The organism is Parvibaculum sp., assembly GCF_039973015.1.
In the GTDB taxonomy this organism is placed as follows: Bacteria; Pseudomonadota; Alphaproteobacteria; order Parvibaculales; family Parvibaculaceae; genus Parvibaculum.
This window is the reverse complement of sequence record NZ_JBDWLT010000012.1, coordinates 282,821-393,400: the sequence shown is the minus strand read 5'-3', so window position 1 is coordinate 393,400 and position 110,580 is coordinate 282,821. Positions and strand designations below refer to the sequence as shown.

114 protein-coding genes and 1 tRNA gene (2 of these 115 only partly in view) are annotated in these 110,580 nt (G+C 61.7%); 54 read left to right on the top strand and 61 right to left on the bottom strand.

What is annotated here, in order from left to right:
* From folE to ABJO61_RS16365, 3 genes are all read left to right on the top strand, one after another.
* A protein-coding gene (gene folE, locus ABJO61_RS16375; protein WP_348329167.1) for a GTP cyclohydrolase I FolE crosses the window boundary here: on the top strand, positions 1 to 68 show its 3' end. 562 nt of this gene lie to the left of the window's left edge; the window shows 68 of its 630 coding nt (coding positions 563–630); the start codon falls outside the window, past its left edge; the stop codon is at positions 66 to 68.
* 92 nt (positions 69 to 160) lie between these two features.
* A complete protein-coding gene (hisI, locus tag ABJO61_RS16370) occupies positions 161 to 613 on the top strand; it encodes a phosphoribosyl-AMP cyclohydrolase (protein ID WP_348329033.1) in 453 nt (150 codons plus the stop codon).
* Between the two features lie 122 nt (positions 614 to 735).
* Entirely contained in the window at positions 736 to 1,800 is a 1,065-nt protein-coding gene (locus ABJO61_RS16365) for a patatin-like phospholipase family protein (RefSeq protein ID WP_348329030.1), read from the top strand.
* Positions 1,801 to 1,821: 21 nt separating this feature from the next.
* Here ABJO61_RS16365 and ABJO61_RS16360 read toward each other — a convergent pair whose 3' ends face one another.
* The gene (locus tag ABJO61_RS16360; protein ID WP_348329027.1) at positions 1,822 to 2,250 is read right to left on the bottom strand and encodes a CBS domain-containing protein; all 429 of its coding nucleotides are present in this window, start codon (positions 2,248 to 2,250) and stop codon (positions 1,822 to 1,824) included.
* A 280-nt stretch (positions 2,251 to 2,530) separates the two neighbouring features.
* Here ABJO61_RS16360 and ABJO61_RS16355 point away from each other — a divergent pair, with 280 nt between their 5' ends.
* Positions 2,531 to 3,820: a DUF2157 domain-containing protein gene (locus ABJO61_RS16355; RefSeq protein ID WP_348329024.1), complete on the top strand. Its 1,290-nt coding sequence runs from the start codon at positions 2,531 to 2,533 to the stop codon at positions 3,818 to 3,820.
* Entirely contained in the window at positions 3,817 to 4,422 is a 606-nt protein-coding gene (locus ABJO61_RS16350) for a GDYXXLXY domain-containing protein (RefSeq protein WP_348329021.1), read from the top strand. Before ABJO61_RS16355 ends, ABJO61_RS16350 begins: the two co-directional genes overlap by 4 nt.
* A gap of 301 nt (positions 4,423 to 4,723) precedes the next feature.
* Here the strand turns inward: ABJO61_RS16350 and ABJO61_RS16345 are convergent, their stop codons facing one another.
* Positions 4,724 to 6,157, bottom strand: a complete 1,434-nt coding sequence (locus ABJO61_RS16345) for a carotenoid oxygenase family protein (RefSeq protein ID WP_348329018.1) — start codon at positions 6,155 to 6,157, stop codon at positions 4,724 to 4,726.
* 116 nt (positions 6,158 to 6,273) lie between these two features.
* Between ABJO61_RS16345 and ABJO61_RS16340 the strand changes: the two genes are divergently transcribed.
* The gene (locus tag ABJO61_RS16340) at positions 6,274 to 6,954 is read left to right on the top strand and encodes a TetR/AcrR family transcriptional regulator (protein WP_348329015.1); all 681 of its coding nucleotides are present in this window, start codon (positions 6,274 to 6,276) and stop codon (positions 6,952 to 6,954) included.
* Here the strand turns inward: ABJO61_RS16340 and ABJO61_RS16335 are convergent.
* The 3 genes from ABJO61_RS16335 to ABJO61_RS16325 all read right to left on the bottom strand — a co-directional run bounded on the left by ABJO61_RS16335 (position 6,941) and on the right by ABJO61_RS16325 (position 8,796).
* Positions 6,941 to 7,288 (bottom strand): DUF4389 domain-containing protein, encoded by a 348-nt coding sequence (locus tag ABJO61_RS16335; protein WP_348329012.1) that lies wholly within the window; start codon positions 7,286 to 7,288, stop codon positions 6,941 to 6,943. The genes ABJO61_RS16340 and ABJO61_RS16335 overlap by 14 nt on opposite strands.
* A gap of 82 nt (positions 7,289 to 7,370) precedes the next feature.
* On the bottom strand, positions 7,371 to 8,201 hold the full coding sequence (locus tag ABJO61_RS16330; RefSeq protein WP_348329009.1) for a rhomboid family intramembrane serine protease: 831 nt from the start codon (positions 8,199 to 8,201) through the stop codon (positions 7,371 to 7,373).
* Positions 8,194 to 8,796, bottom strand: a complete 603-nt coding sequence (locus tag ABJO61_RS16325) for a 2-hydroxychromene-2-carboxylate isomerase (protein ID WP_348329006.1) — start codon at positions 8,794 to 8,796, stop codon at positions 8,194 to 8,196. The genes ABJO61_RS16330 and ABJO61_RS16325 overlap by 8 nt, the downstream gene beginning before the upstream one ends.
* Positions 8,797 to 9,163: 367 nt before the next feature.
* Between ABJO61_RS16325 and hfaB the strand changes: the two genes are divergently transcribed.
* Positions 9,164 to 10,216, top strand: a complete 1,053-nt coding sequence (hfaB, locus tag ABJO61_RS16320; protein ID WP_348330769.1) for a holdfast anchoring protein HfaB — start codon at positions 9,164 to 9,166, stop codon at positions 10,214 to 10,216.
* A 273-nt stretch (positions 10,217 to 10,489) separates the two neighbouring features.
* On the opposite strand, the gene ABJO61_RS16315 is transcribed toward hfaB, so the two are convergent.
* On the bottom strand, positions 10,490 to 10,807 hold the full coding sequence (locus tag ABJO61_RS16315) for a multidrug efflux SMR transporter (protein WP_348329297.1): 318 nt from the start codon (positions 10,805 to 10,807) through the stop codon (positions 10,490 to 10,492).
* Between the two features lie 217 nt (positions 10,808 to 11,024).
* On the opposite strand from ABJO61_RS16315, the gene ABJO61_RS16310 reads away from it, so the two are divergent.
* Positions 11,025 to 11,498, top strand: a complete 474-nt coding sequence (locus ABJO61_RS16310; RefSeq protein WP_348329299.1) for a DUF2147 domain-containing protein — start codon at positions 11,025 to 11,027, stop codon at positions 11,496 to 11,498.
* A 129-nt stretch (positions 11,499 to 11,627) separates the two neighbouring features.
* Positions 11,628 to 12,101, top strand: coding sequence for a DUF2147 domain-containing protein (locus ABJO61_RS16305; RefSeq protein ID WP_348329302.1), 474 nt, complete (start codon positions 11,628 to 11,630; stop codon positions 12,099 to 12,101).
* Between the two features lie 173 nt (positions 12,102 to 12,274).
* Here ABJO61_RS16305 and dsr1 read toward each other — a convergent pair whose 3' ends face one another.
* The 3 genes from dsr1 to ABJO61_RS16290 form a co-directional block, all read right to left on the bottom strand.
* On the bottom strand, positions 12,275 to 16,012 hold the full coding sequence (dsr1, locus tag ABJO61_RS16300) for an anti-phage defense-associated sirtuin Dsr1 (RefSeq protein ID WP_348329305.1): 3,738 nt from the start codon (positions 16,010 to 16,012) through the stop codon (positions 12,275 to 12,277).
* A 268-nt stretch (positions 16,013 to 16,280) separates the two neighbouring features.
* Positions 16,281 to 16,460, bottom strand: coding sequence for a hypothetical protein (locus tag ABJO61_RS16295; protein ID WP_348329308.1), 180 nt, complete (start codon positions 16,458 to 16,460; stop codon positions 16,281 to 16,283).
* Between the two features lie 619 nt (positions 16,461 to 17,079).
* Complete coding sequence (locus ABJO61_RS16290) at positions 17,080 to 18,075, bottom strand: hypothetical protein (protein WP_348329311.1); 996 nt, start codon at positions 18,073 to 18,075, stop codon at positions 17,080 to 17,082.
* Between the two features lie 522 nt (positions 18,076 to 18,597).
* Between ABJO61_RS16290 and ABJO61_RS16285 the strand changes: the two genes are divergently transcribed.
* Together ABJO61_RS16285 and ABJO61_RS16280 are read left to right on the top strand one after the other, a co-directional pair.
* On the top strand, positions 18,598 to 19,269 hold the full coding sequence (locus tag ABJO61_RS16285) for a PAS domain-containing protein (RefSeq protein ID WP_348329314.1): 672 nt from the start codon (positions 18,598 to 18,600) through the stop codon (positions 19,267 to 19,269).
* A gap of 151 nt (positions 19,270 to 19,420) precedes the next feature.
* The gene (locus ABJO61_RS16280; RefSeq protein ID WP_348329317.1) at positions 19,421 to 20,695 is read left to right on the top strand and encodes a serine hydrolase domain-containing protein; all 1,275 of its coding nucleotides are present in this window, start codon (positions 19,421 to 19,423) and stop codon (positions 20,693 to 20,695) included.
* A gap of 155 nt (positions 20,696 to 20,850) precedes the next feature.
* On the opposite strand, the gene ABJO61_RS16275 is transcribed toward ABJO61_RS16280, so the two are convergent.
* The gene (locus ABJO61_RS16275) at positions 20,851 to 22,497 is read right to left on the bottom strand and encodes a choline dehydrogenase (RefSeq protein ID WP_348329320.1); all 1,647 of its coding nucleotides are present in this window, start codon (positions 22,495 to 22,497) and stop codon (positions 20,851 to 20,853) included.
* A gap of 343 nt (positions 22,498 to 22,840) precedes the next feature.
* Between ABJO61_RS16275 and ABJO61_RS16270 the strand changes: the two genes are divergently transcribed.
* The 3 genes from ABJO61_RS16270 (at position 22,841) to ABJO61_RS16260 (ending at position 25,360) form a co-directional block, all read left to right on the top strand.
* The gene (locus ABJO61_RS16270; protein WP_348329323.1) at positions 22,841 to 23,440 is read left to right on the top strand and encodes a PilZ domain-containing protein; all 600 of its coding nucleotides are present in this window, start codon (positions 22,841 to 22,843) and stop codon (positions 23,438 to 23,440) included.
* A gap of 99 nt (positions 23,441 to 23,539) precedes the next feature.
* The gene (locus ABJO61_RS16265) at positions 23,540 to 24,247 is read left to right on the top strand and encodes a crotonase/enoyl-CoA hydratase family protein (RefSeq protein ID WP_348329326.1); all 708 of its coding nucleotides are present in this window, start codon (positions 23,540 to 23,542) and stop codon (positions 24,245 to 24,247) included.
* A gap of 318 nt (positions 24,248 to 24,565) precedes the next feature.
* A complete protein-coding gene (locus tag ABJO61_RS16260) occupies positions 24,566 to 25,360 on the top strand; it encodes a transglutaminase-like cysteine peptidase (RefSeq protein WP_348329329.1) in 795 nt (264 codons plus the stop codon).
* A 99-nt stretch (positions 25,361 to 25,459) separates the two neighbouring features.
* Here ABJO61_RS16260 and ABJO61_RS16255 read toward each other — a convergent pair whose 3' ends face one another.
* A complete protein-coding gene (locus tag ABJO61_RS16255; protein WP_348329332.1) occupies positions 25,460 to 26,233 on the bottom strand; it encodes an enoyl-CoA hydratase-related protein in 774 nt (257 codons plus the stop codon).
* Positions 26,234 to 26,420: 187 nt separating this feature from the next.
* On the opposite strand from ABJO61_RS16255, the gene ABJO61_RS16250 reads away from it, so the two are divergent.
* Positions 26,421 to 27,167, top strand: coding sequence for a hypothetical protein (locus ABJO61_RS16250; RefSeq protein ID WP_348329335.1), 747 nt, complete (start codon positions 26,421 to 26,423; stop codon positions 27,165 to 27,167).
* 210 nt (positions 27,168 to 27,377) lie between these two features.
* Positions 27,378 to 27,809, top strand: coding sequence for a peptidylprolyl isomerase (locus ABJO61_RS16245; RefSeq protein WP_348329338.1), 432 nt, complete (start codon positions 27,378 to 27,380; stop codon positions 27,807 to 27,809).
* A gap of 87 nt (positions 27,810 to 27,896) precedes the next feature.
* On the opposite strand, the gene ABJO61_RS16240 is transcribed toward ABJO61_RS16245, so the two are convergent.
* From ABJO61_RS16240 to ABJO61_RS16225, 4 genes are all read right to left on the bottom strand, one after another.
* Positions 27,897 to 29,090 (bottom strand): hypothetical protein, encoded by a 1,194-nt coding sequence (locus ABJO61_RS16240; RefSeq protein WP_348329341.1) that lies wholly within the window; start codon positions 29,088 to 29,090, stop codon positions 27,897 to 27,899.
* Positions 29,091 to 29,128: 38 nt separating this feature from the next.
* The gene (locus ABJO61_RS16235; protein WP_348329344.1) at positions 29,129 to 29,953 is read right to left on the bottom strand and encodes an enoyl-CoA hydratase-related protein; all 825 of its coding nucleotides are present in this window, start codon (positions 29,951 to 29,953) and stop codon (positions 29,129 to 29,131) included.
* Positions 29,954 to 30,016: 63 nt separating this feature from the next.
* The gene (locus ABJO61_RS16230; RefSeq protein ID WP_348329347.1) at positions 30,017 to 30,478 is read right to left on the bottom strand and encodes a DUF192 domain-containing protein; all 462 of its coding nucleotides are present in this window, start codon (positions 30,476 to 30,478) and stop codon (positions 30,017 to 30,019) included.
* Positions 30,478 to 31,008, bottom strand: a complete 531-nt coding sequence (locus tag ABJO61_RS16225) for a gamma carbonic anhydrase family protein (protein WP_348329350.1) — start codon at positions 31,006 to 31,008, stop codon at positions 30,478 to 30,480. Before ABJO61_RS16225 ends, ABJO61_RS16230 begins: the two co-directional genes overlap by 1 nt.
* A 156-nt stretch (positions 31,009 to 31,164) precedes the next feature.
* On the opposite strand from ABJO61_RS16225, the gene ABJO61_RS16220 reads away from it, so the two are divergent.
* Together ABJO61_RS16220 and ABJO61_RS16215 are read left to right on the top strand one after the other, a co-directional pair.
* A complete protein-coding gene (locus ABJO61_RS16220) occupies positions 31,165 to 33,162 on the top strand; it encodes a PhoX family phosphatase (RefSeq protein WP_348329353.1) in 1,998 nt (665 codons plus the stop codon).
* A 133-nt stretch (positions 33,163 to 33,295) separates the two neighbouring features.
* Positions 33,296 to 34,351 (top strand): hypothetical protein, encoded by a 1,056-nt coding sequence (locus ABJO61_RS16215; RefSeq protein ID WP_348329355.1) that lies wholly within the window; start codon positions 33,296 to 33,298, stop codon positions 34,349 to 34,351.
* 6 nt (positions 34,352 to 34,357) lie between these two features.
* Here the strand turns inward: ABJO61_RS16215 and ABJO61_RS16210 are convergent, their stop codons facing one another.
* Positions 34,358 to 34,669, bottom strand: coding sequence for a hypothetical protein (locus tag ABJO61_RS16210; protein ID WP_348329358.1), 312 nt, complete (start codon positions 34,667 to 34,669; stop codon positions 34,358 to 34,360).
* 22 nt (positions 34,670 to 34,691) lie between these two features.
* A complete protein-coding gene (locus ABJO61_RS16205; RefSeq protein WP_348329361.1) occupies positions 34,692 to 35,078 on the bottom strand; it encodes a hypothetical protein in 387 nt (128 codons plus the stop codon).
* A 213-nt stretch (positions 35,079 to 35,291) separates the two neighbouring features.
* On the opposite strand from ABJO61_RS16205, the gene ABJO61_RS16200 reads away from it, so the two are divergent.
* Complete coding sequence (locus ABJO61_RS16200; RefSeq protein WP_348329364.1) at positions 35,292 to 36,056, top strand: hypothetical protein; 765 nt, start codon at positions 35,292 to 35,294, stop codon at positions 36,054 to 36,056.
* 12 nt (positions 36,057 to 36,068) lie between these two features.
* On the opposite strand, the gene ABJO61_RS16195 is transcribed toward ABJO61_RS16200, so the two are convergent.
* Positions 36,069 to 36,278, bottom strand: a complete 210-nt coding sequence (locus ABJO61_RS16195) for a DUF3126 family protein (RefSeq protein WP_348329367.1) — start codon at positions 36,276 to 36,278, stop codon at positions 36,069 to 36,071.
* 223 nt (positions 36,279 to 36,501) lie between these two features.
* Here ABJO61_RS16195 and ABJO61_RS16190 point away from each other — a divergent pair, with 223 nt between their 5' ends.
* Positions 36,502 to 36,648 (top strand): hypothetical protein, encoded by a 147-nt coding sequence (locus tag ABJO61_RS16190; RefSeq protein WP_348329370.1) that lies wholly within the window; start codon positions 36,502 to 36,504, stop codon positions 36,646 to 36,648.
* A gap of 5 nt (positions 36,649 to 36,653) precedes the next feature.
* On the opposite strand, the gene ABJO61_RS16185 is transcribed toward ABJO61_RS16190, so the two are convergent.
* Positions 36,654 to 37,460, bottom strand: coding sequence for a glucose 1-dehydrogenase (locus ABJO61_RS16185; protein ID WP_348329373.1), 807 nt, complete (start codon positions 37,458 to 37,460; stop codon positions 36,654 to 36,656).
* 179 nt (positions 37,461 to 37,639) lie between these two features.
* Here ABJO61_RS16185 and ABJO61_RS16180 point away from each other — a divergent pair, with 179 nt between their 5' ends.
* On the top strand, positions 37,640 to 37,915 hold the full coding sequence (locus ABJO61_RS16180; RefSeq protein ID WP_348329376.1) for a hypothetical protein: 276 nt from the start codon (positions 37,640 to 37,642) through the stop codon (positions 37,913 to 37,915).
* Between the two features lie 5 nt (positions 37,916 to 37,920).
* Positions 37,921 to 39,192, top strand: a complete 1,272-nt coding sequence (locus tag ABJO61_RS16175) for an FAD-binding oxidoreductase (protein ID WP_348329379.1) — start codon at positions 37,921 to 37,923, stop codon at positions 39,190 to 39,192.
* A 21-nt stretch (positions 39,193 to 39,213) separates the two neighbouring features.
* Here the strand turns inward: ABJO61_RS16175 and cysE are convergent, their stop codons facing one another.
* Positions 39,214 to 40,050 carry a serine O-acetyltransferase gene (gene cysE, locus ABJO61_RS16170; RefSeq protein ID WP_348329382.1) on the bottom strand — a complete coding sequence of 279 codons (837 nt, stop codon included), beginning with the start codon at positions 40,048 to 40,050 and terminating at the stop codon, positions 39,214 to 39,216.
* A 160-nt stretch (positions 40,051 to 40,210) separates the two neighbouring features.
* Here cysE and ABJO61_RS16165 point away from each other — a divergent pair, with 160 nt between their 5' ends.
* From ABJO61_RS16165 to ABJO61_RS16145, 5 genes are all read left to right on the top strand, one after another.
* Entirely contained in the window at positions 40,211 to 41,020 is an 810-nt protein-coding gene (locus ABJO61_RS16165) for an alpha/beta hydrolase (protein ID WP_348329385.1), read from the top strand.
* Between the two features lie 60 nt (positions 41,021 to 41,080).
* On the top strand, positions 41,081 to 41,281 hold the full coding sequence (locus tag ABJO61_RS16160) for a hypothetical protein (RefSeq protein ID WP_348329388.1): 201 nt from the start codon (positions 41,081 to 41,083) through the stop codon (positions 41,279 to 41,281).
* Positions 41,282 to 41,470: 189 nt separating this feature from the next.
* The gene (locus tag ABJO61_RS16155) at positions 41,471 to 43,009 is read left to right on the top strand and encodes a sulfatase-like hydrolase/transferase (RefSeq protein ID WP_348329391.1); all 1,539 of its coding nucleotides are present in this window, start codon (positions 41,471 to 41,473) and stop codon (positions 43,007 to 43,009) included.
* Positions 43,010 to 43,131: 122 nt separating this feature from the next.
* Positions 43,132 to 43,932, top strand: a complete 801-nt coding sequence (locus ABJO61_RS16150) for an enoyl-CoA hydratase (protein ID WP_348329394.1) — start codon at positions 43,132 to 43,134, stop codon at positions 43,930 to 43,932.
* 27 nt (positions 43,933 to 43,959) lie between these two features.
* A complete protein-coding gene (locus ABJO61_RS16145) occupies positions 43,960 to 44,823 on the top strand; it encodes a glucose 1-dehydrogenase (protein WP_348329397.1) in 864 nt (287 codons plus the stop codon).
* A gap of 64 nt (positions 44,824 to 44,887) precedes the next feature.
* On the opposite strand, the gene ABJO61_RS16140 is transcribed toward ABJO61_RS16145, so the two are convergent.
* Complete coding sequence (locus ABJO61_RS16140; RefSeq protein ID WP_348329400.1) at positions 44,888 to 45,280, bottom strand: DUF427 domain-containing protein; 393 nt, start codon at positions 45,278 to 45,280, stop codon at positions 44,888 to 44,890.
* A gap of 114 nt (positions 45,281 to 45,394) precedes the next feature.
* On the opposite strand from ABJO61_RS16140, the gene ABJO61_RS16135 reads away from it, so the two are divergent.
* Both ABJO61_RS16135 and ABJO61_RS16130 read left to right on the top strand, forming a co-directional pair.
* Positions 45,395 to 45,769: a PilZ domain-containing protein gene (locus tag ABJO61_RS16135; protein WP_348329403.1), complete on the top strand. Its 375-nt coding sequence runs from the start codon at positions 45,395 to 45,397 to the stop codon at positions 45,767 to 45,769.
* Between the two features lie 89 nt (positions 45,770 to 45,858).
* A complete protein-coding gene (locus tag ABJO61_RS16130) occupies positions 45,859 to 46,650 on the top strand; it encodes a glucose 1-dehydrogenase (protein ID WP_348329406.1) in 792 nt (263 codons plus the stop codon).
* Between the two features lie 63 nt (positions 46,651 to 46,713).
* Here the strand turns inward: ABJO61_RS16130 and ABJO61_RS16125 are convergent, their stop codons facing one another.
* Positions 46,714 to 47,463, bottom strand: coding sequence for an alpha/beta hydrolase (locus ABJO61_RS16125; RefSeq protein WP_348329409.1), 750 nt, complete (start codon positions 47,461 to 47,463; stop codon positions 46,714 to 46,716).
* Positions 47,464 to 47,567: 104 nt separating this feature from the next.
* On the opposite strand from ABJO61_RS16125, the gene ABJO61_RS16120 reads away from it, so the two are divergent.
* Positions 47,568 to 48,824 (top strand): M20 family metallopeptidase, encoded by a 1,257-nt coding sequence (locus tag ABJO61_RS16120; RefSeq protein WP_348329412.1) that lies wholly within the window; start codon positions 47,568 to 47,570, stop codon positions 48,822 to 48,824.
* Positions 48,825 to 48,840: 16 nt separating this feature from the next.
* Here the strand turns inward: ABJO61_RS16120 and ABJO61_RS16115 are convergent, their stop codons facing one another.
* The 6 genes from ABJO61_RS16115 to ABJO61_RS16090 form a co-directional block, all read right to left on the bottom strand.
* The gene (locus ABJO61_RS16115; RefSeq protein ID WP_348329415.1) at positions 48,841 to 50,211 is read right to left on the bottom strand and encodes an MFS transporter; all 1,371 of its coding nucleotides are present in this window, start codon (positions 50,209 to 50,211) and stop codon (positions 48,841 to 48,843) included.
* Positions 50,212 to 50,239: 28 nt separating this feature from the next.
* Entirely contained in the window at positions 50,240 to 50,992 is a 753-nt protein-coding gene (locus ABJO61_RS16110) for an alpha/beta hydrolase (RefSeq protein ID WP_348329418.1), read from the bottom strand.
* Positions 50,993 to 52,444, bottom strand: coding sequence for an MFS transporter (locus ABJO61_RS16105; RefSeq protein WP_348329421.1), 1,452 nt, complete (start codon positions 52,442 to 52,444; stop codon positions 50,993 to 50,995).
* 294 nt (positions 52,445 to 52,738) lie between these two features.
* Entirely contained in the window at positions 52,739 to 54,427 is a 1,689-nt protein-coding gene (gene betA / locus ABJO61_RS16100; RefSeq protein ID WP_348329424.1) for a choline dehydrogenase, read from the bottom strand.
* A gap of 40 nt (positions 54,428 to 54,467) precedes the next feature.
* Positions 54,468 to 56,531, bottom strand: a complete 2,064-nt coding sequence (gene betT / locus ABJO61_RS16095; protein ID WP_348329427.1) for a choline BCCT transporter BetT — start codon at positions 56,529 to 56,531, stop codon at positions 54,468 to 54,470.
* Between the two features lie 54 nt (positions 56,532 to 56,585).
* Positions 56,586 to 57,359 (bottom strand): TorF family putative porin, encoded by a 774-nt coding sequence (locus ABJO61_RS16090; protein ID WP_348329430.1) that lies wholly within the window; start codon positions 57,357 to 57,359, stop codon positions 56,586 to 56,588.
* Positions 57,360 to 58,170: 811 nt separating this feature from the next.
* Between ABJO61_RS16090 and ABJO61_RS16085 the strand changes: the two genes are divergently transcribed.
* On the top strand, positions 58,171 to 58,434 hold the full coding sequence (locus tag ABJO61_RS16085; protein WP_348329432.1) for a zinc-finger domain-containing protein: 264 nt from the start codon (positions 58,171 to 58,173) through the stop codon (positions 58,432 to 58,434).
* A gap of 29 nt (positions 58,435 to 58,463) precedes the next feature.
* Here the strand turns inward: ABJO61_RS16085 and ABJO61_RS16080 are convergent.
* The 3 genes from ABJO61_RS16080 to ABJO61_RS16070 form a co-directional block, all read right to left on the bottom strand.
* Positions 58,464 to 58,550 (bottom strand) — tRNA-Leu (locus tag ABJO61_RS16080).
* A gap of 103 nt (positions 58,551 to 58,653) precedes the next feature.
* The gene (locus tag ABJO61_RS16075) at positions 58,654 to 58,905 is read right to left on the bottom strand and encodes a hypothetical protein (protein ID WP_348329434.1); all 252 of its coding nucleotides are present in this window, start codon (positions 58,903 to 58,905) and stop codon (positions 58,654 to 58,656) included.
* A gap of 250 nt (positions 58,906 to 59,155) precedes the next feature.
* Complete coding sequence (locus ABJO61_RS16070; RefSeq protein ID WP_348329437.1) at positions 59,156 to 59,941, bottom strand: molybdopterin-binding protein; 786 nt, start codon at positions 59,939 to 59,941, stop codon at positions 59,156 to 59,158.
* 122 nt (positions 59,942 to 60,063) lie between these two features.
* Here ABJO61_RS16070 and map point away from each other — a divergent pair, with 122 nt between their 5' ends.
* Positions 60,064 to 60,885 carry a type I methionyl aminopeptidase gene (gene map / locus ABJO61_RS16065; protein WP_348329440.1) on the top strand — a complete coding sequence of 274 codons (822 nt, stop codon included), beginning with the start codon at positions 60,064 to 60,066 and terminating at the stop codon, positions 60,883 to 60,885.
* Between the two features lie 17 nt (positions 60,886 to 60,902).
* The gene (radC, locus tag ABJO61_RS16060) at positions 60,903 to 61,592 is read left to right on the top strand and encodes a DNA repair protein RadC (protein ID WP_348329443.1); all 690 of its coding nucleotides are present in this window, start codon (positions 60,903 to 60,905) and stop codon (positions 61,590 to 61,592) included.
* Positions 61,593 to 62,205: 613 nt separating this feature from the next.
* On the opposite strand, the gene ABJO61_RS16055 is transcribed toward radC, so the two are convergent.
* From ABJO61_RS16055 to ABJO61_RS16040, 4 genes are all read right to left on the bottom strand, one after another.
* A complete protein-coding gene (locus tag ABJO61_RS16055; protein WP_348329446.1) occupies positions 62,206 to 62,946 on the bottom strand; it encodes a methyltransferase domain-containing protein in 741 nt (246 codons plus the stop codon).
* A 181-nt stretch (positions 62,947 to 63,127) separates the two neighbouring features.
* Positions 63,128 to 63,778, bottom strand: coding sequence for a class I SAM-dependent methyltransferase (locus ABJO61_RS16050; protein ID WP_348329449.1), 651 nt, complete (start codon positions 63,776 to 63,778; stop codon positions 63,128 to 63,130).
* Between the two features lie 22 nt (positions 63,779 to 63,800).
* Positions 63,801 to 64,094: a hypothetical protein gene (locus tag ABJO61_RS16045; RefSeq protein WP_348329452.1), complete on the bottom strand. Its 294-nt coding sequence runs from the start codon at positions 64,092 to 64,094 to the stop codon at positions 63,801 to 63,803.
* A 207-nt stretch (positions 64,095 to 64,301) separates the two neighbouring features.
* Positions 64,302 to 65,822 (bottom strand): amidase, encoded by a 1,521-nt coding sequence (locus ABJO61_RS16040; protein ID WP_348329455.1) that lies wholly within the window; start codon positions 65,820 to 65,822, stop codon positions 64,302 to 64,304.
* 96 nt (positions 65,823 to 65,918) lie between these two features.
* Here ABJO61_RS16040 and ABJO61_RS16035 point away from each other — a divergent pair, with 96 nt between their 5' ends.
* The 3 genes from ABJO61_RS16035 to ABJO61_RS16025 all read left to right on the top strand — a co-directional run bounded on the left by ABJO61_RS16035 (position 65,919) and on the right by ABJO61_RS16025 (position 69,050).
* Positions 65,919 to 66,845 (top strand): LysR family transcriptional regulator, encoded by a 927-nt coding sequence (locus ABJO61_RS16035; protein ID WP_348329458.1) that lies wholly within the window; start codon positions 65,919 to 65,921, stop codon positions 66,843 to 66,845.
* Between the two features lie 58 nt (positions 66,846 to 66,903).
* Positions 66,904 to 68,253, top strand: a complete 1,350-nt coding sequence (gene purB / locus ABJO61_RS16030) for an adenylosuccinate lyase (RefSeq protein WP_348329461.1) — start codon at positions 66,904 to 66,906, stop codon at positions 68,251 to 68,253.
* 71 nt (positions 68,254 to 68,324) lie between these two features.
* Positions 68,325 to 69,050: a histidine phosphatase family protein gene (locus tag ABJO61_RS16025; RefSeq protein WP_348329464.1), complete on the top strand. Its 726-nt coding sequence runs from the start codon at positions 68,325 to 68,327 to the stop codon at positions 69,048 to 69,050.
* Between the two features lie 3 nt (positions 69,051 to 69,053).
* On the opposite strand, the gene ABJO61_RS16020 is transcribed toward ABJO61_RS16025, so the two are convergent.
* The 3 genes from ABJO61_RS16020 to ABJO61_RS16010 form a co-directional block, all read right to left on the bottom strand.
* Positions 69,054 to 69,833 (bottom strand): enoyl-CoA hydratase/isomerase family protein, encoded by a 780-nt coding sequence (locus tag ABJO61_RS16020; protein WP_348329467.1) that lies wholly within the window; start codon positions 69,831 to 69,833, stop codon positions 69,054 to 69,056.
* Between the two features lie 75 nt (positions 69,834 to 69,908).
* Positions 69,909 to 70,649, bottom strand: a complete 741-nt coding sequence (locus ABJO61_RS16015; protein ID WP_348329470.1) for a DUF4336 domain-containing protein — start codon at positions 70,647 to 70,649, stop codon at positions 69,909 to 69,911.
* Positions 70,650 to 70,673: 24 nt separating this feature from the next.
* Positions 70,674 to 72,608: a pyrroloquinoline quinone-dependent dehydrogenase gene (locus ABJO61_RS16010; protein WP_348329473.1), complete on the bottom strand. Its 1,935-nt coding sequence runs from the start codon at positions 72,606 to 72,608 to the stop codon at positions 70,674 to 70,676.
* Between the two features lie 109 nt (positions 72,609 to 72,717).
* On the opposite strand from ABJO61_RS16010, the gene ABJO61_RS16005 reads away from it, so the two are divergent.
* Positions 72,718 to 73,446 (top strand): helix-turn-helix domain-containing protein, encoded by a 729-nt coding sequence (locus ABJO61_RS16005; protein WP_348329476.1) that lies wholly within the window; start codon positions 72,718 to 72,720, stop codon positions 73,444 to 73,446.
* Positions 73,447 to 73,524: 78 nt separating this feature from the next.
* Positions 73,525 to 74,043, top strand: coding sequence for a PAS domain-containing protein (locus tag ABJO61_RS16000; RefSeq protein ID WP_348329479.1), 519 nt, complete (start codon positions 73,525 to 73,527; stop codon positions 74,041 to 74,043).
* 16 nt (positions 74,044 to 74,059) lie between these two features.
* Here the strand turns inward: ABJO61_RS16000 and ABJO61_RS15995 are convergent, their stop codons facing one another.
* The gene (locus tag ABJO61_RS15995) at positions 74,060 to 74,377 is read right to left on the bottom strand and encodes a DUF1476 domain-containing protein (protein WP_348329482.1); all 318 of its coding nucleotides are present in this window, start codon (positions 74,375 to 74,377) and stop codon (positions 74,060 to 74,062) included.
* Between the two features lie 361 nt (positions 74,378 to 74,738).
* Here ABJO61_RS15995 and purC point away from each other — a divergent pair, with 361 nt between their 5' ends.
* From purC to grxD, 6 genes are read left to right on the top strand one after another with little or no spacing between them, the layout of a single operon-like run.
* Positions 74,739 to 75,500: a phosphoribosylaminoimidazolesuccinocarboxamide synthase gene (gene purC, locus ABJO61_RS15990; RefSeq protein ID WP_348329485.1), complete on the top strand. Its 762-nt coding sequence runs from the start codon at positions 74,739 to 74,741 to the stop codon at positions 75,498 to 75,500.
* A gap of 22 nt (positions 75,501 to 75,522) precedes the next feature.
* Positions 75,523 to 75,768: a phosphoribosylformylglycinamidine synthase subunit PurS gene (gene purS / locus ABJO61_RS15985; RefSeq protein WP_293332746.1), complete on the top strand. Its 246-nt coding sequence runs from the start codon at positions 75,523 to 75,525 to the stop codon at positions 75,766 to 75,768.
* Positions 75,769 to 75,770: 2 nt separating this feature from the next.
* Positions 75,771 to 76,439, top strand: a complete 669-nt coding sequence (gene purQ, locus ABJO61_RS15980) for a phosphoribosylformylglycinamidine synthase subunit PurQ (protein ID WP_348329588.1) — start codon at positions 75,771 to 75,773, stop codon at positions 76,437 to 76,439.
* Positions 76,439 to 78,655, top strand: a complete 2,217-nt coding sequence (purL, locus tag ABJO61_RS15975) for a phosphoribosylformylglycinamidine synthase subunit PurL (protein ID WP_348329591.1) — start codon at positions 76,439 to 76,441, stop codon at positions 78,653 to 78,655. Before purQ ends, purL begins: the two co-directional genes overlap by 1 nt.
* A 19-nt stretch (positions 78,656 to 78,674) precedes the next feature.
* Positions 78,675 to 78,911, top strand: a complete 237-nt coding sequence (locus ABJO61_RS15970; RefSeq protein ID WP_348329489.1) for a BolA family transcriptional regulator — start codon at positions 78,675 to 78,677, stop codon at positions 78,909 to 78,911.
* 31 nt (positions 78,912 to 78,942) lie between these two features.
* Positions 78,943 to 79,281 carry a Grx4 family monothiol glutaredoxin gene (gene grxD / locus ABJO61_RS15965; RefSeq protein ID WP_348329492.1) on the top strand — a complete coding sequence of 113 codons (339 nt, stop codon included), beginning with the start codon at positions 78,943 to 78,945 and terminating at the stop codon, positions 79,279 to 79,281.
* A 167-nt stretch (positions 79,282 to 79,448) separates the two neighbouring features.
* On the opposite strand, the gene rpsD is transcribed toward grxD, so the two are convergent.
* Both rpsD and ABJO61_RS15955 read right to left on the bottom strand, forming a co-directional pair.
* A complete protein-coding gene (gene rpsD / locus ABJO61_RS15960; protein WP_348329495.1) occupies positions 79,449 to 80,069 on the bottom strand; it encodes a 30S ribosomal protein S4 in 621 nt (206 codons plus the stop codon).
* A gap of 221 nt (positions 80,070 to 80,290) precedes the next feature.
* Positions 80,291 to 81,079 (bottom strand): RNA methyltransferase, encoded by a 789-nt coding sequence (locus ABJO61_RS15955; RefSeq protein ID WP_348329498.1) that lies wholly within the window; start codon positions 81,077 to 81,079, stop codon positions 80,291 to 80,293.
* Positions 81,080 to 81,268: 189 nt separating this feature from the next.
* On the opposite strand from ABJO61_RS15955, the gene ABJO61_RS15950 reads away from it, so the two are divergent.
* Positions 81,269 to 82,492, top strand: coding sequence for an NADP-dependent isocitrate dehydrogenase (locus ABJO61_RS15950; protein WP_348329501.1), 1,224 nt, complete (start codon positions 81,269 to 81,271; stop codon positions 82,490 to 82,492).
* A 70-nt stretch (positions 82,493 to 82,562) separates the two neighbouring features.
* Here the strand turns inward: ABJO61_RS15950 and alaS are convergent, their stop codons facing one another.
* Together alaS and recA are read right to left on the bottom strand one after the other, a co-directional pair.
* On the bottom strand, positions 82,563 to 85,241 hold the full coding sequence (gene alaS / locus ABJO61_RS15945) for an alanine--tRNA ligase (RefSeq protein ID WP_348329504.1): 2,679 nt from the start codon (positions 85,239 to 85,241) through the stop codon (positions 82,563 to 82,565).
* Between the two features lie 272 nt (positions 85,242 to 85,513).
* Positions 85,514 to 86,611 carry a recombinase RecA gene (gene recA / locus ABJO61_RS15940; RefSeq protein WP_348329507.1) on the bottom strand — a complete coding sequence of 366 codons (1,098 nt, stop codon included), beginning with the start codon at positions 86,609 to 86,611 and terminating at the stop codon, positions 85,514 to 85,516.
* Positions 86,612 to 86,827: 216 nt separating this feature from the next.
* Here recA and ABJO61_RS15935 point away from each other — a divergent pair, with 216 nt between their 5' ends.
* Positions 86,828 to 87,604 (top strand): hypothetical protein, encoded by a 777-nt coding sequence (locus tag ABJO61_RS15935; protein ID WP_348329510.1) that lies wholly within the window; start codon positions 86,828 to 86,830, stop codon positions 87,602 to 87,604.
* A gap of 194 nt (positions 87,605 to 87,798) precedes the next feature.
* On the opposite strand, the gene ABJO61_RS15930 is transcribed toward ABJO61_RS15935, so the two are convergent.
* A complete protein-coding gene (locus ABJO61_RS15930; RefSeq protein ID WP_348329513.1) occupies positions 87,799 to 88,659 on the bottom strand; it encodes an IS1595 family transposase in 861 nt (286 codons plus the stop codon).
* Positions 88,660 to 88,808: 149 nt separating this feature from the next.
* On the opposite strand from ABJO61_RS15930, the gene ABJO61_RS15925 reads away from it, so the two are divergent.
* Positions 88,809 to 89,498 carry a hypothetical protein gene (locus ABJO61_RS15925; RefSeq protein WP_348329516.1) on the top strand — a complete coding sequence of 230 codons (690 nt, stop codon included), beginning with the start codon at positions 88,809 to 88,811 and terminating at the stop codon, positions 89,496 to 89,498.
* Between the two features lie 3 nt (positions 89,499 to 89,501).
* A complete protein-coding gene (locus tag ABJO61_RS15920) occupies positions 89,502 to 89,663 on the top strand; it encodes a hypothetical protein (protein ID WP_348329519.1) in 162 nt (53 codons plus the stop codon).
* 103 nt (positions 89,664 to 89,766) lie between these two features.
* Here the strand turns inward: ABJO61_RS15920 and ABJO61_RS15915 are convergent, their stop codons facing one another.
* The 11 genes from ABJO61_RS15915 to ABJO61_RS15865 form a co-directional block, all read right to left on the bottom strand.
* Positions 89,767 to 90,036: a hypothetical protein gene (locus ABJO61_RS15915; protein ID WP_348329522.1), complete on the bottom strand. Its 270-nt coding sequence runs from the start codon at positions 90,034 to 90,036 to the stop codon at positions 89,767 to 89,769.
* A 24-nt stretch (positions 90,037 to 90,060) separates the two neighbouring features.
* A complete protein-coding gene (locus ABJO61_RS15910) occupies positions 90,061 to 90,918 on the bottom strand; it encodes an IS1595 family transposase (RefSeq protein WP_348329525.1) in 858 nt (285 codons plus the stop codon).
* Positions 90,919 to 90,947: 29 nt separating this feature from the next.
* Positions 90,948 to 92,042, bottom strand: coding sequence for a fatty acid desaturase (locus ABJO61_RS15905; protein WP_348329528.1), 1,095 nt, complete (start codon positions 92,040 to 92,042; stop codon positions 90,948 to 90,950).
* Positions 92,043 to 92,126: 84 nt separating this feature from the next.
* Positions 92,127 to 92,633 carry an AAA family ATPase gene (locus tag ABJO61_RS15900; RefSeq protein ID WP_348329531.1) on the bottom strand — a complete coding sequence of 169 codons (507 nt, stop codon included), beginning with the start codon at positions 92,631 to 92,633 and terminating at the stop codon, positions 92,127 to 92,129.
* 35 nt (positions 92,634 to 92,668) lie between these two features.
* A complete protein-coding gene (locus ABJO61_RS15895) occupies positions 92,669 to 95,194 on the bottom strand; it encodes a PAS domain-containing protein (RefSeq protein WP_348329534.1) in 2,526 nt (841 codons plus the stop codon).
* Between the two features lie 67 nt (positions 95,195 to 95,261).
* Positions 95,262 to 96,344, bottom strand: coding sequence for a flagellar biosynthesis protein FlhB (flhB, locus tag ABJO61_RS15890; protein WP_348329537.1), 1,083 nt, complete (start codon positions 96,342 to 96,344; stop codon positions 95,262 to 95,264).
* Positions 96,345 to 96,358: 14 nt separating this feature from the next.
* Complete coding sequence (gene fliR, locus ABJO61_RS15885) at positions 96,359 to 97,120, bottom strand: flagellar biosynthetic protein FliR (protein WP_348329540.1); 762 nt, start codon at positions 97,118 to 97,120, stop codon at positions 96,359 to 96,361.
* Positions 97,121 to 97,139: 19 nt separating this feature from the next.
* Positions 97,140 to 97,403: a flagellar biosynthesis protein FliQ gene (gene fliQ / locus ABJO61_RS15880; RefSeq protein WP_293332780.1), complete on the bottom strand. Its 264-nt coding sequence runs from the start codon at positions 97,401 to 97,403 to the stop codon at positions 97,140 to 97,142.
* Positions 97,404 to 97,429: 26 nt separating this feature from the next.
* Positions 97,430 to 97,753, bottom strand: coding sequence for a flagellar hook-basal body complex protein FliE (fliE, locus tag ABJO61_RS15875; RefSeq protein ID WP_348329544.1), 324 nt, complete (start codon positions 97,751 to 97,753; stop codon positions 97,430 to 97,432).
* A gap of 22 nt (positions 97,754 to 97,775) precedes the next feature.
* The gene (flgC, locus tag ABJO61_RS15870) at positions 97,776 to 98,186 is read right to left on the bottom strand and encodes a flagellar basal body rod protein FlgC (RefSeq protein ID WP_348329594.1); all 411 of its coding nucleotides are present in this window, start codon (positions 98,184 to 98,186) and stop codon (positions 97,776 to 97,778) included.
* A 35-nt stretch (positions 98,187 to 98,221) separates the two neighbouring features.
* Positions 98,222 to 98,650 (bottom strand): flagellar basal body protein, encoded by a 429-nt coding sequence (locus ABJO61_RS15865; RefSeq protein WP_348329546.1) that lies wholly within the window; start codon positions 98,648 to 98,650, stop codon positions 98,222 to 98,224.
* 275 nt (positions 98,651 to 98,925) lie between these two features.
* On the opposite strand from ABJO61_RS15865, the gene ABJO61_RS15860 reads away from it, so the two are divergent.
* A complete protein-coding gene (locus ABJO61_RS15860) occupies positions 98,926 to 99,294 on the top strand; it encodes a hypothetical protein (RefSeq protein WP_348329549.1) in 369 nt (122 codons plus the stop codon).
* A 17-nt stretch (positions 99,295 to 99,311) separates the two neighbouring features.
* Entirely contained in the window at positions 99,312 to 100,073 is a 762-nt protein-coding gene (gene fliP, locus ABJO61_RS15855) for a flagellar type III secretion system pore protein FliP (protein WP_348329597.1), read from the top strand.
* A 21-nt stretch (positions 100,074 to 100,094) separates the two neighbouring features.
* Here the strand turns inward: fliP and ABJO61_RS15850 are convergent, their stop codons facing one another.
* The 5 genes from ABJO61_RS15850 to ABJO61_RS15830 all read right to left on the bottom strand — a co-directional run bounded on the left by ABJO61_RS15850 (position 100,095) and on the right by ABJO61_RS15830 (position 106,574).
* A complete protein-coding gene (locus ABJO61_RS15850) occupies positions 100,095 to 103,472 on the bottom strand; it encodes a hypothetical protein (RefSeq protein WP_348329552.1) in 3,378 nt (1,125 codons plus the stop codon).
* Between the two features lie 188 nt (positions 103,473 to 103,660).
* Positions 103,661 to 104,437, bottom strand: a complete 777-nt coding sequence (locus ABJO61_RS15845; protein ID WP_348329555.1) for a hypothetical protein — start codon at positions 104,435 to 104,437, stop codon at positions 103,661 to 103,663.
* A gap of 21 nt (positions 104,438 to 104,458) precedes the next feature.
* Entirely contained in the window at positions 104,459 to 104,929 is a 471-nt protein-coding gene (locus ABJO61_RS15840; RefSeq protein WP_348329558.1) for a DUF6468 domain-containing protein, read from the bottom strand.
* A complete protein-coding gene (gene fliM, locus ABJO61_RS15835) occupies positions 104,926 to 106,047 on the bottom strand; it encodes a flagellar motor switch protein FliM (RefSeq protein ID WP_348329561.1) in 1,122 nt (373 codons plus the stop codon). The genes ABJO61_RS15840 and fliM overlap by 4 nt, the downstream gene beginning before the upstream one ends.
* 23 nt (positions 106,048 to 106,070) lie before the next feature.
* On the bottom strand, positions 106,071 to 106,574 hold the full coding sequence (locus ABJO61_RS15830) for a flagellar basal body-associated FliL family protein (protein ID WP_348329564.1): 504 nt from the start codon (positions 106,572 to 106,574) through the stop codon (positions 106,071 to 106,073).
* 286 nt (positions 106,575 to 106,860) lie between these two features.
* Here ABJO61_RS15830 and flgF point away from each other — a divergent pair, with 286 nt between their 5' ends.
* Genes flgF through flgH form a run of 4 tightly spaced genes read left to right on the top strand, consistent with a single transcriptional unit; the run spans position 106,861 to position 110,260 of the window.
* Entirely contained in the window at positions 106,861 to 107,646 is a 786-nt protein-coding gene (flgF, locus tag ABJO61_RS15825; protein WP_348329567.1) for a flagellar basal-body rod protein FlgF, read from the top strand.
* A gap of 37 nt (positions 107,647 to 107,683) precedes the next feature.
* Positions 107,684 to 108,469, top strand: a complete 786-nt coding sequence (gene flgG, locus ABJO61_RS15820; protein WP_348329570.1) for a flagellar basal-body rod protein FlgG — start codon at positions 107,684 to 107,686, stop codon at positions 108,467 to 108,469.
* Between the two features lie 33 nt (positions 108,470 to 108,502).
* The gene (gene flgA / locus ABJO61_RS15815) at positions 108,503 to 109,486 is read left to right on the top strand and encodes a flagellar basal body P-ring formation chaperone FlgA (protein WP_348329573.1); all 984 of its coding nucleotides are present in this window, start codon (positions 108,503 to 108,505) and stop codon (positions 109,484 to 109,486) included.
* 36 nt (positions 109,487 to 109,522) lie between these two features.
* Positions 109,523 to 110,260, top strand: coding sequence for a flagellar basal body L-ring protein FlgH (gene flgH, locus ABJO61_RS15810; protein WP_348329576.1), 738 nt, complete (start codon positions 109,523 to 109,525; stop codon positions 110,258 to 110,260).
* Positions 110,261 to 110,357: 97 nt separating this feature from the next.
* Here flgH and dksA read toward each other — a convergent pair whose 3' ends face one another.
* Positions 110,358 to 110,580, bottom strand: partial view of an RNA polymerase-binding protein DksA gene (gene dksA / locus ABJO61_RS15805; RefSeq protein ID WP_348329578.1) — the 3' portion only. Its footprint extends 194 nt past the window's final position; the window shows 223 of its 417 coding nt (coding positions 195–417); its start codon lies beyond the right edge, outside the window; the stop codon is at positions 110,358 to 110,360.

Sequence of the window (110,580 nt, the reverse complement as noted above, 5' to 3'; positions counted from 1 at the left end):
TCACCGGCGTCTTCCGCGACGATCCCCGTATGGAAGCCCGGTTCATGCAGATGATCCGCGGATACTGAGCCCCTTCAAGCTCAAGTGCTTTGACAAGAGGCCCCGCCTTCATCTGAATGGCGGGGCCTTTTCAATTTGGCTATTTCGAATGGAAGACGACATGACCGGCAATGCCCCCTTCGCCCCGCGCGGTTCGAAGGAAGAGACCGAGGAAGGCACGTCCTTCTCGCCGAAATTCGATGCGGACGGCCTCATTACCGCCGTCACCACCGACGCGAAGACGGGCGAGCTTCTCATGGTCGCCTGGATGAACGCGGAAGCGCTGGCCCGCACCATCGAGACTGGCGAGGCATGGTACTGGAGCCGCAGCCGCAACGAGCTCTGGCACAAGGGCGACACCTCCGGCCAGATCCAGACCGTGGTGGAGCTCCGCACCGATTGCGATCAGGACACGGTCTGGCTGAAGGTCGATGTGGCTGGCGATGGCGGCTGCTGCCATGTCGGCTACCGCTCCTGCTTCTACCGGGCGGTCCCCCGGCAAGAACTGAAAGAGGGCGAGCCCGTGAAGCTCGAACCCGTGGGCGCCGAAAAACTGTCGCACAACCACGGCTGAGCCCGCTCGAATTCCGTCACATTTGCCGCCCATATAGAACTGCGCGCCTGCTGTCCGCTCTGGCGCAACGGGCGCCGCTGTAGCATTCTCTTCGAGTAACCGTTTCCATGAAGCAGCTTCGTATGTCCCGTCCGAAAATCGGCATCGCACTGGGCGCCGGCGTGGCGCGCGGATGGACGCATATCGGCGTCCTGAAAACGCTGAACCGCGCCGGCATCGATGCGGACATCGTCTCCGGCACCTCCATCGGCGCGCTGGTCGGCGGCTGCCACGCGGCTGGCAAGCTCGAACCGCTTGAGGAGTTTGCGCGCTCGCTGACGCGCCGCCGCATGCTCTCCCTGCTCGATTTCCGCTTCCGCTCGTCCGGCCTCATCGGCGATACCAAGCTCGCCGAACTGATGCGCGAACACCTCACCGACATCCGCATCGAGGATCTCGAAAAGCGTTTCGTCGGCGTCGCGACCGAGCTCACCACGGGCCACGAACTCTGGCTCCATCACGGCAATCTCATTCAGGCGATCCGCGCCTCCTATTCCCTGCCCGGCGTCTTCTCGCCCATCGCGGTCGATGGCCGCTGGCTCATCGACGGTGCGTTGGTGAACCCCGTGCCCGTCTCGGTCGCCCGCGCGCTTGGCGCCCGCGTCGTCATCGCGGTGAACCTCAATAACGATCCCTTCGATCCGGCCGCTCGCCGTCGCGCGCATGAGGCCTCCTTCCCCGGCTATCTCCAGTCCGCTGCCCCCGTCATGCCGGAAGACGACCTCTTCCGCGAACTGGAGGAGCAGATGAACGAGCAGGCAGAAGAAGAAGCCGAGGCTGCCGAAGCCGCCGAATCCGAAATGCTGGAAGGAGACGAAGCCCCCGCCGTCACGGACCGCATCCGTCAGCGCCTCAAGAGCCTGAAATGGAAGCGCACACCCGAACAGGAACTCATGCGCCGCGTCATCGGCGGCAAGCAGCGCGAGCCGGGTATCGCCAGCGTCATGCTCGCTTCATTGAATATCGTGCAGGATCGTCTCGCCCGAATGCGCATGGCAGGCGACCCGCCGGACCTCATGATCGCACCCAGGGTGGGTCATCTGAGCCTGCTCGATTTCGACCGCGCGGACGAACTGATTGCGCTGGGAGAGGAAGCCGCCGAAGAGGCGATCCCCCAGATTCGCGAAATCATCGAGATCATGCAGTAGGCGTCTGTCGAGCCCTGAAGCTCAGCCGTTCGCGATGTAGAGACGCATGGCTTCCGTCTCCATCACTGTCTCGGCGATGCGGTGCTTCACCACGTCGCCGATCGAAACGATGCCGACGACTTCGCCCTTCTCGATCACCGGCAGGTGACGGAAACGGCCCGTGGTCATCATATCCATCAATTCATCGACGGAGTCATTGAGCGCGCAGGTCACAACGCGCAACGTCATCACGTCGCGCACCGGCCCGTTCAGCGCGTCGCCGCCGCTCTTGGCCACCGCCTTGACGATATCGCGCTCGGAGATGATGCCCATGACCTTCCGGTCCTGCATGACCAGCACGGCGCCGATCCGGCGCTCGGTCAGCAGCATCGCCACGTCGCGAAGCGACGTCTCCGGGCTCACGCTGGAAACCTCGTTACCCTTGGCCTTCAGGATTGTCGCGACATTCATGGCATCTTCCTCCGCAGGTTGGAGTATCAGGCATCAGCCCCGCCGCCACAGCCTCCCAACCGTACCGGCGCTCACCCCTGAATGATGCGGCATTCCGCCGCACACGACAAGAAGATACATGCAAATCGCAGGAATCTGCCGTTTCCAGCCCCTCCCGCACCCTTCCCTTTGACTTCCCCGCTCGCCGCCGGATAATCCCCCCGCAACTGAAGCCTGCCTTGGTTGAGTCCCGATCTTCCCTTCATAGTCACGGCCCCGAAAAGAAGAAGCGACTCATCCCATGTGGCAACGCGCCTATCTCCATCGCCTGAAGACCGACATCGATCTCTGGATCGAGCGCGGCTGGGTCACGCCCGCCAATGCCGAAGCGATTTTGAAATCTGCCGCGGAGCGCCCCTCCACGCGCCGGATGCCCGCCATCCTTGCCATTCTTGGCGCCGTGCTGATCGGCTTTGCGGTCATGAGCTTCGTGGCCGCCAACTGGACGGAGATTCCCAAGCTCACGAAACTCATCATGATCTTCGCCGCCATGTGGGTGTCCTGGGGCGCGGCCTTCGTGCTGGAAAAGCGCGGCCGTGCCAACTTCGCGCAAGCTGCCGTCCTGATCGGGCTTTGCCTCTTCGGTGGCGGAATCATGCTCATCGCGCAGATCTATCACATCGTCACGGACGATCCGGGCGGCGTCCTCGCCTGGTGCATCGCCTCTCTTGCCGCTGCATGGCTGCTTCCCTCGCGGCCCGCCCTCGCGCTCGGCATCCTGCTCGCGGTGATCTGGACGAGCTTCACACTCAGCCTCGAAGAGACAACGCCACACTGGCCCTTCTGGATTGTCTGGATCGCGGCTTTCGCGCTCTCGCTGCGCCTGTCATGGCTGCCCGGTTTCCATCTCGCACTCATCGCAGGCTTCATCTGGCAGGCGCTCTGGGCGGTGGCCATCGCCGAAAGCCTGACCATCGATCCGGCATGGCTCATCCTCGTCTACACGCTGGAAGTTATTGCGATCTGGCTCGCCGCTCTTCTCTGCTCGGACAAGGGGCCGCGCTTCGCCGCCGCCGCCGAAGCCTATGCCATCGCCCTTACCTTCATTCTCTTCTGGTTCCTGCAAATAAGCCCCGATCGCGCCATCGGTGACGGCGCCGCCTTCTACTGGCCCTTCCTCCTCGTGATGTTCGCTCTCGCAGGCAGTCTCACCGTCCTCGCGGTCACGCGCTCACAGCTTGAAGCGCGTCACGCGGTGTGCATCGGTGCCATCATCGTCGCCACTCTCGCCTACCCCGCAATCGAGGCGGGTGCGCCCGCACTCGTGCCCTGGGTCTATGCGGCGCTCTTCCTCGCGCTCGCCGCATGGCTCGTCTCCTACGGTATGTCCCGCGACAGCCGCTTCGCCGTCAATTTCGCTTTCGTCGCCTTCGGTGCCGAGGTTCTTTATCTCTACTTCGAAACAATGGGCACGCTTCTCGATACCGCGCTCTTCTTCGCGCTGGGCGGCATCCTTCTCATCGTGGGCTCCCTCGTCATGGAGCGCATGCGCCGCCGCCTCGTCAATCAGGTCGAAGGAGACGCCGCATGAACCGCTTCGGTCTCGCCGTCCTCGCCCTCGTCATCGGTCAGTCGCTTTTTCTCGCCGCGATGGTCTGGGACCGCGTCTCTCTCCTCCGCTCGGAGAATGTCGTGACGCTCCGCACCGCCCCCGTCGACCCGCGCGACATCTTTCGCGGCGACTACGTCATCCTGAACTACGACATTGCTCAACTTCCGCTTGCCTATCTCGAAGGCGACAGCGATTTCACTTCCGGCGACACCGTTCTCGTCGAACTCGCACAGGAAAACGAAACATGGAAGGCCGTCTCTGTCTGGCATGAGGGCCACGAGGCCGCACCAGACGATCTTATAATTCGTGGACGGATTACCTATATATCGCCACCGGCAACGACAGCCTCTCCGGGAAGCGAAGGGGGTGTTCCAGCACCCCCATGCACCGACTGCTCCGTGTTGAACGTCGACTATGGAATCGAGAGCTATTTCGTCCCCGAAGGCGAAGGCCGTGCGCTGGAAGACATCCGCAACGACGGCAAGCTCACCGTCGACGTCGCCCTTGGCGATGACGGCACCCCCGCGATCAAGCAGCTCCGCATCGATGGCACCCCCGTCTACGAAGAGCCGCTGTTCTGATCGGAAGAGCGGCACCCCGTTCGGGGAGGGGATAAGTCCCGCTCATCGGGCAGGAAAGACCAACTGCTGATCGACTACGCATTTTCGCCCGGGAAATCGGTTCGGCGAACAGGATAAAAAGCGCACGCTCGAACGAACAGGATCACCCCCTGGACGAACGTCAGGCGCGACGAAATCTTCTGCCCACGCAGGGGATAACCCGTCACTTCATGACGGTTCGATGACGTTTCGATGACAGTCGGGACAACTTGTCCCCGCTCCCCGGGGACAAGCTCCAACGAAATATCCCCGCTCCCGGGGATTATTTCATGTCGCGCCAGTTGCCATGAAAGCCGAACGGCACCCGCGTCGGAAGCTCCACGCGCGCGAGCGGACCCTGCGAAATATCCGTGGCGTCGAGCACCACGAAGTCGCTCAGATTGCGCTCACTGTCATAAACGAGCGAAAGAAGATAACCGTCGCCCTCCTTCGCATCCGTCTTGCGCGGCACGAAAACCGGCTCATGCAAATAACGGCCCTTTCCGGGTTCCCACGCGCTTCGCTTGCCGGTCTCGAGATCGATATGCACAAGCGTGTCGTAGGACGAACCCTTCTGTTCCTTGGGCCTCATCATCGCCGCGTAGTAGCCGTGGCGATAGCCATGTCCGGCAAAGCGTTCGTCGAAGCGCGGGAACTCACCGCCAAGATCGGTAAGCTGCTCTTCCGTATACGTATCGGAATTGCCATCAAGGTCGAACGTCCAGCGCACGAGCTTTCCCTGCTCGTCGGCAAGGTCGCTCGGCGCGCGCTTTCCATCCGCATCCGGGAAAAGCGGGACGCGCGTGTATTTCATCATGTCCGCCACGACGCGCGTCCGCCCGCCCTCATGTGTCGTATAGGCGTTCATCGGATGATAGACGTAACAGGCATCGCCCTTGAACCAGCGGATCGTGTCGACGCTCGCATCGCGCGCCATGATGCCGATATGCGTGCCTGCATCGGGATCCCACGCGATGGTCGGGCCGCCCTTCATGATGCGCTCGACATCGATCGTCGCCGGAAAGATCGGAAAGATCACATGCTCGTCCGTCACGATGAAATCGTGAACCATGCTCGCATAAGGCGCCTTGAACATGTCGGTACGCTTGAGCTTTCCGTCACGGTCGACGACCTGATAGGAAATCTCGGGGCTCCCCGGCCCTGCCGCCATATAGCCAAAGAAATGCATCTCGCCCGTGCGCGGATCGAACTTCGGATGCGCCGTCATCGGCCCTTCATACTTGCCCTCGAAGGTCCATGACCCGCTCGTGTCGAGCGTGTCGCCATTCATTGCGACAGGCGAACTCCCTTCGTCCAGCGCCAGCAGCTTGCCTGCGTGCCATACGACATTGGTGTTCGCGACATTGCGCTTGATGCCCTCCGCACCCGCCACCGCGCCCTCGCCGAAGCCCGTCGGCACCAGCCGTTCGCCTGCCTTGCGCTGCGCGTCATACTGTTCCGTCCGCACCCAGCGGTTGCGATAGCTCGCCTTCCCGCCTTCGACATGGATCGCATGGATCATGCCTTCGCCGAGAAACCAGTGGTGTTTTTCACCCAGCGGCGGAAACATCGGGTTCGGCCCGTTGCGATAAAGCACACCCGCAAGATCGGTTGGCAACTCGCCTTCCGCGACAACCAGGTCGGGTGCATCGCACTCAGCCATGACCGGTGCAAAATTCTGTTGAAGGAACGGGTTCTGCGGAAAGGGCTTCGACATGATCTCTCCCTTGGGCGCATGCTCTGAACGATACGCCCGATGGTGTTTATAACACTGTTATATCCCTATAGTGATTGAGACTGGACTTGGCGTCAAGCCTGTTCGATAGAGAGGACATGAGTACACAATCCGATGTCAGTACCGCCGATGCACGGCGTAACGCGCAACGAGAGGCTCTTCTCGATGCCGCAAGCGAAATGCTCGTTCATGGTGGCCCCGATGCCATCTCATTGAGAAAGCTCGCGACCCGTGTCGGAACCTCCACAATGGCCGTCTACACGGCCTTTGGCGGCAAGGAAGGGCTCATCTCCGCTCTTTACGAAGAAGCCTTCGACCGTCTCGCAGCGGCCGAGGAAGCGGTAACGAAAAACCCGGAGCCCCTCCTTTATCTGCGCGACCTCGCATTCGCCTATCGCAGCTTCGCGCTGAAAAACCCGTCCTATTACGCGCTGATGATCAGCTCCACCCTTCCCGTGCCGGATTCGCTTCGCCACAGCGACACAGGCGAAGCCAACCCCACGGCCCGCGGCGTCACGCAGCATCGCTCCTATCGGATCATGTTCGACGCGGTAAAGAAGTGCGTGGAAGACGGCATTCTGCCGTCCCATCATGGTGTGGAAGTGCTGGCGGATGCGCTATGGGCCGCGGTGCACGGGCTTTGCAGCCTCGAACTTGCGGGCTTCCATGATAGCGCCGAAGCCGCGGAAAATCGCTTCAACGTAACGACGGGAGCGATCCTCCGCGGCCTGCTGACACCTGAAGGCCGGAAGAAACTCGACAGCCTCAATCAGGATTAGTTACGGACGGAAAACGTCCGAGCGGGAACGGCTTTTCCTCGCGCGCAAAGATCACGAAGGCGAGGCATTCCCAGACATACTGGATCAGATTGCGGCTGAATTTGCGCAATTCCTCATTTTTGTCGGCAGTGATGAGAACCACGACGAACTGAAGCGCGCCGAGAAAGATCGCGACAGAGAAGGCGAGATTGCCGAGAAACCAGAACGCGATCATGTAGAGAAAACGGATCCAGAGTTCCTTGCGGGCAGACGGAGCCTGATCGTCATGGCCTGCATGCGCAGCGTCCGGTCCGCCGCTCGAATGCGCGCCGGGATCTGCTGATGTATCGCTCATAGGTCTTCTCCTGAAAAAGGCCGTGGGGCAAAGGGCCTTTTTTCTATGTGGTTTCCCCCACGCGGGATTCAATGAGCAGGCGTCAATCGCTTCGGTTTTCCGGTCCTTGGTCGCCCAGCCACTCGCCATAGCCGACATTGCCGGGCCCGCCGGATGGCGACATCTGGAGAGGATCGAAGAGCCCGAAAACGAGAAGTCCGAACAGGAAACCGCCGAGATGCGCTTCCCATGCAACCTGCGTCGCACCGAAGACCCCGCTGAGCGCCGTCGCGCCGAAAAGAAAATTGAGGCCGATCCAGATCCCGACGAAAATCAGCGTCCGCCGGTCCTTGAGCGCCGTCACAATGCCCGCGCGCCGCGCGCCGCCGCCCATTGGCCGGCTATGAGCACGGCCGCCAAGCGCGCCAAGAGGCCCGCCCGCCAGGAAGACGAAGCGCGCCGCACCGCCCATCAGCCCTGAAATCGCTGCCGACGCACCGACCACAGGCATGCTGGAACCTGCATAGAGCAGAACGTGCAACAACGCGCCCGCGATACCGCACAGGAAGTAGAAGAGAAAGAAGCGCGTCGCACCGAGCCGCTGCGCAACCGGCGATCCAAAGGCGAGCAGCCACACGCTGTTGACGATCAGATGCTCCCAACCGCCATGCAGGAAAGTGTAGGTGATCGGCGTCCAGAAGTCTGCGCCCGCACCTCCCGGATAGGCGGGCTGGAGCGCCGCAATCTCTGGCAGGTAGCGCGCCGGGATCAGCGAAAAGAGCAGAATGATTTGCTCCTGCTGTTCCCAGGAAAGCGACATGGCGACGATCTGTACACCGAAAAGGAGCACGAGCAGCATGAGCACGGCGCCCGGCACGTTGAAGGCCGGCGGCTCGCGCCGTGGCAGCATTTCACTCGAATAAGGGTCAGCCATTGAGGAGCGCCGCCTCCACCAGCGGAAGCCGGTCGTTGCCAAAATACATATCCGTCTCATTCACAAACATGGTCGGCGACCCGAAGCCACCCCGCGCGATCAGCTCTTCTGTATTGCTGCGAAGCCGCGTCTTTACATCCTCGCCCTTGATGCGCTGGCTCACCTCGTCCCAGTTGAGCCCCACGGACCCGCAGATTTCCTCAAGAACCTCCGGCTGGCTGATATCCTTGAGTTCACCCCAATAGCTCCTGAAGGTCGCCCATGCGAATTCGGGAAGCTTGCCCTCGTCCTGCGCCACGATGGCCGCGCGCATGGCATCGACGGAGCGCACGGGAAAGACCGGCGGCTTGCCGATTTCGATGCCGCAATAACGCGCCCAGTCCTTCAGATCCTTGTTGTAGTACCGGCCCTTCACCGGGTGCGGATTGGCCCGCGCTTCGTAAACGCTTTCGTTAACCGCGTTGAAGACGCCCCCCACCAGGATCGGCTTCCAGACCATTTCCGCCTTCGTGCGCTTAACCACATCTTCGATCCGGCTGAAGGCGAGATAGGTCCAGGGGCTGGAGCAATCGAAGAAGAACTCGAGCTTTGCCAAGGCGTCCGTCCATTGTCAGAAAAGTTAATTCGGCTGGCGCGGAGTGTCGCGCGGGTGGCCGCAAGCCGCAACCAGCTTCTCCAGTTTGTCGCAGCACGAGACAGCTTCAACGAGGGTTTCCCGTCCCGGAACGGGAAACCCCTGTGCCAGAGCCGGTGTGGCACGCGTGATCAAAGCTGGAATCGTTAACAGAACGGCGCTGCCCACATAGAAAAAGTGGCGCATTTCCGCACTTCCTAACGAGAAATGACCGCTGGCATACCCGTTGCAATCCCCATGGCAACCGAAGCCTCGACGGCACGGTGGCAGAATCAAAAAACAATGATCGCCAGCGCAACCGTCGAAGGATGACATCTAGGAGGCCAAAGTGTTTTCAACGGTTGTGTCGATCGCGACGAAGAAGGGACTGCCCAAGCGGACGCTCGGCGCGCTCGCCATGGCATTCGCACTTACGGGTTGCGTCAGCGCCAACGCGGGTTCCGATGGCCGCTACGCGACGCCGATCGGCAACGCACCCGTCATCAATAACGAGACGCCCTATTCCAACGCGCTGCGCTGTCTCGCGAACCATGTTCCGGTTGGCGGCGCCACGACGCGCATTGCGGTCGGTAACATCCGTGACTACACCGGCAAGTCGGAAGCCGACGGCACCGGCATGAAGGTCACGCAGGGCGCCTCGCTGATGGCGATGTCCGCCCTCGGCCGCGCCGGTGTGCCGCTCGTCGAGCGTTACGACACCGCGATTTCCGAACTCGAAATGAAGTATGCGAACAACAAGCTCATCGGCGACGCGGTCGAAGGCGAATATCGCAAGATATACGCAGGTGAAATCCGCGGCTCCGATTACTATCTTGTTGGCGGGATCACCGAACTGAACTTCAACATCCAGTCGGGTGGCCTCAATGCAGGCTTTGCCGAAGGCGGCGACATGGGCGCGGCAGCAAACGCTTCCGCTTCCAGCTATGTCATGAATATCGGCCTGGATCTGCGCCTCGTGAACAGCCGCACGCTCGAAGTCGTCGATTATGTTTCCTACCAGAAGCAGATCGTCGGCCGCGAAATCAAGGCCGGTGTGTTCGACTTCTTCGGCGGCAACCTTTTCTCGCTCGGCGTCGGTTCGAGCGCGCAGGAGCCGATCCAGCTCGCGGTCCGCGCCGTTGTGGAACGCGCCGTGCTCAAGCTGCTGGTTCCGCTCTATGGCGTAAACCCTTCTGACTGCGCACGTTTTCCCGACAACAAGGACCCGATGGGCCAGATCGACTACCGCCAGGCGAACCCCGGTGCGAAGGCGAAGCCCGCCAGCGGCCAGCGCGTCGCCCAGGCTCAGACCCCGGCCCCTGCCGCCAAGGAAAACGACCCCTACGCCTACTATGCCGAGCCGGTCTTCAACTCCGGCAGCCTCCGCGGCGGCAGCTACTAACCACCTGAAATCTCGACAGAATTACCTGCGATGTCCGAATGAACCGAACAAAGGCATCGCCGGTTCACGCTCTCAATGCGCCCGGCTGGTCGGCCTCCGGCTGGCACTTGAGACACAAACTGGGAGGGCCTCGCGCCCTCCCCTTTTTTTGTCCTCTTGTCCCCGGATGCGGGGACATCTCGTTCGATCTTTTCCCCGTCCCCTGAGGATAAAACCGGCCGACCGTCACCGTAACGTCACCAAACCGTCACATGGCGCCGGGTTATCCCCGGATCAGCTTTCGGCGAACTTCAGCACGACGACCCCGGCAACGATGATCGCAATGGCCGAGAGCCGCATGGGTGATGCACTCTCCCCCATCACCACCACCCCGAGGATAGCCGCACCGACGACGCCAATCCCCGTCCAGACGGCATAAGCCGTACCGAGCGGCAAAACCCGCATCGCCTGCACGAGAAACCACACAGCCACGAGAAGGGCCGCAATGTTGAGCCCGACCATGAGGGGCCGCGTGAAGCCGTCGCTCGCCTTGAGCGAATAGGCCCAGACGATTTCCGCCGCGCTTGCGATGAGAAGATAAATCCAGGCCATCAGCCTCTCCCGATAAAGAAGAAGCGAGGCCGTCCCCGCGAAGGGTCGGAGGACAACCGCGTGACCTCCGGCAGGGCCGTCCCTGCGAAGGCCCCGTTATAGCAAACAAGGCAGGAACGGAAAGCCCTCCCGATCCGCCCCCGAAACGATGATTGCACCCTGTGTGAGCGGCGTTATATTGACACCGAACATGTCAATATAATCCGGGAGCACAAACATGACCCCTCGAAACACCAGGCGCCCCGCCCGCATCACCGCGGCACTCGCCGGCGCGGCAGCCCTCTTCGTCCTGCCCGCCCTCTCCTCTCTGCCGGCAATGGCGGAGAACGGCTCTGCGGAGGGCAAATGGATGATCCACCATCCGCTGAGCGGCGAACCGCTCATGATCGTCGAGATCGAGGAAGAGAACGGCGCGCTGGAAGGCACGGTCATCGGTCTGGCCGACGGCCCCGAAGACGCGATCTGCTGGAGCTGCACGGGCGAGGCGAAGAACAAGCCGCTCAAGGGCCTGAAATTCCTCTCCGGCTTCCGCCCCGACGCGAAGGGCTGGAGCGGCGGCTTCCTGCTCCGCCCGGCAACGGGCACGGTCTCACCCGCACGGCTCGACCTCGTGATGCAGGGCAAGGCGCTGCAGATGACGACGGGGCGCGGCCCGCTCCAGGTCAACCAGAAATGGGAACGGATCGACTGATCCCTCTCACGATCTTCACATGAACGTCGCTGGAACCCGCATGCGGGCCTGCTTGGCCCCGCTTGCGGGTTCTTCTATGTTGGCAGGTGGACTGCCACAAAAGCAGCAGCAAAACTGGGGGAGAGAAGAATGACCGACCGCCTTCACGCCCGCACCGCGCGCACACTCGCATCCGCTGCCTTTGCCGCCGCGCTTGCGCTCACCGCCCTGCCCGCCCTCACATCGCCCGCGCTGGCGGATGACGCCGCGCCGACGGGCAAATGGCGCACCTTCGACCCGGACACAGGCGCGCCCAAGACCGTGGTCGAGATCACGGAAGCAGACGGCACCCTCACTGGCACCATTGTCGAACTGCTGGATGATGGCGAGACCACCTGCACGGCTTGCGAGGGCGACAAGAAGGACCAGCCGCTTGTCGGCATGGCGATCCTCTGGGGACTGACGAAGGACGGCGACGAATGGTCCGGCGGCACGATCCTCCGCCCGGCAAACGGCAAGACCGCCAATGCGAGCCTCGAACTGAAGGACGGCGGCTCGAAGCTCGAGGTCACCGGCTCCAAGGGCTTCATGAGCCGCAGCCAGACCTGGGAACGCGTGGAGTAAGACGCTCCAAATGGGGATCGAGATTGTTGGATTGCTAAGGGGCGGCTTTACTCCGCCGCCCTACCCCGGCTCCCGTTTGCCCCGCCTCTTGCGAAATCGGGCGGGCGGAATTTATTGGTTAGTCAGGATCTGAGCGGTAGTCACTTCGCACCATCCTACTCCGCATGCGCTTATCAAAGCGCTTTCCCGGCCTGTCGCAATATCGTCTCGAGTCGTCTAAATCGTTGGTCCTCCTCGGATTGCCACCACGCAGACTTAATTTCTACAAGACATTTTCGCAGCTCATCCGAAACCCAAACCTGTTCACCAGACACAATGAGATCAAGAAAAGCGACGGCGTCTTGAGGATACTTCGTACAGAGGCCCGCTTCAGACAGCAGGTCGAGTACATAACCCGGATATTCTATAGGCAGAAGCCATCCATGCAGCGTCTCGAACGCCTCGGGAAACGCATCTCCTGCAGCTATAGAAAGCTCTGCAAATTTGTCCGCAATTGGCGGCGTTCTGATGTCATAGGACTTAGGCCAAATCCTTATAAGGTAGGGTTTAGCTCTGTTTTGCCAATATTCAGCACGACGATCCGCTGCACCGTGCAGTCCATCGATAAGCGTTTGTATAGCGCGCACTAAACCGGACTCTGGCAAGATTGCGGTGGCCATCCTGAGTTGTGCCTTTGTGAATATATCCCCTCCTTCAAGCGCAATAAACGTCAGGAGTGCCGCATATTGCTCTGCGGGCTCTCCAAGCTCATCGCAATGGTTCGCCGTTTCGAGAAACTGGCCTTTAATTTCATCTAGTAGCGGCCGGTATAGACGTGGAGACCAGAGGTATCCCGTCCATGCAAGACGAGCCGCCTCATGGTCCCGATGCCAATCAAATTGAGGTAATAAAAATTCTGCCGTCCACACCCGATCCACACGAAATAGCGTAATCGCATTGGTGCACAAGAGGATTCTGCCATGCCGATAGGCATAAATAGAACGGTCGCAAATACGCGTGAACGTTTCCAAAATCTCAGCATGTAGCCCCTGATTATCTTCAAGATTGCCCGCATACCAAAAATCCAGAACGGCTTCAGTTGCCATGCCGACCGGATTGTTTATTGCGGACGTAATCGGATCGTTATCACTCTCCCTCATCTCGTCTCGGTCAACATCTAAAATTCGTCGCACCAATGTAAAAAACGGAGCAGACCTCTCGCCGACGGATTTTGCGGCGGCTTTCAACCACCAAGCAACCGCATGGCTAAGTTCTTCAATTACCGCATCAGGCGCATTGGACAGAGGTCCAGCTGCGTATCGCCACGAGCGCGCAACAAATTCAGTTTCAGACCACGCCTGGAGGGCTTGCCTCCATCGATCGGTGACCCACTCCCCACGCTGAGCTAGATGTAACAGTGCTGCTGCTGTCCTTCTAAAGTCCTTCCGGCACCGCTCCCGCCAGTCGTCTTCGTGGTGAAGATCATCGACGACGCGATTTTCTAGTAGCCACGAAACCATTTCTTTGACAGTGCTTGGTGTCGTCGAATGCTTTAGCCACGAACCACCACTACTCATCCACACGGGAAATTCGTCGCGCTCGCCCGCTGACTCCCATTGCGGATAAGTCTGCGACAGAGATTGAAAAAGGGCAGCAGCGGACACCCCTAAAGGGACACCCATCTCTTGGATCGCGATGAGACGCAACCACACTTTTCGGTCTATCGAACTCGATGCCTCCTTCTCCATGGTCTTCCCAAACATGGCTGTGGGTGGACCATCGATAATTGCCTGCTGCAGTCTCTCGGATTCCTCCCCTGCCAGTTCCGGTGCAAGCGCCACAATCAACCGCATGACTTCACGGTTCGTTTCGATCGACCACAGCCACCATGCGTTCTCGGACAGCAAGGCATCTAACACTGCCGTTACCGAAAACAGGTCGCGCCTCTCCGCGAAGGCAAAGAATGCGAGACGCTTGAATACCGGATAAGGAAGCTCAAACCAGTGATGTGCCTCCCGAATAGCGCGTTGTGGCGTTGAGTCTGTCGATGCCAACCATGCATCGCGAGTGAGTTCGATAAGCGCCGTCCAGTCCCGGAATTTCTGGTTTTGAGGATGATCACTGATCGAAGGCTGTTGCCAATACGAGCGATCTGAGCGATCGTCCGCGGCTTGCAGCTCACGCATGATATCCATTGCATCGAGAAGCAGTTCTGTCGCATCGCCGAGTAGCTCCGGGAGCACTGATTGCCAATCAGCACTCTTTCCAAGGCTACGAAACACCGCATGGACGTGGCTTGCAGCAAGCACGAGTTCCCATTCGACTACCTGATCGGGGCGGCGAGTGGAGACGTCGATATGTTTATCTCCATCGTCTTCGTCAAATTGTCGGTAGGAGGACTGTATTCGGATACGTGGGGAGAGTAGTTCGCGAAGCTGCATGCGCAGTAAGGGGGTCAAACCTGAACGCTTGAACCGCTGAACCCAAGAATAGAGATTGTATTGAGAACTACCTTCCGGCAGACGTCCTGAGAGGACAATCCGCCACAACACTTCCATCGCAGGTGACAGAGTGTTGTCACGGAGCCAATTTTCAAGAAAAAACCGGAAGTTGTCATCCACCCGCCCCCCCTGCTTCGCGACCCATATCAACAGCTCGGGATTGTCGAGGTGGCGCACGAGCCAGCGAGCTATATGAGGCATAACACTATCCCACCGAGTAAAAACTCGATCGGCACTATGAACCAGCCTCATCCATGGCGATTTGGTATAGGACGCTGGACGCATTATCATACTGTAGGCGAGCTTTTTATCCTCGACTTCGTCGGGGCGAATACCGAACCGGACGAGGTCACGGTGCCCAAATCGGTCTTCAGATAGTGCATAAAGCCATTCTATCGGTGGAAGGGGGTTGTGCTCCGCCAGCGCCTTCGCCGGGAGGCCGCTTTCATCACATAAAGCCCAAAGCATTCGGCCGACAAAATTGTCTTGCCGCGTACTACCCATGGGTTTCAGCGTGGCATAACGGGAGATGATGGCTTCCTTGCCGCGGACACCGTCTCGATAGGTATCTGCCCAAACCTGCAGGGTCTGATGAAGCAGCGCGTGATGATTGTGGTTCCGATATAAAATGGGAATAACATTCTTGGCCGCCCACTCTGCCGCCTCCTCGGCCTCCTTCCCACGACTATGGTTGCCGAATGCGAACACTTCGGTAGGCGCTTCCCCCAGAAGCTGATCCGCCGCAAGTGCGTCCATCATATAACGCATCACGGGGTCGTTGATACTATAGCCAATGAAACAGACTGTGTGATTGCGGAAGAGTTCACTGACAAACCGCGCGGCCCACCTCTCTGTCAGATAAGCAAGGCCGAAATCGCCGCTCGAAACGACAAGTTTATCGAGATCAGTCTGTGTCGGCGCGTCCGGCAAGCGTCCATGAAGATAGACAATGCCGTCCCACCTCTTCTTCGGCACGGGGAGAAGTGGCGCTTCGAAACTCTCCAGATTGATCCCCAACTTTTCCGTCGCTTGCTCGAACAAACAATCGAAGTTAGTCGTGATGAGTCGAGACCGACCGGCGCGATTTCTCGCAAGCGTTAGTAGCGCTTCATGGGTTCTGGTTGCATTGGGCAACGTCAAGTCAGGCGTGAGAATTTTCGCTAGTGCGCGACGAACCACGGACCGTCCGTCGATGACTCGGCTCTCCAAAAGGCCGATTGTCGTGTCGTACCGATCGCTTTCTAGGGCAGAGCGCTCGATAGCATTGGGGATCTCGCTAAGTTGTTCATAGATACCCCGAACAAGGCCATCAAAATTTGGGAGGCGGGCTGGATAGGATATGCCCGCGCCGCAGAAGAAAACCACCCGGCCATCTTCATGGGCCTGAAGCAATTGCTCCGGTACATCCGGGCCATTTTTGACGAACTGCATCTCAATTCACCGCTGGAATCGGCATGTTGTCTCCATCTGCATGCAGATTATTTTTGTTAAACGCAGAAAGAAGAGAACGGCCAAACAAACCTCCTTACGTAGCCTAGTAAAATTTGGGCATAGACGGAAATGCCCACTCTGGATCATAAGCAGACTTTCAGCCTAAACTTTTTGCCGCCCTAGAATACCCCACTGCCCTTTTTACTTTTATCAGCATTCCTTATACCGAGAGAACATACCCACCACCAACCACCATCCGCCGCATCGATCAGCCTACGGAGCGCGAGATTGCCGGGCTCTGCGACGTGTTGGTCGACTGCGTGGAGGGCGGGGCGTCGGTGAGCTTCATGGCGCCGATGACGCGGGAGAAGGCAGAAACCTTCTGGCGGAAGGTGGCGGCGAGCGCCGCGCGGGGCGAGCGGGGCTTCACCACAGCCGCCATAGTCAATCCGGCACTTTCCTGTTCCGGCCCTGTTCCGGCGAAGGCTGGATCGCCGGAGTCCAACCGAGGCATCCGCAAGAACAAAAGCCAATGGGTCCCGGGAATGAATCCCGGGATGACACCTGTGGTTTTGGCGGGCGCCGGAATGACGCCGGTGGTTTGACATTCCGCGATGCGCGGGAGCGCGGCGGCTGGACGCGCGCCGGCGACATTCTGAACTACGCTCTGATGCCGAACGGCGCGCCCTGCCCCACGACTTATTTTTGCACGGCGGTCGGGTAGAGGGATCGCCGAGTTAGGTCCGCCGCTTCCAATCTCGTCATTGCGAGCGACTGCAAGAAGCGAAGCAATCCAGGAGCGGCAAGCTCCCTGCTCGCGGCCCTGGATTGCTTCGTCGCGCGAGCGCGCTTCTCGCAATGACGATTTGTTGCAGGCCTCGCAGCCCCAATACATCATCGCATCGCGCACAAACGAAAACGGGGAGAGCTTTCGCTCTCCCCGTCTCCTTATAGGTGAACCGTTTTCCGAACCGGCCCTTGAAGAGCGGTCCTGGAAAACGGTTCGGGCCCCCGAACAGCGACACGCGGGATGAAGAAGTCACGTATCGCCGGCCCGTGTATCGGAATTAATAACCGACGCCGCCGGAGAAGAAGCCGCCGCCCGTCGCGGAAACTTCCTCGCCCTTTTCATTCTTGCGGATGAGAACTTCCGCATAGGCCAGCCGCGTGGCGGCAGGCACCTGGGAGTAGCCGTAGTCCTTCTGCTGCGGCACACAGGCGAGCATACCGTTCGAGCCGTGGCGCAGCGCCTCGCCGGCATGGCACTCGATGACATAGCCGCCGAGATAATCCGGCTGCGCATTGCCGCCCTTGCCCGTCATGCGGCCGATCGTGGCGACGAGCATGTCGCCCGCGACGCAATGGAACAGTTCCACATCGTCTTCCGGCCCGACCTCGCTCACATTCGTGCTCATGCGCGCGGCCTCTTCGAGACCCTTGGCGCTGACGCAGATCGCCTTGACCGGCTTCACGACATTCGCCGTGCGCACCACCACGTTGAGCGCACCCATCGGGGCGGCCTGCGGCGCGGAGACATAATAGCTCGAGCCGCCGCCGCCATAACCGCCGCCGCTGCCATTGCCGATGGCAACGGAGCTCGTGCGGTCGAGCGCGGAGGACGCGCTGTCCGCGGCCGCATTCGCATTGGCGATGGCGGAAGCCGTGGCCGTCGACGACGACGAAGAGTTGGCGTTCACGTTGACGTTCACGTGGACGTTGTTCTCGTTGTAGTTGTTGTTCGTATTGTTATTGGTGTTGTTGTTCGTGTTGTTATTGACGTTGGTATTGTTGTTGATGTTCTTGTTGTTGTTGATGTTCTTGTTGTAGTTAATGTTCTTGTTGTAATTGAAATTGTAGTTCTTGTTGTAGTTCTTGCCGCCGCCGTGGCCCTTGCCGCCGCCGCCGCCGCCATCGCAGCCGCAATCATTGGCCGGGGGCGGAGGTGTGCAACCGCCGCCGCAAGCCGAGGCCGGATCGGCCCCGCCCATCGCATAAAGGAAGACTGCGGCGCCGAAGGCTGCCGCCGTGAAAGCCAGCCTGCTGCCGGCGAAAGAAATACTCATCTGCTTCATCCTGACACTCCCGGTCCATATGGACACGTTGGCCTGCGTCTTTTTCGGACCCTTTCGGGCTCTCGGCCCTGACGATGCGAAAGCCATGCCGCAAGGGGGAAGCCGCCGGAAACGGGCGGGCATCGGGGCCAGCGCCTCACCGTGGGACGGGCGGCACAGGGCGCGCGGCCAGGCCCGTTAACCTCTTGAGCCCTCCCTTGCAGGCCCCGTGCCGCGCAAACCATTGAACTTTCTGGGAAATTCCACCCGCCCGCGCGAGGCGCGCAGCTGCGCGTCTGTTTCATTAACGGATGGCACGCTTTCTGCTCCCTGCCTTTCGTCCCCGCCCGGCGCGCCGGCGGCCCGTACCAGATCAACCCGTATCAGATCAAAACGGCGGGCGGACCGGGGACAAAAAGACGGAAAGCTGACCCGAAACGGGACGGCCGACCGGGAATGAGTTAGGATTTCCGCCTGGGGCTGCATTGGGGGCATTCCCCTGCCAGGCGACAAGCGCGGCAGGGGATGATGGCTATGAAGCACAAGAACAATCAGGCGCTGTTCGATTACTGGAATGCGATCCGCGCCGGGCGCCCCGCGCCGCGCCGTGGCGAGATCGAGCCGGGCGATATCCGCCGCATCCTGCCTTATGTGTTCATTCTGGAACGCAAGGACCGCGACACCTATCGCTTCCGCCTCGCGGGCACAGGGCTTTGCAGCACCTATGGGATGGAGTTTCGCGGCCACAACATGCTTTCCATGTGGTCCGACGACTGCGCCGAAAACCTGAAAGAGGCGCTCGACGACGTCGCCGCCAATGCGACCGTCTCGGTCGTGGAATATACGGCAGCGACGAATGACGGCCGCGAAGTCACCTTCGAGATGATCCTGCTGCCGCTTGCCCATGAAGACGGGTCGATGACCCGCGTGCTCGGCGCGGCGGTGCCCATCGACCAGTTCGCCTGGATCGGCGACCGCCTGCTCGCGCGCCAGTGGATCGACCGGCTGCGCCGCCTTGACCCGGAACGGATGCCGAAGGCGCCCCGCCCGGCGGAAGTCATTGCGCGCCGCATTCTCGCGGAAAGGCCCCCGGTGGCGGTTGCCAGCATTGCGAGCCATGCGAGCCGCAAGCCGCCGCTCCGCAGCGAGCGTTCCTATCTCCGCCTCGTGAAGACGACACCCGCCGCCAGGGAAGATCGCGGCTAGGCTTCCTGCCCACAAACGGGATTCCCGTTGAATTGAGTTCGTGATTCAAAATGCATGTCCAGTCCACCGGCCTTTGCATGCCATTTGACAGGCGCCGGACATCCCCATCATCTATAGCCGATGTCATGGCCGCGTGGAGGGGAGAGCGCGAATGAACCGAACAGTTGTCATTGTCCTTGCCGCGATCGCAGCGCTTGCCGCCTGGTCGGTGCTTGTCGGCGCCGGCGCGCGTGAAGGCTGGGGACGTGCCATGCCCGCAGCGACTGGCGACACGGAGGGCTTTATCCGTTGGGCGGAGAGCCGCTACACGGCGGAGTCGAAAGGCAATATCGCGATCGTTTTGCTGGACCATGGCCGCGTCGCAGGAACATCCTTCAACTCGCATGGACGCAGCGTCGACGTCCATTCGCTCTTCCAGGTCGCCTCGCTGAGCAAATGGCTCACCGCCTGGGGCGTGATGACGCTCGTCGAGCAGGGCCGGATCGATCTTGATGCGCCGGTGCAGCATTACCTCACGCGCTGGCAGTTGCCACCGAGCGAATTCAGCAATGACGAGGTCACGATACGCAGATTGCTCAGCCATACCTCAGGCCTGACAGACGATCTGGGTTTTCTGGGCTTTGGCCCCGGCGAAGAGTTGCCCACGATCGAGCAGGAACTGAGCCATACGTCGGACGTCCTGCCCGGCCAAAACGGAGTCGTGCATGTCGGTGCACGCCCGGGCTCCACATGGCGCTATTCGGGCGGCGGTTACCTCATCCTGCAGCTGCTCATCGAGGAAGTGACGCATGAGTCCTTCAACGACTATATGCGCCGCGCGGTGTTTGAACCGCTCGGGATGACCGCATCGACCTTCGTCGATCCGGATCCCGGTCGTCTCGTGGATTTCTACGCCGCGGACGGGTCTCCGGCGGTCCATTACAGGTTTACCGCCACCGGGGCCGCTTCGCTCTATACCTCCGCCGCCGACCTGACGCGCTTTCTGAAAGCTCAGACCGGTGGACCCGATGCTCCATCCGGACGCGGCGTGCTGAGCCGCGCAACGCTCGAAGCGATGCAGGCGCCAGAAGCGGGTCTTTACGGACTGCCCGTCTGGGGCCTGGGGCCGACCCTTTACGCGCCGAACAGCGCCGGCGGCTTCGTCATCGGTCACGACGGCAGCAACTACCCGGCCATCAACACCACCGCCCGCATCGACCCGGCGACGGGTAATGGCATCATCGTGCTTTCGACCGGCAGCACCACGCTTGCAAGGGAGATCGGCGGCGAGTGGTTGTACTGGCAAACGGGAACCGTTGGCCTCGATACAATCGTCTTGTTCGACCTGAGCAATATCCTGATCGTGTTCGCCGCCGGCGCACTTGTCATCGTGGCTTGTGCGATCCTGATCGGGCGCTCCGGGCGGCGGCGCGCTCCTTCGGCCTGATGCAGCGAATGCCGGGGATGGCGCTTACGCGTCCACCAGTCCGAGCGTCGTGCCCGCGAGCAGCACATCGACGAAAATGATCACGGCCGCATTGTCGCCGACAAAAAAGCCGGTGTCGCAAGACACCGGCTTTTGTTTTGTCCCTCGCGCGGGGATCAGGCGGCGTTGCCGACCCTGTCTTCCGCAATGGTGACGTTTTCGGCGGGCAGCGGCGCCTTGCCGAGAATATCGTCCGAAATCTTTTCGGCGATCATGATCGTCGGCGCATTGGTGTTGCCGCCCACAAGCGTCGGCATGACCGAGGCGTCGATGACGCGCAGGCCCTGAAGCCCGTGGACACGGCACTTCGCATCGACGACCGCCATCGGGTCCGTGCCCATCTTGGCCGTGCCGATCGGATGATAGATCGTTTCCGCCGTTTCCCGGATCCAGGCGTCGATCTCATCATCGCTCTGTACGCCCGCGCCGGGCCAGAACTCGGGCCCGCGATAGGCGTCCATCGCGCGCTGCGCGACGATGTTGCGCACGATCTTCACGCCTTCGCGCATCACGACGCGGTCATATTCCGCTTCGAGATAGTTCGGCTGGATGAGCGCATGGTCGGTCGGGTTCGTCGACTTGAGCGCGATATAGCCGCGGCTCTCGGGACGAAGCTGGCAGACATGAACCGTGAAGCCATGCCGGTCCGACTTTGTACGCGCATGGTCGCGCATCATCGCGGCCACGAAGTGAAGCTGGAGGTCGGGCATTTCAAGTTCGGGGCGCGTCTTCAGAAAGGCGCCCGCCTCAAGACCGTTCGATGTTGCAAGGCCCGTCTTGAAGAAGGTGTACTGCATGCCCGTCATGAGCTGCTTCAGCGGGTTCGCGACCGTGCTGTGCAGCGTGACCGGCTGCGTGCATTCATTGATGACGGTGCAATCGAGATGGTCCTGCAGGTTCTGGCCGACGCCCGGCAGATCCGCCACCACGTCGATACCGAACTTCTTGAGGTACTCGCCCTTGCCGATGCCCGACAGCAGCAGCACCTGCGGCGAGTTGACGGCGCCGCCCGACAGAAGCACTTCCTTGCCCGCGCGTGCGGTCTTGGTTTCGCCCTTCTGCGTGTATTCGACGCCGATGGCCCGCTTGCCCTCGAAGAGAATACGCGAGGTGAGTGCTTCGACCTCGATGGTCAGGTTCGGACGGTTCAGCGCCGGAACGAGATAGCCCTTGGCCGCGCTGCAGCGCTGGCCGTTCTTGATGGTGAGCTGGTAAGGGCCGACGCCTTCCTGCTGCGGACCGTTGAAATCCTCGGTATAGGGGTGGCCGGCCTGCTTTCCCGCCTCCACGAAAGACTCGAAAAGCACGTTCGTCTTGCGCGAATTGCTGACGCCGAGGGGGCCTTCGCCGCCATGAAAGGCGCTGTCGCCGTTCTCGTTGCCTTCCGAGCGGCGGAAATAGGGCAGCACATCCGCAAAGCCCCAGCCTTCGAGGCCGAGCTGGCGCCACATGTCATAGTCGCGCGCATGGCCGCGGATATAGATCATGCCGTTGATCGAGGAGGATCCGCCAAGCACCTTGCCGCGCGGCCAGTAGAGCTTGCGGTTGTTGAGGAAGGGCTGCCCTTCCGTGTCGTAGCACCAGTTGGCGAGATCCGTGCCGATCAGCTTGCCCACGCCCGCCGGCATGTGAATCATGAAGTTCGAATCCTTCGAACCCGCTTCCAGCAGCAGAACCTTGTTCGACGGGTTCTCCGACAAACGGTTAGCCAATACGCAGCCAGCACTGCCGGCACCGATGATGATGTAGTCGAACTCGCTCATAAGCTTTGTTTCCGGTTCTTTGTTGTATGGCCGCCCGGTCTCGCCTGCGCGGAAAACCCGCTTCCTGCGCGGCTTATAGTGACAGACGGCACCCGTTCCTGGCTGATTCCAGCCGTTTCCTGGCCCATTTCCCTGTTTGGTCGGAATGTGGCGCGATTGTCGGGAATTGCCGAAGCTGACGCAAGCGTCAATTTTGGACAGTAAAGCGCGAAGTTTCTCTCCATATCGGTCTCGAAACAGCGCATGAGGACTGTGACGGTAAAAATTCATTAACTGTGTCACGCTTATTCTGGCGGTGAAATTTCGGCGCCCCGTGCGCGTCTACTGACAGGCAATGCATAAAATGCAACCCGAACACGACGAACGCCGCCGCCATGAGCGCGTCGCCTTTGAAGAGAAAGGGCGCTTTCTCGCGCCCGACGGGTCCGAACACCCCTGCTCGATCCGCGACATGTCGCTCGGCGGCATCGCGATCAGCTCCGAGGTCCCGCTCGATATCGGCGCCCATATCATCGTCTATCTCGACGAGTTCGGCCGTTTCGAGGGCGATGTCGTGCGCAGTTTCGATGGCGGCTTCGCTATCGAGACGGCGATCAGCGGCCCGCGCCGCGAACGGCTGCGCCAGCGGCTCGAAGCCCTCGCCCGCGGCGAAAAGATCGAGGTTTCGGCCCGCCGCGCCTTTGCGCGTTATGCGCCCGGCGAAGCAGGCCTGGAGGAAAGCTCCGTTCTGACCCTCGCCGATGGTCAGACCATGCCTTGCCGCATCATCGACATGTCGCTCGGCGGCGCCCAGGTGGCCGTCGAAAACCGCCCGCCCGTCGGCACCGATGTTTCCATCGGCCGCATGACCGGCCGCGTGGTTCGCCACACCGAAGAAGGCATCGGCATCCAGTTCACCGAGGTGCCCGAACGCGCCACGGCCTTTTCCCGCCCCTTCGGCTGATGCAATAGCCGGTGCGGCCGGGACCTGTTGCCCGGTTCGCCCATCCCTCTAGACTGCTGCCCGCAACCGCCGCGAAGACGGCAATAACAGGGGGCCAGCTTGTCCGGGACCATTCTCTCCACCAGCATCGAAAACGATATCGCCATCCTCAGCATGGATGATGGCCGCGCCAATGCACTTGGCAACGCCATGATCGGCGAGTTGAACGCCGCGCTCGACCGGGCGGAAAAGGAAGCGAAAGCCGTCCTCATTACCGGCCGGGAAAACCGCTTCTGTGCCGGTTTCGACCTCGAAGTGATGGCCTCGGGCCCGGAAAATGTCCGCCAGCTCGTCAGCTCAGGCGCTGAACTCCTCCTGCGCCTCTATGAATACAAGCTCCCGGTCGTCATGGCCTGCACGGGCCACGCGCTCGCGGCAGGCGGCCTGCTGCTGCTTTCCGCCGACGCGCGGATCGGCGCGGAGGGCAAGTTCAAGATCGGCCTGCCGGAGGTCGCAATCGGCATGACCATGCCGATTTTCGGCATCGAACTCGCCCGTGACCGCCTCGCCCGCAACCGCTTCACCGAAGCCGTCACCCAGGCGAAGACATATAGCCCTGCCGAGGCGGTCGCCGTCGGCTATCTCGACGCCGCCGTGCCCGCCGCCACGCTGATGGAAGCGGCAAAGGCCCGCGCAACTGAACTCGCTGCCCTGCAGCAACCCGCCTTTGCAAACACGAAGCGCAAGGAACGCGCCTTAACGATCAGGCATGTCAGGGACACGCTGGAGATCGATTCCGGCACTTTCGACGGCGCAAATAACGGCTGAAAACCGCCGCCCGTGCTGCTGCGACATTTTTTCCCGAAGAATTTTCGGAGTCCCGAATTGCGTCACGGCAGCAGGGCGGCGCGCGCCCTCATGGTTAGCACGCGCACACGAGAGCGGCTCTAAGCATTGATCCAACTGAGATTTTTCGTGTGAGTGAGTATTTGCAATTTTAATCAAACGAAATCACTTCGAATTTTAGGCAAATCTCGGTCGAGTTTGATCCGTATTAGGATCAAATCTGGCTCACACGCTTAAACTGGCACCAATCCCCGCCTGTCAAAGTGCACTCAAGTTAGTGACAAATGGGTGGGCTTGATCATGAGTTGGCGGAAGAAATTCGTCATTTGGGCGGGATTGGCGGCGGGCCTGGCAGGATGCCAGTCTTCCGACTACGTGGGCAGCATCGACAGCTCTTTTTTTGACAACAATGCCCGCGTGCATTGGGTTGCAGCGTCGATGGAAACGGGACAGCAGGTTGCGCCGCCCTTCGGCTATGTCGGCTTCTGCGTCCGCAATCCCCAGGAATGCGAAGGCGGCACGGACGCGCCGCGCGACATCGTGATGTCGCCGGAGAAGTGGTCCGAACTCAACAGGGTCAATGAATACGTCAACGCCTCGGTTCCGCAAGTGTCGGACGCCGCGCTCTATGACCGCGAAGAATGGTGGGCCTATCCCGATGCTCGCGGCGGCGATTGCGAGGACTTCGCGCTGATGAAGCAAAAGCTTCTGATCGAACGCGGCTGGGCGGCGGAGAACCTGCTCATCACCGTGGTGCGCGAATGGAACGGCGACGGACACGCGGTCCTTCTCGTGAAGACCGACCGCGGCGAGTTCGTGCTCGACAACAAGAACTGGGAAGTCGTCGCCTGGCAGGATGCACCCTATCAATGGATCAAGCGCCAGTCCCGCGAGCGGCCTTTTATCTGGGTCAATCTCGACAGCCGGACGATGCGCACGGCATCCATCGACGTGCCGCCGCTGGGCGCACCGGTGCCCTTCCTCGCCGCTATCGGAAAGAAGAATGACAAGGCGGACCTGCGCCCGTCCATCGAGAATGGTCAGACCGCGAGCCGCAGCCCCCGGGACAACAAACCCACGGCCGCGATCAACTGACCTGCCGGCCGGATCCCCGCCCCCCGTTGGATCCGGTCCTGTCGAGGCCGGTCCTGCCGCTCCCCCCGCGGCAGGGCCGGTTCTTTTTTGGGCGGAAGCTTATTTGCCTTTCCACACCGGCTTGCGCTTTTCGGCGAAAGCAAGCGGTCCTTCGATCAGATCCTCGCTCTTGAAGAGCGCAGCGACCGCCGGGTACTTGCCTTCGACCGCCTTCTTCAGAATCGCCTCGTCGAGGCCCTGATAGACGGATTCCTTCGACGCACGGATCGACATCGGCGAGCATTCCGCAATGAGCCCCGCCCAGCGCTTTGCCGCGGCCAGAAGCTCGCCCGCCGGCACGACTTCATTCACGAAGCCAAGTTCCTTGCCCTCTTTCGCGGGCACCTGACGGCCGGTCAGGATCATGCCCATCGCCTGCTTGGTGCCGATCTGGCGGGGCAGACGGTGCAGACCGCCCGCAAGCGCGGCAAGGCCGACCTTCGGCTCGGGCAGCGCGAACACCGCATTTTCGGAGGCGATGATGATGTCGCAGGCCAGCGCGATTTCGAAACCGCCGCCCATTGCCACGCCGTTCACCGCCGCGATCACGGGCTTGTTGAGGTCGTAGCGCGCGGTGAGGCCGGCAAAACCCGTCGCCGGAACTTCCATCTTCCCGCCTTCTGCCTGGAAGCGCAGGTCGTTACCCGCGCTGAAAGCGCGCTCGCCCTCGCCCGTAATGATCGCGACCCACAGATCGTCATCTGCGGCGAAATCGTTGAAAACCTTCTCAAGCTCGAAATTCGACGGCGGATGCAGCGCATTCATGCGCTCCGGCCGGTTGATGGTGACGACGAGGATATGCCCGTCGCGTTCGGTCTTGCAGAATTCAGTCATCGGCGTTCCCCGTTAATCCGCGTTAATATCCGCGTATTCTGTTAATGAGGGCGAGACTTTGCCCGCTCGTTTCGGGCTCCGCAAGCCGCCGGATGTTGACGTTGCGGTAACCAAAACCATTTAAAAATGTAACGAGATACGTACCAGTTGGCCGCTTCACGCGGTTTCTCATGTCGAACGTAGAGCCATGGCGCAAGCAAACGAACGATCCGAGACATCCCCCGATGAGACCGCGATCCCCTCGCACCGATGGGTGCTGAAATATGGCGACCGGGTCTACGGGCCTTACAGCCTGGAGGCGGTGAAGACTTACGTCGCGGAAGGCCGCGTTGCCGAGCACAGCCTGCTTGCACCCGAAGGCACGCCCGCAGGCGCGAGCATGTGGCAGCACGCAATCGACATTCCCGCCATCGCCGCCCTCTTCGGCGCGCCGGTGCAGGAAGAAGAGACATCGCAAGCCGAACAGCCCGCAGAACCGGCGGAAGAAGCCAGCGAAGAATCTCATACCGAAGCGGAACTTGCCGCGCCCGAGGTCTACGAGGCCGAGGAAACCGTTGCCGCCGAACCGGCACGCAAGCTCCAGCCGGATAAGGCCGGGGATCGTTCGGTCTATGGCTCCGGCAAGGGCCAGGTCGACCGCCGCCGCCAGCCGGACACCGCGAATTTCATCATCGTCATGGATATCAAGGCGCGCTTTGCCGGCCCGCTCGAACAGGCGATCATGTCGCTCGGACCCGCCTACAAGCTTGCGCCGAACGTGTGGTGCGTGAATACCGATGCGACAGCCGCCGGTCTTCTCAACGATCTGGGCACCCATATCGGCCGCACCGACACCATGTTTATCGCCGACACGACGCGCGACCGCACGGCATGGAGTTCCATGGGCCCGGAAGTCGACGCAAAGATCCGCCGAGTCTGGCGCAGAACCTACTGAAGCGCGGCTTCCCGCGATTAATTCACTGCCTCGGGTGGCGATCCCCACCTTCAGGTGTTAGGCTTTTTCCTGCTGATGATTTGAGGGCTTTCAGGTGAAACACCTGAAGGCCCTTATTTTTTACCGGTCGGTGTTTATCGGCTGATCTTTATGAAAAAGCGTGGCGTTCGCCCTCCGGGGCAGTCGCCGCCACGCAGAAAGGCAAGGCAAATGGCAGCAGCACAGAACGGCGACCGGGTGAAGGTTCACTACACCGGCAAGCTGAACGACGGCACCGTTTTCGACACCAGCCAGCAGGGTGACCCGATCGAATTTGCGATCGGCAGCCAGATGGTGATTTCCGGTTTCGAAACCGCCGTGGTCGGCATGGAGCCTGGCGACAGCAAGAGCTTCACGGTGGCCTCCGGGGAAGCCTATGGCGAGCACGATCCGCGCCTCGTGCAGGAAGTGCCCCGCACCGAACTCCCGCCGGAACTTGAGCCGCAGCCGGGCATGCGCCTGACCGCGACCGGCCAGGACGGCCGCGAGATCAGCCTCGTGGTGACGGAAGTGAACGAGCAGGCCGTTCGCCTCGATGCGAACCACCCGTTGGCAGGCGAAGACCTGACCTTCGAAATTCAGCTCGTCGAGATCGCCGCCTGATCCAGACTGCTTTCAGGCAGGCAAGCGGCGGGCAGATTTTCACGGCCGGACGGGAAGCGCAAAGCGGTTCCCGCCAGTCATGATCCGCTAGGGACGTGCAAGCGGCAGGCGGTGATCCTTCACCGCCTCCGCCTCCGCCTCCGCCGCCAGTGGCGGAGCATCGGGTTCGAAATCCGAAACCATATCTTTCTCCCCTCCCGGACGAAGCAAGGGAACGGGTGCGTTCAACGCGCCCGGCAGAGCCCCTTCCGCAACCGCATCGGCGGCACCGAAATCCTGTGCCTCCTCGCCAGGCTTCATGACAGGCACCGCATCGGACGGCCCTGCCTCTTCCACCATTTCGGGCACCGCGGACGATCCGGCAAGCTCGCGCATGATCGCGTCTGCCCGGCGCCAGCGCAAAATCAGCGGCGCGCCGAGCGCACTTACATCGGCGCAACGTGCAACCCCCGTCTCGCCGCGATCGCAAAGCACCGTCGCGCGGATCAATTCCAGCTGAAACTGCGAGCGGCGAAGAAACTCGGGAAAGAGGCCGCCCGCCTTTGCAGCTTCGACGAGAGGCAGATATTGCTCGCAGCCAAGCTGCTGGCGCTCCTCCATATCGGCGAGCCGCCGGTCTTCGAGCGTTCCCTCCTCGGGCGCCGCTTCGCAAAGCCGCCACATCAGTTCCGCCGTCGCATGATCGTAGAGAAGGATCAGCGCACGTTGCGTTTCGGGCAGACCAGCGAACAGCCGTGCCGTATCGTCCGGCGACCAGCCGCGAAAGCCATCGAGAAAAACGAGAATGTCCACCGGCTCGCCGGGCGCGGGCCTGTAGCGCGGACGCGCATCTTCCGTGAGGGTTGGACGCACACCGCGTTTCAGAAAGGAATATTCGCTCGATTGCGCGAGGTCCGGCTCGCCATTGGCCGTCGCCGGGATGAAGAGCAGTTGCACTCCGAGCGGGCGTTCCTCGATGTGAAAGAACGCGCCGGTCTCGCCGCCCCGCAAGGACAGCACACCCTGCGCGGTTCCAGATGCGGCAGCCTCGCGCTCGCCATTGAGCGTGTAGGTGGCACCGCCGGAAAAGACCATGCTGCCGACGACGCGTTTTTCCATCTGCGAAAGCGTGAGCGACATGCCCGCCGCATCGCCAATGCCGTCATAGCCGCCATTGAAGGGCGCCGCACGCAGCGAAAGGGGAAACCCCGCCACCAGAACGAACAGAAGCAGCGCGGACAAGGCCCGCACTGCTTCCTTCATCTCGAATGCCGCGCATCGCGCAGCGAGCCCCCACATCATTCCAGTCGCTTTCTCCGGCCCCACGGAGAGAGCAGGCGTTACCTGCCCTTGAAGTCGGGCTGCCGCTTCTCCATGAAAGCCATCATGCCTTCTTTCAGGTCTTCCGTCCGCATCAGCGGCAGAAGCTGCAAATAGACATGATGCACATGTTCCGGGAAGGGCTCGTTGAGCCCCATGCGCATCATGCGCTTTGCGGCGCGAACCGCGAGCGGCGCATTGCCTGCGATCTCGGCGGCGACAGCGCGCGCACGCGGCATCAGTTCCTCGTCGGCGACCACTTCGGAAGCGAGCCCCCAGGCGACACTTTCATCCGCTTTGAGCGTACGCCCCGTGAAGATCAGCTCCGCCGCCTTCGACCAGCCGATCAGACGCGGCAGATACCACGTCCCGCCCGATTCGGGCACGAGACCGCGCTTGCAGAACGCGGCTGCGAGCTTCGCCGACTTTCCCATGATGCGAATGTCGCAACCGAGCGCGGTATCCATGCCGTAGCCGGCGGCGCCGCCATTGAGCGCGCAGATCGTCGGCGTCTCCATTTCCTGCATCACGGTGGGCGGCGTGTTTTTGAGGTCGAGGCTCGTCGATGTGACACCGCCGCTCGAACCGATGGAAAGGCCCGCCCCTTGCGTCTGCGCGCGAAGGTCGAGACCGGCGCAGAAGGCGCGGCCCGCGCCTGTCAGGATCACGCAGCGCACATCCGGGTCCGCATCGGCTTCCTTCAAGCGCACGGTCAGCTGGTCCAGCATGGTCGCCGAAATCGTGTTCATGCGCTCCGGCGCATTGAGCGTGATCGTCGCGATATGGTCCGCAACTTCGTAAAGAACTTCCTGCGGCTCCGCCTCAACGGCCTTTGCCTGGCTCATCTCGTCCTCCCTGAAAGAAAAAGCGTTTGAATAATGCCGGTGGCCGGACTGTAGCCGAAAAATTCAGCCGCAAGTAGCCTCGCCGCCCTCGCCGAACCAGGGATGGCGGACGAAATCGCCCTCCTCGATACCCAGGCGCTCCGCCAGCCCGCCCTTCACTTCGAGGACGCCGTTCACCGGCACCCCGGATTCGTGGACGTCCAGTGTTTCCGGCACGGTCATTTCCGCGATCCGGGCAATCCGGCCATCCGCCTCGATGAAGATCATGTCGAGGGGAATGAGCGTGTTCATCATCCAGAAGCTCGCGGACGTGCAGGACGGATAGAAGAAGAGCATGCCGCTCTCCTCCCCCAGCGCCGTGCGGTACATGAGACCCCGGCTTTGCTCTTCCGGCGTCAGCGCCAGCTCGACGGTGAAGCCGTGGCGTACACCATCGCGCGTCTCGACGATGACTTCGCTCTCGTCCGCCTGTGCGCAGGCGCTGAAAACAAAAAGGAGCGCGAGCGCAACCGGCGCGAGGCGCATCAGTCGAGCCGCTTCATTTCGCGCGCATAGCGCTGCCAGTTCTGCACATAGTGATCGGCGGACAGGGCCAGCGCCTCCGCCGTTTCCTTGTCCAGCGTGCGCATGATCTTGCCGGGCGAACCCAGCACCATCGAGTAATCGGGGATTTCCTTGTTCTCCGCGATCAGCGTATTGGCGCCGATGAGGCAGCCCTTGCCGATCTTCGCATTGTTGAGAATGATGCTGCCAATGCCGACAAGGCTGCCCTCGCCGATGGTGCAGCCATGCAGCATCACCATGTGCCCGATAGTCACATTCCGCCCGATATTGAGCGCCGAGCCCGGGTCGGTATGGAGCACCGAGCCGTCCTGCACATTCGAGTTTTCGCCGATGGTGATGAGCTCGTTATCGCCGCGCAGCACCGCACCGAACCAGACGCTCGCATTCTTTTCGAGCTTCACATTGCCCATGACTTCCGCATTGGGCGCGATCCAGTAATCGCCTTCACCGGGCAAAATCGGCTTTTTGTCGCCAAGGGCATAGACGGGCATCCGGCATTCCTCCTCAATTCAATGTCTTTGCCGGATAATGGCACGGGCGGCCCGCCGATACGAGACTTGCGGAGAAGGGCGGAAACAGGCTGTCATCGCACCGTCAAGAGCGCCGCCTAGGCTGGAACGGTGGCGAAAAACGGGAGCGGCAAGGGCATGACGAAACGCAAATCCTTCGGCGAGGAACTGGAAGCGGCGGACGAAAAGCCGGCCGAACGCACAACAGCGCCCTCTCTCGCAAGCCTGTGGCAGCGCCGGATTGCCCGCCGCGATTTCCTGAAAGGCGCAGGCAAGGCCGCGCTGCTTGCGGGTGCTTCCACCACCGTCCTCTCTCTCGCCGCCTGCGACGACGCGCCGGAGGCGCGCCCGGACGCAATCTTCGGCTTTGAGGAGGTACCACGCGGCATCGACGAAACGCATCACGTCGCGGCCGATCACGATGCCGAAATATTGATCCGCTGGGGCGATCCGGTCCTGAAGAATGCACCGGACTTCGATCCGGCAAACCAGAGCCCCGCCAGGCAGCTTGCCCAGTTCGGCTATAACAATGACTTCATCGGCTTCGTGCCTCTTCCTGCCGGATCGCAGTCCAGCGAGCGCGGCCTTCTCTGCATCCATCACGAATATACGAATGACGACCTGATGCGAGCCGGTCTCCCCGATGGCGCAACGCGCGAAGAGACCGCCGCCTTCTATACGCGCGACGTGGTGGAAACATCGATGGCCGCGCATGGAGGCACCATTATCGAGGTCGCGCGCGGCGAAAACGGCAAGTGGCAGGTGGTGCAGGACAGCGAATATAATCGCCGCATCACCCCGCTCTCCACCGCCATGCGGGTTTCGGGCCCCGCCGCAGGCCATGAGCGCATGCAGACGAACGAAGACCCGACCGGCACCGTGGTCATGGGCACCTTCAACAATTGCGCCGGCGGCATCACGCCCTGGGACACATGGCTCATGTCGGAAGAGAACATCAACTTCTATTTCATGGGCAAGAACGGCGACCTGCGGGAAACGGCCAACCATGAGCGCATGGGCGTGCCCGGCAGCCGCTCCTATCCCTGGGGTTATTATCACAAGCGCTTCGATCTCTCGCAGGAACCGCGCGAGGCAAACCGCTATGGCTGGGTAACGGAAGTCGATCCGCTCGACCCCAATTCGACGCCGGTAAAGCGCACCGCGCTCGGCCGCTTCAAACACGAGGGCTGCAAGAACACGCTGACGAAGGATGGCCGCCTCGCCATCTATATGGGCGACGATCAGGCCTTCGAATATCTCTACAAATTCGTGAGCGCGGAAAAGGTCGCCGGTGACCGCGCGGCGAACAGCTCATTGCTCGATAGCGGCACTCTTTATGTCGCGCGTTTCGAGGAAGATGGCAGCGGCAAGTGGATGCCGCTCGTGCACGGCAAGAACGGCCTCGACGAGACGAACGGCTTTGCGTCGCAGGCGGACGTTCTGATCGAGACGCGCCGCGCCGCCGACATTCTCGGCGCAACGCCGCTTGACCGCCCGGAAGACGTAGCACCGAACGATGCGACGGGTCATGTCTATGTCGCCCTGACGAACTCGAAGGAGCGCGAAGAAACGGACGCCGTGAACCCGCGCGCGACAAACCTCTGGGGACAGATCGTGGAACTCACGCCAGAAGGCGGCGACCACGCGGCCGAAGCCTTCGCCTGGACATTGCTCGTGAAATGCGGAGACCCCCTCTTCCCCTCCATCGGCGCCGAATGGAACGAAGAGACGGGCAAAGATGGCTGGTTTGCCTGCCCGGACAATATAGCCGTCGACCCCTCTGGCCGCCTCTGGGTTGCGACCGATCAGGGCTCCAACTGGAAAACGGCAACCGGCTTCGCCGACGGGCTTTATGCACTCGCAACGCAGGGCGGCAAGCGCGGCCTCGCAAGACGCATCTTCCGCGCGCCCGTTGGCGCGGAAGTCTGCGGCCCCTGCTTCACCCCGGACGGGAAAACACTTTTCCTCGCCGTGCAGCATCCCGGCGCCGATGGAACCGGGAGCTTCAAGGGCTTCGAGCGCGCCTCCACTTTCGCCGATCCGGCAACGCGCTGGCCGGATTTCACGGATGGAATCCCGCCGCGCCCCTCCGTCCTCGTCATCACGGCAAAAAATGGCGGTCCTGTCGGCAGTTGAGCTCCCTCATTACTCCGCCCCCGGTATTTGCCCCGGGTTGCACCGTGCGGCGCGATAGCCCAAGCTTGCCCCCGCGGCATTGTGAAGGCGGGCGCGAACGCATCCGCCACCATGCGAAAAGGGCATTCTCCATATGCGATTTCTTTTCAGTCTCGTCGTCTTCCTTCTCGTCCTCCCTTTCGCTTTCATGGCTCTTTATGAGCGCGGCCTCCTCGATGAATATGTGCCGGAGGATTCGATCCCGGCCGACCCCTTCATCAAGGCCGAGCTGGTCGAAACGACGAGCGGCGCAGACCTGAGCCGCCGCATCGGCAAGGCGCTCGATGAAGACAATTACGACGACGCGGTGATGTATGCCGAGATCGCGGACTATGCGGACATGCCGCTCGACCCCGACACCAGAATGCGGCTCGATGCGGAGAACGCATTTTCGCGCCGCGTCACCCGCAACACCGGCAGCTTCGTCAGCGGCTTCGTCACCGGTGAAGGCGGCGACACGCCCGCCTTCATGGGCGCAATGGCATCGGACCTGACCGTCGTGGGCGATGTGCGCGACATCGGCGCCGAAGGCACCAAGCTGGTGAGCGGCGAGGAATATTCGAAGATGATCCTTGGGCTTTCCGTTGTCGGCCTTGCCGCCACCACGGCGACAGTGGCGACAGGCGGCGGCGGCCTCCCCGTCCGTGTCGGCGTCTCCATCCTGAAAGTAGCAAAAAAGGCAGGCACGGTGACCGCTGCCTTTACCCGCAACATTGTTCGCGTTCTTCAGGAGGCCGTGAACTTCGAGAAGCTCGGCACCACGCTGCGGGCCGTCGACCTGTCGAATACCTCCGCGACGCGTCGTGCGATCACCGAATATGCGGACACCGTGTCGCTTGCGAAGGTAACGCCGGTGTTGAGCGATGTGGCCGCCCTCGAACGTGCTGCCGGCCCGGCCGAAACGGTGCGGCTGATGAGATATGTCGACGATACCGGCGACCTCACCCGCGTCACCCGCATGAGCGGCAAGCTCGGCACGAAAACACGCGGCGTCATCGAGCTTACCGGCAAGACGGGCCTGCGCGCCTTCAAGACGGCGTGGAATCTCGCGCTGATCGCGCTTCAATATGTCTGGGCAATTGCCGGCGGCATCGGGGCGCTCTTTGCGACGGCGCTTGGCCGCCGCGTGGTCCGCCGTCGCAGAGCCTGACGCCCGTCAGGCCGCGAGGAGAACGCCGAGGAGAAAGAGACCGGAGAGAAAACTCCACATCGTCGCGATGCAGCCTGAAAGCAGCATCCAGAATGGCGGGCGGTTCTCGAAGACCTGTGCGCGCAGCGCGTTGCGCAGGATCACGCTCGGACCCGCAAATATCAGCGTGAACACGCCGATCAGTTGCCACGTCGCCGTCTCGGCTGTGAGCTGGAAGCTCGGCGGCTTGTTGGTCACGAGCCTGTAGAAACTGCTGGTAAGCCCTGCCGCGACAAAGCCCGTCGCAATCGAAAAGAAGAATGCCGTAAACTCGCTCATATGCCCCGCCGCCCTGTCCTGCTTATTCGCCCGCACGCGCCGTCCCGGCGCCCGCGTCGATCCCCGCAATAAGTTGATTGCCCACGGCGGCGAGGCGCGTCTGCGCCGCGGCGACCGCGAATTCTGGAATGACCCGATAGTCGAGAAGTCGCGCCAGCTCGGGGTCGGAAAGCCCCAGCTTCAGATCCGCAACCGGCGTTCCCTTGGCCCTTGCCGCGATCTCCGCCAGAAGCGGCGAACGCTCGCCAAGCGCGATCTCCCTCTCGCCGACACGGCATGACGCGAAATCTGCCTCGCAGGAAACCTGAGGGAAGACGAACGCGCCGCCCTGCCCTTCAAGGGATGTCTGCCCCCCGAAGAAGACGAAGGCACCTGCGACAATCAGCGATTTGAAAACGAAACTGGTCATGCCCGTCTTGTCCGCAAGCGCCATACCAGTGCAGGCAGACACCGGGCGGGACCGGGGCCAATTTGAAATGATCTTTTAATTTCAGCAGGTTATAAGAAGAGAGGCAGGGCGCCTGTGGCTCTGCCATCCGGCTTCGGCCGGGGCGGCTCGTGCCGGATTGCGCCGGGCCTGTATCAATGCGAAACAATCTTGGGCGAACCAGGGGGGCGAGCCGTGGCACGAAACAATCGATCCGGCGACGAACTGGTCAAGGAACGTCCTGCCTGGATCATCCCCCTGCTGGTGCTGACCGGCGTGCTGATCTTCTCGGGCGCCTTCCTCTATTACTATTTTGGGCCGACGCCCGGCGAAATCCTCGGTCGCGACCCTCGCGCCAGCGCCGCCGACCAGAATATCGAGGTCATTGTCGGCAACAAACGCTTCATGGTGCCGGAACATTACACGCGCTATCCGAACCAGCGCGCAGGCGGCCGCCAGGAAGTCCTGAACATGCATGCCCTGCTCCCCGGCCTCACACCCTGGTCACCGGACCGGCAGGATGCGTTCAACGACAATTCGGCCGGTTCCGACGTCGTCTATTTCTCGCTCCGGCAGACCACGACACCGCTGAATTCCGCCCGCCGCTTCAAGACGATCTACTCGAAATATCTTTCTGCGGAAGAGCCCGAAGCCGGCCCGGACGGGCTCCGGCTTTTCGCCTTCGACGGCGAGTCGGGCTATGCGGGACAGGATTTGCTGGTCGGCAAGGATGGTGAGGAGCGCATGACGCTCATTCTCTGCGACCGCCGGGGGCCGCTCGTCGAAAGCCCGAACTGCTCACGCTCAATGCTGCTCGGGCCCAGCCTCGAACTCGGCTATCGCTACAAGCGAAGCCATCTCGAAGACTGGCGCACCATCGACGAAGCCGTCCTGTCGCTCGTCCGGAGCTTCGAATCCATCGAGTCGATGGACGACCTTCAGGGGCCGATACTGGACTGAAGTCGCGACGTCCTACGGCAGATCGATATCGAGGATCGCCATGTTGAAGGCGTAGGACGTCTCGCCCTCTTCCTCATCCTTGAAGATCACGCCGATGAACTCGTCGCCAATATTCACCTCGACGGAATCGTCCTTCTGCGGCCGTTGGCGAAGTTCGATTGTAGCCAGCTGGAACTTCTGGCGCAGATAGGTCTCGAGACGCTGAATTTCGCTCTTGTTCAAGAAGCTCTCCTATCGACGCTGGATTATATGAGCCCGGGACGCGCAAAAGCGGCCAAGGCGTTGACGGGAGGTTGTAACCATTTGGCGCCGCAGGCGCAAACCCTGGCTCTCTCCCTGACCCCGGGCCTGCGGCGCTTGGTCCAGTTTTCGTATCTTCCGGCCTGTGCAACCCTTTTCGCGGGGTCAAGACAGGCTTGGAAGGCTGAAGAGAGGAACAAGCGCTATGTCGCGGCGCAGCCGGAAACTTCTGACATTCGCCGCCGTCGCACTGACGGTCGCCGCGATCATCACTCTCGCCCAGTCGCGCTTCCCGCCTGAGCCCGGCCCTGATGGCGAACAGCGCGCCTTGCTGGTTCCCGACCCGCGCTGAACGTGTCAGCGCGTCGTGTAGCCGCCATCGACAACAACCTCCGAGCCGGTCATGAAGCTCGACTCGTCGCTCGCGAGGAAGAGAATCGCATTCGCGATTTCGTCGGCGATGCCGAGCCGCCCCACCGGATGCTGCATGATGAGCAGCTCGCGCATCTCGTTCGCCCCTACAGCCTCATTGCCCATGACGCCCCGGTTGATGACGTTCTTCACCATCGGTGTGTCGATATAGCCTGGATGCACCGAGTTCACGCGGATGTTGTACCCGGCGCCCGCACATTCCAGCGCAGCCGACTTGGTCAGAAGCCTGACGCCGCCCTTGGCCGCATTGTAGTCGCTGGCACCGGGCTGGCCGACAAGGCCCAGAATTGACGAGAGATTTATGATGGAGCCGCCCGCGCCCGCCTTCGACGTATATTTCTTGATCGTGCGAATGCCGTGCTTGCAGCCGAGAAACACACTGTCGAGGTCAACCGAGATGGTGTGCTGCCACGATTCGAGCGTCTTCTCCTCGATAGGGCCGGCCTCCGGCGCAATACCCGCATTATTGACGAGAACATGAAGCCCGCCGAATTTCTCCTCGGCGCGCTTGGCCACCGCTTCCCATTCCGCCTCGTTCACCACGTCATGACGGATGAATGTCGCCTCACCACCCTCATTGGCAATATCGTCGGCGATCGCCTGTCCCGCCGCCTCGTCGAGATCGGTGCACACCACTTTCGCGCCTTCGCGCGCCAGCGCCTTTGCCGTCGCCGCGCCGATACCTTTTGCCGCGCCCGTGACGATCGCGACCTTTCCCTGTAGACGCCCCATTTTCTGCAATCTCCCTTGCTATTATGCTTTGTTTTGTGAGGTATCTTGCCGTGCCGGGGGAGCCACGCAAAGCGTGAAAGCGCCGCACCCGCGCGGCGCGCCCCTGCCTCGTGCTATAGAGCACCGTCACCACAGGCATAACCACCCGAAATCGCGGTGAAAAACGAACCGGAGAAGAAATGGCCGTCGCCCTGCTGATTACCTTCGAGACCTCGCAAGCCGACCACATCATGACGCAGCTTCGCGCCTACAAGGAACGCGAGTTCGACCGCAATCCGCCCAGAGGCTTCATCGCCTCCAGCATTGCGCAGGAAGGCGGCAAGGTTGTCTTCCGCAGCGAGTGGGAAGACGATGATGCACTTGAGAACACGCGCGACAGCGCACCCTTCGAAGCCTGCCTCGATCTTTGCGACATCCATGCCGACGATCGCAAAGACGAAAAAATAGAGTTCTGAACGACATGGCCCATCCGCCCTCCTATTACGCCGCAACGGCGAATAACGACGCGCCCGTGACGCAGCTTGCGGGCGATGAGGAGGCGGATGTCTGCATCGTCGGCGCGGGCTATACGGGCCTCTCCGCCGCGCTGCATCTTGCCGAGCGCGGATATAGCGTTGCCGTGCTTGAAGCGGAGCGCATCGGCTGGGGCGCATCGGGCCGTAATGGCGGACAGCTCGGCGTCGGCCAGCGCAAGGATCAGCGCGCGCTGGAGGAAACGCTCGGCAAGGAATGGGCGCACCGCCTCTGGGATCTCGGCCTCGAAAGCAATGCGCTGGTGAAGGATCTCATTGCGCGCCACAAGATCGATTGCGACCTGAAGCCCGGCCTTCTTCATGCAGGCTGGAAGGCGGGCGACGCAGAATGGCTGAAGGAAGAAGTCGGGCATTTCGCCGATGAATATGGCTACACGGCGATGCGCTATGTGCCGCGCGAGGAAATTCGCGAAATGGTGGCGACGGACCGCTACCACGGCGGCATTCTGGAGGAAGCGGGCGCGCATCTTCATCCGCTGAACTACGCGATCGGCCTTGCCCGCGCGGCCCGCGAAAAAGGCGTGCGCATTTACGAGCAATCGCGTGTCACCGAAGTCACGCAGACAGACCCCGCCACCCTGCGCACCGCCGGGGGCTCGGTCCGCGCGAAACATGTCGTCCTCGCCTGCAACGGCTATCTCGGCAAGCTGGAGCCGCGCGTTGCCGGCACCATCATGCCGATCAACAATTTCATCATCGCGACGGAACCGCTCGGCGCGCGCGCACGCGAACTCATTCGCGACGATCTCTGTGTGCAGGATACGAAATTCGTCATCGACTATTACCGTCTCTCCGCCGACGGACGCCTGCTCTTCGGCGGCGGCGAAAGCTATTCACCGAAATTCCCGGACGACATTGCGAGCTTCGTCAGGAAGCCCATGCTCCGCGTCTTCCCGCAATTGAAGGATGTGCGCATCGACTATGCCTGGGGCGGCACACTCGCGATCACCCTGACACGTATGCCGAATTTCGGCCGCCTCGCGCCGAACGTCATCTTCGCGCATGGCTATTCCGGCCAGGGCATCAACATCGCGACGCTGGGTGGAAAGCTGATTGCCGAAGCCGTCGCCGGACAGGCCGAGCGCTTCGACGTCATGGCGAAACTGAAGACGCCAAAATTCCCCGGCGGCACGCTGTTGCGCTACCCCGGCCTCGTCGCCGGAATGATCTTCTATGCGCTGAAGGACAGACTGCCCTGAGACGGGCGGCCTGACAGGAGATCAGCCCTCGGCGTCGAGGCTGCCCTCTTCTCGGATGATGTGGTCCATCGCATGAGCGGGCTTGTCGCAGCCCGCGCATCCCACGATCTTCGCCGGCACGCCGACCGCCGTGCAATGTGCCGGCACGGCGTGAAGCACAACGCTGCCCGCGCCGATGCGGCTGTATTCGCCGATCTCGATATTGCCGAGCACCTTCGCACCGACCGAGATCAGCACGCCGCGCCTCACCTTCGGATGACGGTCGCCCTGCTCCTTGCCCGTGCCGCCAAGCGTCACGTGATGAAGCATCGACACATCGTCTTCCACCACCGCCGTCTCGCCGATCACGATGCCGGTCGCATGGTCGATAAAGACGCCCCTGCCGACCTTCGCCGCCGGATGGATATCCACCGCGAAGAGTTCCGAAATCCTGCTTTGCAGATAGAGCGCCATCGCGCGGCGGTCATTGTTCCAGAGCCAGTGCGCCACCCGGTAGCCTTGCAGGGCGTGGAAGCCCTTGAAGTAGAGAATCGGCTGGATATAGGAGTGGCAGGCGGGATCGCGCTCGTAGTAGGCGACGATATCGGCGCGTGTCGCCTCGCCGATATCCGGCTGCTCGCGCATCGCCTCGTCGAACAGCTCGCGAAGCTGCATGGAGTGCACTTCGGCATTCCCGAGCTTCTGCGCGAGGTGATAGGCGATGGCGTCGTTGAAATTGCGGTGATTGAGGATCGTCGAATAAAGGAAGCTCGCAAGGATCGGCTCGCCCGCCGCCATTTCCTCCGCTTCCGTTCTGACGCGCTCCCACACGGGATCGCAAACGGCAAGCGGCTGGTTTCGTTCGGCAGACTTCGACATGTCCCCGCTCCTCACTTTATTCAGCCCCTTGTCTGACACGGGGCCACTTGCAAAGAGCTTAATACATAGCGCGGCCCCATGCGAGTTCAATAGCAGAACTCACATCGTGCTGCCCTCCGTGTTAATCTTCGCGGAACGAGCAATTCAGGGAGCCTCATCCATGCCTTTCGCCAGGGCCGGCGGTATCGACATCTTTTATGAGCGCGTGGGCTCCGGCCCCCGCCTCCTCTTCATCTCCGGTACGGGAAGCGATTTGCGTGTGCGCCCCAATGTGCTGGATGGACCCCTCCAGAAGCATTTCGACATGGTAACCTATGACCAGCGCGGCCTCGGCCAGACCTCAAAGCCGGACGAGCCCTACAGCATGGCTCAATATGCCGAGGATGCGGTGAACCTCATGGCGGCTATCGGCTGGGGCTCGGCTCTGGTCATCGGCGTCTCCTTCGGCGGCATGGTCGCGCAGGAACTCGCCATCAATCACCCGCATGTAGTCGAAGGCCTCGTGCTGGCCTGTACATCGCCTGGCGGCGCGGGCGGCGCTTCATGGCCGCTGCACAATCTGATCGACGAGAAAGCGGAGGAGCGCGCCCGCTTCATGATCCCGATTTCCGATACGCGGCATGACGAAGCCTGGGCGAAGGAAAACCCGGAAACTTACGAACAGCTCATCGCGATGGTTGCCGCCGATCCTTATGCACATGAGGAAGGCCACGAGATGGGCCGCCGCCTGCAGCTCGAGGCACGCGCGCTCCACGACACCTGGTCCCGCCTCGATCAGATACGCTGCCCGACGCTCATTTGCGGCGGCAAATATGACGGCATTGCCCTCCCCGAAACGCAGGAGCGCATGGCCTCGCGCATTCGCGGCGCGGAGCTTCGCTTCTTCGAGGGCGGCCATCTCTTCATGCTTCAGGACCGCACCGCTCTCCCCGCCATGATCTCGTTCCTGAAAGGCGAAGAGGAAAACTGAAGCCAACGAAATGTTAAACCCCGCCCGCTAGCCTCCCCTCCATCGCTTCAAGGAGGGTTCATGTCCGCTTCCAGTCTCGCTTCCGCCGCCGTCGCCAGCCAGCAGGGCCAGCTCGCCCAGGCCATGCAGACCGCCATGCTGAAAGCGGGCAACGAGCAGGAAAAGGCCGTCGTCGACATGCTGACCGAAGCCGTCGACAGCGCCGCGGCGAAGGCGAGCGCACCTGCCGGAACGGGCCTCAAGGTCGACACCACGGCCTGAGAAATAGTCTTCATTCACCAGCCTTTTCGGTCCGTCCCGTTTTCGTGCATGGCACCCTGAACGGACTGTTTTTCCGTACTCAAATCATCCCGAAAAGGGCTTCGGCCCTTGCCGTCACGAAACCTCTCCCCCAGAATGTAATGATAAACATTAGAGGGCCCCTCGAAGGGCGCCCCGGGGAGACACGTCATGGGCCGCAAGATACTTTTCATCACCACGGATCAGATGCGCTTCGACGCCATCGGCGCGAACGGGCAGAAGCACGCAAAGACACCCGCCATCGACGCACTGGCCGCGACCGGCATCAACTACACCCGGGCGCATAACCAGAATGTCGTCTGCATGCCCGCCCGCTCGACCATGATTACCGGGCAATATGTCTCGACGCATGGCGTCTGGATGAACGGCGTGCCCCTGCCCGAAGATGCGCCTTCCGTCGCGCAATATCTCCACGACAAGGCAGGCTACAAGACCGCACTTATCGGCAAGGCGCATTTCGAACCCTTCTTCGACATAAAGCAGCAATTCTACGAAACCCAGATGTCGCGCAAGGGCGAGCACGGGCCCCATCGCGGCTTCGACTACATGGAACTCGCGACGCATTCGCCGCTGATCCTCCACTATGCCGAATGGATGAAGAAGAACCACCCGCAAGAACTCGCCGGCTTCTACCAGAACCTCAACGAGAAGTTTCAGGTGAACGCGGCGGGTGGCGGCGACACCGGCGCCTGCCAGGTTCATTTCAATCCGGTTGCGCGCGAGCACTATCACACCGACTGGGTCGCCGACCGCACCATCGACTGGCTCGGCTCCATCGGCGCGGAAGATGACTGGTTCTGCTGGATGAGCTTTCCCGATCCGCACCACCCCTGGGATCCTCCGCATTCGGAACTTCATCGCCATCCTTGGCGCGACACGCCCCTACCGGAGTTTTATCCCGGCTCGAAGGAAAAGATCGAGAAGCTGCTGGCAGACAAGCCGCGCCACTGGATGGAATGGTACACCGGCGAGCGCGTGACGAATTTCGAGGCCCCGCCCGATTTCCGCGCCCGCGACATGACCGCCGACCAGGTGCAAGAAATCAACGCCTTCACCCATGTCGAAAACGAGCTGATCGACGAGGCGGTGGCGAAGGTCATGGCCTATATCGAGAAGCGCGGCTGGGGCGATGATGTCGACATCGTCTTCACGACGGATCACGGCGAATTCCAGGGCGAGTTCGGCCTTCTCTTCAAGGGCCCCTATCACGTCGATGCACTGATGCGCCTGCCGATGATCTGGCGGCCCGCGAAGTCGGCCAAGGTCGCGCCCTCCGCTGTCGGCAAGCCGGTCGGCCATGTTGACCTCGCGCCGACCTTCTGCGAAATCGCAGGGCTTCCCGTGGCCGAATGGATGCAGGGCAAGCCGATGCCCAAGACGGACGCGGAAGCCGAAAGCCAAGGCCGCGAACGCGTCTTCACCGAATGGGATTGCCAGCACGTGGATGGCACGACGGTGGGGCTGCGCACCATCTACCGCGACGGCTATACCATCACGGCCTATCTGCCCGGCACGATCTATGACGGTAGCGAGGGCGAGCTCTACGACCACAAGGAAGACCCCGGCCAGCATCGCAACCTCTGGAACGATCCGGCCTATGCGTCGCTGAAGTCCGGCCTTCTCGCCGATCTGAGGGATGCCGAGCCGCCGCACCGCACCCCGCGCCTGGAATGCGTCGCTCCGGTTTGAGGCGCAGCACTGCTCAAATTTGAACGGCGTCTCCCCCTCGCGGGGAGGCCGTTCCGCATGGCGTATCGGGTGGGGGGCGTGTAAAACAGGGCCTCCCACCTTAGAGACGAGCAGCCCTGCCCATGTCCATCACTTCCCCCACCACCCCCATGATCGCGAAGAAGGACGGCGCGATCGGCTGGATGATCTTCAACAATCCCGAGCGCCTGAACGCTGTCAGCCTCGAAATGTGGCAGGCTGTGCCGGAAATCCTCGCCGCCTTCGAGGCGGACGACGAGATCCGCGTCATCGTTCTGACCGGCGCGGGCGAGCGCGCCTTCGTCGCGGGCGCCGACATTTCGCAATTCGGCGAAAGCCGCTCCAGCCCGGAAGGCATCCTCGCCTACGAGAATGCAACGGAGGTTGCGTTCAACGGTATCGCGAACGCCTCAAAGCCCACCATCGCCATGATCGACGGCTACTGCATCGGCGGCGGTCTCGGCATCGCGCTTTCCTGCGACATGCGCATCGCCGCCGAAGGCTCGACCTTCGGCATCCCCGCCGCAAAGCTCGGCCTTGCTTACGGCGCCGGCGGCACGGGCCGTCTCGTTCATGTCGTCGGCCCCTCCTTCGCGAAGGAGATCTTCTTCACCGCGCGCCGCTTCACGCAAGACGAAGCCCTTGCAATGGGCCTCGTCAACCGCGTGACCTCGAAGGATGCGCTTGAAAATTTCGTGCGCGATTATTGTTCGCTCATCGCCGAGAATGCGCCGCTGACCGTCAACACGGCAAAGCAGGTCGTTGACGAATTCACGAAAGCGCCCGGCAATTTCGACAACGATAAATGCGAGGCGCTGATCGCCCGCTGCTTCGCCAGCGACGACTACAAGGAAGGCCGCGCCGCCTTCATGGAAAAAAGAAAGCCCGTCTTCAAGGGCAAGTAAAAGCAATCCGAAACAGGGAAAAACATCATGGGACGTCTCGACGGAAAGGTCGCCATCATCACCGGTGGCACAAGCGGCATCGGCCGCGGCACGGTGGATCTGTTCCTCAAGGAAGGGGCGAAAGTCGTCGCCGCCGACCTTCAGGACCACAAGGGAGAGGCGATGGAGCGCGAGCTGGGCGAGAACTTCTCCTATTGCCGCGCCAATGTCGCGCATGAAGACGAAGTGAAAAACCTCGTCGATCACACGGTGAAGAAATTCGGCCGCCTCGATGTCCTCTTCAACAATGCGGGCTATGGCGGCGTCGGCGGCGAACTCGCCGAAATCGACATGAACGGCTTCGACGAAACCGTCGGCGTCCTGCTGAAGGGCGTCGTGCTCGGCTACAAATATGCCGTGCCCCACATGAAGGCGCAGCAGTCCGGCTCGATCATCTCGACGGCTTCCGTCGCCGGTCTTCAGGCGGGCTATGGCCCTCTCATCTACTCCGCTTGCAAGGCGGCGGTGCATCACTTCTCGCGCTGCGCGGCGATGGAGCTTGCGCCCCATTTCGTGCGCTCCAATGCGATCTGCCCGGGCGGCATCGCCACCTCCATCTTCGGCAACGGGCTCGGCCTTGGCACACAGGTAGCCGACCAGTTCGCCGAAGTGATGAAGCAGCATCTCGCAAAAATTCAGCCAACGCCGCGCGCAGGCCTCCCCGAAGACATCGCCAATGCGGCGCTCTTTCTCGCCAGCGACGAGTCGAGCTTCGTCAACGGCCAGACCATCGCTGTCGACGGCGCACTGACGGCAGGGCCGATGAACACGCTCGGCCAGCGCATCGATTTCGAGAAGGTGATCACGGACTTCCTGTCGAGCCTGCCGGAAGACGCGAAGAACCCGGCCTGAACCGCCAGCCTCGACCACCAGCCTGAACGGGAAGCGGCGGCGGATTCTTCTGCCGCCGTTTTCTCTAGTCGGCCTCTATCGTCACCTTGTCGGGGTAAAAGGCCATGTATTGCCGGATACCGGCCACCTCGACAAACGGGTCTTCATAAGACCAGGCGACGGTCGGAATTTCTTCCTCCCCGCGCTTGAGGTTCCAGTAATGGGCCTCGCCCTTGAAAGGGCACCAGCTCAAATTCTCGTTGGGCTTCAGCCGCCCCATGCGCACATCCTTGCGCGGAATGTAAAAGACAGGCGCGTGGTCGGCCTCGAAAAGCTCCAGCGCATCTCGCGTCTCGGCGATAAGTTCGCCATCCGCCATCACGCGCACATGCCGCCCGGCGGGCATCACCCGCAACAGATAGTCGGGGTGGCTCTCATAACCCGATTTGTGCTCCTTGCCGGAAACCAGCGTTCCCATGGCGGCCCTCCTTTTCATCATTCCTTCTCGATATGAGATGGGTCTCCTGAAAGGATTTGGCAACCTCCCGGCTCTAGCGTACCGGGTGGAGACATCCGTCCCGGAAACATGAAAATGGCCGAGCCATCCGAAAAACCGCCTGAAAGCCTCGCCGAACAAGCCAGGGAACAAGAACGCCGCCAGTTCCGCCGCATCGCGACGCGGATAGAGGGACGCATCGTTTTTGCGGGCGTGGATGCCGAATGTCTCGTGCATGAAATGTCGGCATCCGGCGCCATCGTCGAGGTCATGCCGCTGCCCGCCCTCGGTGCGGAAGTCGCGCTGGACGTGCCGGAGGTGGGCTTTGCCCGCGGCATCGCACGGCGCTACCCGGCAGACCATCTCGTCTCCATCGAACTCGCAACACCGCCTGCGCGCCGCGACCGCCTGACGGACAAGCTGATCCTCGCGGCCTTCCGCAATCCGCCCCTCTCCCCTTCTGACGAATAGTCGAAACCCGGCAATCCCCGCGATCTCTTGTTGGGGAGAGCGCCTCCTCTCGCTACACTCCCCCGCAAAATCATTCAGGGGAGAAGCTCATGTCGTCGCTCAAGGACAAGGTTGCCATCGTCACGGGTTCCGCCACCGGCCTCGGTGCCGCCGTCGCGCTCCAGCTCGCGGACAAGGGTTGCAACGTCGTCATCAACTACACCAAGAGCGAGACCGAAGCGAAAGAGACGCTCGCCGCCTGCGAGGCGAAGGGCGTCGAGGCTCTGCTCGCCCAGGGCGATGTCGGCGAGGATGCCGATTGCCGCCGTATCGTCGATGAAACGGTGAAAAAGTGGGGCCGCGTCGATGTGCTGGTCAACAATGCGGGCGGCACCAAATTCGCGAACCATGCCGAGCTCGACGAGTTGAACGCCGAGGACTTCCTCTGGATCTACAAGGTCAATGTCGTCGGCGCCTATCAGATGATCCGCGCCTGCGCGCCTCACATGAGGGAAGCGGGCAAGGGCTCGGTCGTCAACATCTCCTCCATCGCAGGCGTCACCGGCATCGGCTCGTCGGTTGCCTATGCCGCCTCCAAGGGCGCGCTCAACACCATGACACTCTCGCTTGCCCGCTCCCTCGCACCGAAAATCCGCATCAACGCCGTCTGTCCCGGTTTCATCGGCACGCGCTGGTTCTCGGATCGCTTCGGCAGCCAGACCTTCGAGGGCATCAAGCGCCAGCAGGAAGAAACGACGCCGCTCGCGCGCGCCGGAACACCGGAAGATATCGCGACCGCCGTCGTCTTCTTCTGCGGCGAAGGTTCGGACCACATCACCGGCGAAACCCTCATCACCGACGCCGGCATGCATCTCGGTTTCGCCCCGCTGACGGCCAGATAAAAAACACCTACTTTTCTTCCCACCCTCCCCAAGGGGAGGGTGGAAGAAATCCCACTCGCAAAACTATTCCCCCAGAAACTTCAGCACCGCTTCCTTATAGGCCTTGTCGCCCACCGTCTTCATGTGGTCGCGCTTCGGCACGGTGAAGGCCTCGCCATTTGGCATCCGCTCGGCCAGCGGCTCCGCCGCACCCGCTTGGCTATCCGTCTCTCCCGCAACCACAAGCACGGGCCGCGTGATGCGCGACAAACCATCGGCGGGGAAAGGCGCGCGCACCGCCTCGAAGCAGGCGGCAAGCGCTTCCCGGTCCTGTTTGTTCTGGTCGGCAAAGGTGCGGAAGAGAAGCGCGCCCTTGTCCTCGATGCTCGATGGATCATTCGTTAGCAGCGCCTCGATCACCGGCCCGGGGTCTCTCCTCGGGTCGAGCAGCTTCGCGCCGACGCCTGCCGCCACGATCTTGTCGAAGCGTTCGGGCCTTTCCATCGCCGCCACGAGCGACACCATCGCCCCCATCGAATAGCCCATCAGGTCGGCGCCCGGTTCGCCCAGATGATCGAGCAGCGCGACGAGATCCGCCGCCATCGCCGAAAGCGTGTAAGCCTGCTTGTCATGCGGCTTTCCGCTTTGCCCATGCCCGCGCATATCCGGCATGATGACACGGTATCCCGCCTGCGTGAGCGCCTTCGCCCAGCCCGTCGCAATCCAGTTCACCTCATGCGTCGAGGCGAAGCCATGCGCAAGCAGCACCGGGCTCCCCTCGCCCTCCACCGCATAACCGATCTCCACACCGTCATCCGCCTCGAAGAAATCCATCCTGTATCCTTTTACACTGCCTGCCAGCGGGACGAGGGCCGCGTCGCGCAATTGGCAAAAACGCCCGCCACAGTCTAGTCTCAGGAAAACACCGGGAGAACAAGATGACCGACGCGGCCAACCTGAAGCGCGAAGTCTGCGATGCAATCGACGCCATGTCGGCGAACCTGCTCGGCGTCAGCCATGCAATTCACGCAAAGCCCGAACTCGCCTTCCACGAGCATGAGGCAGCGCGCATTCTCACCGCCGCGCTCGATGCGGCAGACCTCCCCGTCACGCGCGGCGCCTTTGGCCTCCCGACCGCCTATGCGAGCGAGTTTGGCGAAAGCGGCCCCGAAGTCGCGATCCTGTCGGAATATGATGCGCTCCCCGGCATCGGCCATGCCTGCGGCCACAACATCATCGCCACCACCGGTCTTGGCGCCTCGCTCGCGCTCGCAAAGCTGGGGGTGAAACTTCCCGGCCGTGTCCGCTATCTCGGCACGCCGGCGGAGGAAATGGGCGGCGGCAAGGAGCTGATGGCCCAGGAAGGCGCCTTCGATAGCGTCGATGCGGCCATGATGGTTCATCCGGCCGGCGTCGATCTTCTCACCATGCCCTGCATCTGCATCTCGGAAGTGTCCGTCACCTATCATGGCCGCTCGGCCCACGCTTCCGCCATGCCGCATGCAGGCTTGAACGCACTCGACGCCCTCATCACTGCCTATCAGGCCGTCGCGCAACTCCGTCAGCACATCCGGCCAACCGAGCGTATCCACGGCATCATCAGGAAGGGCGGCGCCGCCCCCAACATCGTGCCCGACGAAACCTCCGGCCTCTTCTATGTGCGCGCCGCAAATGCCGAAGACCTCGCACCGCTGAAAAAGCGTGTGCAGGCCTGCTTCGAGGCAGGCGCTCTCGCCAGCGGTTGCACGGTGGATATCAAATGGGCAAAGGCCGACTATCTCGACCTGAAGACGAGCATGCCGATTGCGAATGCATATGAGGCGAATGCCCGCTCGCTCGGTCGCGATTTCTTCCCGTTGTCAAAAATGCCCGCTGGATCGTCCGGCAGCACCGACATGGGCAATGTCAGCCACCGCGTCCCCTCGATCCATCCGATGATTGCATCGGCCCCGCCTCATGTCGTGATCCACAACCCGGAATTCGCGAAATGGGCCGCCTCCGATCTCGGCGACAAGGCCTGCATCGACGGTGCGAAGTCGCTTGCCATGACGGCCATCGACTACATGACGGACGCGGGAATGCGCGAACAGGCCAAGGCCGATTTCGCGGCCACCGCCGAAGGTTCCGCCCGCTCCGTCGCCGCCGCCTACGATCCCTCGGGCTTGACCGATATCGGCGGCTGCGGCTGCATGTAAGGCCCGCCGGAATGCCTCACGGCAGGTTTGGCGGCCGCTCCGTCTGCTCCGCTTCCTCGACAAAGCGTTCCTTGAGCTTGCGCCGCAGGTCCTCCTGCTCCTTGATGCCGATGGGGAACTTCCACATGATCGCGGCAACGAACGCGTTGCAGATCATGGGCGTCGCCACGAAGACGATGGAAAGGCCGGTCAGCGTGGAGGCCGTGTTTGCGCCCTGTTCCGGCACGAAGCCGATCAGCGCCAGCGTCCAGAACACGACACCGACGGCGACAGCCCCGCCGAGCTTCTGCGTCAGCGTGAGCAGCGAATAGAAAAGCCCCGTTCGCCGCTGTCCGGTTTCCAGTTCGTCGATATCCGCCACATCCGCCATCATCGAGCGGTAGAGCGTCGTGGTCGTGCCTATATTGACGCCGAGAAACAACAGCACGAACGATGCGACGATGTAGTTGCCCTCCGGGATCAGAAAAATCACCGGCGGAAAGACCACATTGAACAGCCCGGCCGCGACAACGGTACGATGTTTGCCGAGCCGGTAGCTGAGCTTCAGCACCACCGGAATGAAGATGATGCCGCCGAAGAAATAGAGCAGCAGCAGGAAGCTCGCGACCGAGCCGATCCCCCACACATAGGTCGCCTCGTAGATATACATCGAAGCGAGCGCCGCTCCTGCAAAACCGCTCAGGAAATCGGCAGCCAGCAGGCGGCGCAGCGGCAGGTTGCGCAAGATCGCCTTGACCGCCGCAATCAGGTCGATGGGCGGCTGGGGCGCGGACTTCCGCTCCGGCACGAAAAAGACATTGATAGCCACGGCAATCGGCAGCGTTGCCACGATGAACCAGCCGATGGAGGCGACGCGTGCCGCTTCCATGTTCTCCGGGCCCATCTGTTCGATGATCGCGGGAATGAGCAGCACCAGCGGCACACCGATAAGCTGGAACGCCTCGCGGTAGCCCTGGATGCGCGAACGCTCGTTATAGTCGTCTGAAAGTTCAGCCGCCCACGCCATGTGCGAAATGGTGAGCATCGTCCAGCCGATATAGAGGAAGAACATCCAGCCGAAGAGATAGAGGCTCGAAACCGGCGCCGTCGGTATGAACGCCATATAGGCGCAGATGACGAGCAGCGGCACCGACAGGACAATCCAGTGCCGCCGCCTGCCCCAGCGCGAGGTGTAACGATCCGAAAGAATGCCCATCAGCGGATCGGTAATCACATCCCAGAACCGCAGCAGCATGAAGATCGTGCCGACCGCCGCGAGCCCCAGCCCCATCGGCCCGGCATAGAATTGCGGCAGGTAGACGCCGATGGGAAGCCCCAGCGCGGCAATGGGAATGGCCGGACCCGAGAAAGCGGCAAGCCGCCAGGGCGACAGTTTTTTATCGGACATATTTATCTTCAAAGCCCCTGAGGAAAAATCAGACCCAACCGGTCAGGAAGTCCATCACCGCGCCCTTGAACATCGGATTGGGAAGCGCAAACATATGATCCGTACCGGGAATGACCTCCGCGCGCCCGTTCGGCATCAGCGCCGCCAGCGCCTGCGGATCGCCCGCCAGATCGTCCCGTGCGCCCGCGATCACCAGCACCTCGTTATTGATCGCAGCAGCCGCCTCGCGCACGCCACCGCGCCGCGGCTCGCGCGCACAGGCCGCAATCGCCTTGAGATCCTGCCCGAGATTTTCCGCATAAAGCCGGAAGGCGCGCGCAGAGCGATCCCCAACGCTCGACGGATCGTCCGCCTCCAGCGCCTCGGCAATCGGATTGCCCGGCTTGCCCGGTTCGAGTGCGCGGCTGCCCATACCCGCCAGCACCACCTTGCCGAAACGCTCCCCGTGCCGCGCCGCAAGCCGCATGGCAATCCCCGCACCCATCGAAAAGCCCATAAGGTCGGCCTGTCCGATGCCGAGATGATCGAGCAGCGCAATGGCGTCTCCCGTCATCTTCTCGATGGCGTAATCGCCCGGCTCGTAGAGCTTCTCGCTCTTCCCGTGCCCGCGCAGGTCGAAGCGCACCACCTTGAAGCGCGCGCGGGTCAGCGCCTGCACCCATCCTGTGCGCACCCAGTTGTCTTCCGACGTTGCCGAAAAACCGTGAATGAGGAGGATCGGTTGCCCTTCCCCCTCGACCTCATAGGCGATGGAAACGCCCTCTGACGAAAACACCGGCATTCAGTCCGCCGCCGTGCCGGAGGATTGCGCATCGGAGGGCGCGCCGGTGCGCATGGCAATCGCCGCCGCCGCCGTCGCAAGGCCGCGCTGCTCAAGAATGTCGCGGTTTGCCTGCTGCGCCGCTTCGTCAATCGGATAAAACCAGAGGATACCGGCCACTGCCGCACTGATGATGACCGCCGGCCAGACATAAACCGCGCGCAGACTGTCGAGCACATGCGCCGTGTTCTCAGCCCCCGCCTGAAAACCGATCGAGTCGAGCATCGCATAGGCGAGGAAGATCGCGATGGCCGCGCCGAATTTGCTCGTCATCGTCAGCATCGAATAGAAGAGCCCCGTGCGCTGCTGCCGCGTGATAACCGTGTCGTGGTCCGCCACATCCGCCATCAGCGAACGGAAGAGAAACGGCCCCGCCGCCATGTTGACGCCGAGCAGCGTCCACACCGCGAGCGCCAGCCCCGCATTCCCCGGCGGCACGATCAGGATCAGCGGCACGGTGACGGCATTGAACGCCGCAGAGGCCGCCGCCGTCCTGTGCTTGCCGAGGCGTCGGCTCAGCGCGAGCACGGGCGGAATGAAACAGACGCCCGAAATGAAATAGCCGAGCAGCATCAGGCTCGAATATTGTCCGAGCTTCAGCGCATCCTCCGCGAGAAACAGGAACATCGAGGCGACGAGCCCGCCCGACACGCCCCCCAGCAGGTCTGCCGCCAGCACGATCTGCAGCGGCTTGCTCTGCATCAGCGCCGCCACCGCCTGTTTCATCGGCACGTGAACGGGCGCGGGCGTCGGCCGCTCCGGTACGCGCCAGACCGCGAGCGCGACGGCGATGGGCAGCAGGATCAGCACAAACCAGCCCATCGAGGCGACGCGCGCCTGCGCCACATTCTCGGGGTTCGTCTGCTCGATCAGAACCGGCAGCGTCAGCACCAGCACCATGCCGAGAATGAGCGCGATCTCGCGCGCCCCTTGCACGCGTGAACGCTCGTGATAGTCCGGCGTCAGCTCCGCGCCCCAGCTCATGTGCGAAATCGTCAGCAGCGTCCAGCCGACATAAAGCACGAACAGCCAGAAGACGAGATAGGTGGCCGTCGCCTCCACCGGCGGCATGAAGACCATGTAGACGGAAACGAGCATGATCGGCACGGAAGCGACGATCCAGTGCCGCCGCCGTCCCCATCGCGTCTCGAAGCGGTCCGACAGGATACCAAGCACCGGGTCGGTGAAAACGTCCCAGAAGCGCGCCAGCATGAAAATCGTGCCGACGACCGTGAGGCCGAGCCCAAGCGTCCCCGCATAGAAAGGCGGCAGGTGGACGACAAGTGGAAGCCCCATGGCCGAGATGGGAGCCGCAGGCAGCGCAAAGGCGAAAAGCGTCCAGCGCGATAGCGGCGCAGCGCCCTTCGTCGTGCCATGCGTATGGGTCGGGCCCGTGCCGGCCACGTTCGTCATAGGGGGTCCTCCTCCCGGGTGTGCGGATGGGCTCTTTACGGCCCGTTCCTGACATTAAGTCAATTATGGCTATGAAACCCCGGGCAACCAAGCGCTTCCGGGCGGCCATTCCTTACATTCTTGCAAGCTCATACGCCGCAAACGCTGTTATCCGTCGATCAAGGGCAAGAATCGTCATTGGCGGCCCGGGTGAGATGCCCTCACGCACAAAAACGCCCCGGTTTTGCCGGGGCGTCGGGAAAGGCCGGAGCCGGATCTGCTTTCCCTGCTGTCGGATCGCTTCTTCCTTCCGCCTCAGCGTGCGGCCCCGCCTGCGCGCTGGCGCTCCTCCCAGCCGGGCGCGTGATAGACCGGCGCGGTCGAGGGCGGCAACGGCGGGCGCCCGAGAATATGGTCCGCCGCCTTCTCGCCGATCATGATCGTCGGCGCATTGATATTGCCGTCGGTCAGCGTCGGCATGATCGAGGAATCGACCACGCGCAGGCTCTCGATGCCCCGCACCCGGCATTCCGGGTCCACCACGGCCATGTCGTCGGTCCCCATTCGGCAGGTGCCGGCGGGGTGATAGGCCGTCTCCGCCGTTTCGGCCACCCACGCATCGATATCCGCATCGCTCTGCACATCGGGGCCCGGCGAGATTTCGCCATCCCGATAAGGGTCGAAGGCCGGTTGCGCGAATATCTCGCGCGTCAGGCGCACACCGTCACGATAGGTCTGCTTGTCTGCTTCCTCGCTCAGATAATTGAAGATGAGCACCGGCGGCGCGTCGGGATCGGCCGATCTCAGGCGCACTTCGCCACGGCTCTTGGGTTTGTTCGCGCCCAGATGTACCTGGTAGCCATGTCCCTTCACCGCGCTCGATCCGTCATAGGCAATGGCGCCTGCGAGAAAATGATACTGGATGTCCGGGAATTTCAGCCCCGCCCGGCTGCGGATATAGCCGTTCGATTCGAACTGGTTGGAGATCCCCAGCCCGCTCTTGAAAAAGAACCATTGCGCGCCGATCAGCAGTTTGGAAATCGGCCCCAGTGTCCCGTTCAGCGTGATCGGCTGCCTGCAGGCCTGCTGCACCCAGACTTCCAGATGGTCCTGAAGGTTCTGCCCCACGCCCGGCAGATCGTGCACCACGTCGATCCCCTGCGATTTGAGATGCGCCGCCGGGCCGATGCCCGAGAGCATCAGCAGCTTGGGTGAGTTGAACGAGCTCGCCGAAAGAATGACTTCGCGCCGCGCCTTCACCCGGTGCAGCTTGCCGCGCCGGCGATATTCAACGCCCGCCGCGCGCTTGCCCTCCATGAGGATGCGCGTCGTCGTCGCGTGGAGGACAACCTCAAGATTGTCCCGTTCCATCGCGGGCTTGAGATAGGCAACGGCGGTCGAACAGCGAATGCCCTCGCGCACCGTCATGTCCATGCGGCCGAAGCCTTCCTGACGATAGCCGTTATAGTCTTCCGTCATGCCGTAACCCGCCTGCTCGCCCGCCGCGATGAAGGCGCGGTAAAGCGGGTTTTTCATATTGTTGCCATTGGTGATCGACAAAGGGCCGTTCACGCCGCGATAGGCATCCTCGCCATAGAGGCAGTCTTCCGAACGCCGGAAATAGGGCAGCACATTTGCATAGTCCCATCCCGTGGCGCCCAGCTCCGCCCATTCCGCAAAGTCGCCCGCACTACCCCGCACATAGGCCAGTCCGTTGATCGAGGACGAACCGCCGATCACCTTGCCACGGGCCTGATGAAGGCGCCGTCCGTTCAGTCCGGGTTCGGCTTCGGCATAAAGACCCCAGTCGTATTTTTTCATGCCGAGCGGAATGGAAAAGGCGGTCGGCATCTTGATGAAGACCGAATTGTCCTTGCCGCCCGTCTCCAGAACGAAAATCTTGTTCTTGCCGTCGGCGCTCAACCGGTCGGCCAGCACACAACCCGCCGACCCTGCGCCGACGATGACGTAATCGGCTTCGTAATCGAACTTGGGTTCAGTCATTTCGTGGCCTCCTGAAATTGTGTCTTGCGGCAATGTCGCGTCACTTGTCCGGCGGGCTTGCGCTACCGGCATCCGGCATGGCGACCGCGCCGCCCAGCACTTCGCGCTGCGTATGCAGGAAATGCATATGGCGTTCGAACTGATCGAGAATGTCGTCGATCATCTGTTCCTTCGTGTAGCCCATCAGGTCGTACTCCAGGCTGCCCTCGGAGAGATAAGGCTCCACCCGGTAATACTCGGACGCCGATTGTTGCGGACGCATGACGAAGGACGGCATGGTGCAACGCACCGGCCAGACCTGATAGACGAAGTTCTGCGCCTCGCCCATTTCCACACTGATTTCCATATGCTCGTCATCCTCCGTGACGGTGGCGGGAAATCCGTTCTTCGCAAGCGTCTCCTTGATCCCCAGCATGGCGGGCTTCACTTCATCCGTCATGAAGCGATGAACCTGCTTCAACGAAGGAAAACTGGTCGCCCGCGCGATGCGTTGCCGCCAGCTTGGTGCTGCATGGGGCGCGCCGCCGAGCCTGCCGGAGAGATAGCCCGGGAGGCTGGCGCGGCGGCTGTCTTCCTTGAGCCCTTCCACCCGCAATGCCTTGTAGAGACCGGCCATCATGAGCAGCAGCACGATGGAGAAAGGCAGCCCCATGATGACGACAGTACTCTGCAACGCGCTTAATCCGCCCGCGATGAGTAAGGCCAGCGTCAGAATACCGATGATCCCGGCCCAGAGAATACGCATCCACACAGGCGCATCGCTGTTCACGTCCTTGAGCGTCGAGGTGAAGTTCGAAAGAACGAGAGAGCCTGAATCGCCCGATGTGATGAAGAAGACAATGCCCAGAATGGTGACGACGATGGTGGTAATGACCGCAAACGGCATGTTCTGAAGGAACAGATAGATTGCCGAACCCGGATTGTTCATCGCCTGTTCGCCGAAGGCCTCCTGCCCGGCCATCACCATCTCTATGGCGCTGTTCCCCATGATCGACATCCACGCCATCATGAAGACAAGCGGTAGCGTCAATGTGCCGAGCACGAACTGGCGGATCGTCCGCCCCCTTGAAATACGGGCGAGGAAAAGCCCCACAAACGGTCCCCATGCAATCCACCAGGCCCAGAAGAAAACGGTCCAGCCATTCAACCAGTCCGTGGGCGGATCGAATGCGTAGGTGTTGAACGACATGGAAACGAAGTCGGACATGTAGTCGCCGACATTCATCACGAAAGCATTCAGCAGGAACGTCGTCTCGCCGACAAAGAGCACGAAAATCAGCAGGAGAAGCGCGAGCGCCATGTTGAACTCGGACAGGCGGCGAATACCGCGCTCGACCCCGGTCGCCGCCGACAGCGCGGCAAAGACGATGATGGCGACCACGAGCCCCGCCTGCGTCCAGGTACTTTGCGGAATACCGAAGACGTGATCGAGACCGTAATTGAGCTGAATGATCCCGATGCCGAGGCTTGTCGCAATGCCGAACACGGTGCCCAGAACGGCGGCAATATCGACGCTGTGTCCGATGGGCCCATAGATACGCCGCCCGAAAACGGGAAACAGCGCGGAGCGGATGGTCAGCGGCAGCCCGTGCCGGTAGCTGAAAAACGCAAGCGCCATACCGACCAGCGTATAGACCCCCCAACCGGAGATGCCCCAATGCAGGAAAGTCAGCTGCATCGCATGGCGCGCCGCCTCGACGGTGCTGCCCTCGCCCACCGGCGGCGCAAGGAACTGGGTAACGGGCTCCGATACGCAGAAGAACAGAAGATCGATGCCGATACCGGCCGCAAACAGCATCGCGGCCCATGTAATGACGTTGAACTCGGGCTTTGCGTGATCGGGTCCGAGACGCAAATTCCCGAAGCGCGAAAAGGCAACGGCAACCACGAAAACCAGATAGAGAACGATCGCAACGAAGTAGAACCATCCCAGCGAATTCGATATCCACGCGAGCGTCGTATTGATGACGAGGTTCGCAGAGTCGATGAAGAACATCGTCCACAATGCAAAGCCGGCAATACCGATCGCGGAAATGTAGAACACGACGGGATTGATCCGGTCGCCACTTGCCTGCTCGCGGCCCGGTTCCGTGGATTCGCTCATTGATTTTATCTCCTGTGCGCGAGCGGACGAAGTTCCGGTGGTTGGCTTTCGCTGCTAGAAGGCGAAAGCGACGCTGCCCACCAGCGCTCCGACATTGTCATCGCTCGCCAGCGCGGGTGTAACGCCAGTGGCGTCGTGCCAGCGCACATCGAAGGTCACGTCATTCCAGCTCTTGGAGACGCCCACATCGTAATAGGTGTAGTCCTGATCGCCGATGCCACCCGCCTCATCGAAAGTCTGCCGGCCGATGCGGCCGGACAGCGCGAAGTTCTCGGGCAGGTCGAACGTGACAACCGTTTCGACGGCGATAGCGGATGTGCCGTTGAAGAAATCTTCTCCGAAATAATTGTCCGCATACCACACGCTGCCGCCGATGCTCGCACCGTCGAACGCGTAGGTCAGGATTCCGTAGATTTCCCAGTAGTCGTAATCGAAATCCGAGCCCGGATAGGAATAATACCAGAAGCCGACATCGTAGGTGAGGCGCGTATCGCCGATGGCTTGTGAGAAGCCGATGAACGGATCGAACTCCATCGAGTTGCCTGGCCCGCCTGCATCGGTGTTGGAAGACCACACGCCGGCATAGAATCCGCTATTATGCGCCCAGGTAACGTCGCCTTGTATCTGAGGTCCGTCATCGGTCTGCGAAATGCCGCGAAACATGTAGTTCGTGGCGAGACGGAGATTTCCGCTGAAGGAGCCGCCCGCGAAATCGTAATCTTCGCTACCGGCGGATTCTTCAGTCTGGTCCTGAGCGGCAGCACCGTTGATGGGCCCCATGCCGATCGCCGTCAAAACCGCCAAGGCCAGCCAGCCCCGATTTTCCATTCGTCAGCTCCTCAAAACTGTCCTTGGGCAGAATGTCTTGAGCATGAGAACGCCTTTATCGCCGGTGGGTTCCATGGAAAAGCCACAATTCGGATTGGGGCTGTCCCCATTTGAGACACTCTTCGCTCTCGCTGCACGTCGTCATACGCAACAGAGTGCAGTATATCTTCCCCAGCGTGGGAACATGAAACGGATGCACCCTGAACGGATGCACCCTGCGTGACCCCGCTCCATCGGTTTGGCATCTGTAATTCCGTATACTGAATTTATTCCCGCCCCGGCATCATGCTTCGGGCCGGGAATTATGACAGTGAGGAACCGGGCTTATCCCCGGCGAAACGGGACGGTTTACGCTTGCCGCCTTTCAACCTGACAGGAGAAAGCCGATGCCGTTTCCTTCTAATCCCCGGCCGGGCATATTTGCGGCCTCGCCTGGGGACAAGAACAGGAGCTTTATCCCCGCCTTCGGGGACAAGACCGGGAGGATTTATCCCCGCCCCCCGGGGATAAGACCGGGAGGATTTATCCCCGTCCACCGGGGACAAGACTGCGGGACTTATTCCCGCCTCCGGGGACAAGGCCGGGAGGATTTATCCCCGTCCCTGGGCACAAGAGGGTCATTTGTGACAGTTTGATGACGTTTCGATGACGGTCGAATGGGGGATAAGAAAAACCCAAGCAATTTCAATCACTTGGGCACTATCGATTTTGTAACGGTTCCGTTACAAAACGTCGGCCCCGAAGCGCTTGCGAGAACGCCCGGCCCGCTCTAGTTTGCCCGCTAATCCCCGGTTTCCAAGGAGTGCATGGCATGGCGGGCGGCAAGACACCGAAATTCTGCAACGAGACAGGCGTCCGTGAAATCCATGTCGGCGTGCGCGAATTCGAATGTATCGGCGCAAAACCGCCCTTCGATCATCCGCATGTCTTTTTGGACATGGGTCGCGAGAACGAAATCATCTGCGGTTACTGCTCGACGCTCTACAAGTTCGACCCTGCCCTGAAGGCAGACGAGAGCCGCCCCGCCGACGCCCTCTATCACGAGGACCCGCTCGCCATCGCCGGCCACGGCTGAGCCTAAGCTCGTCGAAAGCGGGCGAAGGCTGGTGGCCCCTGCGGGACTCGAACCCGCACTCCCTTTCGGAAAGCAGATTTTAAGTCTGCTGCGTATACCAGTTTCGCCAAGGGGCCCCGGCGTGTAGCGCGTTAAATAGCCTGCAAAGCCAAGCGCTTACAAAGAAAAACGGCGGCCCCGAGGGACCGCCGTTTCGCATTCAAGAGGCTCGTTGGCCGATCAGCCTTCGAGGCCCTGCCACACCGGCCAGCAATTGTTGCCGGCGGAAGCGGCGAGAGTCGCCTGGGCTTCCGTGGCGTTCGCGCCGTCGGCGGTCTGCTCGCTGTCCGCGCCGCCCGTGCACCATACGTAGAACTTGTGCGTACCGGCCTTCGACATCGCGCCGAAGCTCGAATCGAGGGCGGAAGCAGCGCTCGAGAGCATCATTGCAGCGCCCGCAGCCATACCCAGAATAGCGAATGTCTTCTTCATGTCGTTTTCTCCCTCCGGGTCACCGTGACCCTGATTTTGTTTTCAGGCCTTTTCAGGTCGAAGCCTGTTCCCCCGCCGCCAGCCCCTGCGCACATGCTCGCCGGGAAGGCCAGCAGACCTTCATGCGGGAAACTCTAGTCGGTTCGGCAAAAATTGTATCGCCCGTAAGCCGCGCATAGGCTGAAACTTTTGTAATGTTGGGGATAAATGTTGCAGATATGAGACAGAAACCCCTTGTTTTCCGGGCTCTTCAGGCCTGCTCGCCGATTGCTGGCTCCACCCCGAATTCCCGCATGAGCGCCGCCACCTCGCCCTCCACGATATCGAGCTCTCTCGAATCGGTGGCACGCATCACAATGCTCGTGCCAAAAATCTTGCCCTTGTAATAGGGATAGCTGCCAATGCCGACACCCGGATGGCGGGCCTGCAGGTCGCCCAGTTTCTCGGCAATGGTGCCCTCCCCGATCTGACCGGTCACGGTGCGGCTCTGCATGGTCGCCCCTCCTTTCAGGCGGCCCGTCAGGCTGTCGAGCATGACCTGCATGACCATCGGCACACCCGCCATCACGAACACATTGCCGATCTGGAAGCCGGGGGCCTTGCTCAAGGGATTCTCGATCATGATGGCGCCTTCCGGCAGCCGCGCCATGCGCATCCGCGCCTTCGTGAACTCGCCGCCCGTCTCGTTGTAGTGATCCCCAAGGATTTTCACGGCTTCAGGGTGATAGCCGATACCGACACCAAAGGCCTTGGCGACGGCATCCGCCGTGATGTCGTCATGCGTCGGGCCGATGCCGCCGGTGGTGAAAACATAATCGTAGCGGGCCCGCACCTCGTTCACCGTTGCGACGATCACATCCTCGATATCGGGAATAACGCGCGCCTCGCGCACCTGCACCCCGATCCTGTTCAGATGGGTCGCGATATAGGCGAGGTTCGAATCCCGCGTACGGCCGGACAGGATTTCGTCGCCGATCATCAGCACGCAGGCCGTGACCGTTTTCGCAGGTGAAGAAGGTGAGGCGCTCTGCGGCATGGGACGGAATCCTTGAATGTCATTTCACGGCAGAATAGCGCCGCACGCCCCCCGCTTTCAAATAAAGGCTCCGGGCACTATGTTAGGGCCAACATTTCACGAAGACCCTGCGAAAGAAGCCGATGAGCTATACCGACGCCCTCGAAGCCCCGGAACGCAACACCGGGCGGATCAAGATTCATGACGCCGAGGCCTTTGAAGGCATGCGCCGCGTCGGCCGTCTCGCGGCGGAAGCGCTCGACATGCTTGTGGAAGAGATAAAGCCCGGCATCACGACGGATCATATCGACCGCCTCGTCTTCGATTATGGCATGGATCACGGCGCCTACCCCGCCCCGCTCAACTATCGCGGCTTCCGCAAAGCCTGCTGCACCTCGATCAATCATGTCGTCTGCCACGGTATTCCCGGCGACCGCGTTCTGCGGGATGGCGACGCGGTGAATGTGGACGTGACCTATATTCTCGATGGCTGGCACGGCGACACGAACCGCATGTATTTCGCGGGCGAAGCGCCCCGCAAGGCGCAGCGGCTCGTGGACGTGACCTATGAAAGCCTGAAGCGCGCTATCGCGGTGGTGAAGCCCGGCGCCACGCTTGGCGACATCGGCCATGCAATTCAGGACTATGCCGAAAGCCAGCGCTGCTCGGTGGTGCGCGAGTTCTGCGGACATGGCCTCGGCCGCGTCTTCCACGATACCCCGAACGTGCTTCACTATGGCCGCAAGGGTCAGGGCGCGACGCTGAAGGAAGGCATGTTCTTCACCATCGAACCGATGATCAATCTCGGCAAGCCCGGTGTGAAAATCCTCTCCGATGGCTGGACGGCGGTCACGCGCGACCGCTCGCTCTCCGCACAGTTCGAGCACTCGATCGGCGTGACGGCAGATGGCTGCGAAATCTTCACCAAATCCCCGGCGGGCCGCGACTGCCCGCCCTACGTTTAAAGAAGAGCGCGGGGCTCATGGGGGACGGGGGCGAAGCGAAACCGCACTATGCGGGTCACAGAGAGCGTCTGCGCGAACGCTTCCTGAAGTCGCCCGACGCCCTGCCCGACTACGAGCTGCTTGAGCTCATTCTCTTCCGTGCCATTCCCCAACGCGACGTCAAACCGCTCGCCAAGGAATTGATCGCGAAGTTCGGCGGTTTTTCGGAAGTGCTGAATGCCGAGCCTGCAAGGCTTCGCGAGGTGAAAGGCGTGAAGGACGCGACCATCACCGAACTCCGCATCGCACGCGAAGTGGGGCTTCGCATTGCGCAGGCCAAAGTCCTGAAAAAGGAAGTGATCGGCTCCTGGGATGCGCTCCTCGAATATTGCTCGGCTTCCATGGCGCATAACCCCACGGAACAGTTCCGCATTCTCTTTCTCGACCGCAAGAATGTGCTGATCGCCGACGAGGTACAGCAAAAGGGAACGGTCGACCATACGCCCGTCTATCCGCGCGAGGTCGTGAAGCGCGCGCTGGAGCTCAATGCCTCCGCCTTGATCCTCGTCCACAACCATCCTTCAGGCGACCCGACGCCATCCAACGCGGATGTTGAAATGACACGCCAGATCGTCGACACGGCAAAGCCGCTCGGCATCGATGTGCACGACCACCTCGTCGTCGGCAAGGGGCGCCATGCGAGCTTCCGCTCAATGGGCCTCATATAATCCGTCTACGGATTTATAAGATGGAAAACGGGGATAAAGCCACCCCACCGTCACGGTAACGTCACTGAACCGTCACAAACCTCCCGAATATCCCCACCCCCGTGGATAAAGCGGCGGAGCGCCGCGCACTGTCCCTTGCCGTGGATTACCCTCGAAATGAGGGACAAGGAGAGCCTGCGGATCAATATTCTAGGGTGTGCGGTTTGGCCGGGGATAAGCCCGAACGACGCTGTCACAAACCAGCGGGATAGAAATTATCCCCATACCCGCAGATGCAATGCGGCCCCCTGCTTCCCTTGTGAAGTTTTACAAGCAAATAGAAATTATCCCCATGCCCGCAGATGCAATGCGGCCCCCTGCTTCCCTTGTGAAATTTTACAAGCGACATGACTCACCGCCGCTCACCAATGGACAAAGGAGAGTCGCGGCCACTCATTCGCGAAGAGGCATCGCGCCGCTTGTTCCAAGCCAACTTTCAGGGATAAACACGGGCGCACTGTCACGGTAATGTCATCAAACCGTCAAGAACGGCATGATTATCCCCGAGGAGGGAAAAACATGCGCCACCGGCCCGCCGCGGCTCACAGATATCATTATCCCCGGGTTTCCGGTCTCAGGAAGCAACTGCGATCACGATGATTTCCGGCGAGGTGGGAAGAAGTTTGCTGCCGTCCCAGTCGCCATAAACCTCATCGGCCGAAAAGCCCGCACGAAAAAGCCGCGCGGCAAGCGCCTCCATGTCGAGGAAACGAAGCCTGCTCTCGCTGGCGAGCGGCAATGCGTCGTCCTCTCCTGTGAAGTCGTGAACAAAGCCAAGCGTGTTTCCATCGAAGGGAACCGTAATGCGCGTTTCAATGCGAACGGCCCCGCCGTTCGGACCCGCAATCTCGGTCGCATTTCGGGGATGCCAGTTCTCCCAGGCACGAACAGCCGGATTTCGTGTCTCGAAAGCGAAACACCCGCCGGGAACGAGCGCCCTATGGAGCGATGCCAGCGTTTCATCGATTCCCTCGTCGCTCACCAGCGTCTGGAAAGCATGGCCTGTCATCACCGCAAGCTCGAACTCGCGATCAAAGCCGGCGCCAGGCAGATCGCTCTCAATCCATTCGACATCCGCCCGGCGGCGGGCGAGCGCAATCATCCCTGCGCCGGGATCGAGCCCACAAAGACGGCCTTCATGCCCTGCGTCCCTTGCCTCGGCGAGCATCATGCCCGTACCGCAACCGACATCGAGCACAGCATCTGCCTGCATAATGCGAGGCAGGTAGAAATCGAAGTCGTCGCGAACCGCGCGCGGATGCCAGAGGTCGTAAACCGCGGCGAGATAGGAATCGGAGAAAAGAAGATCGGCCATGGGGCAACTATTCACGCCGCATCAGAAGCGGCAGCTAAACCGGCGCCCGACATGATCCCCGCAGCGCTCGAAAGAACCCGCCCCACGTTTCCCTCCCCAGAAAACTTTCGGCAATCATTGAGACGGCGGCGAGAGACGAAGGCAAGCAGAAATGAATTTCCCGGCACGACGCAAATAAGACCTATCTCTTCCTCACCAGCGTCACGCCGTCGCCGATGGTCAGGAGCGAACTGTCGACGCGGCTGTCGCTCGCAATCTTGAGGTTCAGGGACTTGAGCGCTTCGGTGTCGGCGTCGCCCTTCGCCACTTCCGCGACGGCACCGCCCCAAAGCGTGTTGTCGAGTGCAATGAGACCGCCGGGACGAAGAAGATCGAGCGAGGCTTCATAATAGGCGTCGTAGCCGGTCTTGTCGGCGTCGATGAAGACGAAGTCGAAGGTACCCTCTCCGCCATCGCCGAGAAGATCGTTTAGCGTGTCGAGCGCGGGGGCGAGGCGAAGGTCGATGCGCGCATCAAGCCGCGCCTCCTTCCAGTATCTCTTCGCGATCTCTGTCCACTCCTCGCTGACATCGCAACAGATGAGCCTTCCATCCTCGGGCAGCGCGGAGGCGATTGAAATGGCGCTGTAGCCGGTGAAGGTGCCGATCTCGATGGCGTGTTTTGCGCCGATGGCGGAGACGAGCAGCGAGAGGAAGGCGCCCTGATCCGCACCGATCTGCATGCCCGCGACGGAGAGCTTCGATGTTTCTTCACGAAGCCGCGCCTGCACATCCGTCTCATGCGCGAGCGACGCGACGTATTTGTCGACAGCTTCAGGAAGGAGGGAACGCATAACTTTTGCCTCTAGAATTTACTCAGTGGAACATTTGACCCGGCTCAGAAGCCCGCCTGACGACGCGCTCATACTTCTCTACAGAAATTTCCTCCACAACCAGCGGCGCGCCGTATCGCTCCCTCATACGCTTCTGAAAACCGCAAGTCGTCATCAAGTAGAGGCTTCCTCGCTGCGCAGTTGGAATATCGAGAACTTCGCTCCCGGCGTTGTACGCATAACCGAGCTGTTCGTGCACGCGGTGGAGTGCCGGCGTGAAAGCGTGTGGGAACTGGCGATATTCGGTAGAAGAAATGGCGGTATAGCAGACCGCCATATCCGGTACCTTTTCATCGCATGCGGACAGCGGCACCGCAGCGACAAACACGCCACATAGAAAAGACGACTTAATTTCATTGTACTCCTACGATGGGCTGACTTGCACACGCTGCTTTTCCGGTACGTCGCATCGACAATATCGTCCAAACGGAAAAGCCGCCATGCATCGCTGCATGACGGCTCTTTTGCGCGAATGAACGTCGCGTCAGCCCGCAAAGACCGGCGCGTATTTCTCGCCCCATCCCCGCGCGAGTTCGAGTTCGAAGGCAAGCTCATAGAGCACCTTCTCGCCGCCAAGCGGCGCGGCGAATTGCGAGCCGATGGGAAGCCCTGCATCGTTCCACGACAATGGCACCGACATGGCGGGCGTGCCGACGACATTGTGGAGCGGCGTGTAACTCACATAGTCGACGGTGCGCTCGTAAAGCGTATCGAAGGCGACGGTCGGCGCCTGCTGCCCGAGCTTCGGCGGCGCAGAGGCAAGGACCGGCGTCAGCCAGACATCGTAATCCGCCATGAAGGCATTGGTCTTTGCCGTCACTTCCGCAAAATGTTTCAACGAGACTTCGAGCGCATCGGCAGGCTTCGCGTCGTAATATTTGGCCAGACCAACGGTCCAGGGCTCAAGCACCTCTTCCGGGTCGAGGCCATTTTCCTTCGCGAGTGCGACGAGTTGAGACGGACCGGAAGCCCATACTGTGAGGAAGGCGTCGATAAAGGCGCGGCCGTCGACCGGGTTCTTCACCGGTACGATTTCGTGGCCAAGATCGGCGCAGAGCTTCGCCGTTTCCTCGATGGCGGCCTTCACATCCGTATCCGGCTCGACGCCGTAGTAATTCTCCGTGTTGAAGGCGATCTTGAGACGCTTCTTGCCGGGCCCTTCGACGCGGCCGATGGGCGCGAGCACGGCCTTCTCGCCCTTCATCTCCGAAAGATCCATCAGCGTCGCGCTGTCGCGCACCGAACGGCTGACGCAATGCTGCACGCCGATATCGCCCGGCAGGCTGCGGCCCCCGAGATAGATGCGGCCGCGGCTCGGCTTCAGCCCGAAGACACCGCAGCAGGAAGCGGGAATGCGAATGGAACCGCCGCCATCCGTCGCATGGGCGAGCGGCACCATGCCGGACGCGACGGCCGCAGCCGCACCGCCCGATGACCCGCCCGTCGAATGTTCAAGGTTCCACGGATTACGGCTCGGCCCGAGCAAGAGCGGCTCCGTCGTGCCGAGAAGACCGAACTCCGGCGTGTTGCTCTTGCCGAGCATGACGAAGCCCGCCTGCTCGTCCGAGGCAATGAGCGGGTCGGTCTCCGGCGAGATATTTTCGGCAAAGAGGCGCGAGCCGGAGGTGGCGCGTGTGCCCGCCAGATTGTCGAGATCCTTCACGAGGTTCGGTACGCCGGTGAAGGGCCCTTGCGGGAGGCCGCCCTTCGCAGCTTCGCGGGCGCGGTCGTAGAACTTCGTCACGACGGCATTCACCTCGCCGTTCACCTGCTCCACCCGCTCGATACCGGCATTGACCAGATCAAGCGCCGTCATCTCGCCATTGCGCACCAGCTCGGCCTGCGCCAGCCCATCCATCTTCGCCAGCTCAGGCGCGGCAAGCGCCGGACGCAACCCCGCGCCATAGGCGCCCGCGACCAGAGCCGTCGCCGCCGTCGATTTCAGGAATGTCCGCCGCGAGAGATTCATGCCCATCACCACTTCCTCCATTTGCCCGCGCTTCAAGGCGCGATTCTTCTGACCCGGAAGGCTAACGCGTAGACATAAGTCAAAAAATCGAAAAAGATTGGAGATCATCTTCAGATTTTCAGAAAGAAGTCCATGCACCCCAATCTCGTGGACCAGCTCCGCACCTTCCTGGCCGTGGCGGAAGCCGGCACCTTCTCCGGCGCGGCTGAAACGCTGGGCCGGGCCGTCTCGGCGGTGAGCTATGCCGTGGGCAATCTCGAAGAGGCCTATGGCGTGAAGCTCTTCGACCGCTCCGGCTACAAGCCGCGATTGACGAAGGAGGGAGAGGCGCTGCTGTCCGACGCCGAGATCGTGTTCCGGCGGCTCGACCGGCTGAACGCGCGCGTGGCCGCCATGACCGGCGGCGAGGACGTAGACCTCCCCATCGCGGTGGATGCCGGGTTCAGCCCGCCGCTGCTGGCCTCCGCCGTCGCGGCGCTGCTGGCCGAAAGCCCGCATGTGAACCTGCGCATCCGCATGATACACGAGGCGCGTATCCTCGATGAGGTGCTCTCGGGCCGGGCGCGCATCGGCATTGTGAGCCTGGAGGCCGGTCTTTCGGGCAAGCAGGTAGACGGGCGCGACCTCGCCACCCACACCATGCATACGGTCGCCGCACCGGACTATCCGCTTTCCAGGGTAAAGCAGCCCTTCCCCCTCTCCGCGCTGGACGACCATCGCCAGATCGTGGTGGCGGACCGCGAGGGGGCGGCGCATGGTTTCGACTACCGGGTGCACACGACGGACGTGCTGATCGTCGACAATGCGGCGCTCAAACTCGAACTGCTGAAAGCGGGCGCGGGCTGGGCCTTCGCGCTCGACCATGAGGTCGCGGGCGCGCTGGCGGAGGGCTCGCTTCTGAGCCTCGAATGCAGCGCCGTGCAGCATGCCGGGCTCCACCGCTTCGGCGCGATCTGGCGGGTGACGACCCCGCCGGGGCCCGCCGCGGCGCGGCTCCTCGACCTGCTCTCGGACGAAGCCGGAAAGGCCGAGAGAGCGAGGGGTTTTCGGACCGGTTGAAGGGGGCACCCCCAAGTGCTAAACCCCGCTCATCCTTTCAAGCATCACGAGGCGCCCGATGATCCCGCGCTATTCGCGACCGGAAATGGTCGCTATTTGGGAACCCGACACGAAGTTCCGCATCTGGTTCGAGATCGAGGCCCATGCCTGCGAGGCGCTGGCGGAGATCGGCGTAATCCCGAAGGAAGCCGCGAAGAACATCCGCGAGCGCGGCGACAAGGCCGTCTTCGACGTCGCCAAGATCGACGAGATCGAGCGCGAGGTGAAGCACGACGTCATCGCCTTCCTGACGCATCTTTCCGAATTCATCGGCGAGGATTCACGCTTCGTCCATCAGGGCATGACCTCGTCGGACGTGCTCGACACCTGCTTCAATGTGCAGCTTGCGCGCGCCTCCGACCTGCTCCTCGCCGACATGGACGCACTGCTGGCCGCGATCAAGCGCCGCGCCTTCGAACACAAGGACACGGTCTCCATCGGCCGCAGCCACGGCATCCACGCCGAGCCCGTGACCTTCGGCCTGAAGATGGCGGAAGCCTATGCCGAGTTCGAGCGCTGCCGCGAGCGGCTGGTGAATGCGCGCAAGGAAATCGCGACCTGCGCGATCTCCGGCGCCGTGGGCACCTTCGCCAATATCGACCCGCGCGTGGAAGAACATGTCGCCAAGGCGCTGGGCCTCGAAGTGGAGCCCGTGTCGACGCAGGTGATACCGCGCGACCGGCACGCGATGTTCTTTGCGACACTTGGCGTCATCGCCTCCTCCATCGAACGGCTGGCGACGGAAGTACGCCACCTTCAGCGGACCGAAGTGCTGGAAGCCGAAGAGTTCTTCTCCGAAGGCCAGAAGGGCTCGTCGGCCATGCCGCACAAGCGCAACCCGGTCTTGACCGAAAACCTGACGGGCCTCGCCCGCCTCGTGCGCGGCATGGCGCTGCCGGCGATGGAAAATGTGGCGCTCTGGCATGAGCGCGACATCTCGCACTCCTCCGTCGAACGCATGATCGGCCCGGACGCGACGGTGACGCTCGACTTCGCGCTGGTGCGCCTCACCGGCGTGATCGACAAGCTGCTCGTCTACCCTGAACAGATGCAGAAGAACCTCGACAAGCTGGGCGGGCTCGTCCATTCGCAGCGCGTGTTGCTGGCGCTGACGCAGAAGGGCGCGAGCCGCGAGGACGCCTACCGCCTGGTACAGCGCAACGCCATGCCGGTCTGGCGCGGCGAAGGCAATTTCCTCGACCTGCTGAAAGCGGATGCGGACGTGAAGAAGTATCTGAGCGATGCCGAAATCGAGGAACGCTTCGACCTCGGCTACCACACCAAGCATGTCGACACGATCTTCGCGCGCGTCTTCGGCAAGGAGGCCATGGCCCAGAAAGACAAGAAGCAGGGCAAGGCGGCGGAGTAGGCTTCACCTCTCTGTCACATTCCGGCCTATACTGCGCGGCATAGACATTCCGCCATCGAGAGGATTCCGCCATGCTCCGCACCGCTTTCGACGGCTCGCGCCGCCGCCGCATCTATCTCTTCCGCCATGGCGACGTGTCCTATGTGGATGAACAAGGCAACCGCGTTGCCGATCCGGCGGTGGTGCCGCTGACGGACTGGGGCCGCGAACAGGCGAGCCTGACCGGCAAGGCGCTGGCGAAGACACCCTTCGACCGGGCTGTGAGTTCGAGCTTCCCGCGGTCGATGGAAACGGCAAGCCTGATCCTCGAAGGGCGCGGGATCGAGATTGAACCGCTCGATCATTTCGTCGAATTTCGCGGCGACCCCGCTTTCCGCAACCAGATCACGGATCTGAACGACATCGCCTATTCCTTCCGGGACGCGCATGTACCCGGCGCACGCTACAATGGCGGCGACAGCTTCGAGGAAGTGAACGCGCGGGTGACGGGCGCGCTGGAAACGCTGATCGCGGAACCCGAATGGGAAACGCTCGCCCTCGTCGCACATGGCGGCATCAACCGCCTTGTGATCGGCTGGGCGCTCGGCACGGGGCTCGCGACCTTCTCCGCACTCGACCAGAACACGGCCTGCGTCAACGTGATCGACTTCGACGAAGATCCCGAAACGCGCGACATCAGGCGCAAGACGCTCCGTGCCCTGAACGTCACGGTCTACGATCTGGTGAAGGAAGGAAACCACCTTCTCTCGCTCGAACAGATCGCCTCGCGCCTGAAGGTGAAGGAAGCAGCGGCCTGACGGCTACCGCTTTCCCTTCACGAACTTGTCGCTTTCCTCCTGCGCCGACCGGAAATTGGTCGAGAGCTGGCTCTGATCGGCATCGGCATAAGCACTTACCTTGTGCAGCGCATGGGCGGTCGCATTGACCGCTTCCTTCACCATGCGCACGGCGGGCGCGGGCATCGACGCGGCGGCGCTCGCCAGCTCCATCGCCTTCTCGACCACATGGCCGTCATCGGCGATCTCCTCGATGAGACCCCAGTCGAGCGCGTGCTCCGCACTCATTCGTTCGCAGAGAATGCATATGCGTTTCGCGCGCGCGGGACCGACCAGCGTGATGAGACGCGGCAGCGCGCCCCATTGCAGGTTGATGCCGATCTTCACCTCCGGCACGTAGAGGAAAGCGCCCTTCCCCATGACACGCCAGTCGAGCGCGAGCGGCAGCGCAACGCCCGCGCCTACCGCCATGCCCTCAATGGCGGCGACCGTCACCTGCGGCATGTCTTCCCACGCCTGGCAGAGCTTCACGCCGCGATAATAAACCTGCCGGAGTTCGAGATCGGTGCCCGCGGTAACGGCACGGCTCGCCCGTTCCTTGAGATCGATGCCGCCGGAAAAAGCCTCCCGCGTGCCCGTCAGCACCACAGCCTGCGTTTCAAGATCGTCCTGAAAGCGGCGCGCGACATCGGTGAGTTCGAGAATGGTCTGCTGGTTGAACGCATTACGCGCGCCCTTGCGGTCGAAACGCACCAGCGCAACCGCGCCCTTCTTCTCGATGGTGACGTTTTCATAGGCGGTCATCTTATTTCCTCCCCTTTTTTTGTTTTGATGTGTCGATTGTGCGGGAAAGGAATGTAGAAACTCAAGCGCGATGGCCTAGCAGACCCCCGCCCAGCGAAAGGCACGGCGCAGTTCATCGACCGCGTTTTCCTCGTAACATTGCCCATGCGCGAGAATGATCCGCACCGGCTCCCACGAAATCATGGTCTCGACCGCCTCTTTCACCTCCGCCTCGTGCCCGGCAAAGGTGGCGCGCAAATCGCGTGGCATGGAACCGTGAGGCGCGGCGACGCCCGCCAGCCGGTAGAGCATACGGGCAATGCCGCCGCCGACCTTCTTCATCTCGAAGTTCTCGATAAGATCGGCAAGAATGAGCGTGGACGAGGAGCGATGAAAGAAGACAGCTTCCGTCATGAAGCGGCCGGGCACCAGCACCTGATCGATCTCGCCCGCCCATACATCTTCCGGCTCGGATGTCAGTTCGCGATCGAAGGTGATGCCATGCGCTTTCTCCGCGACACGCGGCGCGGCCAACGCAATGGCATCGGGATAAGCAATCTGCCACTCGCCGGCCCACCAGTAGTGAATCTTGTTCGGCGCGACGATGTAGCGGACGGGACCAAGCTCGGCGAGCTCAGCCTTCAATCCGCCCGATAGCGCGACAGGCGAATGCACCCACAGGCCGCCATCCGCCAGACGCACAATTGTCATACGCGTCGGGAAAGGAAGCTCAATCCAGAGCCACTTCATTCCGATCACCGGCCCGTCGACGATCCATATATCGTCATCGACGGGCTTCAGCGTGCCGATAGGCTCATAGGCGTCGACCCGGAACATGTGCGGCCTCCCTTACGGGACCGACTATTCCGTATGCGGCAAGGCGAAGGCAACCACGAAATCCCCCAGCGACGTTCCGGCGCGCGCGTGCCCACCCGCGGCAATGACGACATATTGGCGGCCCTCCCATTCATAGGTCATGGGCGTGGCCTGCCCGCCTGCGGGAAGACGGCCCTTCCAGAGTTCCTCGCCGGATGCCGCATCGAAGGCGTGGAGGTAATCGTCCATCGCCGCGCCGATGAAGACGACGCCACCCGCCGTGACGATGGGTCCGCCGAAATTCGGCGTACCGAGTTTCCACGGCAGCGGAACGGGCGCGAGGTCGCGCACGGTACCGAGCACGCTTTCCCATGCGATGGTGCCGTCGGAGAGATCGACTGCGGTCAGCATGCCCCAGGGCGGCGGATTGCACGGAAGACCGAGCGGCGAGAGCACAAGCTCGCGCTTCACCGACCAGCGCGTCGGCGCCTGAGGCGAGATTTCCTCGTTCGGTTCGGCTGCTTTGGCGGCTTCATAGTTTTCCGACGGGATCAGCGTGATGAGATGCGCGGCGCGGCTCGTGTTGATGTACATGAGCTGGCTTGCGGGATCGAACGCCATGCCGCCCCAGTTCGCGCCGCCGCCTGTGAAGGGATACATGATCGTGCCTTGCGGGCTCGGCGGTGTGTAGAGACCTTCGGAGCGTGCACCGGCAATCTTTTCGCGGCAGGCCTTGCGGTCCCAGTAGGTGAGGCCCCAGGCATCGTCCGGCGAGAGCGTCTGCGGCACCAGCGGTGGCGGCGCGACGGGAAATGGCTGCGTGGGCGAGAGAAACTCGCCCAGGGCGCCGCCCTGCGGCACGGGACGCTCCTCGACATCGAAAAGAGGTTCGCCCTTATCCCGGTCAAGAACGAAAACAAATCCCGTTTTTGTCACCTGCACCACGGCATCCATAGGCCTGCCATCGCGCATGAGCGTAACAAGGCTCGGCTGTGCGGGAACATCATAGTCCCAGACATCGTGATGCACAGTCTGGAATGACCAGCGCACCTTGCCCGTCTTCGCTTCGATTGCGACAACGGAGTTGGCGTAGCGATTGTCGCCTGCGCGCTCGCCTCCGAAGAAGTCCGGGCTCGGCGATGACGTAGGCAGAAAGAAGAGACCGCGCGCTTCGTCCGCTGCGATGGGCGCCCAGACATTGGCGTGTCCCGTGCGCGAGGCAACGCCGCCACGCGGCCAGCTCTCGGGATAGTCCTCAGCGCCGCGCGCAACGGGATTGAATTCCCACATGGGTTTGCCGGTCTTCGCATCGAAAGCGCGGACCGTACCCTTCGGCGCATCGACGCGGCGATTGTCGCTGATGGACGAGCCGATAATGACGACACCATCGGCAACGGAAGGCGGCGATGTGATCTGGAATTCGCCCGGCCATAGCAAATCCATCCCTGGATCGGCTTTCACCTGTCCGTCCTTGCCGAAGCCGAGACAAGGCTGCCCCGTCGCCGCATCGAGCGCGAGGAGGCGGGCATCAACCGTGCCCATGAAGAGACGCGAAGCGCAAAGACCTCCCTCGCCTGCCGACGCATCCACCCACGGCGTGACGCCGCGACAGACGAACTGGTTGCCCGGCCGGTAGCCGGTGCCGACCTTTGGATCGTAGCGCCACTTTTCCTCGCCTGTACCGGGATCGAGCGCAACCACCTCGTTGAAGGGCGTACAGAAAATGAGCGCGCCCTCAAAAAGAACCGGCGTAGCCTCGAAGGCGCTGTGTTTCATGTCGTCCGCATGGGCCGTCATGTCGCCCGTCCGATAGGTCCAGGCCTGCTCAAGCTCGCCCGCATTGCCGGGCGTGATTTCCGCCGCTTGCGAATGGCGCGTCCCGCCCGCGTCGCCCCCGTATTGAGGCCAACCGGCCTCCGCCTGCGCGAGCGATGCCGACGCCAGCATCCCGATCAGCGCCATCACGAACGAGCGCATCATGCCATCCTCCATAAAGAATTTGACTGAATGATTCATTCATTTATTTTCAGGAGTCAAGATCTTTCGAGATGCGCTAGAACTTCGCCACGAAAAAAGGAAAGGAAGCCGGGTGGCCCGCAAAAAAGAACCCCAGAAACTGGAGGCGATTGCCGAGGCGGCCATCACCTGTTTCACCGACCTCGGCATAAGGCGGACGCAAATGGCCGACGTGGCCAGAGTTGCGGGGGTCTCGTCGGGCGCGCTCTATCTCTATGTGTCGAGCAAGGAGGCGCTCTTCCATCTTGCAATCCTGAAGGTCTGCGACCGGTCCCTCGACAGCCTCGCCCTCCCTCTCGCCGACCCCGGCATGAAAACGGCAGTGGCCGTCTTCGCCGCCCGCACGGCCGAAGTGATGCATTGGCCGACGCTGGACGCTTCCCTGAAGCCGCGCGCCAGCGTGAACCGGGACACGCTTCTGGCCATCGGACGCGAGCTCTATGACATGCTGCATGAGGCGCGCCGCGCGATCTGGCTTATCGACCGCTGCGCGACGGAAATCGCCGAGTTCGAGCAGATGCATGCGAAGGATCTCCGCGCCCGGCACCGGGACAAGCTCGCCATCGTCGCCATGAAGGCATCAGGCCTGAAAGGGAAAGCCGGGCCGGATGTTCGCCTGGCCGCCAGGCTGGCCATCGAGGCCGTGGCCTGGGGAGCAATGCACCGGATGCGTGAGACACCGGTCAACGCTATCGCCGGGCTGAATGAAGACGATGCGAGGGAAACGACAGCCCGGGCCTTCGCGGCCACTCTAATGATCCAGGCGGATAGAATCGCCTCGCGCGAAAACGGGAAGCATTAACGGCATATTACCCTTTGGACACGAAAGTCGGCAGACGCGGTCGCGACGAATGACCCTAAGCATCCGAAAGCCGGAAAAATGTTCTCGCATACTCCCACGGGAAGCCGACAAGCCCCTGCGGGCACACCGAGACAGGTCGAGACCATCGTGGTCCCGGTTCCCGAACCGCTGCATCCTCAGTCACGCGACGTCATCGACTTCTGGCAGAAGCACCGCGTAAACGGCCGCCTGCTCAGCCGCTCGAAGCTGCCCTGCCGGGAAACCGTTTCACTTCTGCCGAGCATTTTCGTGCTGGAGCGCATGGATGAGGCGGGCGAGGACTGGCGCATCCGCCTTGTCGGCACACATCTGACGCGCTGGCTGGATTTCGACCCGACAGGGCTTACCATTTCCGCCTTCTTCCACCCGAATTCCCTCGCACATAACGCGAGCGTCTACCGGTCGGTAACGGAAGAGCGCCGCATGCACATCACGCATGGACGCCTTCACGGCGTGAACCGGGACTTCCTGCGGCTCGAAATCGTTCATCTGCCGATGGAAGGCGCCGGCCCGGACGAGATGCTGCTGCTCGGCTGCATCTCGATTTTCGACAACTGACGCCGCCGAAACAGCCTCAGCTCTGAAGCTGGCGGATCGCTTCGTCCATCAGCTCGGCCATTGTACGGCGGATCTGGTGGTCGGACTGATCGACACTCTTGGCATCGAAATCGCGGCGGACCTTGCGGAAGACATCCTCATCGCCCGCTTCCTCGAAGTCGGCGGCAACCACTTCCTGCGCATAGGCATCGGCGGCATCGCCACTCAAGCCCATCTTCTCCGCTGCCCAGAGCCCGAGCAGCTTGTTGCGGCGCGCCGCCGCCTTGAAGCGCATCTCCTCGTCATGGACGAACTTCTTCTCGAAACCGTCTTCGCGCTTGTCGAAGGTGGACATGGACAGGGTCTCTCCGTTCAAAACACCGGCGGAATCGCAAGGCGCAAACACCGCGCACGCCAGCAAGGAATTCCCCCTAGGCATAGCCGTCCGGTTCCTTCAAATCAACCGCGATCGGGCTTCGGCACGCTCCATGCGACGAAATACCTAAGCCACTGATTTCGGGGCACTTTTTTCAAGGCGTGCGGCGCAACAAAGGCCGATTGTATCGCATCTGGCCTTGCGTTACCTTGCGCACGCCGGAGAGCCGATTCCGCAGCCTTATCCGGCTCTCCTTCCCGCCACGAGCGGCCCTCGAAATCTGGCGGAGCGACATTCAGTCCCGGAGCCGCTCTCCGGGCTAACCGATTGGAATCATGACATGAGCCGGCGCAGACGCGTTTATGAAGGCAAGGCCAAGGTGCTGTATGAAGGCCCGGAGCCGGGCACGCTCATCCAGCATTTCAAAGACGAAGCGACCGCCTTCGACGCAACCAAGCGCGCCACCATCGAGGGCAAGGGCGTCCTCAACAACCGCATTTCCGAGTTTATCTTCACGCGGCTGAACGAGGTTGGCGTACCGACGCATTTCATCCGCTCGCTCAATATGCGCGAGCAGCTGATCCGCGAGGTCGAGATCATCCCTTGCGAGGTCGTCGTGCGCAACGTGGCGGCGGGCTCGCTCTCCAAGCGGCTCGGCATCGAAGAAGGCACGATGCTCCCCCGCTCGATCATCGAGTTCTACTACAAGAACGACGAACTGCACGACCCGATGGTCTCCGAAGAGCACATCACGGCTTTCGGCTGGGCCACCCCGCAGGAAATCGACGACATGATGGCGCTCGCATTGCGCATCAACGACTTCCTGACCGGCCTCTTCCTCGGCATCGGCATCCGCCTTGTCGACTTCAAGGTCGAGTTCGGCCGCCTCTATGAAGGTGACATGGTGCGCGTGGTTCTGGCGGACGAAATCAGCCCCGATTGCTGCCGCCTCTGGGATACGCGGACGAACGACAAACTCGACAAGGACCGTTTCCGCCGCGACATGGGCGGCCTCGTCGAAGCCTATCAGGAAGTCGCGCGGCGGCTCGGTGTGCTCGTGGAAAACGAGCCGAAGCGCCGCGGCCCCACGCTGGTGAAATAAGACACGCTAAAGGCAAGGAAGCATGAAGGCGCGTATCAAGGTCACGCTGAAGAACGGCGTTCTCGACCCGCAGGGCAAGGCGATCGAGGGAGCCCTCGGCTCTCTCGGTTTCTCTGGAATTGAAAGTGTGCGTCAGGGCAAGTTCTTCGAGGTCGAACTCGCAGAAACCGACCCGGCGAAAGCGCGCGCCGCGATCGACGAGATGAGCAAGAAGCTCCTCGCGAACACGGTCATTGAAAACTACGCTGTGGAGATCGACGAGCAGTGAGCATGAAGTCCGGCGTCGTCGTCTTTCCAGGATCGAACCGCGAGCGCGATATGCTTCGCGCGCTCGACGAGATCACCGGCACGAAGCCCGTGCCTATCTGGCATGCCGAAACCGAGCTGCCCGATCTCGACCTCGTGGTGCTCTGTGGCGGCTTTTCCTATGGCGACTATCTGCGCACCGGCGCCATCGCCGCGCGCGGGCGCATCATGCCAGCCATCGCGAAGGCGGCGGACAAGGGTGTGCGCGTCCTCGGTATCTGTAACGGGTTCCAGATCCTCTGCGAGGCAGGCCTGCTGCCCGGCGTATTGATGCGCAATGCAGGTCTCAAATTCGTCTGCAAGGAAGTGAAGCTCGAAGTCACCAATGCCGATACGGACTTCACGCGCAAATACAGGCAGGGCGAGGTCTGGCGCTGCCCTGTCGCGCATGGCGACGGCAACTACTTTACGGATCCCGAAACGCTGAAGCGCCTCGAAGGCGAAAACCGGGTGGGCCTGCGTTACGCGGAAGGCACGAACCCGAACGGTTCGCTGAACGACATCGCGGGCATCCTGAACGAGCGCGGCAACGTCTTCGGCATGATGCCGCATCCCGAAAACATGATCGAACCGCTGAACGGCGCAACCGACGGACGCGCCCTTTTTGAAAGCGTGCTGGAGGCTGTGGCGTGATACCGAACGATGTCAGGATCACCCCGGAGCTTGTCGCCGAACACGGCCTGAAGCCCGACGAGTATCAGCGCATTCTCGATCTCATCGGCCGCGAACCGACGCTGACCGAGCTCGGTATCTTTTCGGCGATGTGGAACGAGCATTGCTCCTACAAATCCTCGAAGAAATGGCTGCGCACGCTGCCGACAACGGGCCCCCGCGTCATCTGCGGGCCGGGCGAAAATGCAGGCGTCGTCGACATCGGCGACGGACAGGCGATCATCTTCAAGATGGAAAGCCACAACCACCCCTCCTACATCGAGCCCCATGAAGGCGCAGCGACAGGCGTGGGCGGTATCCTGCGCGACGTCTTCACCATGGGCGCGCGCCCCGTCGCGGCACTCAACGCGCTGCGCTTCGGAGAGCCCGACCATCCGCGCACACGGCACATCGTATCCGGCGTCGTTGCGGGCATTGGCGGCTATGGCAATTCCTTCGGTGTGCCGACCATCGGCGGCGAAGTGAATTTCGACCCGAGCTACAACGGCAATTGCCTGGTGAACGCTTTCGCGGCGGGGCTCGCCGATACCGACAAGATTTTCTATTCGGAAGCGAAAGGCGTCGGCCTCCCCCTCGTCTATCTGGGCTCGAAGACGGGACGCGACGGCATCCACGGCGCGACCATGGCCTCGGCGGAATTCGGCGAGGATTCCGAGGAGAAGCGCCCGACCGTCCAGATCGGCGATCCCTTCTCCGAAAAGCTGCTGCTCGAAGCCTGCCTTGAGCTGATGGCATCGGGCGCCGTCATCGCCATTCAGGACATGGGCGCAGCAGGCCTCACCTGCTCCGCCGTCGAAATGGGCGCGAAGGGCGGGCTCGGCGTCGAACTCGATCTCGACAAGGTGCCCTGCCGCGAAGAAGGCATGACAGCTTACGAAATGATGCTGTCGGAAAGCCAGGAACGGATGCTCATGGTGCTCGACCCGGCGCGCGAAAAGGACGCCGAGGCGATCTTCGTGAAATGGGGCCTCGACTTCGCGGTGGTCGGCAAGACAACCGACGATCTGCGTTTCCGCGTAAGCCGCCACGGCGACATCATGGCGGACCTGCCGATCAAGGAACTGGGCGATCAGGCACCGGAATATGACCGGCCCTTCGTGAAGACGGCAAAGCCGAAACAACTGGCGCCGGCCGATGTCGCCGCGCCGAACGATCTCGGCGAAGTGCTGACGAAAATCCTGGCCCTGCCCGACATGTGCTCGCGCCGCTGGATCTGGGAGCAATACGACCATCTCATCCAGGGCAATACGGCAATCGGACCGGGCGGCGATGCCGCCGTGATCCGTGTCGAGAACGGGCCCAAGGGCCTCGCCTTCTCGCTCGACGTCTCGCCCCGCTATTGCGCGGCCGACCCTGTGGAAGGCGGCAAGCAGGCGGTCGCAGAATGCTGGCGCAACCTGACGGCCGTCGGCGCGGAACCGCTCGCCGTCACCGACAACCTGAATTTCGGCAACCCCGAAAAACCCGAGATCATGGGGCAGTTCGTCGGCTGCATCGAAGGCATCGGCGAAGCCTGCCGCGCGCTGGACTTCCCCGTCGTCTCCGGCAACGTGTCGCTCTACAACGAGACCAACGGCAAGGGCATCCTGCCCACTCCCGCCATTGGCGCTGTCGGCCTGCTGCCGGACTATGAGAAGCGCGCCACCATCGCTTTCAAGGCGGAGAAAGAGGCGCTCATCGTCATTGGCGAAACGAAGGGCCACCTTGGTCAGTCGATCTACCTGCGCGACATCGTGGGCAAGCGCGACGACGCCAGTGCCCCCCCGCCCGTCGATCTTGGCCTTGAGCGCCGCAATGGCGATTTCGTACGCGGGGAAATCCGGGCCGGAAACCTGACCGCCGTCCATGACGTTTCGGATGGCGGCATCCTTGTCGCCGCCGCCGAAATGGCGATGGCGGGCGGCATCGGCGTGAGCCTGAAGCCGCAAACGGACCTGCCGCTGCATTGCTGGGCTTTTGGCGAAGATCAGGCCCGCTACCTCGTGACCCTCGCCGAGGCAGAGGCGGATGCCTTCATCGCCCGCGCGCGTGAAACCGGTGTGCCTGCCGCCCGTATCGGCACCACGGGAGGCCATGAATTGACACTCGATGGTGGCGTTCCCATATCATTGACAGGTATGAAAGAAGCCCATGAAGGCTGGCTGCCCGCCTATATGGCGGCAGGCGCCGAGCTTTGACGGTCGGGGAGAACGCGGCATGGCCATGACGGCATCGGAAATTGAAAGCCTCATCAAGGAAGCGATTCCCGATGCCGTGGTCGATATCCGCGATCTGGCAGGCGATGGCGACCACTATGCCGCGAATGTCGTCTCCGCTTCCTTCAAGGGCAAGACGAGGGTGCAACAGCACCAGCTGGTCTATGCCGCGCTGAAGGGCGGTATGGGCAACGAGTTACATGCATTGGCGCTGCAGACGAGCGCACCGCAGGATTGACCCGCCCAACGAGGCGGAGAGGAGCAGAATTATGAGCGACAACCCGGTTATCGACCGCATCAAGAACGAAGTGTCGAGCGAGGACATCGTGCTCTTCATGAAGGGCACGCCCGTCTTTCCGCAATGCGGCTTTTCGAATGCCGTCGTGCAGGTGCTGACCTATCTCGGTGTGCCCTTCAAGGGCATCAATGTGCTGGAGGATGACGACATCCGCCAGGGCATCAAGGAATTCTCCGAATGGCCGACCATCCCGCAGCTCTATGTGAAGGGTGAATTTGTCGGCGGCTGCGATATCGTCCGCGAGATGTTCGAGCAGGGCGAGCTGCGCGACTTTCTTGCGCAGAAAGGTATCGAGACACAGGCGGCTTGACGCCCCTCTCCGAGCAAGCCAGGCCGGACAAAACGGCACCTGACAAAGCGACGGCGAACAACAAATAGCAAACGACAAAAAAGGCCGCTCTTTCGAGCGGCCTTTTCTTGTTCCATTGTCGCGCTGCGACTGGCTGCGCGAGGAATATTCCCCGTGCCGCGCTGCGACTAGCTGCGCGAGTAATATTCGATGACGAGGTTCGGTTCCATACGAGCCGCGTAAGGCACATCGGCGAAAGCCGGCGTACGAACGAACTTCGCGACCATCTTGTCGTGATCGATGTCGAGATAATCAGGCGTGTCGCGCTCGGCGCTCTGCGAGGCTTCGAGAACGAGACCGAGCTGCTTCGACTTCTCGCGAACCTCGATGACGTCGCCTTCACGCACACGGTAGCTCGGCACGTTGACGCGCTTGCCGTTCACGAGCACATGACCGTGGCCCACGAACTGGCGGGCGGCGAAGACGGTCGGCACGAACTTGGCGCGGTAGACAACCGCATCGAGACGGCGCTCGAGCAGGCCGATCAGAAGCTCGCCCGTATCGCCCTTCAGGCGCTCGGCCTCCTTGTAGATGCCGCGGAACTGCTTCTCGGAAATGTTGCCGTAGAAACCCTTGAGCTTCTGCTTGGCGCGGAGCTGGACGCCAAAGTCGGAGAGCTTGCCCTTGCGGCGCTGTCCGTGCTGGCCGGGACCGTATTCGCGGCGGTTGACCGGGCTCTTCGGGCGACCCCAGATGTTTTCGCCCATCCGGCGGTCGATTTTGTACTTGGACTCCTGGCGCTTTGTCATCGCGGTTTCCTTGGGTCAAAAATTTAAGGAAACGCGCCCTCCTTTACCCTCTCCCGTTCTCCGGGTCGGGGCCGACAGGGGCAGGCTACAAGCGTCGCCTTTCCCACGGGTGCGTATCTAATGAAACCGGGCCCCGCCCCATTCACAAGGAATGGCGGAGCCCGTATTCGAGGCGGGTTGTAGCCCGGGGGGCCGGGGGTGTCAAACCCCTCCGCAAACGCCTATTCCGGCGGCCCCTCGCCCTTCGGATAGCGCCTCGTCAGAGAGGCGACAACGCCCCGGAGCGTGCGCACTTCCTGCTCGGTGAGGCCTGCACGCTGGAACATGTTGCGCAGGTTGCGGATCATGGAAGGCCGCTTCTCCGGCGGCTTCAGGAACCCGAATCTGTCGAGTTCCCCTTCAAGATGCTCGAAGAAGCCCAAAAGCTCTTCCTTCTTCGCCGGCCGCGTCTGCTGATACTCGATGCGCGTTTCCGGCGTCGCGTCACCGGCCTTGTGCCACTCATAGGACATGAGGAGCACGCATTGCGCGAGATTGAGCGAGGCAAAGGCCGGGTTTACCGGCACCATCATGAGCGCGTCGGCCAGCGCGATGTCGTCATTTTCAAGGCCCGTGCGTTCCGGCCCGAAAAGGAGCCCCGCCCGGCCTTCTTCCGCGAAAACCTCGCGCATGCGCCCTGCTGCCGCCGAAGGCGTGAAAATCGGCTTCACCATGTCGCGGGCTCGCGCTGTCGTCGCGATGACATAATCGAGACCGGCGACCGCGTCTTCCGTCCGGTCGAAGAGCTTTGCGCCGTCGATCACAATATCGGCGCCAGAGGCCGCCGCGCGGGCGCGCTCATTCGGCCAGCCATCGCGCGGGCGCACGATTCTGAGATCCGTAAGGCCAAAATTGAGCATGGCGCGCGCCGCCGTGCCAATATTCTCGCCAAGCTGGGGGGCAACGAGAATGACGGCAGGACACGGCGACGCCGGGTCATGCTCTTTTTTTGTATGGTCGGTTCCGGCCATGCCGCTCCGTCAATTCGGGTGGTGTAATCCTGACGCGCGCTCAATAAGCGATTGCCTGTCTTTAATCAATCGGCGCGCAATGTTATAGGGATGTGGGCCAGTTCCCGGCCCCGCGCAGCGCCCTGTTGCCCCCTGCGTATCCCGCGGCCTGCCGCCCGAGCCTGTATGTCACCTGTCGAAGGACCCCCCATGCCGAAGATCCAAGTCGCAAACCCCGTGGTCGATCTCGATGGCGATGAGATGACCCGGATCATCTGGCAGATGATCAAGGACAAGCTGATCTTCCCCTATGTGGACCTCAAGATCGATTACTACGATCTTGGCATGGAGCATCGCGACAAGACTGACGACAAAGTGACGGTCGATGCCGCCGAAGCGATCAAGCATCACGGCGTCGGCGTGAAATGCGCGACCATCACGCCCGATGAGGCGCGCGTCGAGGAATTCCATCTCAAGAAGATGTGGAAGTCGCCCAACGGCACAATCCGCAACATTCTCGGCGGCACCGTGTTTCGCGAGCCCATCATCTGCCGCAACATCCCCCGCCTCGTGCCGGGCTGGACGGAACCGATCGTGATCGGTCGCCACGCCTTCGGCGATCAGTACAAGGCCACCGACATGCTCGTGCCCGGCAAGGGCAAGCTCACCATGAAATGGGTGTCGGAAGACGGCAAGGATACGATCGAGGAGGAAATCTTCAACTTCCCCGGCGGCGGCGTCGCCATGGGCATGTACAACCTCGACGACTCGATCCGCGACTTTGCGCGCGCCTGCCTGAAATACGGTCTCGACCGGAAATACCCGGTCTATCTCTCGACCAAGAACACGATCCTCAAGACCTATGACGGCCGCTTCAAGAATCTCTTCCAGGAAATCTACGAGAAGGAATTCAAGAGCGACTTTGAAGCCGCGAAAGTCACCTACGAGCATCGCCTGATCGACGACATGGTGGCCTCCGCGATGAAGTGGTCCGGCGGCTATGTCTGGGCCTGCAAGAACTACGACGGCGACGTGCAATCCGATTCGGTGGCGCAGGGCTTCGGTTCGCTCGGCCTCATGACCTCCGTGCTGCTGACGCCGGATGGCGACATCATGGAAGCCGAAGCCGCGCACGGCACGGTGACGCGCCACTACCGCGCCCACCAGCGCGGCGAGGAAACCTCCACAAACTCCATCGCCTCCATCTTCGCCTGGACGCGCGGCCTCGCGCATCGCGCGAAGCTCGACGACAATGACGCGCTGGCTGAATTCGCGCACAAGCTTGAGAAGGTCTGCGTCTCGACGGTGGAGAGCGGCTACATGACGAAGGATCTCGCGCTCCTCGTCGGCTCGGAGCAGTCCTGGCTTTCGACGGAAGGCTTCCTCGACAAGGTCGCCTCGAACCTCGAAAAGGCCCTCAAGAAAACAAGCTGAAGCGAGCTCTGCGCTAAAATCAAAAGGCCCGGCATTGCCGGGCCTTTTACATTTGTTCAGCGAAAGTCGCTCAGGCAGCGCCCGCAAGTTCCCCGGCCGCGGCGCGAACCGCTTCAAGCGCCTGATCGGCCTTCGCGGCCTCCGGCCCGCCGGCCTGCGCCATGTCGGGCCGTCCGCCGCCCCCCTTGCCGCCCATCGCCGCCGCCCCCGCCTTCACGAGCTCGACCGCGTTGAAGCGCGAGGTAAGGTCTTCGGTGACGCCCACCGCAATCGCGCCCTTGCCGTCCTCGGAGATCGCGACATAGACCACGACGCCGGAACCGATCTTCTTCTTGCCTTCGTCGACAAGGCCACGCAGATCCTTCGGGTTCACGCCTTCGAGCTTCCTCGCGAGAAGCTTCACGCCGCCCAGATCCTCGACCGGCGTTTCCGTGCCGCCGCCAGCACTGCCTCCACCCATGGCGAGTTGCTTCTTCGCCTGCGCCAGCTCGCGCTCGAGACGCTTGCGCTCCTCCATCAGCGAGACGACGCGGGAGGGAAGATCCTCCGGCGCAATGCGGAGCGCACCGGCGGCTTCCTTCAAGGTCCGCTCCTGCTCGACGAGATAGCGCCGCGCACCCTCCCCCGTCAGCGCCTCTATGCGGCGAATACCCGATGCGACCGCGCTCTCGCTCACGACCTTGAAGATCGCGATGTCACCCAGCCGGCGCACATGCGTACCGCCGCAAAGCTCGACCGAGTAAGTGCCGTTGGATTTGGTGTCGTCGAGGCCCATCGCGAGCACACGCACCTCGTCGCCATATTTCTCGCCGAAAAGCGCGAGCGCACCGGCCTCGATCGCATCTTCCGGCGTCATGAGGCGCGTGGAGACTTCCGTATTCTGGCGGACGATGCCGTTCACGATGGCCTCGACCTCGGCGATTTCATCCGCGGTCATGGGCTTGGGATGGCTGAAGTCGAAGCGGAGACGCTCCGGCCCGACCATCGAGCCCTTCTGCGTGACGTGATCGCCGAGCACGCGGCGCAAGGCCTCGTGCAACAGATGCGTCGCCGAATGGTTCGCGCGCGTCGCATCGCGCAATATCTTGTCGACCTTCATCTCCACGATGTCGCCAAGCGCCAGCTCACCGCGCGAGAGCTTGCCGAGATGCACATGCATGTCGCCGAGCTTCTTTACCGTGTCGATGACAGGGAACTCCGCGCCATCGGCCGAGAAGATGATACCCGTATCGCCGGTCTGACCGCCCGACTCGCCATAGAAGGGCGTCTGGTTGGTAATGATCGCCGCATCCTCGCCCGGCTTGATCCTCTCGACGGGTTCGCCATCGACGAGAAGCGCCACAATCTTGCCTTCCGCGATCTCGGTCTCGTAGCCGAGAAACTCCGTCGCGCCGACCTTGTCGCGCAGCTCAAACCAGACCGCTTCGGTGGCTTTCTCGCCCGAGCCCGCCCAGGCCGCGCGTGCGTCCTGCCGCTGCTTCGCCATGGCCGCATCGAAACCTGTCTGATCGACGCTCAGGCCGCGTGAACGCAGCGCATCCTGCGTCAGGTCGAGCGGAAAACCATAGGTGTCGTAAAGCTTGAAGGCCACCTCGCCCGGCAGCACGCTCTTGCTGCCCAATGCCTCGACTTCTTCATCGAGGAGCTTGAGGCCGCGCGTCAGCGTTTCGCGGAACCGTGTTTCTTCGAGCTTCAGCGTTTCGGTAACCAGCGCTTCCGCGCGCCGCAATTCCGGATAGGCATCGCCCATCTGGCGCACAAGCGCAGGCACAAGCCGGTGCATCAGCGGCTCGGCGACTCCCACGAGCTGCGCATGGCGCATGGCGCGCCGCATGATCCGGCGCAGCACATAGCCGCGCCCCTCATTGGACGGCATGACGCCGTCTGCAATCAGGAAGGAGGATGAACGCAAATGATCCGCGATGACGCGATGACTGACAGCATGCGGGCCGTCGGGGTCGCTTTTCGATCCTTCCGCCGAGGCGAGAATGAGCGCGCGCATGAGGTCCGTCGAATAATTGTCATGCGTACCCTGAAGCACCGCCGCGATGCGCTCCAGCCCCATGCCCGTATCGATCGAGGGACGGGGGAGCGGTGTTCGCGAGCTGTCCTCATGCTGCTCATACTGCATGAAAACGAGATTCCAGATTTCGATGAAGCGGTCGCCATCCTCATCCGGGCTACCGGGCGGCCCGCCGGGAATCTTGTCCCCGTGATCGTAGAAGATTTCCGAATTCGGTCCGCAAGGACCGGTATCGCCCATCTGCCAGAAATTCGACTTCGCGCCGAGCCGGACGATCTTGCTGTCGGAAAGACCGGCGATCTTCTTCCAGAGCGTGTGCGCCTCGTCATCATCCTCATAGATCGTCACCATGAGCCGGCTCTCGGGCAGCGCGAACTCCTTCGTGATCAGATCCCAGGCGAATTTGATCGCCTCTTCCTTGTAGTAGTCGCCAAAGGAGAAGTTGCCGAGCATCTCGAAAAAGGTGTGGTGGCGCGCCGTATAGCCGACATTGTCGAGGTCGTTATGCTTGCCGCCCGCGCGTACGCATTTCTGGGCGCTCGCCGCGCGCGTATAGGGCCGCGTCTCCTGGCCGGTAAAGACATTCTTGAAGGGCACCATGCCGGCATTGGTAAAGAGCAGCGTCGGATCGTTGTTCGGCACAAGCGGTCCCGACGGCACGGCTTCATGGCCCTGCGCCCGGAAGAACTCCAGAAACTTGCTTCGGATATCGTTGAGGCCGGCCATCTCGCTTGCGCTTCCGCTCTGTGTGGCAATCGAAGAAACACGCTGGCGGCAAGGGTCTCACCCCCTATCCGCCCGGTTCCATTCACAAATATAGGGTGCCAGCTTTTACCTGTCGCCCGTTCAACTGTCCAGAAAGGGCATGGGAAGCAGGGCCTTTCGCCGCGCCGACAAAGGAAAACGGCGCCGGAGGGTACCCGGCGCCGTCCAATGCCCGGCCAAACGAACCGAGCTAGAGAAATTGTAGTGGGCCCGAATGCCCCGCGCGGCAACCCTCAGGCGCTTGCCTCCATGTCGCCGTCATCGTCGTCATCTTCGCTCGCATCGGGCATTTCCATGATTTTCTCGGCAATCAGGCCAGCATTCTGGCGGATTGCGGCCTCGATCTCGTTGGCCATATCGGGATTGTCACGGAGAAACTGCTTGGCGTTTTCACGGCCCTGGCCGACGCGCTGGCTGTTATAGGAAAACCAGGAGCCGGATTTCTCGACGATCCCGGCCTTGACGCCGAGGTCGACAAGCTCGCCCATTTTCGAGATGCCCTCGCCATACATGATATCGAACTCGACCTGCTTGAAGGGCGGCGCAACCTTGTTCTTCACCACTTTCACGCGGGTCTGGTTGCCGACCACCTCATCGCGCTCCTTGATCGCACCGATGCGGCGGATGTCGAGGCGAACAGAAGCGTAGAACTTCAGCGCATTACCGCCCGTCGTCGTTTCCGGGCTGCCGAACATCACGCCGATCTTCATGCGGATCTGGTTGATGAAGATCACCATCGTGTTCGACTTCGAAATCGAACCCGTGAGCTTGCGGAGTGCCTGGCTCATGAGGCGGGCCTGAAGCCCCGGCAGGCTGTCGCCCATCTCGCCTTCAAGTTCGGCTTTCGGCGTCAAGGCCGCGACCGAGTCGATCACCAGAATATCCACCGCGCCGGATCGCACCAGCGTATCGGCGATTTCAAGCGCCTGCTCGCCCGTATCGGGCTGGGAAATCAGAAGGTCGTCGAGCTGCACACCAAGCTTGCGCGCATAGACGGGATCCAGCGCATGTTCCGCGTCCACGAAGGCGCAGACACCGCCCCTCTTCTGGGCCTCCGCCACGGTCTGCAGCGACAGTGTCGTCTTGCCCGAGGATTCCGGCCCGTAGATCTCGATGACGCGCCCGCGCGGCAAGCCGCCAATGCCGAGCGCGATATCGAGCCCGAGCGACCCGGTGGAAATCGATTCAATCTCCACCACCTGCTCGTTCTTGCCGAGCCGCATAATGGAGCCCTTGCCGAACGAGCGCTCAATCTGGCTGAGCGCGGCGTCCAGCGCCTTTTTCTTGTCCGTATCGTCTTTGGCCACGAGATTCACAACATTCTTGGACATGAGTGATTTCCCCTTATTTCATCGCCCGCCGAGTCGCGCAATGCATCCTTGAGCGATTAATGTACTTATTTTGTTCTCATTGGCAATGATAAATTCAAGCCATTGATTAAAAAGGGAAAATCAAAGTGTGTTCGCTTGGCGTTCCGGCCGGGAGCCTTCGCATATATCCCCTTCAAACATGGAAGCCAGAACCGGCATCCCGAAAGGGGGTGTTAGGTGAGTCTATTTGTGGTGGTTGGGCTGGCGGTTGGTTTGTTAGGTGGCATCGTTCCCATCGGCACACATGGAGAAGGCACCGAAATTGCGATCCCACTCAAATCTGAATCTGGTGGCGCAGTCTTTTCCAAAAACATTCTTGTATGTGGCGACGCCAAACACCCAAGCGCAATATTCTCCCGTCAAGAGTCCATCCATCTCTGCTTGGGTCAGCTTATTATCAGCGGGAAGATCAAATTTCGCTTCTCCGGTTGGCCCGAGATCGGACCTGCTTTGCGGGACGGCGCCACGCTCCCATTCATCCCTGAACGGCGGCGGCTCAACGGCGACGCCAACAATAGCGGAGAAGCTCTTTGCGGGGGACTGACCGAAATTTCTGAACGTAATTTTCCCGTGGAATGGTTTTTCGGCGCTCCCAGTAAAAACCATTTTATCTGGCACAACGTGAACGTAGGCTCGAACTTCCGACTGCCCGATACGTCGGGTCTCCATGAGGGTCTGGCGAATGTAGAAGATGCCGCCTATAGCTATGAAAGCCTGAAGGGAGGCCAGAACCCACAACCAAATCGACGCAAGAGCCATTTCCTGTTGGGCGCGGTGATCTTCATTTTGCAAGCGGCTTCTCTCTTGGGCTGCAAGATGCTCATAAATGCAGAGTTTGGCGCTTTGAGGGGCAAGGGGCGCGCACTCACGCTGTATGTTGGAGGTGGTTTTTTGCTGTTCGTAGTGGGCCTCTATGGCAGTGCGTTCCTCATGATCCGTGCGTTGGTCTATTAGCGAAACCGTCCCCCACCCCAAGACAAAGAGAACAAACAGTCCAGCCACAACGAATGCGCCATTTCTAAGCCAGTCTCCCCCACCCATTCCCAATCCCCATCCCAAATTGTTAGGGTGTCATTGTCGGCCAATCGGCTACGAAGGAAACCCAAAAATGACCTTCACCCGTTTCGACCTACTCCTGTCAAAGATGGTTAGGGGCGAGGAAAAGCCTGCAAGAGAAGGTCGAACATCAGGTGCGGCTGCTTCCGAAGGTTGTGGCGGAACTCAAACTCGGCCAGATACTTCGGCAGGTGGGCGGAAGAAACCCAAACGTGCGTCCCCGAAATCCCGCGCTTGAGCGAAGCCCAGAACGCTTCAATCGAATTGGTGTGAACCGCACCGCGCACGTATTCGCCCTTGGAATGATTGACCGTGCCGTGGCGATAGCCTTCCTCGGTAAGCGGCTTGAACCCGCCGCCTTCATCCGTAGCAATGCGCGAACCCGGCTTCACATGGGCGAGGATGCGGGGAATAACGAACTGCGCTTCCTTTGAGGGAATGACGCGGGCCACAACGTCGCCACCGCGTTCCACGATGCCAAGTACGACCGTCTTGTCGTCTTTGCCGCGCTTATCCTTACCGCCGATGAACGCCTTGTCGGCCTCCACGATCTTGTCGCCGCCCAGCGGATCGTCACCATCGACCCAGCCCATGTATTTGCGGATTTCGTGGCCCATACGCCAAGCCGTCTTGTAGGTCGTGCCGATCTGGCGCTGAATTTCCTTCGCGCTGATGCCGTTCCGGGTGGTCGTGAACAGGTACATGACAAAGAACCAGTCACGCAGGCTCGTGCGGGTGCGCTCAAAGGGCGTCCCGGCGGTCGGATAGACCTGATGGCCGCAGAACTCGCACTCATAGCAGCGGCGTCCCTTGACCCGATGATGCTTGGCTTCCGCCCCGCAGGTGCCGCAATGGAACTTGTGGCCGTACCGGACGGTCATCAGGTGGTCCAGACAGGCGTCATCGTCCGGGAAGCGGGCGTTGAACTGCTTGAGGGTCATTGCTTTGGTCATGGGTCTCTCTCCTATGACCTGAATATAGGAAATCCAGTCCCATGTTTCAAGGGGATATATGCGGGAGCCTTGGGAGTGTTCCCTTTGGTATACGTAGACGGTCAGACCAATGATATACTCTCTCCTCTAGGGAACCGGAGGGTATGGGGATGGCTAAAAACGGTTGGCTTCAAAGGGCTCTCAAGATCGAGCCTGGAATATCATTGGGGCAGTGGATTTGGGATCGCATTGCCAACAATGGACAAACCATCATCACGCTGCTCGGTGGTGGTTTGATGACCTATCTTGCGGCGGTCACCGATTGGCTGGAGCCGTGGGGACCGGTTGGGTACGGCGCGGTCGGATTGGTCAGTGCTGTATTTATCGCGGCTAGCATATCCAGCATCTACGCTGTTTTCTCGTGGGGGAAACAACGCTCGGCCAACGCGAGAGCGACGGACCGGTATTACGAAGCCGGTGACCGCATCAATCCCTTGGAAACAGCGTTCGTAGCCAAACGAATAAACTTGAGCGATTTGCTTCCGCCTCTTGGCGATACGATTTCCGCAAAGACTTTTCGTAATTGCGAGCTTGTGGGGCCGCTAAATATTTTCCCCAACGGATGTACGATCAGCAATTGTGGCTACGTAAATTGCGACCACGTGGTAATAACCGCCCGTCCTATGGAAAATGGGTACCTTGCTCACCGCGTCCACAACGGGTACGTCTTCGAACACTGCCAGTTCATCGACTGCAAGTTTTTCTTTGTGTCCTTCTTGGTTCCCGCTATGGGTGTGGAAGATTTCACGAAGGGCGGCGGCTGCAACTGGATAACCGATCTACCGCAGGTCGAAGGGTAGTCCATGTCACGCGGCAAACATCTCAGTCTCGAAGAGGCCCGGAAGCTCGGCAAGCTGGATCAGTTTGCGAAAGAGCATGAGGCCGAAGGCGATGAGAAAGCGTTTGACGATGCGTTGAAACGAATAGCGCAGGGCAAGCTGACAAAGGAGAAGGGCACCAAGTAGGTGCCCTTTCTGATTCATGGACCTTGAACACTTTGTGGAAACGGTGCGCCTTTCTATATGCGCGCCGGACAGCTATGCGGCGGAGGTCTCCCGCTGCACAACCTTATTTCTGCCTGTAGGCTTTGCTGACAGCGAAAGCGCCGAGTGTGGTGCTGTTTGCATCCAAGCCGGAAGCGCGGCACCACACGGCGAACTCTTGCGGATTGACGATCACCTTCTCGAACCCTCCGCGCGCGTCATACTTCGCAGCTTGCTCAGACGCGAGCTTGAGCCATTCGTCAAAGGTGTCGGGAAAGTCCGGGTCGTCTGGGACGAGGGCTTTAAAGGAATTGTAGTCCTCCCGCTCGAACCAAGGGGCGATTGTCATAGACATTCTGAAAAGTCCCTTGCGGTCTAGTTACGGTCTCGGGAACGCGGCAAGCAACAGATCGAACATGAGGTGAGGTTGTTTCCGCATGTTAAAGCGGAACTCGAACTCGCCAAGGTATTTCGGAAGGTGCTGAGGCGATACCCAGATATGGCACCCCGAGATACCGCGTTTCAGGATCGCCCAGAAGGCTTCGATATTATTCGTGTGAACGTCGCCCCGGACGTATTCCTTCGCCCGGTGGCTTACCGTGCCATGACGGAAGCCTTCCTCGATAAGCGGCTTGAATGCCTTGGCTTCGTCCGTGGCAATACGCGAGCCGGGCTTCACATGGGCCAGAATGCGGGGAATGACGAACTGAGCCTCTTTCGAGGGGATGGCGCGGGCCACTACATCGCCGTTACGCTCCACGATGCCTAGAACCACCGTCTTGTCGTCTTGGCCGCGCTTGTCTTTGCCGCCAATGAACGCCTTGTCGGCCTCTACAACGCGCTTGCCGCCCAAGAGATCGTCGCCGTCCACTTCCGCCATGTACTTGCGGATTTCGTGGCCGATGCGCCATGCGGTTTTGAGGGTGACGCCAAGCTGACGCTGCAACTCCCGGGAGGAAACCCCGTGGCGCGTCGTGGTGAACAGGAACAAGGCATAGAACCACTTCTGGAGGGGTGTATGGGTCCGCTCGAAGATCGTGCCTTCCATGGGGTGGATATGATGCCCGCATGAGGGGCAGGAGTAGGCCAGCACCTTGGTAAGCCGGGCGAACTTGCCCCGCTTGCCGCACTTCGGGCAGTCCAAGACCTCGCCGTACCGGACCTTCATAAGATGGTCGAGACAAGCGTCGTCATCGGGAAACCGCTTGAAGAACTGTTGAATACCGAACCGGGCCATAGGGCACCTCCTATGACCTTAATGTAGTGTCATCCATTACGTACTTCAAGGGGAACACTGCGGGAGCCTTCGGCGCTTGCCTTCCCGGCCATAGTGTCCGCCCCGCCCGTCCGCGCCATCCGCGCGCCCGGTGCAACGCCCGGCACAGGCGCATCGGTGCCACGGACAGGCTTGCGGTCCCAGGCATGGGTCCAGTCATGGATCGCCGCCCCCTCCGCCTCCAGGATCGGCCTCATTTCATGGAAAGCGGCGCCGATCCGGTAAAACGGGATGCGCGGGAAGAGGTGATGGATGAGGTGATAGGTCTGGTACATGTCGAGCACCGTCACGACACGATGGATCGCGCGCGGCAGCAGGAAGACGCCGGAATCCGTATAGCGCTCCTGCGAGACATGCGGCCGGTGCGGCAAGTAATTGAAGACCAGCCCGATCAGCGCGACATTGAGAAAAGTCGGCACGATCCAGAGCATCAGCACCTCAAAGCCGAAACCATAGACAAAGCCGACAGCAAGCACCGTCCATGCGAGCAGATGATGCGCCCCGGCGATGAAGTATTGCTTCCGGTGCGCCTTGTCCTTCCACATCCCCATCCGCGTCATCATGTAGACGTAGTGAGGCGTCTGCGTGAGAAAGCGCAGCACGAGCATGAGGGGGTTCCGCCCCGCGCACCAGGTGTCGGGATCGCGCTCGAAATCGTTGGTATAGCGGTGGTGAACGAGATGCATCACGTCATAGCCGCGATAGGGAATGAGCGTCACGATGCCGCCGGTCCAGGCGAGCAGATCGTTGAGCCATTTGTAGCGCTTGTCGTCACCTGAGATCGCCTCGTGAATACCGTCATGCACCGCCATGAACTGCATCAGCATGAGATAGCCGTTGACGAGGGTCGCAACCCAGATCGGCCAGAAGCCGGTCAGCGCCGCCGCACTCGAAACGGCAATCCCCGCCAGCGAGCCAAGCGACACGAAAACCGTCGGCCAGGCGACATGGCCCATGTGGCGGCGCGCAACGGCGAGCGCGGCCCGATGGTTTTCCGGGCTGCGGGCAGGCCGCGAGCTTTCAGGCGTGAGGCTGGTCAGATGACTGTCGGACATGGCGTAACCGCGAGCGTCCTTCTGTTTCATACCGGGACAAAATACACCCGCAGACGGGGTGAAACCAGTATTGCATGGCAGCTTTCGTGCCACAGGCCGCAAAGCCGCCGGTAATCATGACAGGCGTGGCAAGCCCGCAAGAAGTTCCGTGAGGCAATCGGCCGGTTTCCGCCCCGCCGTATCGATCAGGATGCGTTCGCCTTCCCAGGGCTCATAGTCGCGGGCCTCTACATCCGACCATTTGGGCTGCACCAGCCCTTCGATATCGCTCGTCCGCCCCTCGACCCGGCGCCGGTGCTCGACCGGATCGGAACAGACGATCTCGATATCGGCAAAGGGCGAGCCGGCTGCCCGTGCGGTTTCGCGCCAGGCATGACGCGTCAGGGCGATGGGGTTCACGGAATCCGCAATAACGATACGGCCGAGCTTCAGATTGTCGCCCGCGATCGCCATCGCCGCCGCATAGCCCGCATCGTTCACGGGGTCGAGCTTGAGGCTTGAGCGCTTCAACGCCTGTTCGATGGTGTCGATGCGAAGATGGGTGGCGCCCGTTTCCAGGGCGAGCGCGCGCGCCAGCGTTGTCTTGCCGGTGCCGGGCAGGCCCGAAAGGATGATCAGCATGAGGCCTCCTCGCGCGGCGGGGGCAGCCCCGTCCCTCACTTGCTCGCGTCCATGACCTCCTTCACGGCGGCGGCAAGCTGCTTCAGGGAAAAGGGCTTCGGCAGGAAGTGAAACGCCTGGTCGGGGTCGAGATTCTTCGCGAAGGCGTCTTCGGCATAGCCCGACACGAAGATGATCGGTATGCCCGGCAGAATATCCTTCAGTTCCTTCGCCATGGTCGGGCCGTCCATGTTGGGCATGACGACATCCGAAACGACGAGGTCGATACGGCCTTCATGCGCCCGCACGACTTCAAGTGCGACCTCGCCGCTCTCCGCCTGCAGAACCTCATAGCCGCGCGTACCGAGCGCGCGTGCTGCGAAGGTGCGCACCGCATCCTCGTCCTCGACAAGAAGAATGGTGCCCTTGCCGGTGAGGTCCGCCGTCTCAAGAGATACGGAAGCCGCCGCTGCCGCTTCGGCAGCCTTGTCGGCCGCCGTCTCGATATAGCGCGGCAGATAGATGCGAAAGGTCGTGCCCTTCCCCATCGTGGAATAGGGGAAGATGAAGCCGCCCGTCTGCTTGATGATGCCGTAGACAGTGGAAAGGCCGAGACCCGTCCCCTTGGAGGGATCCTTCGTGGTGTAGAAAGGCTCGAAAATCTTGCCGAGATTTTCCTTCGGGATACCGGTGCCCGTGTCGCCCACCTCGATCAGCACATATTCGCCATGCGGCATCAGCGGATGATCGAGCGCGCGGCTGTCGGCTTCCGAAACATTCGCCGTCCGGATGGTGAGCCGTCCGCCGTCGGGCATGGCGTCGCGCGCATTTACGGCGAGATTGATGATGACCTGTTCGAGCTGGTTCTGGTCGACCTTCACCAGGCCGAGCTCGCGCCCATGCACGATCTTCAGTTCGACCTTCTCGGTGAGAAGCCGGGCGAGCAGGTTTTGCAGTTCGGCAACCGCGTCCGTCAGCGAGAGAACCTTGGGCCTGAGCGTCTGCCGCCGCGAGAAGGCGAGAAGCTGCCGCGTCAGGTTGGCCGCACGGTTCGCATTCTGCTTGATCTGCACGACATCGGCGAAGGAAGGATCGCCCGCCTGATGCCGCGCCAGCAGCAAATCGCAAAAGCCGATAATCGCGGTGAGAAGATTGTTGAAGTCATGCGCGACGCCGCCCGCAAGCTGGCCGACCGCCTGCATCTTCTGCGACTGCGCGAATTGCAGTTCGAGCGATTTCTGTTCCGTCGCATCGATGAGATAGACGACGATGCCTGCGCCGTCGCCCGTATCCACCCGCGCGGCATAGAGCTGGCCAACACGGTCGGGGCTGCGCGCCAGCCGCACGTCGATGGGCGCAACCGCAAAATTGCCCGCACGCGCATTCGCAATCGTTTCATCGGCCGCCGGGCGGTCCTCCTCGACGAGGAGTTCGTTCAGTAGCGATCCGCGCTCTACACTCTCGCCCACATAGCCGACGAAGGAGCGGTTGGCATTGTCGATACGTCCATCGGGGTCAATGGTCGCGATGCCGATGGGCGCGTTGTTGAAAAAACGGGCAAACCGCATCTCCGCATCGCGGGCGGTTTCCTCGGCCTTGTCGCCCGTGGTTCGGTTCAGCACCATGGCGAAGAGACGCGGTGGCCGCTTTCCCGCCGCCGCGACTTTCGTCCGCATGATGCGCACGGGGATCGCCTTGCCGTCCGCCCCCTTGAGATCCACATCGAGCGGCGGCATTTCCTCGTCCTCGCCGGAAGCGCCATCGGCCAGCGCCGGCACCTCCCCCAGCACCAGTTCGTCGAGCGTCACCCGCCGCTCGGTCAGCCGGTCCGGCACGACGCCAAGCCAGGAGGCAAGCCGCGCATTCATGAAGACGAGCGCGCCGTCCTCGTCCGCGGCGAAAAAACCAAATGGCGCATGGTCGATATAGGAAAGAGAACGGCTATGCCTGCGCTCGGCGGAATCGACCCGTTCGCGCTCGTTCGTCATGTCGCGAAGAAGCCAGACCGCCCCGCCCGACGCACCGCTGAGCGGGCGTACCACGGCGCGATAGATGCGCTCCGCATTGGGGGGCCCGATGCGCACGTCTTCCTGCGCCGCAAAGCCGGTGCGCGCGGCCTGCGCCAGCCGGAAACTCGCCTCCGCCCCCTCGCCCCTGCCGGAGAGAAGCCGCTCGACGGGCACGGGCCTGTCGTTGTCGAAACCGCCCGACAGCAGGCGATAGGCTTCATTCGCGAAAAGAACCGCACCGCGCCTGTCGGTCACATAGCAAGGATCGGGAAGCGCGGTCAGCGCATCCGCAGCGACAAGCGGCGAACGGCTCAAGGACTCGGAATTACTGCCGGAAAGGCCGTAGAGAACGGCGCCTGCAATGGCGACGAGGCCCAGCGCCGTGAGTACCCCCGGCATGCCGAAGGCCTGAACGCCGAGCGTGTCCAGCAGCGCGAGCACAAAGCCGAGCGCGAGTGCAATGAGAACGACCCAGCGTCGTGCGGGCAGCGACCACTGCACATCGTCGCTCGCCGTGGCGGCTTCGATGCCCTCCACCCTGCTATCGGCAAGATCGGCCGGCGTTTCGGCCATTCTCTACTCCTGTGCCTGCCCCGCGGCACACAAACCGTGCCGGCGCACATAGCCTCACACGGCCGAATCACCTCCGGCCGCCACCTCCGGCGATCTTAGCCTTAAGACGCATCACATATCCAATCACCTCGGCCACCGCCTTGTAGTGTTCTGGCGTGATTTCCTCGTCGATCTGCACGGTCGCATGGAGCGCGCGGGCGAGCGGCGGGTTTTCGACGATGGGAATATCGTGTTCCTGGCCGATTTCGCGAATTTTGAAGGCAACGGCATCCACACCCTTGGCCACGACGAGCGGCGCCCCCATCCCCTGCTCGTATTTGAGCGCCACGGCATAATGGGTCGGGTTGGTAATGATCACGGTCGCGCCCGGCACGGCGGCCATCATGCGCTTTCGGCCACGCTCCGCACGGATCTGGCGCAGCTTCGCCTTCACCGTCGGGTCACCTTCCATCTGCTTGTACTCGTCCTTCACTTCCTGAATGGACATGCGCTGTTTCTTCATCCATTGCGCGTGCTCGAACAGATAGTCGAGCGCGGCAACAACAGTCATGACAGCGATGACGCCCATGAACATCTTGAGCGCGAGGGACTGCACGACGGGCAGAAGCTGCGCGATTTCCCAGGTCATCATCAGCGCGAGCTGATCGCGCTCGGGCCAGATGAGCATGAAGGAGACGATGCCCACCGCACACATCTTCACGACGCCCTTGGCGAGGTTCATCAGGCTTTTCGGCCCGAACAGACGTTTCAACCCCTCCTTGGGCGAAATCTTGGAGAGTTTCGGCTTCATGTTCTCGGCCGTGAAGACCGGCGCATGCTGGATCAGGTGCCCGGCCAGCGCCGCGCCGACGAGAATGGCGAGCGGCGCGATCACAGCGCCGAAGGCGTCACGGCCAACGCCCATCCAGATCCGGCGAAGATGCTCGCCATCCATCGGAATGGCATCCGGGTGTTCGAGGAAGACCTTGAGCGAGCCGGCAAGCGAGCCGGCCGTCATGGGCGCGAGAAGCGCGACGGCAGCCGCTCCGCCCATCATGACGAACCAGGTGCTGATTTCCTGGCTCTTGACGACATCGCCCTTCTTCTGGGCTTCGTCCAGTTTCTTTTGTGTCGGTTCTTCTGTCTTTTCTGAATCGTCCTGTTCAGACACGGCGCGTCTCCCCGCTAACCGGCGAACATGGAAATCGACTGCTCAAACGCCTGCAGGAACCACGTCATCATGGCACCGACAAGAAAGAGCATCAGGACAAGGCCGAGCGAGATGTTCGCCGGCATCGCGATGAAGAAAATCTGGATCTGCGGCATCAGCCTCGAAAGAATGCCGATACCCACATAGAAGATAAGACCGAAAACAAGGAAAGGCGCGGCGAGTTGCAGGCCGATCCTGAAGGCATCGGACACGAACTTCACAGCCATTTCCGAAAAATCGCCAACGGGAATGGGCTGCCCCGGCACGAAAAGTTCGTAGCTGTCGCGCATGGCGGCGATCAGCAGGTGATCGAGATGTGTGGCGAAAATCAGCGTGACGGCAAGCAGCGAAAGGAAGTTCGCAACCAGCACGCCCTGCTGTCCCTGCGTCGGGTCGACACTCTGCGCGAAGGCGAGACTCATTTGCATTGCAATGATGTTACCCGCCACATGAAGCGCGCTCATGATGATCCGGGCCGCCGTGCCGATGAAAAGGCCAACCGCGATCTCGGTCGCGACGATAAAGACGAGCCCCGGCACTGTCTCCGGTATCGCGCTGTACGAGGCGGCGACGAGCGGCATCATCACCATAGTGAGCAGGAGCGCCAGCACGAGCCGCACCTGCGTCGGAATGCTCGTTTCGCCGAGCGCCGGCATCAGCATGATCATCGCGGCCATCCGCGAAAAAATCAGCATGAAGGTGAAAGCCGTCTGCGGCAGGATGTCGACAGTGATCATGGATTGCCGCGCCCGCCCCTCAGCCCGCTACGATCTTCTGCGAAATGAGAATCATGAAGCCCTCAAGCGCCTGCGCCATGAAAGGCAGCGCGATGAGAACCGTGAGGAAGATCGCTACGATCTTCGGCACGAAGACAAGGGTCATTTCCTGAACCTGCGTCAGCGCCTGCAACAGCGCGATCGCGAGGCCCACCACAAGGGCCACCACCATCATGGGAGCCGAGACCTCCAGCATGACGTAGATCGCCTGCCTTGAGAGGTCGAGAATTTCCGGTCCCGTCATTTGTTACTTGCCCCCGCCCGCTGCCGTCAGATCGGCATGCGCATGATTTCCTGATAGGCTGTGATGACCTTGTCGCGCACTGTCACGACCGTCTGCAACGTCGTCTCGGCCTCGGCAACCGCCGTCACCACATCGACAATATTGCCGCTCGTGCCGCCGGTAACGGCCGCCATCTTCGTTTCGCCCGCTTTCGAGGTCTCGACGCTTTCGTCGATGGCCTGCTTGAGCATGTCGCCAAAGCCGCCCGCCGCATCCTTGGCGCCGCCCGCCTGTGGCGTCTGATTGCCCGAGCCCATCCCCGCGGCGCGGGCATAGGCGTTGAGCACTGTCGATGCCGGAATGGTTGTCATGTCGATCCCCTCGCTTCAGCCATCACTTGCGCAGAATGTCGATGGTCTGCGAGATCATGCGGCGCGATGCCTGGATGAGATTGAGATTGGCTTCATAGCTTCGCTGCGCTTCGCGCATGTCCATCGACTCGACCATGCCATTGACGTTCGGCATCTTGACGTAGCCGTCCTCGTCGGCGCCCGGATGACCCGGCATGTATTTGAGCTTGAACTCGCTATTGTCGAGAACGGGCCGCCCGAGCGTCACGGTATGCGCACCGATCTCCCGGTTGAGCTTGTCCTCGAAGGTCACGACCTTTCGCTGATAGGGGTCGCCGCCCGGCACGCGCGAAGCCGAATCCGCATTTGCAATATTTTCTGCGATGATCCGCATCCGGCCGCTCTGGGCCTTCAGGCCCGAGGCTGCCACCATCATCGATTTGACAAGATCCATGGCGCTCATGTTGCGTCTCTTCCTTTCAACAAGGCTCAGCTGCGGCCGAGCGCGATCCTGATGAGTCCGAGGCTCTTCGAATAGAGCCCGGTCACTGTCTGATAATCCATCTGGGTCTGCGCGACCTTGATCATCTGATCTTCGAGCACAACCGAGTTTCCGGTAGGCGATGTTTCGAAGTCCGGTTTCTTGATGATCTCACCGCCTGTCGCCTGCCCTGTGCGAATGCTGTGCCCGCTGCCCGTTACCGGACTGCCGAGATGACCGGCCTGCGTTGCGACGGCGCGAAGCACGGGACCGCTGCGCTCTACCATCGTACCGAAGTCGAGAGCCTTGAGGTCGCGCGCCGTATAGCCCGGCGTATCGGCATTGGCGACATTCTGCGCAAGCACTTGCTGGCGCGCAGTCAGCCACTGCATACGCTGTTTCATCATTTCAACGATAGGAAGATCGCCGATTGCCATTGCCCGCGTGCCCCCGCGACCGGCTCACCGAACCCTCTTTCTGAGCGTCCAAAAGGCCGTGTCTGAAGCCACGCATTCCTTGGCGGCGAAACTGAATTCACCATCGTGGAGTTAACATCGCCCTAACGCGGCAAAAGCTGCCGGGCGCGTTAGGAAACCGGTAACCAGATAAAGGCGCGGCTCGCCTCACCCTTAACCCGCCATTAAGCCTGACGCGGCAAATTCTTCCCATTACGGACGGTCTTCGACCTTCCACTCTGGGGGTAAAATCCAAAATGGACTTCTCGGAAATCTTCCGGTTCGTTGCGGCGCTTGCATTCATTCTCGGGTTGATCGGCGTCTGCGCGATCCTCGCGCGCCGCTTCGGCTTTGCGCCCGGCGCTTCTCCTGTCGGGGGCCAGCGCCGCCTTGGCATCGTCGAGGTGAAAGCGATCGACGCGAAGCATCGCCTGCTGCTGATCCGCCGCGACGGCAAGGAACATCTGATCCTGACAGGCGGCGAAACCCCGCTGCTGATCGAAGGCGGTATCGACGCACCCGCGCCTGCCGAAATCGAACAGCCTCTTCCCGCTCAATACGCGCTGCCGGGCCATGTGGTCCAGTTCCAGCGCATCGTGGATTTCATCAAGGAGCGCCGCGCGTGACCGCCTTCTTTCAGAAAATGCTCGCTTCGCTGAAAGCGGCCCGCCTCTCGGGCCTCGCCGGCATTCTCGGCCTTGTGGCATTGAGCTTCGCTTTCGCGCATCCGGCATCCGCCGAGTCGATCCAGGTCGACCTGTCGGACGGCCTCGGCCTCACCGACCATGTTGTCCAGATCGTCGCGCTCGTCACCGTACTGAGCCTCGCGCCGTCGATCCTCATCATGGTGACATCCTTCGTGCGTATCATTGTGGTGCTGGGCCTGCTCCGCACCGCGCTTGGCATGCAGCAATCGCCGCCCAATGCCGTTCTGGTCAGCCTTGCGCTTTTCCTCACGGCCTTCGTCATGACACCCACTTTTACCGCGGCCTATAATGACGGCATCGAACCGTTGATGAACCAGCAGATCGAAACGGGCGAAGCCTTTGACCGCGCCAGCGTTCCCTTCAAAACTTTCATGCTGAAGCAGGTTCGCAAGGAAGACTTGAAGCTCTTCGTCGATCTTTCCAACACGCCCGAACCCGAAAAAGCCGAGGATATCGGTCTTCAGGTTCTGGTTCCCGCCTTCATGATCAGCGAATTGCGCCGCGCTTTCGAGATCGGTTTCCTCGTCTTCCTGCCCTTCATCGTGATCGACATGGTGGTCGCCTCCGTTCTCATGTCGATGGGCATGATGATGCTGCCGCCGATCATCATCTCGCTACCCTTCAAGCTGATCTTCTTCGTGCTTGTGGATGGCTGGTCGCTGATCGCGGGAAGCCTGGTGCAGAGCTTCGGCACCTGAAGGAAAGAGGATCAAAGGCGCTCAGTTGAGCGCCGTAACCTCATCGGACTTCAACGAGGAGAGGAACCGGTCGAGCGTATCGATGGAGGCGATGCGGCTCGTCATCTCCCGGAACGCGACGCCCTGCTCCACGATAGGTTCGGAGACCACCGCAAACGCGCTCGCGTCGGGGCTCATGCTCATGGCCTCCCCGAATTTCGCCCTGAACCTTGAAAGCCCTTCTTCGTCGCCCGCCAGCGAGTAAGCAATGGCGCCGCGCATGACGAGGAGCCTCGTTTCCTCGTTGAGCGCTCCATCCTGCTTCCAGCTCTGTCCAAGCAGGGCTTCCGATGCGGCGCCCGCCTCCGGCCAGCGCCCCGCGTCCCAGAGCACATCCGCCCGCAGTTTTGCCGAAAGCGCATCCTTGCGCTCCGACAACAGGTCCAGTGCATTGTCATACTGCTTGCTGTCCGCAAGTGCGCGGGCCTCAAGCATCAAACGCCGGGCGGCAAGCGCCTCCGGCAGCAGGTTCTGCTTCGTCGCGCGCAATGCGGCGAGCGCATTCTCGGGCTTCTGGTCGATCAGGTAGATCGCCGCAAGACGCGCCGCGACCTGTGCCTTGGCGACACCGCCATGAAGACGGTTTGCAACCTGATAGTCGAGCAGCTGCTCGGCCTGCGTCAGAAGGTCGACCTGCACGAGCCGCTCCGCAAGTTTGCGGATCATCTCGTCGCCCTTGCTCCCGATCGGCGTCAGCTCCTTGAAGCGGTCGAAGAAGGCAAGCGCCTGCACCGGCTCCATATTGTCCACGGCATCGCCAAGAAAGTAATCCGCGAAGATACCGGACATGCGCACGTTCATCCGGTGCGCTTCTTCACTGTCGGGATAATTGATGCTTGCCGTCCGCATCTGTTTCAGCGCCTCGCCGATCTCGCCCCTGTCGAGACGGAATTTTGCCAGTTCCGTCAGGATTTCGAGTTCGAGGCTATCCCCGCGCCATGCGTAGCGCAGGCTTTCGAGTTCCTTCGCGTAGGCTTCCTTGCCGATCTCTCCACGCTTGAGCAGCAACCTGGCCTTGCCGAAGCGCGCACGGGCGGTGACCGGCGGATAATTCGTCTCGATAGCCGCATCGTAACGCGCCAGGGCGTCCTCGCCGCCCTTCTGCATATCGTTCATCATCGCGCGCACGAGCAATATCTGGGCTTTCGCCTTTTCACTGCCGGGGGCCGCGGGAAAACCTGCTGCATAAGTCTCAGCCGCGACGATGTCGCCACCCTTGAGCGCCGCCTCCGCCGCCTTGGCGCGGAAGCGCGTACGCAGATCGTCGTCGAATGCATCAAGGATTGCGCCCGCCAGACCGAATTGCTCGCGCGCTACTTCCCAATGTCCGAGTTCGGCCCGTGCAAGCCCGCGCCAGGCCGCGGCATGCGGCGCATTGTCGAGGCCGTTCGAGGAGAGATCCGCGATCGCCTCCACATAACGCCCGCTCAGCACCCCCGCAACGCCCTTGGCGGCGCGAAAGGCGGGGTCGGTACTGAAACGCCGGTTCGCCTCAAGCGCACTGTCGAATGCGGCAAGCGCCTCCGGCGCAAGGCCGTAGCCGAGCAGGAAACGGCCATAGGCGAAGCGCAACTCGCCAAGCTCCTGCGTCCGCGCATTGGCCAGCCGCGCCAGATAATATTGCCGCCGTTCGGTGAAATTCTCGCCCGCCGCCTCACGCCACTCCGCAAAGTGCATTTCCGCCGGTGCCTTCACCGCCGCTACCGATACGCCCGTCGGCGCCCTCACTTCATAGTCCGCGCCATTGGCCGACAGCGCGAGCCCGTCCCGCCGCGTCACGATCACGTTATTCGGGGCCGCAGCGACATTGAGATCGTCCGCAACCGGCACGATGGCGATGCCCTGCGCCGTCTGCAAAGCCTGGAATTCGACGAAGTTGCGCGGCGTCTGCACGGATTGTACGGGGCCGCGCGCCGTCGCCACGATAATTTCGTCGCCGACCAGCTTGTCCTTCATCTTCAGTATCTTGCGTGTGCCCTTGAGATCGAAGGCAACGCTGCCGCGCCCGTCTTCGCGCCAGCTCCGCGAAAGCGAAACGGGCCGCCCCGTCGTCGCCAGCGTCTCACCGGCTGAAATCCGCCACGAAGCGCCATCTTCCACCGCACCGATCAGCGCCTTGTCGCGCAACGGCAGAACCAGCGCCGTCCCGTTCTCGAAGGCCTGAACCTCGGGCACGCCGAAAGGCCCGAGCTTTTCGGGCGTCACTTCCGCGATATCGAGCGGCAGCACAGCGTCAAACACGATCCAGAGCCGGTCCGCTCTTTCAAAGACCGCTGCCCCCACGGGCTCCGGCCAGTCTACGAGAATGTCCGTCCCGCTCCGGCCCGGCACGAGATGCACCACCGCCTTGCCTTCCGGCCTTGTACCTTCCGGCAGCGGATTCGTCGCAATGTGATTTTCTGCCGCCTTGGCCTCCGCTTCGCCGGGCGATTCATCATGCCCGGCTTCGGCCGTCTGCACGGCGTCCGGCACAATATTCTTCGGCCCATGCTGCCCATGCGCTCCAGGCGTTTCCTGCGCCGCCTCCGGCTCCGAGACCGCCGGGACGCCTGTTTCCGCCGCTTCGGGCGGCAGGCTGCCATCCGTGGGCTTGAGGTCCAGAACGATGCTCAGATCTTCACGGAAATCGTTCACGGAGACGCCCGGCTTGAGCGTCAGCACAACCGCCAGCCGCCCGTCATGTTCAACCGCGCTGGCATGAGAGAGATATGGCGGCGGATCGACACGCAGCGGCGAAAGATCGACCTTCGCCGTCCGGTCGAAGGTAATCGTGGCAAGCCCCTGCCGCTCGACGAATGAATAGAGAACCGGCTGGTTCCAGTCGAACACGAGGCGCGTCATGCCCGCACGTGAGGCCACCCGCACATCGAGCGTCGGCTTTTCGTCCTTCGGCTCCTGAATGCCTTGCGCCTTGGCGGCAAGCTCCGCTTCCTCGGCGGCCCGCTTCTTCTCTCTGGCCGCATCGATCCGCGCCAGCACCTCGGCAGGCAGAGCTGGCGGCTTGCCCGTCCAGTCCGGGGGCAGAAGGTCGACATAAAGTGAATTCTCGGCCTGTTTCGTGTCGAGCCAGAAATCGGTCGTCAGCGCAAACCGGATCGCGCCCTTGTCCTCGTCCCGGCGCGCCATTGCGATGTAGCGCGGCATCTGGCGAACAAAATCGCCTGTATCTGCATTGACGGATTTATCGAAGTCGAGAACCAGGATGCCCGCATTGATCGAGGCGCGGTAGCCGGGAACGCCATCGGGGAAGGTAAAGACCATCCGGCCATAGCCGTCCCGTTCGCTCAGCGACAGCTTCACGTTCTCCGCGGCGCGCGCCGCCGTCGCAAACGCGGCAAGCAGGAATAGGCAGGCAAACATTCCGAATGCGTGAAAACGCAGATCGGCCCCCTTCAATCGCGCGAAATTTCGGTGAGATCGGTACACGCCGCTGCGCCCCAAAAGCTTCTGCCTGCAAACAGCGGCTTCCTGCCGCATCGGCGCAGTTTAGGTGCCGCCGGTTAAGTGGGACTTAAGGGTCAAAGTGCAAAAGCACCGATTTTCGGGGTTTAGCTGGCTTTTTCGGTAGGCCGAAGCGTTACGGCCGGGGCCTCCGCGCCACTTTTCGTCCCGCTTCCGCGAATATCCGAAAGCCGGTCCCCCGTCGCCAGTTCCACGGTGAGATCCTGTGCCACGACAGGGTCCATCGCCGCCAGCACCGCCGCCATCTTTCGCGGCTGCATCCGGGTTACGACATCAAGCAGCACACCCATGTCGAGACGCTCGAAAATACGCGCGGCATCCTTCGGCTTCATCGTCTCATACATGGAAACGAGTCCGGCAATCCGCTCCTCGTTCGCCTCGTCTTCCGCGCCGATCCGCTCGTTGATCCGCGCTTCGATTTCCTTCAGCTCCGCCACACGTTCCTCGACGCGTTTTTCGGCAGCGGCAAGCAGTTGCGCGCGCGTATCGAGTTCCTGCGTACGCGCATCGAGTTCCTTGCGCCGCTCCGCAAGGCTCTGAAGCACAGTGCGCTCGGATTTGCTGAATTCGGGTTCGGCCTGCGCGGCAGGCATGGCCGGAGCAGACGCCTCCGTGTCCTCCTCACCGGCCTTGGCTTCGTCATGTGCCGCCGCTTCCCCGTCGGCATGGCCTTCGCTTTCGCCGCTTGCGGGTTCGTCCGTCTGCTCAGCGCTCTCTTCTTTCGGGGCGCTCGCCTGCGCGACCGAAATCGCCGAGATCGTCGCGCTGCCCTCGCCGCCCGTCGCAATATCGGCGAGCTTCAGCACCAGCAGCAGCGAAGCGCAGAGAATGACGGTCGGAAGAAGGCGAAGACGGTCGAGCATAATGTGCCTGTAAGATGAAACTCAGCGCGCCTTCTTCAGCGCATCGAGAAGCTGGTTCGCGGCGCGTGCCGCAACAGCCGCATCGCGGCCTGATGGTTTGGGTACGCTGCCGTTGCGCGGACCGGCAGCCGGCTGCTGCGTCGGTGCGGGCCGCTCCGCCGCAGTGGCGATGCGTCCGATCCGTTCGGCGATCCGCTCGCCGGAATCGATCATGAGCGAGAGGTCGTCCGCGAGTGCACGCGCTTCGTTCACGCGGCCCCCGAGTTCCTGGCCCGTTGCCGCGCTCGCCTGCTTCAGCGCATCAATGGCGGAGACGGCGCGCGTTGTCGCCGCGTTGAGCTCACCCACGAGTTCGCGCAGCCCGTCCTGGCCGGAGCGCATGACGCGCAGCCTGCGGTCCAGCATCGCGCAATAGGCGATGGTCGCGCCCAGAAAGACGCAAACGATAACTTCGAGCAGAGTACTGATCGGCAAACCGGAAAGAACCGTCATGTGTCGGATCCTTCAATTTTGAGTTCGGCTTTGATGTCGGGCTTCGGTTCGGACGAACCGGAAGCGTCTGCCGGAGGGGCAATGATGCCGCGCCGGGCATGCTTGATGGCTTGCTCGACACGCACCGCAACATGATTGCCGACGCGGCCCATCCGGCCCCGTCCGAGCTTCACGCCGCCGCAGCGCAGATCAATGTCGCCATCCGGTCCGTTGTTGAGCATCAGCGTCTGGCCGACCTCGAATTCCATGACGTCGCGCAGCGTCAGCATCTGCTCGTCCAGCACCGCTTCGAGCGGCACCCGCGTGGACCACAATTCGGTGGCGAGATGGCTTTCCCAGATCGAGTCCCGCCCGAATTTTTCACCCATGAACATTTGCAGCAAGAGTTCGCGGATCGGTTCGAGCGTCGCATATGGCAGCATCATTTCGATGCGGCCGCCGCGATCTTCCATGTCCACGCGCAGCTTCACGAGGATTGCCGCATTGGCAGGCCGCGCAATGGCCGCAAAGCGCGGATTGGTCTCCATCCGGTCGAGATCGAGCGTGACCGGCGAAAGCGGCTCGAAAGCCGCCTGCACATCCTGCAGCACGACTTCGATCATGCGCTGGACGAGATTGAGTTCGATGGTCGTATAGGGCCGCCCCTCGATGCGCATGGCCGCCGTGCCGCGCCGTCCGCCGAGCAGCACATCGACAATCGAATAGATCAGGTTCGAGTCGACCGTGAACATGCCGTAATTGTCCCACTGCTTCGCGCGGAAGACCGCGAGAATGGCCGGCAGGGGGATGGAATTGAGGTAGTCGCCGAAACGGATCGACGACACGTTGTCGAGCGACACTTCAACATTGTCGGAGGTGAAATTGCGCAGCGATACCGTCATCAGACGCACAAGGCGGTCGAAGACGATTTCAAGCATCGGCAGGCGCTCGTAGGAAACGAGCGCGGAATTCACGATAGCGTCGATTCCGCTCCGCTCAGGCACGGCGTCTTCACCCACTTCGAAACCCAGCAGGCTGTCGATCTCGTCCTGATTGAGCACGCGCTCGGGTGCCTTCGCTGCGGCATCCGCGGCAGCGGCCAGTGCATCTTGTTCTTCCAGGGTATCGCTTGCGGACATATCGGAACTCTTCCCGCTGACTTCTACTGAACGATGATTTCCTTGAAGAGCACATCGCTGACGACAGGCTCTTGCATGGCGAGGTTGAGGCGGCGCAGCAGCTCTTCTTTCAGGTAGAGCATGCCTTGCGACCCCTCCAGATCTTCGGGACGCAGCTCGCGCAGAAAGGTCTGGAAACCGTCCAGCACACGCGGCATTTCCAGTTCGAGTGCGGCCACGGATTCCTTATCCTTCACCTGCAACGCAACGCGCATCTTGAGATAATGCTGCGGCGGCGGACCGGAGAGGTTCACGAGGAAATCGGGCAGGTCGTAGAAAACGGGATCGGCTTTGACCTCGGCCACCGCCTCCTCTTCTTCATGCCCGCCCAGAATGCCGGACATGTAGACGCCCGCGCCCGCACCGATCAGGAGCAGCACGGGAAGAACGATGTAGAGAACAAGCACCTTGCCCGCGAGCTTCTTCTTGCCCGGTGCCGGTGCGCCGCTCTCTGCGTCTTCGGAACTGTCGGCGTCGACTGCAGCCATCTTGATAACCGCCCCACCATCGGAAAAATTCTGCCGGGCGGCGTCTCTTCCGCTTCCGGCTTGTCACAACCGGATGCTCGCCGACTTTGGTTAACGAAGCGTTCGCGGTTGCACGCCGCGCACAGAGTTTCTCTCTGGACTCCGCATATCGGTGTTCGCGCCCCCGCCGTCGGCCCACGCGGCAGAAACTGCCCGGTAAAGCCTGCCCGAACCGCTCCTCCCGGCAAGCAGCGCACCGCCAACCTGTTGATTTGATTCAATTTTCCAACTGGCACAGGCCCTGCACATGTTCGGGCAGCGTGAACCCGCGCTGAACGACAAGAGAACCGCCGGACCCGACATGGAAAACGCACTGCTCATAGGTCTCTCGCGCCAGATGGCGATGACGCGCGAAATGGCGACCATCGCGAACAATCTCGCGAACATGAACACCACCGCTTACAAGTCGGAAGCGATGCTCTTCGAGCAATACATGATGCCCAACGCTTCCGAGGACAGTAAGGACAAGCAGATCACCTTCGTCCAGGACTTCGGCCAGCATCGCAATATGCGCGACGGCGCAATCCAGACGACGGCCAACCCCTTCGACGTCGCCATTGCCGGTGAAGGCTTCTTCCGGGTGCAGGCGGAAACGGGTGTCCTTTACACGCGCAACGGCCACTTCAACCTCGATGCCGAAGGCCAGCTCGTCACCTCGACCGGCGCCCCCGTTCTCACCGATGCAGGCGCGCCCATCCGCTTCGCTCAGGACGAGACCGGCATCACCATCGCCCGCGACGGCACGATCTCCACCGATCAGGGCCAGCGCGGCAAGCTTGCCGTCGTCAGCTTCGAAAACCCGCAGGCCATGCTCAATGTCGGCAACACCATGCTCGACACGGATCAGCCCGAAATCGCCGTCGAGAACACCCGCCTTGTGCAGGGCGCACTCGAAGGCTCGAACGTGCAGCCCATCGTCGAGATGACGAACATGATCGAGGTCTCGCGCTCCTATGCGAGCGCCCAGAAGCTCATAGACCAGGCCGACCAGATGCGTCGCCAGGCCATTCAGGAACTCGGAACCGCGGCCTAAGGCCCGCTCCGCCGTACGGAAGTAAGGAAGAAAGTCCATGCAGTCGCTCAGCATCGCCGCCACGGGCATGATGGCCCAGCAGCTCAATGTCGAGGTGATCTCGAACAACATCGCCAACATGAGCACCTCGGGCTTCAAGCGTCAGCGCGCCGAGTTTCAGGATCTGCTCTATCAGAACCTGCGCCGCGTCGGCACCAACTCGTCGGATGCCGGCACCATCGTGCCCGCCGGCGTGCAGGTCGGCCTCGGCGTCAAGACGGGCTCCGTCTACCGCGTCATGACGCAGGGCAACATGGACAACACCGAAAACAAGCTCGACATCGCCATTCAGGGCCGCGGCTATTTCCGCGTCGAGTTGCCGAGCGGCGAGGATGCCTATACCCGCGCGGGCTCCTTCCAGATCAGTGCCGACGGTCAGCTCGTGACGGCGGACGGCTATACGCTCGCGCCCGGCATTACCGTCCCGCAGGAAGCAACCGATATCACGATCAGCCGCGATGGCCAGGTGCAGGTCTCCCTCCCCGGCCAGACCGATGCCCAGATTGTCGGCCAGGTCGAACTCGCCGCCTTCGCCAACGATGCCGGTCTCGATCCGCTCGGCAACAATCTCTTCGTCGAAACCGCGGCCAGTGGCGCGCCGACGATCGGCACACCCGCATCCGACGGCATCGGCAGCGTTCTGCAGGGCTTTCTCGAAACCTCGAACGTGAACTCCGTGACCGAAATCACCTCGCTCATCACCGCTCAGCGCGCCTATGAGATGAACGCCAAGGTCATCACCGCGACCGACGAAATGATGTCCGTCACCTCGAACGTGAAGTAACGGCCGGCAGGTTACGGACCAAGGAATAGAGCCATGTTCAAGCGTATCGCCTCTCTCGCCCTGCTGTTCGCCGCAAGCGCCATTACCGCCGCGGGCGCGGCCGAACTCCGCCCCGCCGTCACGGTCACGGGCGACACGGTCACGCTTGGCGACCTCTTCGACAATGCAGGCAACGCCGCCGCCGTTACCGTCGCCAATGCGCCCGCGCCCGGCGCACGGGGCGAGATTTCCGTCTCTCGCATCTCGCTTGCCGCGCGCCGCAACGGCGTCGAATGGCGCAACGATGCGGGCCTTACCCATGTCGTCGTCGCCCGCAATGGAACGCAGGTTCCCGATATGGATGTCGCCGCCGTTATCGCCAGCGCCATCGAAGCGCAGTCATCCGCGCTTCCCTCCTCTTCGCAGCTTCAGGTCGATTTCGAAAACGGCATGGCCGGTATCCAGGTCGCCGACGGCGCCGAGCCGTCCGTCAAGGTCGAGCAGCTCGCCTTCAATCAGCGCAGCGGCGCCTTCACCGCGATCCTGCGCGCGCCCGCAAACGACATGCTGAGCCAGCTCCGCCGCGTGACGGGCCGCGCCTATCCGGTGACGGATGTCCCCGTTCTCGTCCGCGACATGCAGCCCGGCGAAATCGTCCGTCAGCAGGATATCGACTGGGTGCGTCTGCCTTCGAACCGCGTCAGCCAGAACATCGTTACCGCTCTCGAACATCTCGTCGGCATGTCGCCTCGCCGCCCGGCCCGCGCCGGCGAGCCCATGCGCATCGCCGACATGCAGCCGCCCATCCTTATCGAGAAAGGGGCGCAGGTCGATGTGACCCTCATCTCCGGGTCGCTCACCCTCACCGCGCGCGGCCGCGCTCTCGAAAGCGGTGCCATCGGCGATGTCGTCAGTGTCGTGAACACTCGTTCCAACCGCACCATTCAGGGCGTCGTCGAAGGGCCGAACATGGTTCGCATCGACGCACCGGGCGCGGCCCGTGCGGCAAGCCTTGCTGCGCAAGCCAGCAATTCCTGATCTGTAACGCCAGTTCCGACCGTAAAGGCCAGAAAAATGTTCGTCAGTTCCCTTCCCCGCCTCGCCGCTATCGCGCTTTTCGCTGCCGTCCTTGCGGGCTGCAACACCGCCGACCGCATCTCGAATATCGGCAAGGCACCCGACCTTTCGCCGATCGCGGCGCCGCTTCCCGCCGTCGCCATGCCGATGCCGGCGGCCGAGGAAGTCGTCTACCAGCCCAACTCGCTCTGGCGCTCAGGCTCGCGCGCCTTCTTCCGCGACCAGCGCGCCGCCCGCGTCGGCGACATTCTCACCGTCCTCATCAACGTGGCCGACAGCGCCAAGGTGAACAACACGACGACGCGCAGCCGCTCGAATTCCGAATCCGCGGGCGTGAACAATCTGTTCGGCTACGAATCCTATCTCGGCAAGGTCTTCCCGAATGCCGTCGACAATACGAGCCTTGCCGATCTCGACAGCACCAGCTCAAGCTCGGGGGATGGCTCCGTCGACCGCAAGGAAACGATCGACCTCACCGTGGCCGCCGTCGTCACCCAGGTGCTTCCGAACGGCAATATGGTGATCGCCGGCCGTCAGCAGGTCCGTGTGAACTATGAGGTCCGCGACCTCCTCGTCAGCGGCATCGTGCGCCCCGAAGACATTTCCAACATCAACACCGTCCAGCACACGCAGATTGCGGAAGCCCGCATCTCCTATGGCGGCGAAGGCCAGATCAGCGATGTGCAGCAAGCGCGCTACGGCCAGCAGCTCTTCGACATCATCATGCCTTTCTAAGGCCCGGCGGCAGCACCAGCCAAAAGCCGAAAAGGAAAACGCGGCCCCCGTCACCGGAGGCCGCGTTTTTCATTTCCGTCCGGCTCAGCAAAACCGCTCAGTCGTCGCGATATACTTTCTCGCGCCGTTCGTGGCGTTCCTGCGCCTCGATGGATAGCGTGGCGATCGGGCGTGCATCGAGCCGCTTCAGGCTGATCGGCTCGCCCGTCTCTTCGCAATAGCCGTAAGTCCCCTCGTCGAGACGGCGCAGCGCCGCGTCGATCTTGGAGATGAGCTTGCGCTGACGGTCCCGGGTCCGCAGTTCAAGCGAACGCTCGGTC

Excerpts from the sequence above, each read along its gene's own strand:
- ABJO61_RS16260 (WP_348329329.1), top strand. The coding sequence starts at position 24,566 with ATGAGTTGGCGGAAGAAATTCGTCATTTGGGCGGGATTGGCGGCGGGC.
- ABJO61_RS16345 (WP_348329018.1), bottom strand. The coding sequence starts at position 6,157 with ATGTCGAAGCCCTTTCCGCAGAACCCGTTCCTTCAACAGAATTTTGCA.
- ABJO61_RS16070 (WP_348329437.1), bottom strand. The coding sequence starts at position 59,941 with ATGCCGCAGAGCGCCTCACCTTCTTCACCTGCGAAAACGGTCACGGCC.
- ABJO61_RS16000 (WP_348329479.1), top strand. The coding sequence starts at position 73,525 with ATGTTCTCGCATACTCCCACGGGAAGCCGACAAGCCCCTGCGGGCACA.
- ABJO61_RS16340 (WP_348329015.1), top strand. The coding sequence starts at position 6,274 with ATGAGTACACAATCCGATGTCAGTACCGCCGATGCACGGCGTAACGCG.
- ABJO61_RS15865 (WP_348329546.1), bottom strand. The coding sequence starts at position 98,650 with ATGGCAATCGGCGATCTTCCTATCGTTGAAATGATGAAACAGCGTATG.
- ABJO61_RS16145 (WP_348329397.1), top strand. The coding sequence starts at position 43,960 with ATGGGACGTCTCGACGGAAAGGTCGCCATCATCACCGGTGGCACAAGC.
- ABJO61_RS15845 (WP_348329555.1), bottom strand. The coding sequence starts at position 104,437 with ATGCTCGACCGTCTTCGCCTTCTTCCGACCGTCATTCTCTGCGCTTCG.
- ABJO61_RS16035 (WP_348329458.1), top strand. The coding sequence starts at position 65,919 with ATGCACCCCAATCTCGTGGACCAGCTCCGCACCTTCCTGGCCGTGGCG.
- grxD (WP_348329492.1), top strand. The coding sequence starts at position 78,943 with ATGAGCGACAACCCGGTTATCGACCGCATCAAGAACGAAGTGTCGAGC.
- ABJO61_RS16365 (WP_348329030.1), top strand. The coding sequence starts at position 736 with ATGTCCCGTCCGAAAATCGGCATCGCACTGGGCGCCGGCGTGGCGCGC.
- ABJO61_RS16235 (WP_348329344.1), bottom strand. The coding sequence starts at position 29,953 with ATGAGCCAGGCAAAGGCCGTTGAGGCGGAGCCGCAGGAAGTTCTTTAC.
- ABJO61_RS16045 (WP_348329452.1), bottom strand. The coding sequence starts at position 64,094 with ATGGCGGTCTGCTATACCGCCATTTCTTCTACCGAATATCGCCAGTTC.
- ABJO61_RS16275 (WP_348329320.1), bottom strand. The coding sequence starts at position 22,497 with ATGAGCGAGTTCGACTACATCATCATCGGTGCCGGCAGTGCTGGCTGC.
- cysE (WP_348329382.1), bottom strand. The coding sequence starts at position 40,050 with ATGTCGAAGTCTGCCGAACGAAACCAGCCGCTTGCCGTTTGCGATCCC.
- flgG (WP_348329570.1), top strand. The coding sequence starts at position 107,684 with ATGCAGTCGCTCAGCATCGCCGCCACGGGCATGATGGCCCAGCAGCTC.
- purS (WP_293332746.1), top strand. The coding sequence starts at position 75,523 with ATGAAGGCGCGTATCAAGGTCACGCTGAAGAACGGCGTTCTCGACCCG.
- ABJO61_RS16215 (WP_348329355.1), top strand. The coding sequence starts at position 33,296 with ATGCGATTTCTTTTCAGTCTCGTCGTCTTCCTTCTCGTCCTCCCTTTC.
- ABJO61_RS15830 (WP_348329564.1), bottom strand. The coding sequence starts at position 106,574 with ATGGCTGCAGTCGACGCCGACAGTTCCGAAGACGCAGAGAGCGGCGCA.
- ABJO61_RS16255 (WP_348329332.1), bottom strand. The coding sequence starts at position 26,233 with ATGACTGAATTCTGCAAGACCGAACGCGACGGGCATATCCTCGTCGTC.
- ABJO61_RS16165 (WP_348329385.1), top strand. The coding sequence starts at position 40,211 with ATGCCTTTCGCCAGGGCCGGCGGTATCGACATCTTTTATGAGCGCGTG.
- ABJO61_RS16350 (WP_348329021.1), top strand. The coding sequence starts at position 3,817 with ATGAACCGCTTCGGTCTCGCCGTCCTCGCCCTCGTCATCGGTCAGTCG.
- ABJO61_RS16105 (WP_348329421.1), bottom strand. The coding sequence starts at position 52,444 with ATGACGAACGTGGCCGGCACGGGCCCGACCCATACGCATGGCACGACG.
- ABJO61_RS16085 (WP_348329432.1), top strand. The coding sequence starts at position 58,171 with ATGGCGGGCGGCAAGACACCGAAATTCTGCAACGAGACAGGCGTCCGT.
- ABJO61_RS15970 (WP_348329489.1), top strand. The coding sequence starts at position 78,675 with ATGGCCATGACGGCATCGGAAATTGAAAGCCTCATCAAGGAAGCGATT.
- ABJO61_RS16130 (WP_348329406.1), top strand. The coding sequence starts at position 45,859 with ATGTCGTCGCTCAAGGACAAGGTTGCCATCGTCACGGGTTCCGCCACC.
- ABJO61_RS16335 (WP_348329012.1), bottom strand. The coding sequence starts at position 7,288 with ATGAGCGATACATCAGCAGATCCCGGCGCGCATTCGAGCGGCGGACCG.
- ABJO61_RS16230 (WP_348329347.1), bottom strand. The coding sequence starts at position 30,478 with ATGCGCCTCGCGCCGGTTGCGCTCGCGCTCCTTTTTGTTTTCAGCGCC.
- purC (WP_348329485.1), top strand. The coding sequence starts at position 74,739 with ATGAGCCGGCGCAGACGCGTTTATGAAGGCAAGGCCAAGGTGCTGTAT.
- alaS (WP_348329504.1), bottom strand. The coding sequence starts at position 85,241 with ATGGCCGGCCTCAACGATATCCGAAGCAAGTTTCTGGAGTTCTTCCGG.
- ABJO61_RS16135 (WP_348329403.1), top strand. The coding sequence starts at position 45,395 with ATGGCCGAGCCATCCGAAAAACCGCCTGAAAGCCTCGCCGAACAAGCC.
- ABJO61_RS16090 (WP_348329430.1), bottom strand. The coding sequence starts at position 57,359 with ATGGAAAATCGGGGCTGGCTGGCCTTGGCGGTTTTGACGGCGATCGGC.
- ABJO61_RS16270 (WP_348329323.1), top strand. The coding sequence starts at position 22,841 with ATGCAACCCGAACACGACGAACGCCGCCGCCATGAGCGCGTCGCCTTT.
- ABJO61_RS16250 (WP_348329335.1), top strand. The coding sequence starts at position 26,421 with ATGGCGCAAGCAAACGAACGATCCGAGACATCCCCCGATGAGACCGCG.
- ABJO61_RS15925 (WP_348329516.1), top strand. The coding sequence starts at position 88,809 with ATGGCTAAAAACGGTTGGCTTCAAAGGGCTCTCAAGATCGAGCCTGGA.
- ABJO61_RS16160 (WP_348329388.1), top strand. The coding sequence starts at position 41,081 with ATGTCCGCTTCCAGTCTCGCTTCCGCCGCCGTCGCCAGCCAGCAGGGC.
- rpsD (WP_348329495.1), bottom strand. The coding sequence starts at position 80,069 with ATGACAAAGCGCCAGGAGTCCAAGTACAAAATCGACCGCCGGATGGGC.
- ABJO61_RS15840 (WP_348329558.1), bottom strand. The coding sequence starts at position 104,929 with ATGACGGTTCTTTCCGGTTTGCCGATCAGTACTCTGCTCGAAGTTATC.
- ABJO61_RS16110 (WP_348329418.1), bottom strand. The coding sequence starts at position 50,992 with ATGCCGGTGTTTTCGTCAGAGGGCGTTTCCATCGCCTATGAGGTCGAG.
- ABJO61_RS15900 (WP_348329531.1), bottom strand. The coding sequence starts at position 92,633 with ATGCTGATCATCCTTTCGGGCCTGCCCGGCACCGGCAAGACAACGCTG.
- ABJO61_RS16155 (WP_348329391.1), top strand. The coding sequence starts at position 41,471 with ATGGGCCGCAAGATACTTTTCATCACCACGGATCAGATGCGCTTCGAC.
- ABJO61_RS16315 (WP_348329297.1), bottom strand. The coding sequence starts at position 10,807 with ATGGCCTGGATTTATCTTCTCATCGCAAGCGCGGCGGAAATCGTCTGG.
- ABJO61_RS15850 (WP_348329552.1), bottom strand. The coding sequence starts at position 103,472 with ATGTTTGCCTGCCTATTCCTGCTTGCCGCGTTTGCGACGGCGGCGCGC.
- ABJO61_RS15920 (WP_348329519.1), top strand. The coding sequence starts at position 89,502 with ATGTCACGCGGCAAACATCTCAGTCTCGAAGAGGCCCGGAAGCTCGGC.
- fliM (WP_348329561.1), bottom strand. The coding sequence starts at position 106,047 with ATGTCCGCAAGCGATACCCTGGAAGAACAAGATGCACTGGCCGCTGCC.
- recA (WP_348329507.1), bottom strand. The coding sequence starts at position 86,611 with ATGTCCAAGAATGTTGTGAATCTCGTGGCCAAAGACGATACGGACAAG.
- ABJO61_RS16175 (WP_348329379.1), top strand. The coding sequence starts at position 37,921 with ATGGCCCATCCGCCCTCCTATTACGCCGCAACGGCGAATAACGACGCG.
- flgC (WP_348329594.1), bottom strand. The coding sequence starts at position 98,186 with ATGGATCTTGTCAAATCGATGATGGTGGCAGCCTCGGGCCTGAAGGCC.
- ABJO61_RS15915 (WP_348329522.1), bottom strand. The coding sequence starts at position 90,036 with ATGTCTATGACAATCGCCCCTTGGTTCGAGCGGGAGGACTACAATTCC.
- ABJO61_RS15955 (WP_348329498.1), bottom strand. The coding sequence starts at position 81,079 with ATGGCCGGAACCGACCATACAAAAAAAGAGCATGACCCGGCGTCGCCG.
- radC (WP_348329443.1), top strand. The coding sequence starts at position 60,903 with ATGGGGGACGGGGGCGAAGCGAAACCGCACTATGCGGGTCACAGAGAG.
- fliP (WP_348329597.1), top strand. The coding sequence starts at position 99,312 with ATGCTCGCTTCGCTGAAAGCGGCCCGCCTCTCGGGCCTCGCCGGCATT.
- map (WP_348329440.1), top strand. The coding sequence starts at position 60,064 with ATGAGCTATACCGACGCCCTCGAAGCCCCGGAACGCAACACCGGGCGG.
- ABJO61_RS15895 (WP_348329534.1), bottom strand. The coding sequence starts at position 95,194 with ATGGCCGAAACGCCGGCCGATCTTGCCGATAGCAGGGTGGAGGGCATC.
- dsr1 (WP_348329305.1), bottom strand. The coding sequence starts at position 16,012 with ATGCAGTTCGTCAAAAATGGCCCGGATGTACCGGAGCAATTGCTTCAG.
- ABJO61_RS16055 (WP_348329446.1), bottom strand. The coding sequence starts at position 62,946 with ATGGCCGATCTTCTTTTCTCCGATTCCTATCTCGCCGCGGTTTACGAC.
- ABJO61_RS16310 (WP_348329299.1), top strand. The coding sequence starts at position 11,025 with ATGACCCCTCGAAACACCAGGCGCCCCGCCCGCATCACCGCGGCACTC.
- ABJO61_RS16050 (WP_348329449.1), bottom strand. The coding sequence starts at position 63,778 with ATGCGTTCCCTCCTTCCTGAAGCTGTCGACAAATACGTCGCGTCGCTC.
- ABJO61_RS16120 (WP_348329412.1), top strand. The coding sequence starts at position 47,568 with ATGACCGACGCGGCCAACCTGAAGCGCGAAGTCTGCGATGCAATCGAC.
- ABJO61_RS16245 (WP_348329338.1), top strand. The coding sequence starts at position 27,378 with ATGGCAGCAGCACAGAACGGCGACCGGGTGAAGGTTCACTACACCGGC.
- ABJO61_RS16240 (WP_348329341.1), bottom strand. The coding sequence starts at position 29,090 with ATGATGTGGGGGCTCGCTGCGCGATGCGCGGCATTCGAGATGAAGGAA.
- ABJO61_RS16150 (WP_348329394.1), top strand. The coding sequence starts at position 43,132 with ATGTCCATCACTTCCCCCACCACCCCCATGATCGCGAAGAAGGACGGC.
- ABJO61_RS16025 (WP_348329464.1), top strand. The coding sequence starts at position 68,325 with ATGCTCCGCACCGCTTTCGACGGCTCGCGCCGCCGCCGCATCTATCTC.
- ABJO61_RS16180 (WP_348329376.1), top strand. The coding sequence starts at position 37,640 with ATGGCCGTCGCCCTGCTGATTACCTTCGAGACCTCGCAAGCCGACCAC.
- ABJO61_RS16190 (WP_348329370.1), top strand. The coding sequence starts at position 36,502 with ATGTCGCGGCGCAGCCGGAAACTTCTGACATTCGCCGCCGTCGCACTG.
- betT (WP_348329427.1), bottom strand. The coding sequence starts at position 56,531 with ATGAGCGAATCCACGGAACCGGGCCGCGAGCAGGCAAGTGGCGACCGG.
- flgF (WP_348329567.1), top strand. The coding sequence starts at position 106,861 with ATGTTCGGGCAGCGTGAACCCGCGCTGAACGACAAGAGAACCGCCGGA.
- ABJO61_RS16355 (WP_348329024.1), top strand. The coding sequence starts at position 2,531 with ATGTGGCAACGCGCCTATCTCCATCGCCTGAAGACCGACATCGATCTC.
- fliR (WP_348329540.1), bottom strand. The coding sequence starts at position 97,120 with ATGATCACTGTCGACATCCTGCCGCAGACGGCTTTCACCTTCATGCTG.
- ABJO61_RS16330 (WP_348329009.1), bottom strand. The coding sequence starts at position 8,201 with ATGGCTGACCCTTATTCGAGTGAAATGCTGCCACGGCGCGAGCCGCCG.
- ABJO61_RS15950 (WP_348329501.1), top strand. The coding sequence starts at position 81,269 with ATGCCGAAGATCCAAGTCGCAAACCCCGTGGTCGATCTCGATGGCGAT.
- ABJO61_RS15905 (WP_348329528.1), bottom strand. The coding sequence starts at position 92,042 with ATGAAACAGAAGGACGCTCGCGGTTACGCCATGTCCGACAGTCATCTG.
- ABJO61_RS15995 (WP_348329482.1), bottom strand. The coding sequence starts at position 74,377 with ATGTCCACCTTCGACAAGCGCGAAGACGGTTTCGAGAAGAAGTTCGTC.
- ABJO61_RS15910 (WP_348329525.1), bottom strand. The coding sequence starts at position 90,918 with ATGGCCCGGTTCGGTATTCAACAGTTCTTCAAGCGGTTTCCCGATGAC.
- betA (WP_348329424.1), bottom strand. The coding sequence starts at position 54,427 with ATGACTGAACCCAAGTTCGATTACGAAGCCGATTACGTCATCGTCGGC.
- ABJO61_RS16280 (WP_348329317.1), top strand. The coding sequence starts at position 19,421 with ATGAACCGAACAGTTGTCATTGTCCTTGCCGCGATCGCAGCGCTTGCC.
- ABJO61_RS16125 (WP_348329409.1), bottom strand. The coding sequence starts at position 47,463 with ATGGATTTCTTCGAGGCGGATGACGGTGTGGAGATCGGTTATGCGGTG.
- ABJO61_RS16205 (WP_348329361.1), bottom strand. The coding sequence starts at position 35,078 with ATGACCAGTTTCGTTTTCAAATCGCTGATTGTCGCAGGTGCCTTCGTC.
- ABJO61_RS16015 (WP_348329470.1), bottom strand. The coding sequence starts at position 70,649 with ATGTTCCGGGTCGACGCCTATGAGCCTATCGGCACGCTGAAGCCCGTC.
- ABJO61_RS15860 (WP_348329549.1), top strand. The coding sequence starts at position 98,926 with ATGGACTTCTCGGAAATCTTCCGGTTCGTTGCGGCGCTTGCATTCATT.
- ABJO61_RS16290 (WP_348329311.1), bottom strand. The coding sequence starts at position 18,075 with ATGAGTATTTCTTTCGCCGGCAGCAGGCTGGCTTTCACGGCGGCAGCC.
- ABJO61_RS16305 (WP_348329302.1), top strand. The coding sequence starts at position 11,628 with ATGACCGACCGCCTTCACGCCCGCACCGCGCGCACACTCGCATCCGCT.
- ABJO61_RS16220 (WP_348329353.1), top strand. The coding sequence starts at position 31,165 with ATGACGAAACGCAAATCCTTCGGCGAGGAACTGGAAGCGGCGGACGAA.
- ABJO61_RS16360 (WP_348329027.1), bottom strand. The coding sequence starts at position 2,250 with ATGAATGTCGCGACAATCCTGAAGGCCAAGGGTAACGAGGTTTCCAGC.
- ABJO61_RS16010 (WP_348329473.1), bottom strand. The coding sequence starts at position 72,608 with ATGATGCGCTCGTTCGTGATGGCGCTGATCGGGATGCTGGCGTCGGCA.
- flgA (WP_348329573.1), top strand. The coding sequence starts at position 108,503 with ATGTTCAAGCGTATCGCCTCTCTCGCCCTGCTGTTCGCCGCAAGCGCC.
- hisI (WP_348329033.1), top strand. The coding sequence starts at position 161 with ATGACCGGCAATGCCCCCTTCGCCCCGCGCGGTTCGAAGGAAGAGACC.
- purQ (WP_348329588.1), top strand. The coding sequence starts at position 75,771 with ATGAAGTCCGGCGTCGTCGTCTTTCCAGGATCGAACCGCGAGCGCGAT.
- ABJO61_RS16285 (WP_348329314.1), top strand. The coding sequence starts at position 18,598 with ATGAAGCACAAGAACAATCAGGCGCTGTTCGATTACTGGAATGCGATC.
- fliE (WP_348329544.1), bottom strand. The coding sequence starts at position 97,753 with ATGACAACCATTCCGGCATCGACAGTGCTCAACGCCTATGCCCGCGCC.
- ABJO61_RS16075 (WP_348329434.1), bottom strand. The coding sequence starts at position 58,905 with ATGAAGAAGACATTCGCTATTCTGGGTATGGCTGCGGGCGCTGCAATG.
- purB (WP_348329461.1), top strand. The coding sequence starts at position 66,904 with ATGATCCCGCGCTATTCGCGACCGGAAATGGTCGCTATTTGGGAACCC.
- fliQ (WP_293332780.1), bottom strand. The coding sequence starts at position 97,403 with ATGACGGGACCGGAAATTCTCGACCTCTCAAGGCAGGCGATCTACGTC.
- flgH (WP_348329576.1), top strand. The coding sequence starts at position 109,523 with ATGTTCGTCAGTTCCCTTCCCCGCCTCGCCGCTATCGCGCTTTTCGCT.
- ABJO61_RS15930 (WP_348329513.1), bottom strand. The coding sequence starts at position 88,659 with ATGACCAAAGCAATGACCCTCAAGCAGTTCAACGCCCGCTTCCCGGAC.
- ABJO61_RS16020 (WP_348329467.1), bottom strand. The coding sequence starts at position 69,833 with ATGACCGCCTATGAAAACGTCACCATCGAGAAGAAGGGCGCGGTTGCG.
- ABJO61_RS16185 (WP_348329373.1), bottom strand. The coding sequence starts at position 37,460 with ATGGGGCGTCTACAGGGAAAGGTCGCGATCGTCACGGGCGCGGCAAAA.
- ABJO61_RS16210 (WP_348329358.1), bottom strand. The coding sequence starts at position 34,669 with ATGAGCGAGTTTACGGCATTCTTCTTTTCGATTGCGACGGGCTTTGTC.
- ABJO61_RS16225 (WP_348329350.1), bottom strand. The coding sequence starts at position 31,008 with ATGCCCGTCTATGCCCTTGGCGACAAAAAGCCGATTTTGCCCGGTGAA.
- ABJO61_RS16115 (WP_348329415.1), bottom strand. The coding sequence starts at position 50,211 with ATGTCCGATAAAAAACTGTCGCCCTGGCGGCTTGCCGCTTTCTCGGGT.
- ABJO61_RS16140 (WP_348329400.1), bottom strand. The coding sequence starts at position 45,280 with ATGGGAACGCTGGTTTCCGGCAAGGAGCACAAATCGGGTTATGAGAGC.